This window comes from Burkholderia alba (genome assembly GCF_034721475.1).
Taxonomy (GTDB): Bacteria; Pseudomonadota; Gammaproteobacteria; order Burkholderiales; family Burkholderiaceae; genus Burkholderia; species Burkholderia alba.
Genome location: NZ_JAWJWL010000005.1, coordinates 1 through 115,343, shown reverse-complemented (window position 1 = coordinate 115,343; position 115,343 = coordinate 1). Strand labels below are relative to the sequence as shown.

Genomic DNA, 115,343 nt, shown 5'->3' with positions numbered 1-115,343 from the left:
CGGGTCGGGCTCAACGCCCATCATCTGCTGCGCTATCCGCACGAATTCTCGGGCGGACAGTGCCAGCGGATCGGCATTGCGCGGGCCTTGATCGGCGAGCCGCGCCTCGTGATCTGCGACGAGCCGGTGTCGGCGCTCGACGTATCGATCCAGGCGCAGATCGTCAATCTGCTGCGCGATCTGCAGCGGGAGCTGTCGCTCTCCTATCTCTTCGTAGCGCACGACCTGGCGGTGGTGAAGGCCATCAGCCAGCGTGTGCTCGTCATGTATCTCGGCCGCGTGATGGAGTTCGGCACGCGGCGCGACGTGTACGGCGTGCCGCAGCACCCGTATACGCGGGCGCTGCTTGCGGCGGCGCCGGTTCCGGATCCGGCGCGCGAACGCGCGCGGCGGTCGTTGCTGTTATCCGGCGAGATGCCTTCGCCGCTGAATCCGCCGTCGGGCTGCGCGTTTCGTACGCGCTGCCCCGATGCGATCGATGCCTGTTCGCACGAAACGCCGCGCCCGGAGATGCGCGGCGGATCGCCGGCGAGCGTCGCTTGCATCCGAGCGGGAGCGCGCTGAGACAACAAACATAAGGCAGGTCAACAGGGGTGTGGGCGGCGCGAAAGATCTTCGCGCCGTTTGGGAAGGCGCGTTCGCATGCCGGGACGCGTCGTGGGGTGTGGCCGGCCGCCGATCGCGGCCGGCTACCTGGTGGTCTATATAAAAAGAGAATCGTGATGAAAACAAATCAATCGATGAAGGTGGCATCGAGGGCGGTGCTGTTTGCGTGGGGGCTGCCGGCGCTCGCCGGCTTGTCCCTGACCGGAACCGCGTGGGCGGACGACCCGCCGGTTCAGGTCGCGCAGGCGGCGCCGGCGCCTGGCGCAGCCGCGCTCGCGCAGCAGGCGACCACGCCGAACGCGCTCGTCAACGCAGAAGCGAATCAGCAGGTCGTCCCCGCGGAACCGCCGTCGAAACAGTCGCAGTCGAACGGCTTCATCGCCGACAGCCATCTCGACTTGTTGTTCCGGAATTATTCGGACGCGCTCGACGCGAAGGGCGGGCCGCATCGCCACGCGTGGATCCAGGGCGTGATGGCGAACTTCGAATCGGGCTATACGGCGGGCCTGATCGGCTTCGGCGTCGACGCGTCGGTCTATGCGGCGCTGAAGCTCGACGGCGGCGCGGGCGCGGGCAACATGGTCCACGTCGCGAAGGGCGGCGGCGGATCGAACCAGCTCGCTTGGGCCTACCCCGGCATCTACGACGTGAAGGCGCGCATTTCCAACACGGTGGTCAAGTACGGTCTGCAGGCCGTCGACAATCCGTTCATGGAGCAGCACGACAACCGTGCGCTTCCGCCGACCTTCCTCGGCGCGACGATCGTCAGCAACGAATTCAAGAACGTGATGCTCGAAGGCGGGAGCTTCACGAAAACGGACGCGCGCGGCCGCACGACGCTCACCAACCTGACGACGCAGTACGGCGGCACGCGGGTCGATCGCCTGACCTATGTCGGCGGCACCTGGGACTACTCGCCGACCGGCTCGCTGTCGCTGTACGCGGATCAGGCCGACGACGTCTGGCGCCAGTACTACGCATCGGTGAAGCAGAGCTACGGCTCGCCGCAATCGATCAAGTGGACGGGCTTCGGCAACGTCTATTCGACGCACGACACGGGCGACGCGCGCCAGGGCAAGATCGACAACAACGCGTACAGCCTGTCGCTCGCCGCGCAGCACGGGCCGCACGAGCTGCTGCTCGGCTATCAGCAGATTCTCGGCGACCAGTTCTTCGACTACCTGAACGAAACGAACGGCATCTTCCTCGTCAACTCGATGGACGTCGACTACAACGCGCCGCACGAAAAGTCGCTGCAGCTGCGCTACACGTTCTACGGCAAGGACGCGGGGCTGCCGGGCTTCAAGGCGATGGTGTGGGGCGTCACGGGCTGGGGCGCGGACGGGTCGGCCGGAGCGGCGCTCGATCCGAGCCGCTCGGGGATCTACTGGAAGGACGGCGCGCCCGTGCAGGGCCGCCACCACGAGTTCGGCTTCATCCCGTCGTACACGATCCAGGGCGGCAAGTTCAAGGACACGAAGATCACGTTCATCGCGATGTGGCACTTCGGATCGACGCACTACTCGGACAGCGGCAACCAGGAATACCGGCTGGTCGTGAACGTGCCGGTCAAGGTGTTCTGAACGGCGCATGAGCGTACGGCGGCGCGCTCGCGCCGCCGCTTCGCGGGCCGATCCGTCCGGACTGCGAAAGGCGTATCGCGCCGCGCCGGTCCGCGCGCATTCCGCTTGATCGATTGGGGGCGTTGTCTGACGGGCGGGCCGTCGTCCGGCCCGATTCCCCGCCGCTTGCCGTTCAGCGGCAAGCGCTCGTCGTTCATCGCGCCGCGCGTATCAAGCCGTTCTCGGCGTCATGCCTTGCGCATGCGCCGGCTCCGGCTCCAGCACCGTGACTTCCCGTCCCGTGCCGCGCCACGCATCGAGGCCGCCGCGCAGCGCGAGCGCATCGGTGAAGCCCGCCTGGGTCAGGCGCTTCGCCATCAGCGCCGCCGTCACCTCGTTCGGGCACGAGCAGTAGACCACGAACTTCTGCGTGGCCGGATAGCGCGCGCGCAGCGCGTCCATGTTGCGTTCGTCGGGAAATTGCGCGCCGGGAATCGCATACGGATCGAGCTTGCGGTGCTCGGCCGAACGCATGTCGAAGATCACGGGCGCGGGTTCGCCTTGCAGCAGGTGATCGAGTTCGTCGACGTCGATGCGCGCGTTCGAGAGCTGCCGGATCAGCGCGCGCCGGCGCGCCCAGCGCACCGCGGTGTAGAGCGCGAGCAGCGCGATCACGACGACGAGCGCCGCGCGGCCGAGCCGGCTCGCGCCGGCGAACAGCCAGTCGATCTGCTTCGAGAACACGACGCCGACCAGCAGGCCGCAGACCGTCCACAACAGCGCCCCGAGCGCGTCGTAGCCGACGAACGTCCGATAGCGGGTGCCGAGCGCGCCGGCCATCGGCACGGAGATCAGCGACAGACCGGGAATGAAGCGCGCGACCGCGAGGACGCGCACGCCCCAGCGGCCGAAGAAACTCTCGGTTTTGCGCACGCAGCTGTCGCGCGACAGCGACAGCCGGCAGAGCGTTTTCAGCGTACGGCCGCCGAACCGCCGGCCCGCGGCATACCAGACCGTGTCGCCGATCAGCGCGGCGAGCACGGACAGCAGCAGCACCGGCCCCAGCTGCGCGCCGATCATGTCCGGATGCAGCGCCGCCATCGCGCCGAACAGCACGAGCGTCGGCATGGCGGGCACGGGCAGGCCGATCGCGGCGGCGAGTACGTTGACGAACACGATGAGCGGCCCGTAGCGGGCGACGAGGTCATGAAGCATGGCGGCAGGAATGAGGTTGGCCAATGCGCGCGATTCCGAATGCGCAGATGGGCCGATTATCGGCCTTTTTCAAGACGGGGGAGTGGGGGCAAACGACGACGGTGAGCGCGGGGATGAAGCGCGCGCTCACCGCAAGGGAAGAGGGTCAGATAGTGCTGCGGGCGAGCGTGGCGGCGCCGTGCGATTCGCCGGGCAATTCGGCGCCGTGCGAGCGGATGGCCGCGATCAATTCGGCGGGCGTGATCTCGTAGCGCACCTCGCGATGAATGCCGGGTTTGCGCTCGTCGACCTCGATCAGCAGCACGCTTTTACCGTCTTCGGTCGCTTCGAGGCGCAGCGAGCGTAGCTCGCGGCCGTCGGCCGGATCGAATTCGGTCAGCAGGGGCATGGCGCCGGAAGAACCGGAGGTGCGCATCGAACATGTCCTCGTATCGTGGTTTGGAAAATGTCGTTTTGCGAACGGCTTCGACGCAGTTTAACGCGAACTGCGCGTCTGCAATGAGAATTTCGAGATGCACTCAAACGGTGCGTTTCGGGGATAAGTCAGAGGGTTGCCGGTGCCGTTCCGGGCGTCGCCGCGTTATCCGTGAAACACACTGTTGCCGCGTCGTTCCGGAAAGAATCGGCCCGGCTGCTTCGCGATGCGAAGCAGCCGGGTCGGCGCGGCGTCAGGGCGTCAGACGAGTCCCGTCATGTAGTAGACCGCGATCACGAAGAACACCGCGAGCGTCTTGATGATCGTCACCGCGAAGATGTCGCGATACGACTCGCGGTGCGTGAGGCCCGTCACCGCGAGCAGCGTGATCACCGCGCCGTTGTGCGGCAGCGTGTCCATGCCGCCGCTCGCCATCGCGACCACCCGGTGCAGCACTTCCAGCGGGATCTGCGCGGCCTGCGCGCCCTTGATGAACAGGTCCGACATCGCCGCGAGCGCGATGCTCATGCCGCCCGATGCCGAGCCGGTGATGCCCGCGAGCGAGCTGACCGACACCGCCGCGTTGACGAGCGGATTCGGGATGCTCTTCAACGCATCGCTGACGACGAGGAAGCCCGGCAATGCGGCGATCACGCCGCCGAAGCCGTATTCGGACGCTGTGTTCATCGCGGCGAGCAGCGCGCCGCCGACGGCCGTCTTGGTGCCGGTCGCGAAGCGTTCGCTCACGCGTTTGAACGCGGTGAGCACGACCAGCAGGATGCCGAGCAGCAGCGCGGCCTCGACCGACCAGATCGCGACCACGGTCTTGATCGACGTCGTTACGGGCGCATGCACGCCCGGCAGCACCTCGGGCGGCACCGTGTACGACGTGCCGCCGTACCACACCGGGATCAGCTTGGTGAGCGCGAAGTTCGCGACGCCGACGAGCACGAGCGGCGCGATCGCGAGCAGCGGATTCGGCAGCGATGTGGTTTCGACGCGCTCGGGCTCGTTGACGAGCGACGTGCCGTAGCCTTCGCCCTTCGCCATCGCCGCGCGGCGGCGCCATTCGAGATACGACAGGCCGACGACGATGATGAACACCGAGCCGATCGTGCCGAGCCACGGCGCGGCCCATGCGGTCGTCTTGAAGAAGGTGGTCGGGATGATGTTCTGGATCTGCGGCGTGCCCGGCAGCGAGTCCATCGTGAACGAGAAGGCGCCGAGCGCGATCGCGCCGGGCATCAGACGTTTCGGGATGTTGCTCTGGCGATAGAGTTCGGCGGCGAACGGATAGACCGCGAACACGACCACGAACAGCGAGACGCCGCCGTAGGTGAGCAGCGCGCACACGGCGACGATCACCGCGTTCGCGCGCGAGCGGCCGATGTAGCGGATCGCGGCGGCGACGATCGACTCGGAGAAGCCGGACAGCTCGATGACCTTGCCGAACACGGCGCCGAGCAGGAAGACCGGGAAGTACAGTTTGACGAAGCCGACCATCTTCTCCATGAAGATGCCGGAGAACACCGGCGCGACGGCGGCCGGATCGGTCAGCAGGACCGCGCCGAGCGCGGCGATCGGCGCGAACAGGATCACGCTGTAGCCGCGATACGCGGCGAACATCAGGAACGCCAGCGCGGCGAGGACGATCACGAATGACAAGGGAAGTCTCCTGGTTCTTGGTTGTTGTGCGGACCCGCGGCGACGAGCGGCGCGGCGGACCGTGGTCCGGTCGTGCAGGTTTCGTGCCACCGGCCGTGCCGTCTCGCTGCGGGCCGGCCGGCGGCGCGGCGCCGCATCGCGCCGGGGCAGGCTGCGGACGATTCTACCGAAAACGTCTCGACCGGGAGACGAACCCGGCCCGCGGCGGCGCCGCGCGGGCCGCCGAGCGTGGTGCGGTGCGCCGTTGCGGGCCGTCTCCGAAATGAGATAATCCGTCCCGGTTTGGAGACAGACACGATAGCCGGAGACCAAGACACGATGATGAACGACTGGGCGGATTTGCCCGTCGACTATGGCGACGTCCTGCGGCGTGCCGCCGAGTCGCTGTTCAAGACGTTCGAATACTCGAGCGCGGGCACCTTGATCGTCGACAAGGAGGCGCGGGTCGTGTGGATCAACAAGCGCTACGCGGCGCGCTTCGGCTTCGCCGATCCCGGCCAGGCGATCGGCCGCGATTGCGAGGCGGTGATCCCGCACAGCCTGATGCGCGAGGTGGTCGCCACCGGGCGGCCGATCCTGCTCGACATCATGGAGACCGGGCGCGAGCCGCTGGTCGTCACGCGCCTGCCGCTCAAGGACGAATCGGGCGAGACGGTCGGCGCGATCGGCTTCGCGCTGTTTGACGAACTGAAGACGCTGACGCCGCTGTTCTCCCGCTACGTGCAGGTCCAGCAGGAACTGATCGCGACGCAGCGCTCGCTCGCGCAGGCCCGCCGCGCGAAATACACGTTCGCGAGCTTCGTCGGCACCAGCGCCGCGAGCCTCGAAACCAAACGGCAGGGCCGGCGCGCGGCGCAGGTGGATTCGCCGGTGCTGCTGCTCGGCGAGACCGGCACCGGCAAGGAACTGCTCGCGCACGCGATCCACGCGGCATCGGCGCGCGCGCTCAAGCCGCTCGTGACGGTGAATGTCGCGGCGATTCCCGACACGCTGCTCGAAACCGAATTCTTCGGCGCGGCGCCGGGCGCGTATACCGGCGCGGACCGCAAGGGCCGGGTCGGCAAGTTCGAGCTGGCCGACGGCGGCACGCTGTTTCTCGACGAGATCGGCGACATGCCGCTGCCGCTGCAGGGCAAGCTGCTGCGCGTGCTGCAGGACCAGGAATTCGAGCCGGTCGGCTCGAACCGGATCGTGCGCGCGAACGTGCGGATCATCGCGGCGACCTCCGCCGATCTGCCCGCGCTGGTCGATGCCGGGCGCTTCCGCGCCGATCTCTATTACCGGCTCAACGTGCTGGCGATCCATGCGCCGCCGCTGCGCGAGCGGGCGTCGGACATCGAGACGCTGGTCTATGCGACGCTCGAGGAACTGGCCGCGCAGCACGGCCGCGCCGCGCATTGCGAACTGACCGACGACGCACTGCGGCTGCTGTGCGCATACCGGTGGCCCGGCAATGTGCGCGAGCTGCGCAACACGCTCGAGCGCGCGCTGATGCTGTCCGACCGCGCGGTGATCGACGCGCGCGCGCTGGCGCCGTTCATCGGACCGGCGCGCGACGTCGCGTCGCGCGGCGGGGACGATGCGCGCGAGACGGCCACATCCGGTACCGCCGATGCGCCCGTGTGCGCCTCCTATGCGGATGCGTTCGAAATGTGGGAGCGCCGCTTCCTCACCGAGGCGCTCGCCGCCTGCAACGGGCGGGTGACGGAGGCGGCCGCGCGGATCGGTATCGGCCGGGCGACGTTCTACAAGAAACTGGCCGCGCGGGGTATCGCGACGTAGCGGGCGGGATGAGTGGAGGGCGCGGCGAACGCGCGGTGCGATGCGACGACCGCCCGGTTCGTATCGCCCGGCATCGCGCGCCGTTCATCGAGGGCGCGCGAACATGGATGCGCGCGGGTATCGCGGCGCGATGTCCCGGCGGAAACCGGCCGCGTTCGGCGCCGCGCCGCGCACGGTCACTGGAGGAGGCGGACATGAAGCGGGCACGCATCGTCATCTGGGGACTGGCGGCGGCCCTCGCCGGCCGCGCGGCGGCGCAGACCATCGCGCCGGCATCGGCATCGGCATCGGCATCGGCATCGGCATCGGCATCGGCGGAGCGGCGCAATTGGTACAACGATCCGTTTATCGAATTGTCGAATGCATTTCCCGGTTGCCCGGTGCCGCTGGGGCCGCTGATCACGCATGCGCAAATGGAAACCGATGCGCATTACCGCGTGGAGCAGGGCACGTCCTGCTGGCTCGCGCACGAATGCAGCAAGCCGAATTCCTATTTATATGACGCACCGATTGCCGAGGCGGCGCGGGTGCGATTTTCCGGCGATCCCGTATTGAATGGCACGAGTCTTTGGCTAACCATTCAGCGTCGTTTTATCTATGCTGAAGGATGCGCGGACGCATCGTTCGATCGCGTGGCCTTCCAGCGCCGGCTGGAGGCGCTGCCCGACGTCCAGCACGTGTACCTGCGGATCACCGGCGATCCGCGCGGACGCCCGCCATACAAGACGCTTGCGGCGCCGGATTGACGCACGCGGCGGACTGCATGGCATACTCCCGTCGTTCAAAAAGAAGATTGACAGGAAGGCTCATGAAATACGCGCTGGTATGGGTATCGTCACGACGCAATGCGTTCTCGCAGCTGTTTTTTTCAATTGCTTTAATTGCGGGGCTTTCAGCCTGTGGCGGCAGTGCGCCGTTGTTCACGCCGGACGGCCGGACCACCACGCTCGTGGAGTGCCCGGAGGGCGGTCCCTGGGATACCTGCATGCAGAATGCCCGCGGCATTTGCGGTGGCGATTTCGATACCATTCAGCAATCGGTCGACAACGGCGTGCGAAAACTTCTCTTTGCATGCAAACCCCAAAAAACTTATTGACGTCGGGCTTGCAGTGAACGAAAGCCGCATCAAAAAAATACACGATTGAAGTCGATTTAATTCATATACTTCCAGTCATAAATAACGAGACGGAGCTTTATCCATATGGCGACCTATAGGCAACTGGCTGTTCAGCTCGAGAAACTTCAGCAGAAAATCGACAAGGAGCGCGAGAAAGCCATCTCGGACGCGATTGACGACATCAAGGCGAAGATCGAGGAATACGACATTACCCCGGAAGAGCTCGGCTTTAGGAGCGTCAGCGCGACGGCAAAGCCGAAGCGCCCGCTGCCGCCGAAATACCTGAATCCGAAGACGGGCGAGACGTGGAGCGGCCGCGGCCGCGCTCCGGCTTGGCTCGGCAAGAATCGCAACCGTTTCCTGATCAAGGACTGATCCCGAAAACCCTCACCTTTGGCGCCTTGAACGACGGTGCGATCGGCCATGCCGCCGATCGCACCGTTTTGTTTTGAGATTCGCCCGACCGGCGTGAAACATTTTTTTATTTTGTTCCTCGGCGCCGCCGTCCAGATAATCCCCCGCCTTTTTCCCTGATTTAACGGTCTAAATCGCGCTTTTTGCCGGGTTGTACCCGCTTGCGAGCCGGGACCGCCGACGTGACGGCGCGCGACTTCAATGGTGGCCCGATTATCGAATCCGCGCTCACCATTCGCGTTTTTTCGCGCCGTCCGCGCGAATCCCCGAAAACCCTCACCTTGGCTCCCGAAAACCCTCACCTTGCCCGCGAGCGAAGCCGAGCGCGGCGGGACTCCGGTATTACCCGGAGTTGAGCGGACCTCATACCCCGATCAGAAAACATCGATTCATGCGGCCGCATCGCGCCGCGCACAATCGGCGCACCTCAACTCGATCGACGGAATCCCGCGATGAACGCAGCGCACCACCCCCCGCTTTACATCGGCGAAGGCTTCGAAGGCCCGGGCGTGAATCTCGCCCATATCAACGTCCTGGTGGGCCCGCGCAGCGGACCGGCCGGGCAGGCGTTCGCGACCGCGCTCGCGACGCCGTCGGCGGGCCATGCGCCGTTCGTCGTGATCGCCCGCCCGGGCGTGCCGACCAAACCGCTGACGCTGTACGTGAACAAGGCGCAGATCGAAGGCGAGTTCCACGGCAACGCCACCTGGGGCGCGTCGCAGGCGGGCATCGCGAAAGCGGTGGCCGAGGCGCTGGAAAGCGGCACGCTGCCGCCCGAAGCGGACAACGAGTGGGTGGTGGTGTCGGCGAACTGGGTCAACCCGAAGGCCGACGATCTCGATGCGGTATTCGAGAACAACTACCGCGCGTGCCGCCAGGCCCTCGTCGCCGCGATGGAAGGGCTGCCGCGCCGCGACGCGGTGTTCGCCGCCGCGCGGGAGGTGTCGAACCCGTTCTATACGCCGAAGCAACGCTGAATTGTCGAGCGGCCCTGCGAGCCGCGCATGGAGGAAACATGGAATACGTTCGCCTGGGCCAGTCGGGCCTCAAGGTGTCGCGCCTGTGTCTGGGCACGATGAACATGGGTACGCCGCAGTGGAAGCCGTGGATTTTCGATGAGGCGCAAAGCGAGCCGATCGTGCGCCGCGCGCTCGAGGCCGGCGTCAACTTCATCGACCTCGCCGATTTCTATTCGACGGGGGTCGGCGAGGAGGTCGTCGGGCGCATCCTGAAGCGGCTCGCGCGGCGCGAGGAGATCGTCGTCACGACCAAGGTCGGCTACGACATGGGCCGCTATCCGAACGCGGGCGGCCATTCGCGCAAGCACATCCTGGACGGGATCGATGCATCGCTCACGCGGCTCGGCATGGATTACGTCGACATCTACATGCTGCACTTCTTCGATACCCATACGCCGGTCGAGGAAACGATGGGTGCGATGCACGACATCGTTCAGGCGGGCAAGGCGCGCTATCTGGGCGTATCGACGATGAACACGTGGCAGTTCGCGAAGATCGTGCAGACCTGCGAGCGCCACGGCTGGCATCGGCCGATCAACATGCAGCTGCAGCTGAACCTCGCATATCGCGAGGAAGAGCGCGAGATGATGCCGTACTGCATCGATCAGGGGGTGGGCGTGTCGGTGTTCAGCCCGCTCGCGCGCGGTTTGCTGACGGGCGACGCGCAGTCCACCCGCAACCAGACCGATTTCTTTACCGCGCAGATGTTCGGCGACGACGCATCGCGCGCGATCGCCGCGTCGGTCGCGACGGTGGCGCAGCGGCGCGGGGTGCCGGCCGCGCAGATCGCGCAGGCTTGGGTGCTGGCGCGGCAGGGCGTGGCGAGCATGCTGGTCGGCGCGGATTCGGCCGCGCAGTTCGACGGTGCGCTGGGCGCGCTCGAAACCCGCCTGAGCGCGGACGAACTGCACGAGCTGGAGCGCAACTACACGCCGTGCGACCTGATCAACGACTACACGGCGGGCCAGCGGATCGGGCGCGCGCCGCGACCGGCGCAAGGCGCGTTCGCGACCCTCTGAGCACAGTGGAGAGAGACGACATGAGCGAACTGCTTCGAACGGGCCACTACATCGGCGGCGAATGGCATGCGCGCGACGGCGGCGGTACCTATGCGGTGCGCAATCCGGCGACGGGCGACGTGATCGCGTCGGTGGCGCGGGGCGGCGCGGAGGAAGCCCGCCAGGCGATCGACGCGGCCGCCCGCGCGCTGCCCGCGTGGCGTGCGCTGCCGGCGAAGGAGCGCAGCGCACGCGTGCGGCGCTGGGGAGAACTGATGCTCGAGCAGCGGGACGCGCTGGCGGAGCTGCTGACGCGCGAGCAGGGCAAGCCGCTTGCCGAGGCGCGCGGCGAAGTGGGCTATGCGGCGAGTTTTCTGGAGTGGTTCGCCGAGGAGGCGAAGCGCACCTATGGCGACGTGATCCCGAGCCCGAAGCCCGACACGAAAATCATCGTTCTGCGCGAGCCGGTCGGCGTGGTGGCGGCGATTACGCCGTGGAATTTTCCGCTCGCGATGATCACCCGCAAGGCCGGCCCCGCGCTCGCGGCGGGCTGCACGATGGTGCTGAAGCCCTCCGAGGAAACGCCGCTGTCCGCGCTGGCGCTGGCCGTGCTGGCCGAGCGCGCGGGCATTCCGGCGGGGGTATTCAACGTCGTGTCTGGCGACGCCGTCGCGATCGGCGCGGTGCTGACCGAATCCCCGGTGGTGCGCAAGCTGTCGTTCACCGGTTCCACGCGGGTCGGCAAGCTGCTCGCCGCGCAGTCGGCCGACACGCTGAAGAAGCTGTCGCTCGAACTGGGCGGCAACGCGCCGTTCATCGTGTTCGACGACGCGGATCTCGACGCGGCCGTCGCGGGCGCGATGGCGTCGAAGTTCCGCAATACCGGCCAGACCTGCGTGTGCGTGAATCGCTTCTATGTGCAGGACGGCATTTACGATGCGTTCACGCAGCGGCTTGCCGACGCGGCGCGCGCGATGCGGGTCGGCAATGCGTTGCTGGCCGAGGTCGAACAGGGTCCGCTGATCAACGAGGCGGCGCTCGACAAGGTGGAGCGGCATGTCGCCGATGCGCTGGCCAAGGGGGCGCGCGTGCTCACGGGCGGCAAGCGGCATCCGCTCGGCGGCACGTTCTACGAACCGACGGTGCTGGTCGACGCGACCGGGGGGATGCGGATTGCCGAGGAGGAAACCTTCGGGCCGGTGGCCGCGTGCTTTCGGTTCCGGACGGAAAGCGAAGCGGTGGCGGCGGCCAACGACACGCCGTTCGGCCTGTCCGCGTACTGTTACACGCGCGACCTGGGACGCGCGTGGCGGATGGCGGAGGCGCTCGAGAGCGGGATGGTCGGCATCAACGAAGGGGTCATTTCGACCGAGGTCGCGCCGTTCGGCGGCGTGAAGCAATCGGGCCTCGGCCGGGAAGGATCGAAGTACGGCATCGACGAATACGTCGAGCTGAAGTACCTGATGATGGCCGGTCTCGGCCGTTGACGCAGGCGGCGGCCATGCTCCGGCTCCGGGCATCCGGGGCGCGGGACGGCCGCGACGGGCGGTGCGCGAGGCGGGATGTCGCGCGCCGCCGCCCAACGATAAAGGAGACAGCGTGAACCCTACGAATTTTCCGTCCGGCGCGGCCGGGACGATCGCGGTGCCGCGTGCGCCGGCGCACGCGCCGCACGCGCGTGTCGCGCTCGACGACGTTCCGCTCAACCGCTTCCATATCAAGATTGCCGGGCTGACGTTCGGCGCGCATTTCACCGAAGGCTATACGCTCGGCACGGTCGGCTACGCGCTTGCCGCGCTCGGCAAGCAGATGCCGATCGATGCGTTCTGGATGGGAATGATCGGCAGTTCCGCGCTGATCGGCATCTTCTTCGGCAGTCTGGTGTTCGGCGCGTTGTCCGACCGCCTCGGGCGGCAGAAAATTTTCCTGACCAGCTTCGTCATCATCACGGCGGCGGCGTTCGCGCAATTCTTCGTGTCGTCGCCGCTCGAGCTGTGCCTGCTGCGCATCGTGATCGGGATCGGGATGGGCGGCGATTTCACGGTCGGTCACGCGATTCTCGCGGAGTTCTCGCCGCGCAAGCATCGCGGCGCGCTGCTCGGCTCGTTCAGCGTCGTATGGACGATCGGCTACGTGGTCGCCAACGTGCTGGGTCTGTGCTTCAGCGAAGCCGCGCCGGACGCCTGGCGCTGGCTGCTCGCGTCGGCGGCGGCGCCGGCGTTCGTCGTGCTGCTGCTGCGCATCGGCACGCCCGAGTCGCCGCGCTGGCTGCTCGGCAAGGGCCGCGTCGACGAAGCGAAGGCGATCGTGCTGAAGCACTTCGGGCCGCACGTCGCGGTCGACGGCCGTGCGGAAGGGCGAGACAACACCGGTTTCATGCGTCTGTTCCGGAAAGACCTGATCCGTCGCACGGTGTTCAACTGCGCCTTCTTCGTCTGCCTGGTGATTCCGTACTTCGCGATCTACACGTTCCTGCCGTCGATTCTGAAGACGATCGGCCTGTCGGAAGGATTCGGCGCGGATCTGCTGCTGAATGCGTTCCTCGTGATCGGCGCGCTGATCGGCATCTGGCTGACGATTCGCCTGTCGCGGCGCGCGTTCCTCATCGGCTCGTTCGCGGTGACCTGCGTGTCGCTCGTCGCGCTCGCGATCCTGCCGCAGTCCGCCTCGCTGGCGATGATCGCCGCGTTCGCGATCTTCACGCTGACGATGTCGGCGTTCAGCAACCTCGTCGGCGTGTTCCCGCCCGAGTGCTTCCCGACCGAGGTGCGTGCGCGCGGTGTCGGACTGGCGATTGCGTGCAGCCGGCTCGGCTCGGCCGTGGGGACGTTCCTGCTGCCGGTCGGCATTGCGACGCTCGGCTTTCACGCGACGATGTTCATCCTGGCCGGGGTGTTGCTGGCCGGCATGATCGTGTCGATCGCCTGGGCGCCGGAAACCCGTCACCTGACGCTCAACGAGGCGTCCGGCCACTGACTCGCCGGCGCGCGGTGTCGCTTCGATGCGATGGGCCGCGTCGGACGCGGGCAGGGCCTTGCTTCGTCGGGAAGAGGGCGTGGGCGGTGGGCTTCCGGCCCGAGCGATCGGTAGGGGGCGGCCCCGCGCTCACGGCCGCACGCGGGTCCGCATGCTTTCATATGCGGTCGGCCCGCGCCGGCCGATTCGCGTCGGCGCGGCGCGCGTTCACGATTTTCTGGCCGCCTCGTCTCTCAGCCAGGCGGCGAACGCTTGCACGTGCTCCAGCCCGGCGCTGGCCGGCGCGATGTCGAGCCAGTAGCCGTACGGCCCGATCGCCTGAATCGGCGACAGGCGTGCAAGGCTGCCTTCCGCGAGTTCTTCCTCGATCATGTTCTGATCGACGATCGCAAGCCCCGCCCCCTTGCGCGCAGCATGAATCGCCTGTTCGAGCGTCGAGAACTCGATGCCGTCGCCCATCTGCGGGGCGGCGAGCCGCGCCTGCTCGCACCAGTCGGGCCATAACGCGAGGCGCTTGCCCTCATGCAGCACGTGCAGCGGCGGCAGGCGCTCGAGCAGGGCCGCGAGCGGCTGATCCGCGAAGCGCGGTGCGCCGACCAGCGTGTGCCGCTCCATCATCAGCAGTTCCGAATGCATGCCGGCGCGCGCCGTGCGCCCGAAGCGGATCGTGCAATGGCAGTCTTCGCCCGGATCGGTGCGAATCGACAGGTCGACGTCGGGCAGCGCCTCCGCGAGCGTGCCGAGCCGCGGCGAAAACCATTGGGTGGCGAAGGTCGGCGGCAGCGCGAGCGAGAGCCGCCGCTTGCTGCGGCGCGGCGGTGCGGCGATCTGCTGGAGGCCGCGCTCGATCGCGTCGAACGCCTCTTCGACGAACGGCATCAACTGCCGGCCCGCCTCGGTCAGTTGCACGCCCTTGTGATCGCGCTCGAACAGGCGCGCGCCGAGCGTGTCCTCCAGCAGGCGGATCTGCCGGCTGACTGCGCCTTGCGTCACGCACAGCGCGACCGCCGCGCGCTTGAAGCTGAGGTGATGGGCGGTTTCCTCGAAAAAGCGCAACGCGATCAGCGAGGGCAGGCGTCGCATGGTGTCTGGTTCCTTTCGTCTCGGGTCGTATCCGGCGGCAAGGGCCGGCGCGCGGCCGGGCGCGGCAAACGGCGCGGGGCCGGCGCTGTTATCGCAGAAAATGCCCGCGCGCGGCAGGCGGTGAAACACTGAGTCGATGATGCCCGGTATTGACCGCGTCGGCCTGCTGTCCGTCCGGCATATAGGCAGCGTGACGCGCATCGCCTATGCTTAGAGCCTGTCGATCCGGCCCGCGCGCTGTCGAGCCGCCCGGCGGATGTCGCGGCGGGGCCCGGAGCCGGCGGCCGCTTTCGTCGGCGCGTGCCGTTCGTCATTTTCGTTGGAGCTACCGTGACCGTCCGCAATCTCGATGCGTTGTTTCAGCCGAAATCCGTGGCCGTGGTGGGCGCGTCGTCGCGTGTCGGCAGCATCGGCGCGATGGTCTGGGCGCGGGTGCTCGACGGGCGCTTCGGCGGGCAGGTCTGGCCCGTCAATCCGAAGTACGGCGCACTCGACGGCCACAAGGTCTATCCGCATGTCGAACATCTGCCGCACGCGCCGTCGGTGGCGATCGTCTGCACGCCGTCGTCGACCTGGCCGGGCATCGTGCGCAAGCTGGGCGGGCTGGGCGCGCGGGTGGCGATCATCGTGGGCGAGGTCCGCTCGAACGCCGACCGGGCCGCGCTCGAGCGCGCGCTTTCGGCGGCGAAGCCGCACGTGCTGCGGATCGTCGGGCCGGGCAGCCTGGGCGTCGTGTCGCCGGCGCTGAACGCGCACTTCGGCGCGCCGGCATGCACGGTGAAGGCCGGTGGGGTTGCGTGGGTGTCCCAGTCGAATGCGCTGACGAACGCGGTGCTCGGCTGGGCGCAGGCGCGCGGTCTCGGCTTCTCACACGCGGTCGCGCTGGGCGAGGAGGCGGATGTCGATGCGGCCGATGTGCTCGACTATCTGGCGAGCGATCCCGGCACGCGCGCGATCCTGCTCGAACTCGACACGGTGAAATCGGCGCGCAAGTTCATGTCGGCGGCGCGCGCGGCCGCTCGCAACAAGCCGGTGCTGGCGCTGCGCACGGGCCGCTCGGATGCCGGCGACGCGCTCTATACCGCGGCGTTCCAGCGCGCGGGGATGGTGCGCGTCGATGCGCTCGACGATCTGCTCGACGAAATCGAGACGCTCGGCGTGGGCCGGGTCGCGACGAGCGGTGCGGCCACGCTGGTCACGAGCGACGCCGGCGTCGCGAAGCTGGCCGCCGATGCGTTCGACGATGCGGGCGACGTGCTCGCGCAATGGCCGCAAGCGACCGCCGACGCGATCGCGCAGCTGCTGCCGCACGGAATCGCGGCGGACAACCCGCTGCTGCTCGGCGACGATGCGCGGCCCGAGTATTTCGGCGCGGCGCTGCAGGCGCTTGCCCCGCATCCGCACACGGGCACCGTGTTCGTCGTCCACGCGACATCGCACAGCGCGCCGTCCGGCGAAGTCGCGCGCGTGCTGATCGACGCGCGCCAGTTCGCGCATCGCGGCATCCTCGCGTGCTTTTTCGGCGGGGTCGACGCGGCGACGCGCGACGCGCTGCACGCGCACGGCATCCCGGTGCATACGACGCCGCAGCGCCTCGCGCGCGCGTATGCGCGGCTCGTCGACTACCGGCTCGGCCGCGAATTGCTGATGCAGACGCCGGAAGGCACGCCGCCGCAGCCGGCGGCGGCGGTCGCGACGGCGCAGGACGCGGCGCGCGCCGCGCTGGCTGCCGGGCGCGGCGAGCTGGACGGCCCGGTGGCGGCGCAATGGCTCGCGCACTTCGGCCTCGTCGCGGCGAGTGCGGAGAACGGCGGCGTGGGCGATGCGATCGTCGATATCGCGGTCGAACTGTACGACGACCCGAACTTCGGGCCGGTATTCCGCTACACGGTACCGCCTGCCGACGGTTTCTCGGCGCCGTTCGTCGTCTACGGGTTGCCGCCTTTCAACACGGTACTGGCGCGCGCGGTCGTGCAACGCTCGCCGTATGCGCGCCGCGCGGCGCCCGAGCCGCTGCTCGAGGCGTTCACCGAGCTGTCGCAGGCGGTGTGCGACGTGCGCGAGCTGGTGTGGATGTCGGTCACGCTGCGCGTGCTGCCCGAGCGCGTGATGACGATCGCGCCGCGCCTGCGCTTCGCTGCCGGGCGAAGCCGGCTCGCGATCGTGCCGTACCCGCGGCAGCTCGAACACACGCTCGAGTGGCGGGGCGAGCCCATCACGCTGCGGCCCATCCGCCCGGAGGACGAAGAAGCGCATAACGCACTGCTGGCTGCGATGACGCCGGAGGATTTGCGGATGCGTTTCTTCGGCGCGGTGCGCAGCTTCGAGCATTCGCAGGTCGCCCGCATGACGCAGATCGACTACGACCGGGAAATGGCGCTGATCGCGACGTCCGACGATGCGCAGGGCCATGCGCAGACGCTCGCGGTGGTGCGCGCGGTGACCGATCCCGACAACGACACCACCGAGTTCGCGATCGCCGTGCGGCCCGACCAGAAGGGCAAGGGCCTGGGGCGCCTGCTGATGACGCGCATCATCGATTACGCGCGCTCGCGCGGCACGCTCTGGATGGTGGGCGAGGCGCTGCGCGAGAACGCCGCGATGATCGGGCTGGCGAGAGCGAGCGGGTTCACGGTGTCGGCGACGGAGGAGCCGTCGGTGGTCGGGCTGAGGATGAAGCTGCAGCCCTGACGCGAGCGCGAGCCTGGCGAGCGTCGGGAACGGCGCTGCGATGACGCGGCCACGAACCTGGAACGGTGAGCCTTTACGGGATGAAGCGTGAGGTTTTACGGGACACGATCTCAAGTGTGCCGATGCCGCACGTTCCGGCCTGATCGCTGATTCGATGGAACCCGATTCGATCCGCGCCGTCGAGCGCGCGGTTGCGGGCTTCCTGTTTTTTCTTTCGCGTTCAGCCAAGCGTACACGCGTTGCCGGATGCGATGCATGTGCGGTTCGGCATCGCGCGGGAAGCGACGTGTCAGGCCGATTCGACGATTGTCGTGCCTGCGCGGCTGTCGCCCCGAGTGCGTCGGCGCGCGTCATGCGGGTCGCGACCCGTTTCGTGCCACGAGCCCGCTGCGGATGCCGCATGCCGGAGCCGTTCATTCGCTCAAGGAGAACCAGCGTGAAATCAGCGCATCGGAAAGTCGTCGAAATGAATGGCTGGACGGTGGAGTCCGGTGCGGCTCATGCGCGGGGAGAATTGACTGCCCTTACAACGATAGCGAATGCCGTTGCGGAGAATGTTGTATCACCAGCGTGTGGCGCACACCGAGGAATCCGGGCAACCCCGCCAGGGCACTGAAGCGGGTCGTGGATCATGGCGCGATGAACCGGAAGCGGATCGATGCTTGCCGGGGCAAGCCGGACAAGGAGTCGTCATGGAGTACATCTTTACCCTCAAGTATCAGCTGTCGGCGCACGACTGCGATCAGCACGCGCATGTCGAGCGCTTGGGGGAAGCAGGGTGTGACGATGCGCTGGTCGGCATCGGGCAGCCGGGGCGGCTCGCGCTCGAGTTCTCGCGCGAGGCGGCGTCCGCCGGAGTCGCGCTGGCCGATGTCAAGCGTGCGGTTCCTTCCGCGAGGCTGATCGAGGCGGCGCCCGATTTCGTCGGCCTGACCGATGTCGCGGACGCGGTTGGCGTGATGCGGCAGAACATGCGCAAGCCGATGCTTTCGCATGCGTTGACGTTCCCCCCGCCTGTCCACGAAGGGAGCGCCGCCGTCCGGCATCTGGCCGACATCCTGGCCTGGCTGCAGGCGAGGGGCGCCTACGAACTGGAACAGACGCTGGTGGAGGTGGCGGCCACCACCATGCAGATCACTCTGGCGAAGGCGGTGCATCAGATGGTGCCGCGCGTGCAGAAGGAGGGCGCGCCCTGGTGGCCTGACCACCACGCACCCGTGGCGCGCAATCGCAAGCGCCGCCTCGGCGATGTCCTCCCCGTGCGAATAAGAACCTGCTTGCCTGCGCCGCGGTTGCCAATCCGCTCGACGTAAAAAAGCCCGGACAATGCCGGGCTTTCGCCGGGGCGGGCTGATTGCCGGGCGTTACGCCGCGAGCTTCATCGCCGCATCGTCGACCTGGCTGCGGGAGATCGCGAGTTCGTCGAGCAGCGCGTCGGCATAGACCGCGCCGGTCTCGCGCTCGAGGCGGGCGACCGTCAGTGCGCAGCGGGCGCCATCCTTGGGCATCGCCATGAAGCGCTTGATCGATTCGCCGCCCTTGAACGCATCGAACAGCGGCATGCGGACTTCGTCGGGCAGCGTCTTGGTCCATTGGTACGGCTTGCCGTTGAACGTCAGCGAAGGCGGCAGCGCGCGCTCCTTCTTGCTGGCGGAAATGAGGCCGTAGGTCCGAGCGGCTTCGCCGATCTGGTCCGGAGAAAAGAGTTCGTCGGGCGTGATCGCGAATTGTTCGATGTAGCTTTCGATCGCCTGCATCGCGGCGGAGCGGTCGTCGCGCTTCTGCTGTGCGCGCGCGACGATGTCGCGCAGTTCGTCGGCTTCCTCGGGCGTAATCGTGAAGCTTGCCTGCTTCTGCTGAAGTTCGGAGAAACGCTGGAATTCGAGATCGGTCAGAAGTTTGGCCATGAGATCCGTGAGACACGCCCGCCGCCGTGCGGCAGCGGGCGTTGTTTTGAAAAGGGTGGCTATTTTAACGCGCGTGCGCGCGACCGAGCCAGCCGCGCGATCGGCGGAGGTCGGCTCGCGCACGGCGCGCGCGGCGCACCGAGGCCGTGGAAGCTCGCCGCGCCGCGCGTCCGACGCGGTGGAATCTACCCCGCGTCGCGCAGCAGGCGATCGACTTCGCGCGCGATCGCCAGCAGCCGGCGGTCGCTGCCCGCCGGGCCCTCGAGCATCAAGCCGACCGGCGCGGGCGTCAGCCCGGGGCGGCTTGCCGGAATCGACACCGACGGCACGCCGCCGAGCGTCGCGGGGCTGGTCTGGCGGATCACGCGCGCAAACAGCGCGCCCGCCTGCGCGGCGTCGAGATCGTGCCGGCTGTCGGCGGCGAGCGGCGCGATGCACGCGACTGTCGGCAGCATCACGCAGTCGACGCCGGTGCGATGGAATGCCTGGTCGTACCAGCGGATCATCGCGTTGCGCGGGTCGAACGCGGCCGCATAGGCATCGGTCGACGGCGGCATGTCGAGCAGCCCCTGGAACAGGTGCCGGACATCGTCGCTGCCGAGTTTCGCGACGAAAGCGGCGAACGGCAGGCCGAGCCGCTCGGTGCTGAAGCGCCGCCAGTAGGCATAGGCTTCGTAGCCCGTCAGCGCAAAGCCGCACGCTTCGTCCGCCTCGTGCAGCGCGCGGGCGTCGAGCGGCACGAGGCGCGCGCCGGCGCCGGCCAGCAGCGCATGCGCGCGCGCCACGGCGGCCGAGACGAACGGATCGCATCCGTGCGCATAGGGGGTACCGGGTACGCCGATGGTCAGCCCCGCGAGCGGCGGCGCGACGGGCTCCGACGCGTCGCCCGTGAGCACGGTGTCGAGCAGCAGCAGGTCGTCGATGTCATGGGCGATCGGACCGGCGCTATCGCGGGTTCGCGACAGCGCGAGCACGCCTTCCGTCGAATAGCGGTGCAGCGTCGGCCGCAGCCCGTAGACGCCGCAGAACGCGGCCGGAATGCGCACCGAGCCGCCGGTGTCGGTGCCGAGCCCGAACGGGATGCCGGCCGCGACGGCGGCCGCCGTGCCGCCGCTCGATCCGCCCGCGAGGCGAGCGGGGTCGTGCGGGTTGCCTACCGTGCCGAAATGGCCGTTCGCGCTGGTGATGCCGAACGCGAGTTCATGCATGTTGGCCTTGCCGAGCGGTACCGCCCCCGCATCGAGCAACTGCCGCACGAGCGTCGCGTCGCCCGGTGCGGCGAAGCCGCTCAATGCGGGGCTCGCACCGCCGGTCGGCATGTCGGCGGTCTGGAAGTTGTCCTTGATGACGAACGGCACGCCGGCGAGCGGCAGCGTGCAGCCGCCCGCGATCGCCGCGTCGACGCGCTCGGCCGCTTGCCGGGCGATCTCCGGCGCGACGTGGGTCATCGCATTGAGCGGCGCGATCTGCGCGAGGCGGGCCAATGCCGCTTCGGCATGCTGGGCGGCGCGGGTGCGGCCGCCGTTGACGGATGCGGCAATGCTGCGCGCGCTGGCGGTCGAGACGAGTGCGGGCGGGGGGGATGACATCGGCCTTCTCTCCAATGGGTCCGCGCGCCGTCGGGGACGGCGCGCCGAGGATCGGAACAACGGGGCCTAGATCATTTCACACTTCGCTCACGCGGAGGCGCCGCGAAACATCGACAGGCTCTTCGCCGTGTCGTGCAGCATCTCGCTGATCGCATCGACGGACGGCGCGACGTATGCGTCGATCCGGCGCATGTAAGGGCAGGTCAGCGCGGCGATCGCCTGGCCGGACGGCCCGAGGATCGGATACGTGACGTCGGTCACGCCGAAGGTCTGGCGGCTTTCCTGCTGGATGTGGCCGATGGCGCGCAGCGCGTCGGATTGCCGTTCGAGTTCGCCGAGGTCGAACGCCGCCTCGCCCTTGACCTTCGTGTGTTCGGCCAGCATGTGCGCCCGCTGCTCCGGCGTCTGGAAGGCGAGCACTACCCGGCCGGACGCCGTGTCGACCAGCCCCACCCGCGAACCGAGCCGCACCGAGATGCCCCAGGTGCCGGGGCCGTCCACCTGCGCGATCACGAGCAGGTTGCCGCGGTCGTACACCGACAGATGGCACGACTGCTCCGCCGTATCGGCGAAGCGCTGCATCGGCGGCAACGCCTCGGCGATCAGCCGGTTCATCGGCGGATGGCGGTGCGCGAGCGCGAACAGCTTGAGACTCAGCGTATAGCGGTCGCCCCCCGGCGAACGCATCACGTACTGGCGCACGACCAGGCGCTCGAGCATCCGGTAGATCTCGCTGGCATTGCGGCCCAGCTCCTTGGTGATCTCGGTGCGCGTCAATCCTTCCTTCTGTTCGGCCAGCAGCTCGAGGATGTCGAGCCCCTTGTCGAGGGCCGGCGCGCGATAGCGCTCGGTGTCGTCGCCGTCTCGGGCGTCCTGGTCTTCCTGACTGGCGAGCAGATCTTTGGTGGTTCTCATGAGCAGACAAATATTGAGGATAGGGAAAGTCCGGAGCGATGGTGCGCCGCACCGTTCTTGACTTCAAAAAATCCGTATATGAATAATACGTTCATTCCTGAATGAGGCGGCTCCAACCAGAATAACAATACTCAATCGGGGTGTAACTGAAAGGCGTTTTACCGAAGATTACTAAACGCATATAGGAGACAGGCATGAGATCGATCAACCGTCGGCGCGCGCTGATTGCGTGCGGCGTCCTGGCATGCGCATTCGCCGGCTCGCCGGCTCGGGCCGAAACCGGCAAGGTGGGGCTCGATCTGCCGCTGCTGACCTCGCCGTTCTGGCAGTCGTACAACAATTATCTGCCGCGCTACGCGAAGGAAATGGGGATCGATATCCTCGCGCCGGTCAACTCGAACGGCGATCCGGTCCAGCAGATCACCGACATGAACAACCTGCTGAACCTGGGCGCGAAGGGCATCGTGGTCGGGCCGCTGGATTCGGCCGCGATCAGCCGGGCGCTCGACGCGGCCGCCGCGCGCAAGGTGCCGGTGGTCGCGGTGGACGTCGCGCCGACCCAGGGCAAGGTGGCGATGGTTGTGCGCGCCGACAACCACGCGTATGGCGAGAAGGCCTGCAAGTACATCGGCGAGCACGTGCCGAAAGGCAAGGTCGTGCAGATCATGGGCGATCTGGCGTCGGTCAACGGCCGCGACCGCTCGGAGGCGTTCCGCGCCTGTCTGAAGGGCTATCCGAACCTGTCGCTGCTCGAGATCCCGGCGGCGTGGAAGGGCGACGCGGCCGCCACCGCGCTCGACAGCCTGCTGACCGCGAATCCGGACGTGAAGGCGATCTACATGCAGGCGGGCGGGGTCTACCTGTCGCCGACGCTGCAGACGCTGCGCCGCAAGCAGATGCTGTTCCCGGCGGGCGACCCGAAACACGTGGTGATCGTGAGCAACGACGGCATCCCGCAGGAGTTCGACGCGATTCGCCGCGGCGACATCGACGCGACCGTGTCGCAGCCGGCCGACCTGTACGCGAAGTACGGGCTGTTCTACGTCAAGGCGGCGCTCGCGGGCCAGACCTTCAAGCCGGGGCCGACCGACCACGGCAGCACGATCGTGCAGCGCGCGCCGGGCATCCTCGAAGATCAGCTGCCCGCGCCGCTCGTGACGAAATCGAACGTCGACGACAAGAGCCTGTGGGGCAACACCATCAAATGAACCCGCTCTCCGCTCCGGGCGACGCGCCGGTGGTCGAGGCGCGCGCCGTGACCAAGCGCTTCGGTCCGCACCTTGCGCTCGGCGATGTCGACCTGTGCGTGCGGCCCGGCGAATCGCACGCGCTCGTCGGCCGCAACGGTGCGGGCAAATCGACGCTGGTCTCGATCCTCACCGGCCTGCGCAAGCCCGATGCAGGCGACGTGCGCTTCCACGGCGCGGAGGCGCCGCCGCTCGCGGACCGCGACGCGTGGCGCGCGCGGGTCGCATGCGTGTACCAGCATTCGACGATCATCCGCGAACTCAGCGTCGCCGAGAACCTGTTCATCAACCGGCAGCCGCTGAAGCACGGCGCGATCGACTGGCGCGCGCTGCGGCGCGACGCGCGCGCGCTGCTCGACCACTGGCGGATCGGCGTCGGCGAGGATGCGCGCGCCGGCGACCTCACGGTCGAGGCGAGGCAACTGGTGGAGATCGCGCGGGCGCTGTCCTACGGCGCGCGCTTCATCATCCTCGACGAGCCCACGGCGCAGCTCGACGGCGACGAGATCAAGCGGCTGTTCGTGCGGATACGCGAACTGCAGCGCGAGGGCGTGACGTTCCTGTTCATCTCGCATCACCTGCAGGAGGTGTACGAGATCTGCCAGGCGGTGACGGTGCTGCGCGATGCGCGGCACATCGTCAGCGCATCGGTGGCGGCGCTGCCGCGCGACGCGCTGATCGAGGCGATGACGGGCGAGCGCGGCGGCCTGTCGGTCGCCGATGCGGCGCTGCGCGCGCCGCTGTCCGACGGCGCATCCGTCGCCCTCCAGGTCGACGGCATCGCCGGCGCGGACTACGACGACGTGTCGTTCAGCGTGCGGCGCGGCGAAGTGATCGGGCTGGCGGGCGCGACCAGCAGCGGGCGCACCGCGGTGGCCGAAGCGATCGCCGGCCTGCGGGCGCCGCGCGCGGGCGCGATCCGCGTCGACGGCCTTGCGCTGCCGCCGGGCGACGTGCCCGCCGCGCTCGCGCACGGGATCGGCTGCGTGCCGAAGGATCGCCATCGCGAAGGGCTGGTGCTCGAGCAGTCGGTCGCGGAGAACGCGTCGATGACGATCGCCCGCACGCTGGGCCGCTTCGGTCTCGCGCCGCCGGGGAAGAAGCACGCGTTCGGCGCGCGGATGATCGACGCGCTCGGCATCGTCGCGCAAGGGCCGCGGCAGCCGGTGGCCGGGCTGTCGGGCGGCAACCAGCAGAAGGTCGTGATGGCGCGCGCGCTCGCGAACGATCCGCGCGTGCTCGTGCTGATCGATCCCACCGCGGGGGTCGACGTCAAGTCGAAGGAAGCGCTGCTCGCCGTGGTCGAGCGCGTGCGCGGCCACGGCACGGCGGTGGTGGTGGCGTCGGGCGAACTGGACGACCTGCGCACCTGCGACCGCGTGCTCGTGATGTTTCGCGGCCGCATCGTCGCGGAGTTTCCCGCCGGCTGGCAGGACCACGAACTGATTGCCTCTGTCGAAGGAGTGGAACTTCATGAAGCCTAGCCTGACGAGTCCCGCGCTGAGTGCGGGGGCGGCGCCCGCCGCCGGGCGCGGCGGCGCGCACCGGCCATTCGAAATCGCGCGGCTGCGCGACCTGGCGCTCGTGCCCGCGCTCGTGCTGTTGATCGTGATCGGCGCATTCGTGAGCCCGAGCTTCCTGACCCGCGCGAACCTGATCAGCGTGCTCGGCGCATCGGCCGCGCTTGCGCTCGTCGTGCTCGCCGAATCGCTGATCGTGCTGACCGGCAAGTTCGACCTGTCGCTCGAATCGACGGTCGGCATCGCGCCGGCGGTCGGCGCGATGCTGGTGATGCCGGCGGCGTCCGCCGGCTTCGGTCTGCACTGGCCGGCCGCGGCGGGCCTCGCCGCGATCGTGGCGGTGGGGGCCGCGATCGGTTTCGTCAACGGCTTCCTGGTGGTGCGGATGCGGCTCAACGCGTTCATCGTCACGCTCGCGATGCTGATCGTGCTGCGCGGGATGCTGGTCGGCGCGACCCGGGGCGGCACGCTGTTCGACATGCCGCCGTCGTTCTTCGCGCTCGCGACGACGATCGTGCTCGGCCTGCCGCTGTCGGTCTGGCTCGCGGCGGCGGCGTTCGGCATTGCCGCGTTCATGCTGCGCTATCACCGCCTCGGCCGCGCGTTGTACGCGATCGGCGGCAATCCCGAGGCCGCGCGCGCGGCGGGCATCCGCGTCGAGCGGATCACCTGGGGCGTGTTCGTGCTCGGCAGCGTGCTCGCGGCGATCGGCGGGCTGGTGGTCACCGGCTACGTCGGCGCGATCAACGCGAACCAGGGCAACGGAATGATTTTCACGGTATTCGCGGCGGCGGTGATCGGCGGCATTTCGCTCGACGGCGGCAAGGGCACGATGCTCGGCGCGCTGACGGGCGTGCTGCTGCTCGGCGTCGTGCAGAACCTGCTGACGCTCGCGCAGGTACCGTCGTTCTGGATCCAGGCGATCTACGGCGCGATCATTCTCGGCGCGCTGATGGTCGCGCGCGTCGCGGGCGGCGAGGGTCAGCAATGAGCCGCGCGAGCGCGACCCCCGCCGACACCGCCGTCGCGACCGATGCGCGCCTGCTGCTGCTGTCGCCAGACGACAACTGTCTGATCGCGGCCGCGCGACTCGAGGCCGGCGCGCGGGTGCGGATCGAAGGCGAGACGGTGGTGCTGGCGAGCGCCATCGAACTGGGACACAAGGTTGCGCGCCGGGCGCTCGCCAACGGCGACAAGGTGCTGCGCTACGGCGCGGCGATCGGCCACGTCGTGCGCGACGTCGCGCGCGGCGAACATCTCCATACCCATAATCTCGTCAGCGATTACCTGCCGACCTACACGCACGATGCCGGGCACGCATTCGTCGTGCATTGACGCGGGCATAACCGATCATTCAGGTGGACCATCATGTCAGTTTCCGTTTCCCGGCCCGCGCAGGCCGCCGCCGACCATCCGGATGACGAGCCGCGCGGCGGCATCCCCCGCGCGATGCTCGCGGGCTACCCGCGCGGCGACGGACGCAAGGGCATCCGCAACATCGTCGCGGTCGCGTACCTGGTCGAATGCGCGCATCACGTCGCGCGCGAGATCGTCGCGCAGTTCCGCGCGCCGCTGCGGTTCGCCGGCGACGCCGCGCCGCCCGCCGACGCGCCGCCCGTGCATCTGATCGGCTTTCCCGGCTGCTATCCGAACAGCTATGCGGAAAAGATGATGGAGCGGCTCGCGACGCATCCGAACGTCGGCGCGGTGTTGTTCGTGTCGCTCGGCTGCGAGAGCATGAACAAGCAATACCTGGTCGACGCCGTGCGCGCGAGCGGCCGCCCGGCCGGCGTGCTGACGATCCAGGAAGCCGGCGGCACGCTCAGTACCATCCAGGCCGGCGTCGAATGGATTCGCGACGCGCGCGCGCAGCTCGCCGCGCAGCAGAAGGTGCCGATGGCGCTCGACGAACTGATCGTCGGCACCATCTGCGGCGGCTCGGACGGCACCAGCGGCATCACCGCGAATCCTGCCGTCGGCCGCGCGTTCGACCTGTTGATCGAGCAGGGTGCCGCGTGCCTGTTCGAGGAAACGGGCGAGCTGGTCGGCTGCGAATATCACATGCAGAGCCGCGCGGCGCGCCCCGAGCTGGGTCGCGAGATCGTCGCGTGCGTGCAGAAGGCGGAACGCTATTACTCGATCCTCGGCCACGGCAGCTTCGCGGTCGGCAACGCGGACGGCGGGCTCACCACGCAGGAGGAGAAGTCGCTCGGCGCGTATGCGAAGAGCGGCGCGTCGCCGATCGTCGGGATCGTCAAGCCGGGCGACGTGCCGCCGACGGCCGGCCTGTACCTGCTCGACGTCGTGCCCGACGGCGAACCGCGCTTCGGTTTTCCGAATATCAGCGACAATGCGGAGATCGCCGAACTGATCGCGTGCGGTTCGCACGTGATCCTGTTCACGACGGGACGCGGGTCGGTGGTCGGATCGGCGCTCGCGCCCGTGATCAAGGTATGCGCGAATCCCGAGACGTTCCGCAAGCTCGAAGGCGACATGGACATCGACGCGGGCCGGATTCTCGAAGGCCGCGCGACGCTCGACGACGTGGGCCGCGAGGTGTTCGCGAAAACGCTGGCCGTCGCGAGCGGCGACGCATCGAAATCGGAAGCACTCGGGCATCAGGAGTTCATCTTGACCTACAAGACATTCGAACCGATCGGCCCGGCCTGCCTGCCCGTCGGCGGGCCGCGCGGCCGCCGCGCCACGCCGGCGCCGGCGCCGGCATGACGCCGGATCGGGGAGTCCTGCTCATGGCACACGATGCTTCCCGCGTGTTTTCCGCGCCCCGGCCGGCGGGCGCGATCGGCGTGCGCCGCGCGGTCGGCACGCGCGGCGTGACGCTGACGGCGCTCGGCCTCGGCACCGCGCCGATCGGCGGCCTGTATCGCGACGTGTCCGACGCGGACGCCCAAGCGACCGTCGACGCCGCCTGGCAGGCCGGCATCCGCTATTTCGATACCGCGCCGCATTACGGACACACGAAAGCCGAGCACCGGCTGGGCGCCGCGCTGCGCGCGTACCCGCGCGGCGAATACGTGCTGTCGACCAAGGCGGGCCGCCGCTTCGTGCCGCGCAGGACGCCCGACGACGGCAGCGAGGGGTGGGAGCGGCCGCTGCCGTTCGAGGCGATCTACGACTACACCTACGACGGCATCGTGCGCTCGTTCGAGGACAGCCAGCAGCGGCTCGGCATCGACGAAATCGACATCCTCCTGATTCACGACATCGGCCGCTACACGCACGGCGATCTGCACGACCATTACTGGTCGCAGCTGTCGGCGGGCGGCGGCTTCCGCGCGCTGGATGCGCTGCGCGCGTCGGGCGCGGTGAAGGCGGTCGGCCTCGGCGTGAACGAAAGCGCCGCGATTCTCGACGCGATGGCCGAGTTCGACCTCGATTGCGCGCTGCTCGCCGGCCGCTACACGCTGCTCGAACAGGGACCGATCGCGGGCCTGCTGCCCGAGTGCGAGCGGCGCGGCGTGAAGATCCTGCTGGGCGGCGCGTTCAACTCCGGTATTCTCGCGCGCGGCGTGAAGGGCGACCTCAAATACGACTACGGGCAGGCGCCTGCCAGCGTGATCGAACGCGTCGCGCGGATCGAGGCCGTGTGCGATGCGCATCGGGTGCCGCTCGCGGCGGCGGCGCTGCAGTTCCCGTATGCGCATCCGGCGGTCGCGACGGTCTTGACGGGGGCGGCCGGCGCGGCGGAGATTCGCGAGAATGCCGCGTCGTTCGCCACCCCCATTCCGTCCGCGCTGTGGCGCGCGTTGCGCGACGAGGGCCTGCTCGACGCCGCTGCGCCGACGCCATGAACCCGATCCCACCCCCCATTCCGGCCGGTCCGACGCCATACGTCGACGCCCATCAGCATTACTGGGATCCCGCCCGCGGCGACTACGGCTGGCTGACGCCGGCGCTCGCGCCGCTGTACAAGCCGTTCGGCCCGGCCGATCTCGCGCCGCTGCGCGCGGCTGCCGGCGTGACGCGCACGGTGGCGGTGCAGGCCGCGCCGACGCTTGACGAGACGCGCTACCTGCTGGCGCTTGCGCGCGCCGACGCATCGATCGCGGGCGTCGTCGGCTGGGCGCCGCTCGCGGACCGCGAGGCGCCGGCGATCCTTGCCGAGCTCGCGCGCGAGCCGCGCTTCAAGGGGGTGCGGCCGATGCTGCAGGATCTGCCCGACGACGCGTGGATCGCCGATCCGGCGCTGGCCCCGGCGATCCACGCGCTGATCGAAGCGGAGCTTGCGTTCGATGCGCTGATCCATCCGCGCCACGTCGCGCCGCTCGCGGCGTTCGCGCGGCGCTTTCCGCGGCTGCGGATCGTCGTCGACCACGGCGCGAAGCCGCCGATCCGCGCCGGTCGGGCCGCGTGGCAGCCGTGGGCGGACGGCATCGCGCAGCTCGCCGCGTTGCCGAATCTGCATTGCAAGCTGTCCGGACTCGCGACGGAGGCCGCGCCGGACTGGTCGGACGCCGTGCTCGCGCCGTATGTCGGGCATCTGGTCGACTGCTTCGGCGCGTCGCGGCTGATGTGGGGCAGCGACTGGCCGGTGTTGAACCTGAACGGCGACTACGCCGGCTGGCACGCGGCCGCGCGGCGCCTCACCGACAGGCAGGGCGGCGCGGCGCAGGACGCGATCTTCGGCGGCAACGCGGCGGCTTTCTATCGACTGACACCCGCGTCCGCTGCGCTGCAAGCGCAGTGAGCGCTGCAATACTCGTTATGTCTCCGACGTCATTTCACCGGGAGCTGCAGATGGTACAAAGACTCGCAGGAAAGACCGCGCTCGTCACGGCCGCCGCGCAGGGCATCGGACGCGCGAGCGCCGAATGCTTTGCGCGCGAGGGCGCGCGCGTGATCGCGACCGACATCCGCATCGATGTGCTGCGCGATGCCCCGTTCGAGGCGCGCACGCTCGACGTGCGCGATGGCGCCGCGATCGATGCGCTGGCGCGCGAGCTGGGCACGATCGACGTGCTGTTCAATTGCGCGGGTTTCGTGCATGCGGGCTCGGTGCTGGAAACCAGCGAGGCCGATTGGGATTTCGCGTTCGATCTGAACGTGAAGTCGATGTACCGGACCATCCGGGCGTTCCTGCCCGCGATGCTGGAGAAAGGGCGCGGGTCTATCATCAACATGTCGTCGGCCGCGTCGAGCGTGAAGGGGGTGCCGAACCGCTGCGTGTACGGCGCGTCGAAGGCGGCCGTGATCGGACTCACGAAGGCGGTCGCGGCGGATTTCGTCGCGCAGGGGATACGCTGCAACGCGATTTGCCCGGGTACGGTCGAATCGCCGTCGCTCGAGGCGCGCATCGTCGAGCAGGCGCAGGCGCAGCGCGCGACGGTGGATGCGGTGCGCGCGGCGTTCGTCGCGCGCCAGCCGATGGGGCGCATCGGCAAGGCGGACGAGATCGCGGCGCTTGCGCTGTATCTCGCGTCCGACGAGTCCGGCTTCACGACCGGGCATGCGCACGTGATCGACGGCGGCTGGTCGAACTGAGCGCCGCCCCGGTCGCCGTTCAATCGTTTTCGTTCGTCTCTGTGGAGAGGTCGCTAGTCATGAAACTGCTTCGTTACGGCCCCGTGGGCCAGGAAAAACCGGGTTTGCTCGATGCCGATGGGCGGATTCGCGATCTGTCGGCGCGGCTCGCCGATGTCGCGGGCGATGCGTTGTCCGATGCGAGCCTCGCGACGCTGCGCGGCGTCGATCCGGCATCGCTGCCGCTGGTGCCGGGCGAGCCCCGGATCGGCGCGTGCGTCGGGCGGATCGGCAAGTTCGTCTGCATCGGCCTGAACTATGCGGATCACGCGGCGGAGTCGGGCCTCGCGGTGCCGGCCGAGCCGGTGGTGTTCGCGAAATGGACCAGCGCGGTGTGCGGACCGAACGACGGCATCGAGATTCCGAAAGGGTCGGTCAAGACCGACTGGGAAGTCGAGCTGGGCGTCGTGATCGGCAAGGCGTGCAAGGATGTCGACGAAGCGCGCGCGCTCGACCATGTCGCGGGCTACTGCGTGGTCAACGACGTGTCGGAGCGCGAATGGCAGATCGAGCGCGGCGGGCAGTGGGACAAGGGCAAGGGCTTCGACACGTTCGGCCCGATCGGTCCGTGGCTCGTGACGCGCGATGAAGTCGCCGATCCGCAGCAGCTCGCGCTGTGGCTCGAGGTCGACGGCCACCGTTACCAGAACGGCAGCACGAAGACGATGGTGTTCACGGTCGCGCAGCTGATCGCGTATCTGTCGCGCTGCATGAGCCTGCAGCCGGGCGACGTGATCTCGACCGGCACGCCGCCGGGCGTCGGCATGGGCGTGAAGCCGTCGCCGGTCTACCTCAAGCCCGGGCAGACCGTGCGTCTCGGGATCGAGGGGCTGGGCGAGCAGCTGCAGCGCACGCGCGCCGCGCAGTAGGTGTCGAGATGGGGCGCGCGCCGCGGTGTGCCGTGCGGGGACCTCGCGCAGCGCGGGTTTCCCGATGCACGATAAAAGTGGCGCGCATTTTTTGCCGGCGCTGCGTTGTGCGCGGGTGCGCCGGTCAGGCGAGCTTGTCGACGCTGGGTGGCGGAATATTGTCCGCTTCCGGCCATAACCCGGGAAAGAGGAACCGCAGGCTGAAGAACGGCAGCGCCGGTTCTAGCGGCGCCACGCGACCCTTGCTCGCGATCAGCCGCAGCTTCAGGCGCGGCGAGATCACGCGTGACGCGGTTCGGTCGGACGCGCCGAGCATCGCCTTGAACTCGCCGCGCTCGAGGCGTCCGACCTGAAACGATCGATATAGCGCACGCCCCGGCATCTCCGGTTGCAGCATGCTTCGGTGATGCAGCATGTTTCGCCCGAAATCATGCCCGATCTGCAGGGCGAGACTTTGATCGCGATGTTCGAGCGTGTCGAAGGCCAACCGATCCGACATGAAGCGGACCTGATCGATGCAGATGTCGAGCCAGAACTCGAGGAAGGTGGTGGGGCCGCTCGAACTCAGATTGCTTCGGCCGTCCGTATCGTTGCGGCGCGTCTTGTCCGCTTCGCCGAGTGCCGCATAGTATTTGCTCTGAGCCCGTGCCAACCCTCGCATCGGAGACCAAAGCCCGTCGGTCGGCCCGAGATGGGGCAGCAGCAGATGATGCTGCAGCGGGCTGGCCCGGCCGTTTCCATCAGGGCATGGATGAATCCACGAAAGCCGATGCAGGGCGGCGCCGGCGGCCACGATCTTCTTGCTGATGCTGGACTGATTCACCCCGTAGCGAAATGCGAGTGATGCAACGGGTCCGGCAGCATGGCGGGAGGGGGCGCGCGATGAGCGCCCACGGTGATTTCTATGTTCCGCAGCATCCCTGGCTCCGGCGCACTGTGTTCGTTGCCCTGCGCATCCAGGATCATCAGTGCCGGTGGCGGGCGTGTTTGGTAGAGATCGCGGTGGATGCGGCAAATCCATTCCTCGCGGAACTGATCCGACCACGCTGACCGAATCGCGACGGGCTCAAGTTCGGTTTCCACCTGCATGTGCGCCACGGCGAGTTTCTGGCGCCGAAATGTCTCTTGTTCTACCGAAAAATTCTTCTCGATGGCGGCTTCCAGGCCGGCCGGGTAGGTGTGCTGCCCTTCGATCCTGTTCGTGTCATACGAGTTCATGGCACGCAATAGCGGTGCAAGCGCATTGCGCGAATCCCGTCCGACGCGGGCGGAAAGGCGCGCTGCACCTTCACGAAAATCCGCAACGGCGTCGAGGATCCGGACCCTCTCCCCGTCGTTCGGAAACGCGGGTTCGATCATGTTGCTGGCGTGCATTTGGCGAATCGACGGCCGATTGGCGGCGTGCGGCGAGAGCGCCGCCGATGCAGGGCGGGCGTCGTTCAGATCAGCAACGTCAACGTGTCGAACAGCGCGAGATCGTCCGCCTTCGCGGATCGCGCGTGCCGCCGGATGATCTGCTGCAGGCATTCGATGAAGCACAGCGCCGCGCTGCTCAGTGTGCTGTTGCGGCGAGTGACGATGCTGAGTTGTCTCGGTTCGAACCGCTCCTTCAGCGCCAGTGCGCGCATCCTCGACCGGAACGGCGGCACGCGGCTCAAGACGGTCGGACACCACGTACACATGCCCGCTGATTCGAGCATCGTCTGCAGTGTCGCGAGCGACTGCGCGCGCACGATGCGCCGATCGTCGATGTTTGCGCCGTGCCGCGTGAACAGATAGTGGATCAGCCCGGCCTGGCCGTCGGGCGCGAAATTGAGCACCCAGTCCTGGTCGAGCAGCTCGTGGATCGATGACGCGTGCTGCCTGGGGTGCCCCTCCCGCACCATCACCGACGTTTCGTAAGCGAGCATCGGCTCGCACGCGAACTCCTGCGCGGCGGCGGACGGCTGCAACTGGCCGATCGCGAAATCCATGTCGCCGCTGCGCAGCAGCGGTTGCGCGACCGCCATCAAGCTCTCGAACAGTTCCAGCCGCACCTCGGGCATGCGCTCGCGAAACAGCAGGACCGTCTCCGCAAGGAAGGTCATCGTGATCCACGGCGCGATGCCGACGCTCAGCCGCCCTTCGATGCGTCCGCGCATCTGGGCGAGATCGTTCTGCGCGTGTTCGAGCTGGTTCAACACCAGTTTCGCGTGGGTCAGCAGCGCCTTGCCGTAGTCCGTGAAGCTGATGCCCTCCGGCGCGCGGATCAGCAGCGGCAGGCGCTCGCTGGCTTCCAGTTCGCGCAGCGCCCGCGTGACCGCCGCCTGCGAGATGCCGAGCGCGCGTGCGGCCCCGCGGATGCTGCCGGCCTCGGCGCTCGCGACGAGCGCATGCAGTTGGTGGAGTTTCATGGAATAGGTTAGATACCCGACAACAATTGGTTGTCATCATAACAAAACTGCGGCTTCTCTCTCGCGTTTTCGCTACATACGATCCAGCCCACGAATTGCCGCCGCGTGTCTCGCGATACCGGCGGCACCCGACAACTCCGGCTGAGCGATTTTTCCCGAGACATGACTGGTATGAAGGCTGAATGCGTTTTACCCGAGGTGGCCGCGGTGCGGGAAGACATGGTCGCGTTGCGGCGCCGCCTGCACGCGCACCCGGAGTTGGGTTTCCGTGAACATGCGACGAGCGAACTGGTCGCTCAGTGCCTGAGCGACTGGGGGTACCGGGTGACGCGCGGACTGGCCGGCACCGGCGTCGTCGGTACGCTGGCGCGGGGCGCGGGGCGCTCGCTCGGCCTGCGGGCCGACCTGGATGCGTTGCCGATTCGCGAAGCGACGGGCCTGCCGCATGCGAGCCGGATCGAGGGCGTGATGCACGCGTGCGGTCACGACGGCCATACCGCGATGCTGCTGACCGCCGCGCGCTGCCTGGCCGGCCGCGCGCGTTTCGACGGCACGCTGCACCTGATTTTCCAGCCCGCCGAGGAAGGACTCGGCGGCGCCCGCAAGATGATCGAGGACGGCCTGTTCGAGCGGTTCCCGTGCGACGCGGTGTTCGCGATGCATAACGTGCCGGGCTTTCCGGTCGGCCAACTGGGCTTTTGCAGCGGCCCGGCGATGGCGTCGGCCGACGAGGTGGCGATCCGCGTGACCGGGCGCGGAGGGCATGGCGCGACGCCGCACAAGACGGTCGATCCGATCGTCGTGTGCGCATCGATCGTGATGGCGCTGCAGAGCATCGTGTCGCGCAACGTGAGCGCGCAGGACGCGGCGATCGTGACGGTCGGCTCGATCCACGCGGGCGCCGCGTCCAATGTGATTCCGCCGAGCGCGGAGATGCTGCTGAGCGTGCGGGCGCTCACCCCCGACGTGCGCGCGCTATTGGAGCGCCGCATTCGGGAGACGGTGCACGGACAGGCGGCGAGCTTCGGCGCACTGGCCGATATCGATTATCGGCACGGCTATCCGGTGCTCGTCAATCATCCGGACGAAACCGCCTTCGCGCGTCAGGTCGCGCTGGACTGGGCCGGTCCCGGCGCGCTGATCGACGATTTCGGACCGCACACGGCGAGCGAGGATTTCGCCTTCATGCTGGAGCGCTGCCCCGGCAGCTATCTGTCGATCGGCAACGGCGAGGGCGCGCAAGGCTGCGCATTGCACAACCCCGAATACGATTTCAACGACGATTGCCTCGCGTTCGGCGCGAGCTACTGGGTGATGCTCGCCGAACGATTCTTGCGGTAACGCCCTGCGCGGATATCCCGATTAGACCCCTGGAGGAGAGACTGACATGAAGAAATGGATGACGCTGTCTTTGGCATTGATGGCCGTATCGGTCGCGGCGCACGCGGCCGACTGGTCGGGCAAGGAGATCCGGCTTGCCGTCGACCCGACCTACCCGCCGCTCGAATACAAGACGCCGGACGGCACGCTGACGGGTTTCGGCGTCGACATCACGAATGCGTTGTGCGCGGAATTGCGGGCGCGCTGCGTGTGGGTGGAAACGAGTTTCGACGGGATGATCCCGGGTCTGATGGCGCGCAAGTTCGATGTGATCGCGTCGTCGATGACGATCACGCCGAAGCGGATGCAGCAGATCGCGTTCAGCGCCAGGATCTCCAATGCGCCTGCCCGCCTGGTGGTGAAGCGCGGTTCGGACCTGCTGCCGAGCGCCGCGTCGCTGAAGGGCAAGCGGGTGGGCGTCGAACAGGGCTCGAGCCAGGAGGACTACGCGCGTGCGATGTGGCAGCCGAACGGCGTGCAGATCGTGTCGTATCAGAATCAGGATCAGGTCTACGCGGATCTGACGTCGGGCCGGCTCGATGCGTCGTTCCAGGCATCGATCGCGGCGAGCGACGGCTTCCTCAAGAAGCCGCAGGGCAAGGACTACACGTTCAACGGCCCGGCGATCGTCGATCCGAAGTACTTCGGCCTCGGTGACGGTCTCGGCCTGCGCAAGGACGACGTCGCGCTGCGTCAGGCATTCGACCAGGCGCTCGCGGCGATCCTGGCGAACGGCACGTATGCGCGCATCAACCGGAAGTACTTCGACTTCGACATCTACGGCGCGAAATAGGCCGCTTCGATCGTGCCGGCCGGCCCCGGGTCGATCGGGGCCGGCCGATTCCGGCGGTGCGCCGCGCGCAACAGGTTTCGACGAGGAAGACGTTTCATGATTTTCGATGGATTTGGCCCGTCGCTGTGGGCGGGCGCCTGCGCGACGGTCTGGCTGGCCGTATTGTCGCTGGCATTGGCTATCGCGCTCGGACTGGCCGGCGCGGCCGCGAAGCTCTCCGCTCGGCCGCTGTTCAAGCGCGTCGGCGCGGCCTATACGACGCTGATCCGGGCGGTGCCCGATCTGGTGTTGATGCTGCTGCTGTTCTTCAGCATCCAGATGCTGCTGAACCGCGCGACCGACGCGCTCGGCGTCGCGCAGATCGATATCGATCCGTTCAGCGCCGGCGTGCTGACGATCGGCTTCATCTACGGCGCGTACTTCACCGAGACGTTTCGCGGCGCGTTCCTCGGCGTGCCGCGCGGCCAGCTCGAGGCGGGTGCGGCCTACGGCATGTCAGGCTGGCAGGTGTTCCGCCGGATCCTGTTCCCGCAGATGATGCGAATCGCGCTGCCGGGCATCGGCAACAACTGGCAGGTGATCGTGAAGGCGACCGCGCTGGTGTCGATCATCGGGTTGTCCGACGTGGTGAAAGCCGCGCAGGATGCCGGCCGCGCGACGCAGGATTTCTTCTTCTTCACGGCGCTCGCGGGCGCGATCTACCTCGGTATCACGACGATCTCGCACGGGGTGCTCGCCTGGCTGGAAGCGCGCTATGCGGCGGGCGCGAGGCGGGCGGCATGATCGACATCATTCGCGATTACTGGCAGCTCTATCTGTACACCGACGGCTATCAGCCGACCGGCCTCGTCGTCACGCTGTGGTTGCTCGCGGCGTCCGTGGTGCTGGGTTTCGCGCTCGCCGTGCCGCTGTCGATCGCGCGCGCGTCGCCGAACCGCTGGCTGTCGGCTCCGGTATGGCTGTACACCTATGTGTTTCGCGGCACGCCGCTTTATGTCCAGCTGCTGCTGTGCTACAGCGGGCTCTACGGTCTGGAGGTCGTGCAGGCGCATGCGCCGCTCGCGGACTTCTTCCGCAGCGCGATGAACTGCACGCTGCTCGCGTTCGCGCTCAACGAATGCGCGTACACGACCGAGATCCTCGCCGGTGCGATCCGCTCGACGGCCTACGGCGAAGTCGAGGCGGGGCGGGCGTACGGGATGTCGTCGTTCACGCTGTACCGACGGATCGTCCTGCCGTCCGCGCTGCGCCGCGCGCTGCCGATGTACGGCAACGAGGTGATCCTGATGCTGCATTCGACCACGCTCGCGTTCACCGCCACCGTGCCGGATCTCATGAAGGTGACGCGCGACGTCAACTCCGCGACCTACGCGTCGTTCCCGGCGTTCGGCATCTCGGCTTGCCTGTATGCGGCGGTCGCCTTCGCGCTGGTGGGGATCTTCCGGATGCTCGAAGGGCGCTGGCTGGCGTTTCTGAAACCCGCGGCCGCCGGCCGTATGCATTGAGGAACCGGAATGTCCCATCCGATTGTCTACAAGCTGGCCGTCGACAACGTGCACAAGCGCTTCGGCGAACACGACGTGCTCAATGGCGTGTCGCTGCGCGCACGGGCCGGCGACGTCATCAGCATCATCGGCTCCAGCGGGTCGGGAAAGAGCACGTTCCTGCGCTGCATCAACTTTCTCGAGCATCCGACGGCCGGCACGGTCGCGGTGAACGGCGACGAGATCCGGACCGTGCGCGACCGCTCGGGAGGGTTGCGCGTGGCGAGCGAACGGCAGTTGCGCACGATCCGCACTCGGCTCGCGATGGTGTTCCAGCATTTCAACCTGTGGGCGCACCTGACGGTGCTCGAGAACGTGATCGAGGCGCCGATCAGCGTGCTCGGCCTGCCGCGCCGCGATGCGCGCGACCGGGCGCGGCACTATCTGGCCAAGGTCGGACTCGGCGCGGATTTCGAGTCGCGTTATCCGGCGCATCTGTCCGGCGGCCAGCAGCAGCGGGTGGCGATCGCCCGCGCGCTGGCCATGGAACCGGACGTGCTGCTGTTCGACGAGCCTACCTCGGCGCTCGACCCGGAACTGGTCGGCGAGGTGTTGCGCGTGATGCGGACGCTCGCCGGGGAGGGCCGCACGATGGTGGTCGTCACGCATGAGATGGCGTTCGCGCGGGAAGTGTCGAATCGCGTGATGTTTCTCCATCGAGGACGGGTCGAGGAAGAGGGCGATCCGGCCGACGTGCTGGCCGCGCCGCGCAGTGAACGGCTCGCGCGGTTCCTGTCGGGCAATCTGAAATAACGGGATGCGTCGCGGCGGCCGCACCGTCGGGTGCGCGGCGGCGCGGAGGGTTCCCTGACGGATCTGCGCCATCCGGCTTGCGCTCGGATGGCGCAGGCGGAACCGTGGCCGGACTCTCGGCCGGCCACGGCGTGGAGATCGACAGTCGCGCGGCGACTGATAAACAATAAGGATTGCAAATGAAAGGGAGATTGATTGCCGTCATGGCGTTGTCCGCGCTTGCGGTGCCCGCGTTCGCGCAGAGCAGCGTCACGCTGTACGGATTGATCGACGCGGGTGTCGATTACACGAGCAACGTCGGCGGCGGGCACGTCTATCAGATGGCGAGCGGTTTCGCGCAGGGCAGCCGATGGGGGCTCAAGGGAACGGAGGATCTCGGCGGCGGCAACAGCGCGCTGTTCCAGATCGAGAGCGGTTTCAATGCGGGCAACGGCGCGCTGGCGCAGGGCGGCCGGGCGTTCGGGCGGCAGGCTTATGTCGGGCTCGCGAACGAGCGTTTCGGCACGGTGACGCTTGGCCGCCAGTACGACGCCGTCGTCGACTATCTGGCGCCGGTCACGGCGAACGGCAGTTGGGGCGTCTATCCGTTCTCGCATCCGTTCGACAACGACAATACCGGCAACACGTTCCGGGTCAACAACACGATCAAGTATGCGAGCCCTGCGTTCGCCGGGTTCTCGTTCGGCGGCACCTACAGCTTCAGCAACGATACCGGCTTCGCGAACAACCGGCAGTGGAGCATCGGTGCGCAGTACGCGAACGGCGGGCTGCTCGTCGCGGCCGCATTCCTGAACGCCGACAATCCGGGCGCGACGTCGGGGGGCGCCATCGCCGGTGGAGGCGGCGGGTTGTCGGCGGACGCGAATTTCGTGTCGTCGCGACTGCGGGTGTTCGGCGCGGGGATCAACTACACGGCGGGGCCGGCGACGGTCGGGTTCGCGTATACGAATTCGTATCTCGGCAATCCGAGCGCCAACGTCGGCTACCTGTTCGGACAGGAAACGATCCAGCCGGTGTCCGGGCCGCTCGCCGGCGGAACCCTGACGTCGCTGAAATACCAGAACGTCGAGTTGAACGGCAAATACCAGTTCACGTCCGCCTTGTTCGTCGGCGCGCAGTACGTGTACACGCTCGAAACCTACGATGCGACGACGGGCAAGGTGAAGCCGAAGATTCATTCGATCGGACTGATGGTGGACTACAACCTGTCGAAACGCACGGACGTCTATTTGCTCGGCGCCTACCAGCGGGTCGCAGGCGCGACGACCGGCTCGTCGCTGGACCAGGCCTATGTGCCGGGGGCGGCCGATTTGTCGTCGACGTCGAAGCAACTGCTGGTTCATGCGGGGATTCGGCACAAGTTCTGACGCGCTGACGGCGGACGGCGACCCGGAGACGGCGGCGGGCAGGAATGAAGGCCGCGCGGTTTCGATCGTCGGCGACGCAGGCGATGCCGCGCGCGTCCGCCACCGCATGAATCGCGCGGCCCGCGCTTTCGGGAATCCCGCGCCTACCGAAACGCGTCGACCGCGAACTCCACGAAGCTTCTCAGCTTCAGCGTGGGCCGCCGATCAGCCAGATAGAGCAGGTGCATCGGCTGGGACGGCGGCTGATAGTCCGTCAGGATTCTGACGAGGCGCCCTTCCTTGACGTCCTCGTCCAACAGGACCGCCGGCTGCATGATGATGCCGAGGCCGGCGACGGCGGCCGTCCGCAGCGCCTGGCCGTGGTTGACGGTCAGCCGGCCTTGCACCGGCACGCTTTCGGTCCGGCCGTCGCGATGCAGCCGCCAGGTGTTCTTCCTGCGCCAGTAGCTGAAGCCGAGGCACTGGTGCGCGGCGAGATCGGCCGCCGCGCGCGGCATGCCGAATTCCACCAGATACGCCGGCGCGGCGCACAGCCACATCTCGTACGGCTGCAGCGCCCGGGCGACCAGCCCGGACTCGCTCAATGCGCCGATCTGGATCGCCGCGTCGTAGCCTTTCTCCACCCAGTCGATCGGACGATCGGCGAGCGTCAGATCGACGCTCACATCGGGGTAGCGCCGCAGATAGCGCGCGAGCGCCGGCACCAGGCGCTGGCTGCCGAACGACACGGGCGCGTGCACCTTCAGCACGCCGCGCGGCGCCGCGCGCATGTCGGCCGCGCAGGCGTCCGCCGCGTCGGCGTCGGCGAGCACCTGTTTGCATCGCGCGTAATAGATCTGGCCGATTTCCGTCAGCGACTGCTGGCGCGTGGTGCGGTTCAGGAGCTGGGCGCCCACGCGCGATTCGAGGAAGCGCACGTGCTTGCCGACCATCGTCGCGGAGATGCCGAAGGTCTCCGCCGTGGCCGCGAAGCTGCGTTTTTCCGCGGCGCAGACGAACACCGCCATGCTGAGCAACCGGTCGAGCATTCGAAACCCAGGGTTCTGAGTGAAGTCACCCGAGCCTACTTCAAAAGCCCCCGGGCATCAACGACAGTACATCCACGGCTCCGATACCCGGAACCGGCCCTTCCAACCGACTCTGGAGCATCAAGCGATGACAACCGACAATCCCCTTCGCCGCCGAGGTCTGGAACTGTTCGAACAGCTTCATGGCGGCCATGCCGGCGCGGCGATGGTGGCCGAGGTGGCCGAAATCTGTCCGGCATTCGCGGATATGACCATCGAATGGTCGATCGGATCGATCATGAACCGGCCGGGCCTCGATCTCGCCACGCGCGAACTGATCCTCGTCGCATCCTGCGTGACGCTGGGGCATGCGATGCCGCAACTGCGCGCGCACGCGCAAGCCGCGCTGCGGGTGGGCGCGACGCGCGAGCAGATCGTCGAGACCGTGCTGCAACTGACCTTTTATGCGGGCGGACCGGCCGTTCGCAATGCGCTGGTTCTGTTGAAGGAGGTGTTCGCGCAGTTGGACGAGGCCTCGCCGGTCGCGAGCTGATCCGGGATCCCGGCGCGCTCGAAGCGGGATGCGGCCGAGTTTGCTGGCGCGCACGGCCGTGTCGAGCGATGTGGATGCGATCGACGCGTTCGAGAAGGGGGCGAACGCCGCACCGGGGCTTTCCACGCCCGCCCGCCATGCGTGACATATACATCGGACAGCCCCGCTTACCGGACACGCGGGGCTGCGCGACAAGGGGTGTCCGCGCGGGAATGCGCGGCTGCGAACGTTTCGCCCATCACGCCGCGCATCGCGCCGGCCCGCGTGCCGGACTCAATCCTCCGTCTCGCCCAGGAAGCCGCCGCTCTGATGCATCCACAGCCCCGCATAGACCCCTCCCGATTGCAGCAACTGCTGATGCGTGCCTTCCTCGATGATCCGGCCTTCGTCGAGCACGATCAGGCGGTCCATCGCGGCGATGGTCGACAGTCGGTGCGCGATCGCGATCACCGTTTTGCCGCCCATCAGATTGCCCAGGCTTTGCTGGATGGCGGCTTCGACCTCGGAATCCAGCGCGCTGGTGGCCTCGTCGAGCACCAGGATGGGCGCGTCCTTGAGCATCACGCGCGCGATCGCGACGCGTTGCCGCTGGCCGCCCGACAGCTTCACGCCGCGCTCGCCGACCTCGACGTCGTAGCCGCGATGGCCGCGCTGGTCGCTCAGGTTCTCGATGAACGCCGAGGCTTCGGCGCGGGCGGCCGCGTCGTGCATCTGCGCGTCGCTCGCATCGGGCCGGCCGTACAGGATGTTCTCGCGCATCGTGCGGTGCAGCAGCGAGGTGTCCTGCGTCACCATGCCGATCGCGCCGCGCAGGCTGTCCTGGGTCACGTGCGCGATGTCCTGCCCGTCGATGCAGATGCGGCCCGAGCCCACGTCGTAGAAGCGCAGGAGCAGATTGACGAGCGTGGATTTTCCCGCGCCGGAGCGGCCGATCAGGCCGATCCGCTCGCCCGGCCGGATCACCAGGTTCAGGCGGTCGATCACCTGCCTGCCGCCGCTGTCGTGCGCGAAGCTCACGTTGTCGAACACGATCCCGCCTTGCTTGACGGACAGCGGCCGGGCGTCGCGCGCGTCGGTGACGGCACGCACCTTGGTCAAGGTGGCGATGCCGTCCTGGATCGTGCCGATGTTCTCGAACAGGCCGGTCATCTCCCACATGATCCAGTGCGAGTAGCCGGACAGGCGCAGCGCCATCGCGATCACGGCGGCCACCACGCCGGCGCCGACCTGCCCGATCATCCACAGGTGCAGCGAGAGCCCGGTCGCGCCGATCAGCAGGCCGGTGATCAGCAGGTGATTGGTGATCTCGAACGCGCTGACGAGACGCATCTGCGCATAGCCGGTGGTCTTGAATTCCTCCATCGCGCGCCGCGCGTAGTCGGCTTCGCGGTGCGTATGCGCGAACAGCTTCACGGTGGCGATGTTCGCGTAGGCATCCGTGATCCGTCCCGTCATCATCGCGCGGGCATCGGCCTGCGCGCCGCCGATCTTGCCCAGGCGAGGCACGAAGAACCAGCAGGCGATGCCGTATGCGAACAGCCAGACGGCGAACGGAATCATCAGTTTCCATTCGAAACTGGCCGCGAGCAGCAGGATGCCGATCAGGTATGCGGCGACGCCCACCAGCACGTCCACCGTCATGAACAGCGCCTCGCGCATCGACAGCGCGGTCTGCATGATCTTGGTGGTGACGCGGCCGGCGAACTCGTTCGCGTAGAACGACAGGCTCTGGCCCAGCATCAGCCGGTGAAACACCCAGCGCAGCCGCATCGGGAAATTGATGGCGAGCACCTGGTGCATCACCATCGTATGCAGCCCGAGCAGCAGCACGCTGCCGGCCAGGATGCCGGCGAAGCCGAGGATCGTGCCGCGCCGCGCGTCCCAGAGACCCGCCGGCGTGGTGGCGGACAGCCAGTCGACGACGTGTCCCATCATCGCGAACAATGCCGCCTCGTAGGCCGACAGCGCGGCCGACGTCAGCGATACCAGGAGAATCCAGCCGCGCGCGCCTTGCGTGCAGGTCCAGATGAACGCGAACAGCCCTTTCGGCGGGGTGGCCGGTTCCTCGGTGGGAAATGTCGGCACCCGCCGTTCAAATATCGAGAACATGAGTTCGTCTCCTTGCTGGCGTCGTCGGGCGACGCGTTGACTGGCCCCGTATCACGCGCCATCCAGCGGGCTGCGATACGGAAAAATCTATCACGCATGCGGCTTGCTTGCCGGAATCCTGCCGCCTTGAACGCGCGCGGAGCGCGGTGCGGGCATCCGCCCCGTTCGCGTCGCACGGGAGGGCCGCTCCGTTCGCGATTCGCGGGGTTCCGGGTGAACCGGTTCCGCTCGCTGCCGATCGATCCGGCGGACGATCAGGTCGAGTGCGCCCGGCTCGCCGGCGCGCCGGCTCAGCACGATGAACCGCGGTTTTTTTCCAAGTCGGCCGGTCGGATTCGAGCCGATGGCCGAACCCGCGAACGCGCAGCAGGCCGTGGGTCAAGTCCGGAACGACGACTTTGGCATCCTGGCGATCGGCGAAGGCCGGCGCGGTACGCATCCGCGTCTTCGAGCGCGTCCACGTTGCCGTCCCTGGCCCCCGGATCGCCCGCACCGGGCCTGGCATCGTCGTCAGCGCGCGACGCATTTTCCGCGTCGTTGCGTGCGATGAAGCCGAACCGGCGGGGCTCGATATTCGAACGCGCGTGCGATGCCGCCTATGTGCGTATTCGTATCGAGAGTGCGGCGCAAGCACGCGCCATTCCGAGTTCGCCGTGCGCTTTGCGGAGAACGCGTTGCACATCAGGCGCGAGATGACCGAATGGATCAAACGGGAGATCGCACGGAGGCGGATCGACCGGAGCCCGAAACACGATCCGGCCGCCACGCCGCTGCGCGTGCTCACGGAGGACGCGATCGGATGCGTCGCGCGGGCGTCGCGCCGGGGGTAACGCGCAATCGCATGCCGCCGTGCCGCGGCATATCGCCGGGCGGATGCCGCCGCCCTCGTGACGGGGCGCGAAGCGCAGGCGGATCGTCGACGATCCGCCTGCGCCCCCGGTCAATCAGGTACGCGCGAGCGCCTGGCCGAGATCCGCGAGCAGGTCGTCGATGTGTTCGATCCCGATCGACAGCCGGACGGTTTCTTCCTTCACGCCGGCTTTCGCCAGTTCGGCGGGCGACAGCTGCCGGTGCGTGGTCGACGCCGGGTGGGTCGCGAGCGACTTGGCGTCGCCGATGTTGACGAGCCGCGTGAACAGCCGCAGCGCATCCTGGAACGCCGCGCCCGCGTCGCGGCCGCCCTTCACGCCGAACGTGAGGATGCCGGGGGCGCGCCCGGACAGATAGCGCGCGACCAGCGCGTGATCGGGGTGATCCGGCAGCCCCGAGTAATTGACCCATTCCACCTTCTCGTGCCGCGCCAGATACTGCGCGACCTTCAGCGCGTTGTCGCTGATCCGGTCGATGCGCAGCGCGAGCGTTTCGATGCCCTGCAGGATCTGGAACGCGTTGAACGGCGAGATCGCCGCGCCGGTGTTGCGCAGCGGCACGACGCGCGCGCGGCCGATGTAGGCGGCCGGGCCGAACGCCTCGGTGTACACCACGCCGTGGTAGCTGACGTCGGGCTGGTTGAGCCGCTTGAAGCGGTCCGCGTGTTCGGCCCACGGGAACTTGCCGGAATCGACGATCGCGCCGCCCAGGCTCGTGCCGTGGCCGCCGAGATACTTGGTGAGCGAATGCACGACGATATCGGCGCCGTGTTCGAACGGCCGCAGCAGGTACGGCGACGGCACGGTGTTGTCGACGATCAGCGGCAGGCCGTGGCGATGCGCGATGTCGGCGAGCGCCGCGATGTCGGTGATGTTGCCGAGCGGATTGCCGACCGATTCGGCGAAGATCGCCTTGGTGCGCGCGTCGATCAGCGCTTCGAACGACGCGGGATCGCGCGGGTCGGCGAACTGCGTCGTGATGCCGTATTGCGGCAGCGTGTGGGCGAGCAGGTTGTAGGTGCCGCCGTACAGCGTGCTCGACGACACGATGTTGTCGCCGGCTTCCGCGATCGTCAGGATCGAGTAGGTGACGGCCGCCTGGCCGGACGCGAGCGCCAGCGCGCCGACCCCGCCCTCCAGGGCCGCGACGCGCTGCTCCAGCACGTCCTGGGTCGGATTCATGATCCGCGAATAGATGTTGCCCGGCACCTTCAGGTCGAACAGGTCGGCGCCGTGCTGGGTGTCGTCGAAGGCGAACGCCACCGTCTGGTAGATCGGCACGGCGACCGCGCGGGTGGTCGGGTCGGGACTGTAGCCGCCGTGTACGGCGATCGTTTCGAGGCGCCAGTCGGCGGAAGCTGAATCGGTCATCGCTGCGCTCCTGTCTCCATGGGAAGGTCGGCCGATTATAGAAGCCGGGCGCGGGATGTTTTAGCTTGTTTGGTGACTAGCTTATGGGGGTTCGGCGTCGTGGACGAGGCGCCGGCGGGGGCTCACAGAGGCTGTCGCGGCGCGTGCGCCGGCGGCACGGCCGGCGCCGCCTGGCCGCGCCGCACCTGTTCCCTGCCCAGCGCCGCCATCAGCGTGCCCGCGACAAGCGCCGGCACGCCGACCGCCGCGAACACGACCGGCAGGGGCAGAGTCATCGCGAGCATCGCGCCGCCCGCGAGCGACCCCAGCACGGAGCCGAAGCGGCCGATGCCGTTCGCCCAGCTCACGCCGGCGGCGCGGCAGTCGGTCGGATAGAACGCCGCCGACAGCGCATTCGCGCCGACTTGCGCCCCCGACACGCAGAAGCCGGCGCAGAACACCGCCGCGCCCGCGAGCCACGGGTCGGCGGCCACGGCGCCGATCGCCGCGATGAAGCCGCCGGCCGCCACATAGCTGACGGTGAGCACCGCGTGCGGACGGAACCGGTCCATCAACCAGCCGAGCGAAATCGCGCCCAGCGTGCCGCCGACCTGGAACATCGCGGTCACGAGCGCAGCCGTGCGCAGCGTCGCGCCGGTGGCGCGCAGGAAGGTCGGCAGCCAGCTCGACAGCAGGTAGATCACGAGCAGGCTCATGAAGAACGCGAGCCACAGCAGCACCGTGCCGCGCATCAGGTCCGCGCGAAACAGCCGCGCGACCGGCGAACCCGCGAGCCGGCGGGCGGCGGCGAAGGTCGCGTTCGTCAGGTCGGCGCGCGGCGCGATGCGGGCGAGGATCGGCCGGATGCGCGCCGGATCGGCGCCCGTCGCCACCAGATAGCGCACCGATTCCGGCAGGTAGCACGCGAGCAGCGGCAACAGCAACAGCGGCGCCGCGCCGCCGACGAACAGCACGGCGTGCCAGCCGAAGCGTTCGATCAGCCCCGCCGCGATCAGGCCGCCGAGCGCGGAGCCGATCGTGAAGCCGCAGAACATCGTCGTGACGAGCAGCGAGCGGCGCTTCGCCGGACAGAATTCCGACGTCAGCGTGATCGCGTTCGGCATCGCGCCGCCGAGACCGAGGCCCGTGACGAAGCGCCACGCGATCAGCACGCCGATCGAGTTCGACCACGCGGACGCGAGGCTCGCGATCCCGAAGCACGCGACGCAGGCCAGCAGCAACCACTTGCGGCCGAAGCGGTCGCCCAGCGGCCCGAATATCAGCGCGCCGGCCATCAGCCCGGCGAGCCCGGCGCCGAACACGGGGGCGAGCTGCGCGGGCGACAGTTGCCACTGCGCGCGAATCACGGGCGCGATGAAGCCGATCGACGCGGTATCGAAACCGTCGATCGCGACGATCAGAAAGCACAGCGCGACGATCGCGATCTGGAACGGCGACACCGGGTGCCGGTCGATGAACGCGGCGACGTCGGTCGGGGGCGAGGCGTGAGGCGTCATGGCGGATTGACTCCGTTGGGGCGTGCGGGTGATGTCGGAAACGGCCGGGCTCAGTCGGCGCCCTTCAGGCAATCTTCCGCGCGCCAGCCGTGCAGCCAGTGCAGTGCGTCGTGAAACTGCGTCTGCGTGCGATCGGTCCATAGCCGATTGCGCACCGAGCGCTCGACCCCCTCGGCGTGGTAGATCCGGCCCATCTCGCGCGCCGAGTACAGCACGCGTGCGCAGCGCGGAATGCGCGCGCGTTCGTACAGCGCGAAGGCCGCCTCGAAATCGCCGCCGGCGCGGGCGACGGCCGCGCCGAGCGTGACCGCGTCCTCGAGCGCCTGGCATGCGCCCTGCGCGAGATATTGAGTCATCGGATGCGCGGCGTCGCCGAGCACGGTCGCCCGGCCGGTGCTCCAGCGCTCGACCGGGTCGCGGTCGGCGGTCGCCCAGCGCTTCCACGACGTCGGCCGGTCGAGCAGCCGGCGCGGCAGCGGATGGATGCCGTCGAAGTACGACAGCACCTCGGCCCGACTGCCCTCGCGCACGCCCCAGGTTTCCGCGTCGCGGCTGTGGAACGTGACGACGAGGTTGTATTGCTGCCCGCCGCGCAGCGGATAGTGGACGAGATGACAGCGCGGCCCGGCCCACACCACCGGCGCGTTGAGCCGCAGGTCGTCGGGCATGTTCCGCGCGTCGACCACCGCGCGATACACGACGTGGCCGGTCACGCGGTGCGCGTCGCCGATCAGCGCCGCGCGGATCGCGGATTTCACGCCGTCGCAGCCGATCGCCGCGTCGGCGCGATAACGCTTGCCATGCTGATCGACCGCCGTCACGCCGCGCGGATCCTGCTCGAGCGCGCGCACCTGGGTGCCGGTGCGCATGGCGATCAGCGGATGCGCGCGCACGGCGTCGAGGATCGACAGATGCAGGTCGGCGCGATGGATCACCGCGTACGGGTTGCCGAAGCGCTGCCGGTAGGCGGGTCCGACGTCGATCCGGGCGACCTCGCGCGCGTCGAGCGCGTCTCTCATCTGCAGCGTATCGGTGAGCACCGCGCGGCCGCGCGCCGCGTCGCCGACCCCGAGCGCGTCCAGTGCGTTGAACGCATTCGCGGCGAGCTGGATACCCGCACCGATCTCGCCGATGGTGCCGGCCTGTTCGAGCAGCTGCACGCCGATCCCGCCGCGTGCGAGCGCGAGCGCCGCCGCCAGGCCGCCGATGCCGCCCCCCACGATCAGCACGCGGGCGCGTGCGGTCGATGTCTCGCTCATGTCTCGTCTCCTCCATCGGGGCGCGCCCCGTGGGATTTATCCGATGTAGTCGGGCTGGCGCGCGGGGGCGGCGCGCGCGAATGCGGGATGCTCCAGCGCGCGGCGGTAGATCGCCATGCAGCGCGTGAACCCGTCCAGCTCGCACCCCATGCGCAGCGCGTTCGCGATCTGCGGCACGAGGCAGCAGTCGGCGAGCGTCGGCGCGTCGCCGAAGCACCATGCGCGACGGCCGCCGTGCCGTTCGAGGCATTGCTCGACGGCCGCCATGCCTTCGGCGATCCAGTGCCGGTACCACGCATCCTTCTGTTCGGGCGACACGTGCAGGGTGTGCTCCAGGTAGCGGAGCACGCGCAGGTTGTTCACCGGATGAATGTCGCACGCAATCAGGTTCGCGAGTTCGAGCACGCGTGCCCGCGCGGCCGGATCGGCGGGGATCAGGCGCGGCTCGGGGTGACGCTGGTCGAGGTAGTCGATGATCGCGAGCGACTGCGCGAGGCTGAAGGCGCCGTCGACGAGCACCGGCACCGAGGCCGACGGATTGACGTCCTCGACGTAGTGCGGCGCGCGTTGCTCGCCGGCGCGGAGGTTGACGGGCCGATACTCGAACGGAAGGTCTTTCAGCGCCAGCGCGATCCGCACGCGGTACGACGTCGAGCTGTTGAAGAAGTGGTAGAGCTGCACGATGTGGGCGTCCTTCTTCAGATCACGCGAACCGTCAGTTCGCCGAGACGGTCGACGCCGACGCGCATCACGTCGCCGCTCGCCGCCGCGCCGACGCCCTCCGGCGTGCCCGTGAAAATCACGTCGCCGGGTTCGAGGCGGAAATACGTCGACAGATCCGCCACCGTTTCGGCCACCGACCAGATGAGATGCGACACGTCGCTCCGCTGCCGGGTCTCGCCGTTGACGGTCAGCCACAGGGCGCCCGTGTCGATATGTCCGACGGTACTTGCGGGATGGATCGGGCCGAGCGGCGCGGAGCGGTCGAACGCCTTGCCGATTTCCCACGGACGGCCCATCTCGCGCATTTTCATCTGCAGGTCGCGGCGGGTCATGTCGAGACCGACCGCGTACCCCCACACGTGTTCGAGCGCGCGTTCGCGCGGGATATCCGCGCCGCCCTTGCCGATCACGGCAACCAGTTCCGCTTCGTAGTGGTAGTTGCGGGTCCGGGCGGGATAGGCGAGGTCGAGCGTGTCGCCGTAGGCGACCGGGACGACCGCATCGGCGGGCTTGCAGAAGAAGAACGGCGGCTCGCGATCGGGATCGAAGCCCATCTCGCGCGCGTGCGCCGCGTAGTTGCGGCCGACGCAATAGACGCGGCGCACCGCGAACAGATCGCCGGAGCCGGCGACGGGCACCGCGACGGGCGGCTCGGGAGGGAAGACGAAAGTCATGACGAACTCGCTGGGAAAAGAGAGAGAGGAAGGAGGGGGCCGCGCGCGAAGCGAAGCGGGCTTATTCGCGGGCTTCGCGCAGCAGGTTCAGCGCGGCGAGCACCGGCCGGTCCGAATAGCTGAACAGCACGCTGCCGTCGTCGGCGGACAGGCTCACCGGCTGCCACGACGGCGCGACGAACACGTCGCGCGGCTCGAATTCGAACGTATCGGCGCCGATCCGCACCGTGCCGTGCCCTTCGACCACGCTGTAGATCGTCGCGTCGGTGCTGCGGTAAGCGCGGCCTCGGAAGCCGGCGGGCAGGTACTGCATGAAGGTCGCGATGGTCGGCATCGGCCAGCCGCCCGTGGCGGGGTTCACGTAGCGCAGCTTCACGCCGTCCCACGGGTCGAGTTCGCCGTGGCGGTAGAGACTGTCGAGCGCCTCGCGGCTGCGTTCGTACGGGTAGTTGAAGATCGGGGAGGTCGGATCGGGCGCGCGTTGGCGCACCGGCGCCATGTTGTGGCCGAAGCGCGCGAAGCTGTCGCCCTCCGGACGCGTGACGGGCTGGGTCGCTTCCGGATAGTTTTCCGCGAAGCCGGCATCCATCGTCGCGACGAGCGGGATGTCGAGCCCGTCGAGCCAGACGACCGGCTCGCCGCCGTCGTCGGCCGGGCGATTGCCGTGGTCGTGCCAGGTCCAGGACGGCGTGATGACGAAATCGCCCGGGCGCATGGTCGTGCGCTCGCCGTTGACGGCCGTCCACGCGGTGGTGCCCTCGACGATGAAGCGCAGCGCGGATTGCGTGTGCCGATGGCTCGGCGCGATCTCGCCGGGGAGGATCAACTGCAGGCCCGCGTAGAGGTTGGGCGTCATGCTCGCCTTGCCGGGCAGCCCGGGATTCTCGAGAATCAGCACGCGCCGCACAGCCTCTGCCGCGCTGATGAGACGCCCCGCCTGCATCACGAGATCGCGGATCCGCGCATATTTCCAGATCGCGGGCCGGGCCTTCGGCCGAGGTTCGCGCGGCACCAGGCTATGCAGCGACTCCCACAGCGGCGTCAGCCGCTGGGCGGCGATCTGCTCGTAATAGGCGGTCCGTTCCGGATCCGGGGCGGGGGTGGGCATGGGCGTCTCCAGCGGGTCGGGTATTCGGGGTGTGCCGCGCGGGCGCGAAAGGCTGCGCGGATAAGCCGTCAGCTGATTTATATGCCAGCCAGGCATACCCGGTAAAATGCCTAAATCATCTGATCCATATGATTGCGGATATACCTGGAGGGGCCATGGACTGGACGCACCGCCTGCGCCTGCGTCATCTGCAGGTGCTGTTGAGCCTTGCGCACACGGGCAACCTGAGCCAGTCGGCGACGGCGCTCAACACGACGCAGCCCGCGCTGTCGAAGTGGCTGAAGGAACTGGAGGAAGACATCGGCATGCCGCTGTTCGAGCGGCATGCGCGCGGGCTGCGGCCGACCGCGAACGGCACGGCGCTGATCGAGCACGCGCGCAAGATCGACGCGCACCTCGATCTTGCGCGCGACGACATGCGGGCGCTGCGCGATGGCGGGAGCGGGCTCGTGACGATCGGCACGTCGGGGGTGTCGGCGGCGGACACGGTGCCGCTGGCGGTCGCGCGGCTGCTGCGGCATATGCCGCGCGCGCACGTGCGGCTTGTCGAGGGCACGATGAACGTGCTGATGCCGCAGCTGCAACGCGGCGAGCTGGATATCGTGGTGGGCCGCACCGACCAGACGCTGCCCGATCCGCACCTGCGCACCGAGAAGCTTTACATGGAGCCGATCAACTTCGTCGCGCGGCCGGGGCATCCGCTGTTCGAGCGGGGCGCGCTGGACTGGGACGACGTGCTGGGCTGTGCGTGGATCGTCTGGCCGCCGGGCACGCCGGTGCGCAACGCATTCGAGACGGCGCTGGCGGCGGCCGGGCATGCGTTGCCCGGCCATTGCGTCGAATCGAATTCGTCGATCCTCAATCTGACCTTGCTGAACAACACCGACCTGATCGGCGTGGCGTCGCATCGCGCCGCGCTGCGCTTCGAGCAGTTGAATGCGGTGCGGATCCTGCCGATGCGGCTCGACGGCTTCGGCTCCGTGTCGATGTATTGGCATCCGGACAGCGCGTCCCGGCAGGCGGTCGCACTGGCGATCGAGAGCCTGCGGCTGTCGGCCGAGCCGGGGTTGAGCGGGTGGGCGGCGGCGGGGGCGTGAGCGGTTCGATCGTCGCGCCCGCTCCCGCGCGGGTCCGGATGGATCGTCCAGCTTCCTAAGCGGAAAACTCCGGCCGCAACGCGACATAAAGCCGGCGAAACCGAGCCAGGCGTTCGTCGAGCAGGGTCCGGCGAGCCGTATCGGGCGCGCAGGATTCGGCGACGGGCGGCGGCGCGCACACCTCGTCCACCGTGTCGCGCGTCGCGGCGAGCCGCGCAAGCCGCGCCGCGCCCAGCGCCGCGCCGACCGCGCTGTCCGCGTGGCGGTGCATGACGATGCCGGTCGCCGACGCGCAAAGCTGCGCCCAGAAGGCGCTCTTCGAGCCGCCGCCGATGAACGACGCTTCCGCGAGCGCCGTGCCCGCGCCCTGCATCGCGGCATAGCCGTCGGACATCGCGAACGCGACGCCTTCCATCACCGCATAGGCAAGGTCGGCGCTGCGATGCTCGCTCGTGAGCCCCCAGAACACGCCCCGCGCATTCGCGTCGTTGTGCGGGGTGCGCTCGCCGCTCAGATAGGGCAGGAAGATCGGAGCGGATGCGACATCGCTGTCGGCCGCGCGCGCGGCCAGCGTCGCGACGCTGGCGCCCTGCGCTTTCGCCAGCCAGTCGAGGCTCGCGGCCGCCGACAGGATCACGCTCATCTGGTGCCAGCGTCCCGGCAGGCAATGGCAGAACGCATGGACCCCTTGCCCGGGGTTCGGCGCGAACCGGTCGTTGCCCGCGAACAGCACGCCCGACGTCCCGAGCGACAGGAACGCGCGGCCCGCGTTCGCGATGCCCATGCCGATGGCGCTCGCGGCATTGTCGCCCGCGCCGCCCGCGATCACGACCGGATGGTCGAGCCCCCAGTCGCGTCGCAGCGCGTCGCGCAGCTGCGTGGCCGCATCGCTGCCTTCAACGAGACGCGGCATGTGCGCGCGCGACAGGTCGGTCGCGCCGAGCATCCGGTCGGACCAGTCGCGCCGCGCGACGTCGAGCCACAACGTGCCGGACGCATCCGAGCAGTCGGAAACGAATTCGCCGGACAGCCGCCAGGCGAGATAGTCCTTCGGCAGCAGGACCTTGTGCGTGGCGCGAAACACGGCGGCCTCGTACTTGGCGAGCCACCGCAGTTTCGGCGCGGTGAATCCGGGCATCGCGAGATTGCCGGTGATGGCGCGCGACTCGGGTACCAGCGCCTCCAGCTCGACGCATTCGGCGGCCGCGCGCGTGTCGTTCCACAGAATCGCGGGACGCAGCACCTGGCCCGAGCGGTCGAGCAGCGTCGCGCCGTGCATCTGCCCCGACAGGCCGATGCCCCGCAATGCGGCGAAGGCGCGCGGATGGGCCGCCCTGATCGCGGCGACGGCGTCGAGCGTCGCGTGCCACCACGCTTGCGGACTCTGCTCGGACCAGTGCGGATGCGGGCGTTGGACATCGAGCGGGGCGTGCGACGTCGCGAGCGTCGCCGAAGCGGAGTCGGTGAGGACCGCCTTGACCTCGGAGGTGCCGAGATCGATGCCGAGGAAGGTCACGGGTGCAAGGTCCGGTCGACAGGCGCGGCCGCGCCGACAGGCAGCCGAACGCGCTGGGTGCCCGCGTGGCGCGGGTCGGAAGCGGTGTCGTTGAGTTGATGCAGCGCGCGGAATCGCGACGGCGGCATGCCTTTCATCGACAGGAACTGCCGGTTGAAATTCGACAGATTGTTGAAGCCGACCCGGTAGCAGATGTCCGTCACGTTCAAGCCCGAGAACATCAGCAGTTCGCAAGCTTCGTTGATGCGCAGCCGGTTCAGGTACTGCACGAACGTCGACCCCGTGTGGCGCCGGAAAAAACGCGTGAACGTGCTGATGCTCATGCCGGCGAACGCGGCGACGTCGGCTTCGCGCAGCGCCCCCGGCAGGTTCTGCCGCAGATAGGCGAGCACCTGATTGATCGTCGACGACATGTAGTGCTGCGCGTCGATGCGGTACGCCGGGCCCGCCAGCAGGCGGCGTTCCTCGCACGACAGCAGCCGGTCGAAGAGCGACATCAAGCGTTCCACGCGCCGGCAGCCGTGCGTCGCCGACAGCTCGGCGATCAGCGGCGCGACCGCGAGTCCGATCGGGTCGGGAAACTGCACGCCGCGCGACGCGTCGTCGATGAGGCCGATCACCGCCTGCAGTTCGGTGAAGGCCTCCATCATCTTCTCGACCGCCTGGCGCGAGAACTGGAGCACGACGTCGCGCGACGGTACGCGCTCGTTCTCGTCGAGTTCGCTGATCCAGTTGTGCGGAAGGTTGGGGCCGACGATGACGAGGTTGCCCGGCGCGAAATCGCCGATGTAGTCGCCGACGAAGAACTTGCCGTGCGACGCCCGGATCACGTGGATTTCGTACTCCGGGTGAAAGTGCCATTTCGCCACGGAGTGCGGGTAGTCGTGCACCCACGCGCGAAACGATTCGTCGCGCCGCGTATGGACGATCTCCAGATCCGGATTCATGTCTCGCTCCTTCGCGGCGCGCCGGGGCCGCCTGACTTCACGGGTGCGACAGGGACGGCGTGCGATCCGCGTGCGCTCGTCGCGGGTCTCCAGCGCCGGGCGCAGCGGGTTCGGGCCCGCCGCCGGCGTCCGGCAGCATCACGTTGCGTCCTGTGTCCGCATCGAACAGATGCAGATCGCGCTCGTCGAACCGGAACGTTATCACGGCGCCGGGCTCGGGGGCGGCCGCCGCCGGCGCGAGCGCGGCAAACGGCGTACCGTCCCAGTCGAGCGTGACGAGCGCCTCGGCGCCCAGCAGCTCCACCAGCTCGATCCGGCCCGCCAGCGCGAGCGCGGCGGTGTCGGGCGGCGGCGCGCCGGTATCGATGCGCAGGTGGTTCGGCCGGATCGCGAATTTGACCGCCTGGCCGTCGCGCAGCGTCGAGAAGCGGCGCTCCGACAGCGGCCAGCGTGCGTTGCCGCATACGACCGCGCGCTCGGCGTCGCGCAGCGCGATCGCGCCATCGATGAAATTCATCGCGGGCGTGCCGATGAAGCCGGCGGCGAATATCGTATGCGGGCAGCGGTACAGGTCGGCCGGGGCGCCGATCTGCTCGATGCGGCCGTCGCGCATCAGCACCACGCGATCCGCGAGCGTCATCGCTTCGAGCTGGTCGTGGGTGACGTAGAGCGTCGTGGTCCTGAGGCGCCGATGCAGGCGCTTGATGTCGCCGCGCAGCTGCGCGCGCAATTTCGCATCGAGATTCGACAGCGGCTCGTCGAACAGGAACACGTCCGGCGTCTTGATCATCGCGCGGGCGATCGCGGCGCGCTGCTGCTGCCCGCCCGACATCGCGCGCGGCTTGCGATCGAGCAGCGCGTCGAGGTTCAGCACCTTCGCCACGTCGCGCACGCGCCGGTCGATCTCGTCCGGCGGAGTCGAAAGGCGCCGCAGGCCGAACGCAATGTTGTCGTACACGGTCATGTGCGGATACAGCGCGTAATTCTGGAACACCATCGCGACATTGCGTTCGCGCGGCGGCAGATCGTTGACGACTCTGGCGCCGATCGATAGCTCGCCGCCCGTGATGGCTTCGAGACCCGCGACCATGCGCAGCATCGTCGACTTGCCGCAGCCGGACGGTCCGAGCAGCACGATGAATTCGCCGTCGCCGATGGCGAGATCGAGCGGATGCAGCACCGGCGCGCCGTGGTCGTATCGCTTCGTCAATCCCTTGCAGATGATCTGTGCCATGGTTCAATCCATCTCGATCTGGATTTTCACGTCGGACGGCGCGCCGCTCGCCGCCTCCTCGAATGCGCGCAGGCCGTCGGAGAACGGGAAGGTGCGCGAGATGAACGGCTTCACGTCGATCATCCCCGAGCCGATGAGCGCGAGCGCCCGAGGAAAAACGTTCGCATAACGGAACACCGATTCGATTCTCGCCTCTTTGGCCTGCAGCGCGACGACGTCGAGCGCAACCGGTTCGAGCGGCATGCCGATCAGCACGATGCAGCCGCCCGGGCACGACAGGTCGATCAGGCCCGCGTAGGCCTTCGGATTGCCGCTCGCTTCGAAGACGACGTCCGCGCCCCATCCGTCGGTCGCGGCCAGCACCGCGTCATGCAGCGATCGGACGCGCACATCGACCGTGGTCACCGCCGGGTTCGACGCGAACAGCGCGAGCTTCTCCGGCACGACGTCGGCGAGGATCACGCGCGACGCGCCGCCCGCCAGCGCGGCGAGCGCCGTCATCGCGCCTATGGTGCCGGCGCCGACGACGACGGCCGTGTCGCCCGGCTTCATCGCGGCCTTCTTGGCCGCCTGCAAGCCGATCGACAGGGGCTCGACGATCGCGCCCTCCGCGAACGACACGTTGTCCGGCAGGCGGTAGGTGAACGCGGCGGGATGCACGACATGGGACGTGAGGCAGCCGTGAACCGGCGGCGTGGCCCAGAACCGCACGTCCGGGTCGAGGTTGTACAGGCCGCGCAGGGTCGCGGGCGAGTCGAGGCGGGGCACGCCCGGCTCCATGCACATGCGGTCGCCGGCCTTGAGCCGGGCGACGCCGCTGCCGACTTCCACGACGGTGCCGGAGGCTTCGTGGCCGAGGACCATCGGCTGCTCGACCTTGAACGGGCCGATGCGGCCGTGCGTGTAGTAATGCACGTCGCTGCCGCAGACGCCGACCGTATGAATCCGGATCTTGACGTCGCCGGGGCCGACGTCGAGCGGCAGATCGATGTCTCGCAGCGCGAGCGTGCGCGCCCGTTCGAGAATGAGGGCTTTCACGGGAATCTCCTTATCTGCTTTTGAGCATCGAATTCAACAGCCGGCTCAGCACGCCGACGAAGATGAGCGGAGGCAGCGCGAGCAGCACCGTCGATGCGTTGATGACGCCCCACGGCACCTCCTGGCCGAGCGAGGTGAACGCGGAGGCGACGACGGGCAGCGTCGCGCTGCGCGAGGACGTCAGGGCGAGCGCGATCATCAGTTCGTTCCAGACCAGCACGAAACTGAACACGATGCCGCCGAGGAGCGTGTTCGCGCAGATCGGCAGCGCCACGCGCCAGAACACCGCGTACGGGCCGTAGCCGTCGAGCGTCGCGGCTTCCTCGATCTCGCGCGGCAGGCGCTGGAAGATCGGAATGGACAGCCACGTGATGGTCGACAGCGTGACGAGCAGGTAGGTGACGATCATCGAGAACCGGGTGTCGTAAAGGCCGAGATCGACCCAGATGGCGATCAGCGGAATCGCGACGGCCACGGGCGGCAGGAAGCGCAGCGACAGCAGGAAGAACTGGATGTCGCGCTTGCCGCGCACCGGATAGCGCGCGAGCGCGTAGGCGGCGGGCACGCCGAGCGCGGCGCCGATCGCCACCGCCGTCCCGACGATCGCCAGGCTGTTGCCGAGCCCGATCAGTACTTCCGGGCTCGACAGCACCTGGCGGTAGTTGTCGAGCGTGGGCGTGAAGACGAAGCGCGGCGTCGGCGACACGATGTCGAGCAGGCGCTTGAGCGAATTCAGGAACGCCCAGAAGAGCGGGAATGCGGCGACGAGCGCGATGCAGCCGCCGATCGCGAAGGTGCCGCCGCGCGTGATCAGTCTTCCCATTGGTTCACCCGCTTCCAGACGAATGTGAAGATCAGCGTCGTCGCGACCATCATCAGCACGGCCATGCTCGATGCGTACGACACCTTGCCGGACAACCCGATTCCTTGCGAATACGCATACATGTCGAGCGTTTCGGTGCTGATGCCCGGCCCGCCCTTGGTCATCACGTAGATGAGGTCGAACGAACGCAGCGACTCCACCATCTTGATGAACACGAGACTCATGATCGGCGCCTTGAGCATCGGCAGCGCGATGTACGCGTGGATCTGCCATGTCGACGCGTAGTCGAGCCGCGCCGCTTCGAGCGGCTCGGGCGGCAGCGTTTCGAGCAGCTTCAGGATGACGACCGAGAAGAACAGGCCCCATTGCCAGATGTCGACGAGCGCCACCGCGTACAGCGCGAGATGCGGATCGGCGAGGAAGGCCGTGTTGTCGATGCCGAGCGTCCCGAACAGCCAGCTCAGGATGCCCGTGAGCGGCGCGTACATGAATTTCCAGATGAATCCGGCGGACACGCGCGGCAGCAGCACCGGCATGATGAGCAGCAGAACCGCGAGGTTGCGCAGCCGGCCGTGAACGCGTTCGAACAGGAAGATCGCCAGCACGACGCCCACCGCGACCGCGCCCGCGACCGTCACGATCTCCCAGAGCACCGACACTTCGATCGCGTTCAGCAAGCGCCGGTCCGATGCGAGCCGCGCGAAGTTGCGCAGGCCGACGTATTCGCTGTCGGCGTAGCGCAGCACGCGATTGCGGAGCGCGAGGTCGATCGCGGCGATCGTCGGCACGAGGCCCAGGACCGCCATCACGGCGAGCGGCGGCGCGAGGAAAAGCCAGGGCAGGCTCGTTTTGCCTCGGTTGAACATGAGGATTCTCCGGCGAGGTTGGCGAAATCGTCGTCGTGCGCGGCGCGCCGTCCTATTTGCGCGAACCGTGTTCCATCGCGTCCTTCGCGTATTGCACCGAATCGTTCAGCGCGCCTTGCGCATCGGCTTGCGTGCCGGTGAACACTTCCTCGAGCGCGATGCCGAGGTTGTCGCCGATGTCGGGCCATTGCGGCGTCGCCCAGATCGTGACCTTGGTCACCGGGTTGGTGTCGTTCAGGCCCGCGAGAATCTGCGGCTTCACGTGCTTCTGGAAATAGTCGCTCTTGATCGTGCTCGTCCGGTTGTAGTCGCTGAACACGTTGTCGCGCAGCCGCGCCTGCTCCTGATCCTTGCTCGTCGCCCACGCGATGAAGCGGCCGGCCGCCTGGCGGGTGCATTCGTCCTTCGCGCCGACCGACGAAATCGCGAGGCCGTGGCCATAGGCGGCGGACGGCAGCGGAGCGGGCGGCTTCACGTAGCCGACCTTGCCCGCGACGCTCGACTTGCCGGGATCTTCCATCCAGTCGGCGAAGGGCGTCGACTCGATCATGAAGGCGACCTTGCCCGAACGGAACGCTTCGAGCGCGTTGCTCCAGTCATACGTGGCGGCGCCGGGCGGCGCGTATTTGAACAGGTCGCGGTACAGCAGCGTGGCTTTCACGGCCGCGGGCGAATCGAAGGCCGGGTTCTGGTTCTTGTCCGTCCACGCGCCGCCTTCCGCGAGCATGAAGGGCGCCCAGCGCCATACGTTCATGCCGGAGCCGCGCTGGCCCCGCGCCACCCAGCCGTACAGGTTCGGCGGCGCGTTCAGTTTCTTGATGGCGGCGACGAGTTCGTCGAGCGTCTTCGGCACGGGGAGATGCGCGCGTTCGAGCAGGTCGCGCCGGTAGAACAGGAAATCGCCGCCGCCGATGAGCGGCGCGAAATAGGCGACGCCCCTGTAGGCCGCGACCGCGCGGCGGCCGGGCAGGAAGTCGTCGTAGTCGTATTCCTTCGGGTAGTACTTGAGGAGCGGCACGACCCAGCCGGCCGACGCGAATTCGGCGATGTTCGCTTCGTCGACGTAGTAGATCTGATACGAACCCGCGCCCGTCGACGCGTCCAGGCGCGATTTGGCGCGCCGGTCGTTTTCGCCGAAGTAGCTGATCTCGACTTTCGTGCCGCTGCGCTTCTCGTAGTCGGGCAGCGACTTCTCCATCACCGACAGACCGAGGCTTTTCTGCGCAAGCACTTTCAGCACGGGCACGCCGCAGTTTTGCGCGAGCGCGACGGCCGGCAGGCCGGCCGCGCCGATGGCGGCCCACGCCGCGAGGGATCGAATCGTGTTCACCTGCGTCTCCTGATGTATGTCGTTGTGTCCGGCGACCGTCGCGCGGATGGGGCGCCGCCGGTGAGGGGAACTGTAGTGGGCGCCCGCGCGGCGCCACTACTTGAAAAAACGGACGGGACCGATACTTTTTGATCAGCGACGGCACCGCGACGCACAATTTGTGTCAGTCGCTTCCGGCGCGAGCGCGCCATGCGGCGGGAACGCGGATATTGCGCCGGCCGTCGGCCGGTGTTCGGGGTCTTCCCTCATCGGGAAAACCTGGCGCATCGGAGGGGGAGGCGGGACGGCGCGGGAGCCGTGTTCATGCGCGATTTCCGCGTCGCCGACGAAGCGGGAAAGGGAGGCGGACGGAAAGTCCCGCCCGCAAACACCCTCAAAGCCTTTCCCCATAAGGAGTTTGGCGTGTGGCCTGCCTAATATTCAAGCCGACAATACGACGAAATCCATCAACTTCGCGAACGGCGCGAACAACGCCGCGAACATGTGGGTTTTCGACGGTGGCCAGGTATCGGTGCGCAGCAATTTGACCGTGGGTGGGACGACATACGCGGGAGGCAACAACGCGACTATCGCGACTGACGGTAACGTATGGGGACCGCAGTGGGGCGGATGGCTGCGCGCGTGGCTGGACGCTGGTCTTGCGCATAAGGTTGGGGACACGCTGACCGGCCGCTACATTTTCTCCGGTCAAGGACGGCAAGCCGATCTCGCGTTGCACAACTGGCGGCAAGGGCAAGATGCTTGGGTGTACCTGCGCGCACGGGACGGCGGTGGCCTGGACCTTGTCAACAGCGCGTACAACGCCGTTCCATGGCAGTGCTCGGATGTCGGCGAGACGTGGCAAGTCAATAACGCGCACGTGGGTACGGCGGTTTTCCAGACGGACGGCAACGCTTGGGGGGCGATCTGGGGAAATGACTACTTGTCGAATTGGGTAGCGCGACAGGTTGCGACTCGGCAGATCACGGGGAACTACATCAACTTTGGGGCAGGGCATACTTGCAACATGGGATGGGTTCCTGCGTCGCAACGTATTGACATCGGAGTTGATGGCGGCATCGTCGCCTACATCGCTTCGAACACATCGGATCGAAATTTCAAGGCAGACATCGTTCCGTCGGTGGTTGATTCGTTAGCTCGAATTGCAGGCATTGACTTTGTTAGTTATCGATACAAAGAACGGACGCTTTTCAGCAACGGCAAGATATACGATAACGGCGTGATCGCGCAGCAAGTTGAGGAAATAAATCCGGATTGGGTTGAAAACCCTTCAGCTGATTACCCCGATGCATCCAAGATGCTTAGTCTCCGGCCGATGCTGATCGATACGATGAAGGCGGCACATCAACTTCTCGAACGTGTAGGAAGCTTGGAAAAACTGCTCGCATCGAAGTAGCGCGGGCAGTCCGGGCATAACCGAATAGTTCGCCGTTGCGAGTTGCTATGATATGGACTCGTCTGATGAACTCGATGTGCAGCGCGGCTACCTCGACAGTTGGTTGGGGCGTGTCGGATCAGAACAACCTACGAAAATATGCGGGGCGTCACATGCTGGCTAATTTGGTTGGTTCGTTTGAGCGATGGGCATTCAATCCGGTAAAACGACTGCGCGCCAAACGTGCAGCGAGATGGCCGCTCGAGATCGAAGCTGGGCGTCAATATGCGACGCGGTTTATCGCCGGACAAGGCGTCGAGGTTGGAGCTGGTTCGCGGCCGTTTCCTCTTCCTGCCGACGCGGAATGCTACTACGGCGATGTCCGTGATCGTTCAAACTTGGCACGGTACTTCGATACCGAGCATGTGATCGTTGATGGGACGATCGACGCACAGGCGATGACGGGCATTGCGGGTGGCAGTCTTGATTTCGTAATCTCTGCACATGTAATTGAGCATTTGTTCGACCCAGTCGGATCGATACTGGCATCAATAAAGTGTTTACGCCTGGGGGGTGTTTTTGTGTTGGTCGTGCCGGAAATGACGCGAACATTTGATCAACTGCGGCCACCGACGACGGTTGAGCATGCAATGCGGGACGCGAGCGATGGCGGGAGCGGCACAATGTATCAAGCGTATGAGGAGCACGTTCGATATGTCCACACCTACTTAACGGGTGAACAGATCCCTCTTCAGGATGTCCCGCAACACGTCGATCGCATCATGACTGCGAAGATGGACATTCACGTTCATGCTTGGCGGGAGCGAGATTTTTTTGCACTGCTTCGGCGGCTCTCGACGAGTGGCGGATTCCGGGTAGTTCATCGACGTTCGGCAGGAAACGAAAATCTCTACGTCTTGGAGCGCATCGCTTGATGAGTTGGCCAGCTACAGTGAAAGTTCGGTCGATCTATATCAGTGCTCATCGTATGTGCGATGAGAGGCGTTTGATAGTTGAGAAAGAGCGTGGCGACGAATCTGGTGCTACTAACACCTGACTCGCCCCGCATCCGCAGTCGATGCCTGCGAATCCGGCAAGGCCACGCTACCCCTGCAGAGGCGGCTTGTTTTAGCGCCAATACGGCCGCTAAGGGTGTTCGGGTGCGAAGTGACAATTCAGGCGCTAAACAGTGTCAAAACGCGCGCGACGTTACACACGAAGCTTTCGATTTGTAACCGCATGATTTTAGACACTGTCTAATATACGGGGTAGATCAAAAACAAAAAGGGCTTAGCATTGCTGCTAAGCCCTTGAATTCTTTGGTAGGCCGTACGGGATTCGAACCTGTGACCAACGGATTAAAAGTCCGGTGCCGGGCGGCGGCCCGGCGCCGCCGATCGCTTGGGGGCGCCGCGAGCGCTAGCGGCCGACGAGTGCGGCTACCTTGTCGCGTAGCACCGGCAGCACGTCCGTGGAGAACCACGGATGGTGCTTGAACCACGCCTGGTTGCGCGGAGAAGGATGCGGCAGCGGAATGATCCCGGGGCCGTAGCCGGCCCACGCGCGGACCGTTTCGGTGACGGACGCCTTGCGCTCGCCCGCGAGAAAGCGGCGCTGCGCATACTGCCCGATCAGCAGCGTCAGCCGGATATCCGGCAACTCGCGCAGCAGCCTGTCCATCCATAGCGGCGCGCATTCGGGGCGCGGCGGGTTGTCGCCGCTCGTGCCGCGGCCGGGATAGCAGAACCCCATCGGGACGAGGGCGAACCGCGTTTCGTCGTAGAACGCCGCGCTATCCACGCCCAGCCAGTTCCGCAGGCGTTCGCCGCTCGCGTCGTCCCACGGGATGCCGGACGCATGCACGCGCGCGCCGGGTGCCTGGCCGACGATCAGGATGCGGGCTTGCGGGCGCGCGCGGACGATCGGTCGCGGGCCGAGCGGCAGGCTGGCCGCGCAGACCCTGCACGCGCGGATTTCGGTCAGCAGCGCGTCGAGGGGAGCGTGTCGTGCGGGCATGGGGAAGGGCGTCGGGATGGCTGCCATTATGCTATGGCGGCGCATGACGCATGACGCATGACGCATGGCAAACGGCAAACGGCAAACGGCAAACGGCAAACGGCAAACGGCAAACGGCAAACGGCAAACGGCAAACGGCTAACGGCATACGGCAAACGGCAAACGGCTAACGGCATACGGCAAACGGCAAACGGCAAACGGCAAACGGCAAACGGCAAACGGCAAACGGCAAACGGCAAACGGCAAACGGCGATGCGCGACTCCCATTACAGAGCGCGATGGGGTTTGCGTCGCCGGCCGGCCTGTCCGTCGCCGATGTCCGCGCGCCCGGCGGCTGCGCGTGGCCGTTCCACCGACGGCCGAGCGAGATCGAGGCCCCCGCCGAGACACTGCCTCACGCCACCACCGGAATCCCCGACAGCGCCGCCGCTTCGCGATAGAGCGCCGTCTGCGCGACCGCGTCGGCGATCGCACCGTCATCCTGCGGCCCGCTCAGAATGTTCCAGCGCCGATACTGCGACAGAAACCACCGGCCGTCGGCGGCGCGCGGCGGATTGACGGCGCCGCCGTCGAAGAACCGCACCGGGCGCGGCGGCCGCGCATAAGGTCCGGCGCCCCAGTCGCCGAGCAGGCGCGGCGCGATCTGCGCGAGCGGCACGCCGATCGCGTCCGGCGCCGCAAGCCAGCCGGCCGCCTCGATCCGATGTTCGGGGCTGTCGAGCCACCGGCACGCGTCGAGCAGCGTGCGGATCAGCGCGCGCGCGGTGTTCGGATACAGCGCGGCAAACTCCCTGCGGCAGGCGAGCGCCTTCTCCGGATGATCCGGCCAGACCTCGCTCGTCATCGCGACGGTCCGGCCCGCTCCCCTTGCCTCCGCCACCGCGTTCCACGGTTCGCCGACGCAGAAGCCGTCCAGTTCGCCGTCCGCGAGCGCGGCGGCCATCCCGGGCGGCGGGATCACGACGCTGCGGATGTCGTCCAGCGGCCCCACGCCGTGATCGGCGAGCCAGTGATACAGCCACATCGCATGCGTGCCGGTCGGAAAGGTCTGCGCGAACACCGGCTTGCGCTGCAGCGATGCAAGCGCGGCCCGCACGCTGCTGCTGTCGCGGTACGCGTCGGCGAGCCGGTTCGAGAACGTGATCGCCTGGCCGTTGCGGTTCAGCACCATCAGCGCGGCCATCTCGCCCTGCGGCCCGCCGATGCCGAGCTGCACGCCGTACACGAGGCCGTATAGCGCATGCGCGGCGTCGATCTCGCCGGACAGCAGCGTATCGCGGATGCTGGCCCACGACGGCTGCCTGCGCAGCTCGAGCGTCAGCCCGTAGCGGCGGCCGAGGCCGAGCCGCTGCGCGGCGATCAGCGGCGCGGCGTCGCTCAGCGCGACGAAGCCGAGGCGGAGGTGCGTGCGTTCGGGTGACGCGTCATTCGATGGAGTCATGGCGAGGCCGTCAGGGTAGTTCGTGCATGGCGAGCAAGCGGCGAGCGGCGTCGACGATCCGGATGCCCTGGTCCATCGCGCTCTTGCGCAAGGCCGCGTACGCCTCCTGCTCGGACAGCCGGCGGCGGTCCATCAGCGCGCGCTTCGCGCGGTCGATCAGCTTGCGCTCGGCCAGCTCGCGCTCGACGTCGGCGAGCCGGCGGCGCAGATGCGCGTCATGCGAAAAGCGCGCGAGCGCGACTTCGAGAATCGGCGCGAGCCGTTCGGCGGACAGGCCCTCGACGAGATACGCGCTTACCCCCGCGCCGACGGCCGCGCGAATCAACTGCTGATCCGCATCGTTGCTGAACATCAGCACCGGCCGGGGCGCGGTCGCGTTCATCACCGCGAGCTGTTCGAGCGTATCGCGCGACGGCGATTCGGTATCGATGATGACGACGTCCGGGCGTTGCTCCTCGACGGCGGCGGGCAGCCGCGCGGGCGTCGCCACCTCGGGCAGCATCGCATAGCCGAGCCGCGCGAGCGCCTGGCGGAGATCGCCGATCGGCTTGTCGGTGTCGGTGACGAGCAGCACGCGGAGCATGGCGTCGGAATCGGACGGGTTCATTCAGGGACCGTGAACGCGGGCGCGGCCGTTGTCGTCATGCCGGTTGGTACCTGCGCGCCGAACGCGGCGCGCAACACGGCGGCGCGCAACGCCGCAGCCGGGCCGCCGCCGCTCATGCCGCATGCGGCACGGCCCACGCGCCGCTGTCCGCCGCGATATCGCCCAGGCTCGACGCGGCGGCGAGCGCCGCGCCGACCAGGATCACCGCCGGGCTGCCGAGGCCGGCGTCGGCCGCGTCGGCGAGGCGCTCGAGCGTGCCGGTCCAGCGCCGCTCGCCCGGCGCGCCGGCCCATTGGACGACCGCCGCCGGCGTTGCGGCGGGCAACGCGGCAAGCAGGCCGGCGGCGATCCGCTCGATGCGGCTCATGCCCATGTAGATCGCGAGCGTGGTGCCGGCGGCGGCGACGCGCGCCCAGTCGGGTTCGCCGTGATCCTGCCGGTGCGCGGTGACGAACGTCACGCCGTGGCAGTGATCGCGATGGGTCAGCGACACGCCGAGGCTCGCCGCCGCCGCGAAGCCCGACGAGATGCCGTTGACGATCTCCACGGGAATGCCCGCCGCGCGCAGCGCCGCGAGTTCTTCACCGGCGCGGCCGAACAGCAGCGCGTCGCCGCCCTTCACGCGGACCACGTGCGCGCCCTGCCGCGCATAGCGGCGCATCAGCCGTTCGATGAACGCCTGCGGGGTCGAGCGGCATCCGCCGCGCTTGCCGACCCGGATGACCCGCGCGCGCGGCGCGAGTGCCGCGACGCCGGGATCGACGAGATCGTCGAGCAGCACCACATCGGCGCTCGCAAGCGCTTTCGCGGCCTTGATCGTCAGCAGCTCCGGATCGCCGGGACCGGCGCCGAGCAAGGTGACCTTGCCGGTCGTCGTCATGATGTCGCTCCTGTGCCGCTCAAGCGCGGCGAATGAGGCGGCGCACCGCTCGCGTCGGACGAAAAACGGCATCCGCCCGCGCCGGGGCGCGAAGGGACGCCGTTGTCCGGAAAGTCCGCGACGGCACGGGGCCGGGCGGACGGAATGCGTTGCCGCGCACCGGCGCCGTTGCCGGTGACAGACGCTCTTCAGCAATATTCAGGCCAACGAAACCGGGCGCGCGTCCCGGACGCCGCCCGGCGCCCGGGACGACCTCGCGCGCCGCGACCTACCGGGCGCGATTCGACCCCGCGTCATCTCCCGATCCGCCGCCGCGTGCGGCACCCTGCGCACCGGCGGCCCGCACGCGGACAGTGCTGCGCCGCACCACATCTGTGCTTCGGTGCGTCACGACGCGTCGCGCGGCGAGCGGCAAGCGCGTCGCGCAAACCGTCGAAATCGCCCGGAGCAGCGCTTCGCAGCGGGGTTTCGCGCCCGATGGCATGGCGTTTGCATAGTGATCGCCAGGCGAGTCAACGGCGACTCGCCTGCTATTCGGAATACCGATCGGTCCGGCAACGGGCTTTTTCTGGGCAACGGCGTCCTTCGAACCCGGTCATGCGACCGGGCCGCAGGTCGCCGTTTTTGTTTGGTGGAACCCCCATGCTCGACAAAGCAACCCGCATCGATCTGTTCAGCCTGCGCAGCGCGCCGATGCGCGCTTTCCACGTGACCTGGATGGCGTTCTTCGTGTGCTTCTTCGCGTGGTTCGCATGCGCGCCGTTGATGCCGGTGATCGCGCGCGAATTCGCGCTGACGACCGGTCAGATCGCGAACATCAACATCGCGGCGGTCGCGGCGACCATCCTGGTGCGCCTGATCGTCGGCCCGCTGTGCGACCGTTACGGCCCGCGCCGGGTGTATTCCGCACTCCTCACGCTCGGCGCGATGCCCGTCATCGCGGTCGCGTTCAGCCGCGACTACACGAGCTTCCTGCTGTGCCGGCTCGGCATCGGCGCGGTCGGCGCGAGCTTCGTGATCACCCAGTACCACACGTCGGTGATGTTCGCGCCGAACGTGGTCGGCACCGCGAACGCGACCACCGCGGGCTGGGGCAACGCCGGCGCGGGCGCGGCGCAGGCGCTCGTGCCGCTGCTGTTCGCCGCCGCGCTGCTGCTCGGGTTCGGCGAGTCCCCCGCGTGGCGCGCCGCGCTGGTGGTGCCGGGCGTCGCGATGCTCGCGATGGCGGTGCTCTACTGGCGCGGCACGCAGGACTGCCCGCGCGGCGACTTCGTGACGCTGCGCGCGCGGGGCATCGCGATCGACAGCGGCAAGAAGGGCGGCTGGGCGAGCTTCGCGACGGCGTGCCGCAACTATCGCGTGTGGATGCTGTTCGTGACCTACGGCGCGTGCTTCGGCGTCGAGGTCTTCATGCACAACATCGCCGCGCTCTACTACGTCGATCACTTCGGCCTGTCGCTGAAGGAAGCGGGCCTCGCGGCGGGCATGTTCGGCCTGCTCGCGCTGTTCGCCCGCGCGCTCGGCGGCTGGCTGTCGGACCGGGCGGCGGCGCGGCGCGGGCTCGAGGTGCGCGCGACGCTGCTGTTCGCGCTGATCGTCGGCGAAGGCCTCGGCCTGCTGTGGTTCGCGCATGCGGGCAGCGTCGCGCCGGCTCTGTTCGCGATGCTCACCTTCGGCCTCTTCACGCACATGGCCTGCGGCGCGACCTATGCGCTGGTGCCGTTCGTCGACCGCTGCGCGCTCGGCGGCGTGGCCGGGATCGTCGGCGCGGGCGGCAATGTCGGCGCGGTCGCGGCGGGTTTCCTGCTGAAGGGCGTGGGCGACGTGAGCCAGACGCTCACGCTGCTCGGGCTGGGCGTCACCGCGTCGGCGCTGTGCGCGCTCGCGGTGCGCTTCAGCGCCGAGCACAAGGCACGCGAGGCCGCGCTGCGCGCCCACGCGCTCGCGGCGCCCGGCGCGGCTCACTAATCGAAAAAGGACCTCATCATGAACCTCGTCGTCATCGGCCACGGCATGGTCGGCCACAAGCTGCTCGAATGCCTGGCGGCGGACCCGGTGGACGGGCTGAACGTCACCGTGGCGTGCGAGGAGCCGCGCCCGGCCTACGATCGCGTGCACCTGTCCGAATTCTTTGCCGGCAAGTCGGCGGACGACCTCTCGCTCGTCGCGCCCGGCTTCTTCGCGCGCGAGGATTTCCGCCTGCTGCTGGGCACGAAGGCCGTGGCGGTCGATCGCGTCGCGCGCACGGTGACGATGTCGAACGGCGAGGTGCTGCACTACGACAAGCTGGTGCTGGCGAGCGGTTCGGCACCGTTCGTGCCGCCGGTGACGGGCCGCGACCGGCGCGACTGCTTCGTCTACCGGACGATCGAGGATCTGGAGGCGATGCGCGCGTGCGGCGCGCGCGCGCGCACCGGCGTGGTGGTCGGCGGCGGCCTGCTCGGGCTCGAATGCGCGAAGGCGCTGCGCGATCTCGGGCTCGATACCCACGTCGTCGAATTCGCGCCGCGGCTGATGGCGGTGCAGGTCGACGAAGGCGGCGGCCGCACGCTGCGCGCGAAGATCGAGGAACTGGGCGTGCAGGTGCATACCGGCAAGAACACGCTGTCGATCGACGACGGCGAGACCGGCACGCACCGGATGGCGTTCGCGGACGGCACCCATCTCGACGCCGACATGATCGTGTTCTCGGCGGGCATCCGGCCGCGCGACGAGATCGCGCGCGCCTGCGGCCTCGATCTCGGCCCGCGCGGCGGCGTGGCGATCGACGCGCAGTGCCGCACGAGCGATGCCGACATCTACGCGATCGGCGAATGCGCGTCGTGGAGCGGCCAGGTGTTCGGACTGGTCGCGCCCGGCTACGACATGGCGCGCGTGGTCGCGAAGCAGCTGCGCGGCGAATCCGCCAGCTTCGCCGGCGCCGACATGAGCACCAAGCTCAAGCTGATGGGCGTCGACGTCGCGAGCATCGGCGACGCGCACGGCAACACGCCGGGCAGCCGCGCGTACCGGTTCGCGGACGAGCGCAAGCAGGTCTACAAGAAGCTCGTCGTGTCGGAATGCGGCAAGTACCTGCTGGGCGCGGTGATGGTGGGCGATGCGGCCGAGTACGGCACGCTGCAGCAGATGATGCTGAACCGCATCGAACTGCCCGACGCGCCCGAATTCCTGATCCTGCCGCCCTCGGACGGCACCGCGCGGCCCGCGCTCGGCGCCGACGCGCTGCCCGACGCCGCGCAGATCTGCTCGTGCAACAGCGTGACGAAGGCGCAGATCTGCGCGGCGGTGGGCGCGGGCGCGACCAGCATCGGCGCGATGAAGCGCTGCACCGGCGCGGGCACGTCGTGCGGCGGCTGCGTGCCGCTCGTCACGCAGGTGATGAAGGCGGAGATGAAGAAGCACGGTTTCGCGGTCGACAACCATCTGTGCGAGCACTTTCCGTTTTCGCGGCAGGAGCTGTATCACCTGGTGCGGGTCGAGCGGATCCGGACCTTCGGCGACCTGCTCGCGAAGCACGGCCACGGGCTCGGCTGCGACGTGTGCAAGCCCGCCGTCGCCGGCATCCTGGCGTCGTGCTGGAACGAGTTCGTGCTGAAGAAGGAGCACGCGGGCCTGCAGGATTCGAACGACTACTACCTCGCGAACATCCAGCGCGACGGCACCTACTCGGTCGTGCCGCGGATGCCGGGCGGCGAGGTCACGCCGGACGGACTGATCGCGGTCGGGCAGGTGGCGAAGAAGTACGGGCTGTATACGAAGATCACCGGCGGCCAGCGCGTCGATCTGTTCGGCGCGCGCGTCGAGCAGCTGCCGCCGATCTGGGAGGCGCTGATCGCGGCGGGCTTCGAATCCGGACACGCGTACGGCAAGGCGGTGCGTACCGTGAAGTCGTGCGTCGGTTCCACCTGGTGCCGTTACGGCGTGGGCGATTCCGTCGGACTCGCGATCGATGTCGAGAACCGCTACAAGGGGCTGCGCGCGCCGCACAAGATCAAGTTCGGCGTGTCGGGCTGCACCCGCGAGTGCGCCGAGGCGCAGGGCAAGGACGTCGGCATCATCGCGACCGAGAAGGGCTGGAACCTCTACGTCTGCGGCAACGGCGGGATGAAGCCGCGCCATGCCGAACTGCTCGCCGCCGATCTCGACCGCGAGACGCTCGTGCGCTACATCGACCGCTTCCTGATGTTCTACATCCGCACCGCCGACCGCCTGCAGCGCACGAGCGTCTGGCGCGACAACCTCGAAGGCGGCCTCGACTACCTGATCGACGTGGTGGTGCGCGACCGGCTCGGGCTGGCCGCCGAACTGGAGGCCGACATGCAGCACGTGGTCGACACCTACGAGTGCGAGTGGAAGAAGGCCGTCGCCGATCCCGACACCCGCAAGCGCTTCCGCCATTTCGTCAACAGCGACGCGGCCGATTCCACCATCGCGTTCGTCGAGGAACGCGGCCAGATCCGCCCGGCGACGCCCGCCGAGCGGGAACTGCAACGCGTCGACCCGCGCGTCGCCGTCGAAACCCCCTGAATCCCAACCGCTGTCAGCCAGGAGCGCGTGATGAACCACGATCGCATGCAACCGCCATCCCACTGGACGCCCGTCTGCCCGCTCGCGGATATCGTGCCGAACACGGGCGTCTGCGCGCTCGTCAACGGCGAGCAGGTCGCGGTGTTTCATGTCGACGACGGCCGCGACAGCGTGTTCGCGATCGACAACGTCGATCCGTCGTCGCGCGCGGCGGTGCTGTCGCGCGGGCTGATCGGCAGCTTCGGCGAGCGGATCGTCGTCGCGTCGCCGCTCTACAAGCACCATTTCGACCTCGCGACGGGCGAATGCCTCGAAGAGCCGGACAAGTCGGTCCATGCGTATCCGTCGCGGGTCGAGGACGGGCTGGTGTGGGTCGCGGTCTAGGCGCGCGCGGCACGGAACCCGGACGATCATGGCGAGCCACGGCGTGAAGACGGTGTGCCCCTACTGCGGCGTCGGCTGCGGGATGGTGCTGCACGTCGAGGACGGCGCGGTCGTCAAGGTGACCGGCGACAGCGGGCATCCGGCGAACTTCGGCCGGCTTTGCACGAAGGGCGCATCGGCGCACGTCGCGCTGCGCCAGTCGGGCCGGCTCGACACCGCGTTCGTGCGCACCGCGCGCGACCGCGATCCGGTGCCGCTGCCGATCGACCAGGCGCTCGCCGACACCGCGCGCCGCCTGCGCGCGGTACTCGATGCGCACGGCCCGGACGCGCTGTCGTTCTACGTGTCCGGTCAGATGTCGATCGAGGCGCAATACCTGATCAACAAGCTGGCGAAGGGCTTTGTCGGCACCAACAACATCGAGTCGAACTCGCGGCTGTGCATGGCGAGCGCGGGCAGCGGCTACAAGCTGTCGCTCGGCGCCGACGGTCCGCCCGGCTCGTATCGGGACTTCGAGCGCGCCGACCTGTTCTTCGTGATCGGCGCGAACATGGCCGACTGCCACCCGATCCTGTTCCTGCGCATGATGGAGCGCGTGAACGCGGGCGCGAAACTGATCGTGGTCGATCCGCGCCGCACCGCGACCGCCGACAAGGCGAACCTGTTCATGCAGATCCGGCCGGGCACGGATCTCGCGCTGCTGAACGGGCTGCTGCATCTGCTGCACCGGAACGGCGCGACCGACGCGGCATTCATCGATGCATTCACCGACGGCTGGGACGCGATGCCGGCCTTTCTCGCCGACTACCCGCCGCAGCGGGTCGCGGCGATCACCGGCATCCCCGAGGCGGACTTGCTGCGCGCGGCCGAATGGATCGGCGCCGCGCCGGAGTGGATGAGCTGCTGGACGATGGGCCTGAACCAGAGCACGCACGGCACCTGGAATACCAACGCGATCTGCAACCTGCATCTCGCGACCGGCCGGATCTGCCGGCCCGGCAGCGGGCCGTTCTCGCTGACGGGGCAGCCGAATGCGATGGGCGGGCGCGAGATGGGCTACATGGGGCCGGGCCTGCCGGGCCAGCGCTCGGTGATGAGCGCCGCGGACCGACGCTTCGTCGAGGACGCCTGGGGCATCGCGGCCGGCACGCTGCGGCCCGAGACCGGGCGGGGCACCGTCGACTTGTTCGGCCGGATGGCGGCGGGCGACATCAAGGCGTGCTGGATCGTCTGCACCAATCCGGTCGCGACGGTGCCGAACCGGCAGAACGTGATCGCGGGCCTGCAGGCCGCCGAACTGGTGATCGCGCAGGACGCGTTCCTCGACACCGAGACGAACCGCTACGCGGACATCCTGCTGCCGGGCGCGCTGTGGGCCGAGGCCGAAGGCGTGATGATCAATTCCGAGCGCAACCTGACCTTGATGCGGCAAGCGGTCGAGCCGCCGGGCGATGCGCTGCCCGACTGGCGGATCGTCGCGCGCGTCGCGTGCGCGATGGGGTTCGCGCACGCGTTCGATTACGCGTCGGCCGAGGAGGTGTTCGCGGAGATCGCGCGCCTGACGAATCCGGATACCGGCTACGACCTGCGCGGCGCGAGCCATGCCCGGCTACGCGACACGCCGCTGCAGTGGCCCTGCGCGCCGGACGGGCCCGACCGCAATCCGGTGCGCTATCTGAACGACGGCGTGAGCCAGCCGCTGCGCGAACGGGTCGACGGCAGCCGGCCGGCGCTCGTGTTTCCGACGCCGGACGGCCGGGCGCGCTTTTTCGCGCGTCCGCACGTCGAGCCGGCGGAGCTGCCCGGCGCCGAATTCCCGATCGTGCTGAACACCGGGCGGCTGCAGCATCAATGGCACACGATGACCAAGACCGGCAAGGTCGCGATGCTCAACAAGTTGAATCCCGCGCCGTTCGTCGAGATTCATCCGGAGGACGCGGCGTCGCTCGGCATTCGCGCGAAGGATCGTGTCGAGGTGCGTTCGCGGCGAGGCCGCGCGGTGCTGCCGGCGGTCGTGACCGAGCGCGTGCAGGCGGGCTGCTGCTTCACGCCGATGCACTGGAACGACGTGTTCGGCGACGCGCTGTGCATCAATGCGGTGACCAGCGATGCGATCGATCCGGTGTCGCTGCAACCCGAACTCAAATTCTGCGCGGTCGCGCTGAGCCGGGTCGAACCCGATGCCGAGGCGCAGACGGCCGGGCCCGCCGCGCAACGGGATCCGCTGGCCGGGCCGCAGCCGGCCGCGGTCGCCGATCGAACGGCTTTGGCCTCCGAGGAACTGGACATGAGCACCATCGATACGTTCGCCGCGCTGCTCGGCCTGGGCGACGGCCCGGCCGCGCCCCGGCTCGGCGAGCGCGAGCGCCTGTACGTAGCGGGTTTCATCGGCGGGCTGCGCACCGCCGAAGGCCGGCGGGCGGCCGGCGTCCCCACGCTGCCGGCGAACGCGCCGCTGGCCGACGACGCGCGTCTGTGGGTGGACGGACTGCTGGCCGGCTTGTTCAGCCGCGCGCCGGTGGCCTCCCCGGTGCCGGCGGCGGCCGCGCCGGCGCTCGACACCGACGCGGCCGCCGCTCCCGGCGTGCGGATCCTGCGGACGCGGCCGAAGGTCGTGCTGCTTTGGGCGTCGCAGACGGGCAATATCGAGTCGCTGACCGACCGCTACGCGACCCAGCTGATGGACTCCGGCTTCGAGATCCGCACCGCGTGCATGGCGGACTACCCGCTGGCCGGGCTGGCGAAGGCGCAATACGTGCTGCTGATGACCAGCACGTTCGGCGACGGCGATCCGCCCGACAACGGCCAGGAGTTCTGGGCCGCGTTGCGGGCCGATGACGCGGCGCGCATCGACGGCGTGCATTACGCGGTGCTCGCGTTCGGCGATCGCAACTACGATCCGTTCTGCGGGTACGGCCGCCGGCTCGATGCCCGGCTGGCGGAGCTGGGCGCGTCACCGCTGCTGGCGCGCGTCGATTGCGACGTCGAGTTCCAGCCGGCGGCCGATGCGTGGCTCGAACAGGCGATCGCGCGCATCAAGGCGGAGGACGCCGCGCTGCATGCGGTGCCGCCGGAAGGCGGGATCCCGGCGGGCGCGGTGCCGACGAAGGCGCGCCCGGCGCTGTCGCGGCTCGTCGCGAACCGCTGCCTGAACCGGCCGGGCGCCGCGAAGGACACGCGCTACTTCTCGCTGGCGACGGGCGGCGCGGGGCTCGAGTACGAGGCGGGCGACGCGCTCGGCGTGTGGCCGAGCAATTGCCCCGAACTGGTCGGCGAATTGCTGGAGCTGGCCGGGGTCGACGCCGACACGCCGGTCACGGTGCCGGGGATCGGCGACGTGCGGGCGGCCGACGCGCTCGGCCGGCATTACGACATTACGCGGCCGCACGCGGACGCGCTGGCGTTCGTCGCGGGGCGCGGCCGCAACGGCGCGCTCAAGAGCCTGCTGGCGGACGAGCGCAAGACGGACCTGAAGCGCTGGCTGTGGGGCCGCCAGCTTGCCGATGTGCTGCACGAATTCCCGGTCGACCTGTCCGCCGGCGAGCTGGTCGGCATGCTCAAGCGCCTGCAGCCCCGGCTGTATTCGATCGCATCGAGCCCCGCCGCGCATCCGGACGAAGTGCATCTGACCGTGTCGGCGGTGCGCTACGACAACGGCCGGCGGCGGCGCAAGGGCGTCGCGTCGACGTTTCTCGCGGATCGCGCGGACGATGCGGGGGTGCCGGTGTTCGTGCAGAAGTCCGCGCATTTCCGGCCGCCGGCGAGCGGCGACGCGCCGATCGTGATGGTCGGGCCGGGCACGGGCGTCGCGCCGTTCCGCGGTTTCCTGCACGAGCGCCGCGCGCGCGGCGCGACGGGGCGCAACTGGCTGTTCTTCGGCGAGCAGCACGAGGCGACGGATTTCTACTACCGCGACGAGCTGACCGCCATGCGCGACGACGGCTTCCTGAACCGGCTGGATCTGGCGTTCTCGCGCGACCAGCACGACAAGATCTACGTGCAGGACCGCATGCGCGAGCACGGCGCCGCGCTGTGGGCGTGGCTCGAGGACGGCGCGCATTTCTACGTGTGCGGCGACGCCGCGCGGATGGCGAAGGACGTCGACGCGGCGCTGCGGGCGGTCGTGGCCGAACACGGCGGGATGAGCGACGATCGCGCGCGCGAGTACGTGAACCGGCTCGCGAAGGACAAGCGCTACATGCGGGACGTGTACTGACGGCGGCGCGGGCGGCTCAGATCTTGAAATGCTCCAGCACGTGATCGATGAACAGGCGCGTCTTGCGCGGAAAATGGCGGCGGCTCGGGTAGGCGATATTCATTTCGAGATCCGGGATGCTGAAATCGCGCAAAATCGGGATCAGATGCCCGTCCCGGATATCGTCGTCCACCAGAAAATTCGGCAAAACCGCAATACCCATATCGTTGAGCACGAACTGGCGAATCAATCCGATATTGTTCGACGATGCGGATTTCTGCGGGCGGACGGTGATATCCATGTCGTGCTGATTGAACGATAAAACATCGCCGATATAATCCGACTGGAATAAAAGACATGAATGGTTTTCGAGTTCGGCCGGGTGTTTCGGCTGCCCGTGCATGTCGAGATATTTCCGGGTGGCGCAGGCCACCATCTCCAGTTTGGTGAACATTCTTCGGATCGTATTGGCGCCGCTGATTCTCTGCGTCAGCATCAGGCCGACGTCGAATCCCTCCGAGACCAGATCGACATGGCCGTCCGCGATAGTGATTTCCGGAATGACTTTCGGATGCATTTGCTTGAAGGAGCCGATGACGGGCGCGAGGATGTGCATGCCGAACATGACCGGCGCGACGATGCGCAGCGATCCGATCGGCTCGTGGTTGAGCGAGGCCAGGACGGACTCGGCGTGATCGATCTCGTCGATGACGTTGCGGATCTGCTTCAGATAGACCCGGCCCGGCTCGGTCAGCGACAGGCTGCGGGTGGTGCGGTTCAGAAGACGGGTGCCGAGCCGATTCTCAAGACTCATGATGAGACGCGTGGCGGTCGGATTGGAGACATTGAGTTCGGCGGCCGCTCTCGCGAAACTCCGCAGATCGGCTACCTTCACGAATAATCGTATCGATAATAATTCGTCCATTTTCTCTGGCCGCTAATTGATTTATGCGTTTCGTAAATTGTATCAGTGATGTTTGTTATTCATGGCATTCATCGGGGTGAAATAATATATTTTGTAGTTCGTAATAGTTGAACTTCGGCTATTAAATGGATTATTAAATTTGAAAATATTTCCATCGATTCGGTGGGGTGCCGAACGGAATGAATTCGAGATTGAATTCGGGCGCGGAGTGCGCGGGCGGGCGCCGGGTTGCCGGGTATCGGGGCGCCGGGCGGGGGAACTGCGCGAAGCGCGGCGCGGTGGATCACGCAACCTCGACTCGCCGCCGTCCGAGCAGACCCCGGCACGCTTAGCCGTTCGGTGTCGGCCGTTGAGGCGCCGCGGCGGCGTCAGCGCGCATAACGCGCGTGAAACCGATCCCGCAATCGATTGCGCATGCCGATTTGCTGCGCGAACCGTTCGAAGCCGGGATGCGGCGGTTCGAGATCGTCAGGACGGCGGGCCGGGATGGGCGACCCCAGGCGGCCACGGCGGCGCGTGGGCGGGGCTGCCGCCGCGCTACATTGCGCGCCGCCTGCCGAACGGCCGCGCGGCCGCGGGAGGCGGCCGCAAGGAGAGGCGCATCGGGGCATCGGCGACAGGCAAAGGCATGGTCGACGGCGGCGCCCGGCCGAAGGCCGCCCGCCGCGACGTCTACGGCCGGGCCGCCGGCGGCACGGCGATCTGCAGCGTGCCGTCCGGGGCGATCGCCGCCGTGCCGGACGCCAGCGTCGCGCGGTAGTCGCTCAAGACGAACCTGAACGGGCCGGACAACGGCGTCGGGCGGATCAGCGCCTTCGCGTTGAGGAGGATCAGCTTGTAGAACTTCAGATCGCCGGACTGGAGCCAGATGAAGGCGTTCGGCGCGTCGGCGGGCGGCGTGAAATGCATGGCCGCGGCATCCGCCGCGCCGAAGCGCAGATACAGGCCGCGCGGGCCGGCCCAGGCTTCGGTGGCGTTGCCGACGATCTTCGGGGGCGGGAAGACGGACTGGTAGTCGATGTCCAGCGTGTTGCCGGCGAACTTCACGCCCGGCGCGTCGATCGGCACCACCGACGCCAGCGAGATGCGCGTCACGCGCATGAGATCGGTCAGCGGGATGCCGAGGGATTCGGTGTGCTGGGGCGACAGCCGCAGAATCGGCCGGTTCGCGACGGTCTCGATATCGGCCACCAGCGTGACCGGCACGCTCGGCGTCGACAGCACGCCCCAAGGATTCGCGCGGCCGCTGATCGTCAACTGGTTCGGCGCGTGGTAGCTCACCTTGACGTCGGTGAAGCGCGCGCCCTGATAGGCCAGGATATAGCGGTTGAACAGGGTATCGAGCACGGGGAACGGCACGACGATCTCGCCGCTGTTCACGTGCAGGTCGAAATCCTCCGGCCGGTCGAAATCGACCGGCGCCCGCGGACGCTTCGATTCGAGCCAGCCGTCCAGGCGCCGTACGTGAAAGCCGATGTCCCGGCTCAGATAGACGTCGGTTTCCTTGATGCGGATGCCGACCTGCGCATAGCCGGAGTGACGGTCGGTCGGCGTGACGACCGGGCAGGGCAGGTTCGCGGCGGCCGGCAGCGGCGCGATGTCGGCCTGCCAGAGCCGCAGGGCGTCCGCATAGTCGGTCTGCTGCTTCCGGTAGGGATCCGGTTCGGCGGCCCTGGCGAGCGTCGCGTAGCCGGACGCGCTGTCGATCGCCACCGGCGCGGCGGGTTGCGGAGCCGGATCGGTCCGCGCGAGGCCGTCCGGCCTTGCGCATCCGGTCCGCTCGTCCTGCTTCGGCTCGCCGCTCGTCGCCCGGTTCGACAGCAACAGGCAGCATCCCCCGATCAGGACGGCGCGAGGAATCCAGTGCAGGCGGATCATGGATGGGCTCCCGATCGAACCTGGGCATTCGGGCGCCGGGTGATCGAAACGTCGCCGTCCGCGCTCAGACGCACGGCGCAGCTCGCGAGCAGGCTGCGGTAGTCGTAGAGCGGAAAAGTCAGGACTTCGGCGGGATCCTCGCTCGAAAAAGTCACGACGGAGTCCGTCGCCAGCACGCGTTCGATGCGGACATCGCCGCCCGCCAGGATCAGGTAGCTGCGCTTCGGATCGTCCCGCAGCGCCGCGCTCGTGCCGGCCTGGCGAAACGCGTCGCGCTTGCGGGTCGGCGCGCTGTCGCCGGTGCCGTCCGGACCTCGCGCGAGCACCATGACGATGCGATCGTCCGTCTGGCCGAGCGACCGGATGGCGAAGCGGAACTGCGGCGGCGGCAGCATCGTGTCGACCCGGATGACAATGCGGTTGCCTTGCAGCGAAATCGAGCGGGTGCGCAGCGGCACCAGATCCTGCACGGTCAGCCGGGCCACGTGCAGGCTGGGCTGCACCTCCACGCCGTCGATCACGATGCTGTCCGCGGCGAAGCTCAGCGTGACCGGGCTGTCCTGCGTCAGCCGTCCCGTCAGCGTCAGCGGCAGCCAGCTGCCGCCGCGCAGCAGTTCGCCGCCGATCTCCAGGCCGTTTTTCCCGACCGTCACCCGGGCGTTCCTGATCGGCGCTTTCGCGGCGGTCAGCTCGCGATTGAGGAGCGCGGCGAGATTCGCGCCGGTCATCGAAATCTCGCCGCGCGTCACGTCGACCCGGAAGGAGGCCGGATCGTCCATGACGATCGGCCGCGCGGGATCGTTGGCCCGCAGGTCCGCTTCGACGTTGCGAATGTGGAAGCCCGCGTCGCCGACGAAGCGGAATTCGAGGTTGTTGGCGAGAAAGATCGTCGCGTTCTGTCCGGAGCGGCGCGGATCGGTGTCCTGCGGCGGCGCTTCGACGGCGGGCGCGGCGGCGGGCTGAGCCGAGGCCGTCCCGGCATCGGCGGGCGTGACGTGCAAACCGGCGCACAGCGCCGCCAGCGGCAATCCGATCCACCTCCGCGCCGCCGATTCGCGACGCCGGGCCGTCCTCGATTTCATCGCGTGCTCCTTGTCGGCATCTGGCCGGATGGCCCGTTCGCGCAGGCCGTGCGCCGGGCGGTGCCGCGCTCGGCCGCGCTATTTCAGTTCGGCCAGCCGGGAATCCTCGCGATCGAGGAGCAGGGTCGACAGTCGCGCAAGCTGCGAAGTGTCGGTCGACGGCACCATCAGCACGTTGCCGATCAGCACCGTGATGCGCGAGAGGACGTCCCGATCCGGAAGGCCCGCGCGGATCGAGAACTTCTCGAACAGGTTCAGGCTGCGCGAATTGGTCAGGATTCCAGATAGCGTGTGCGCGGCGCAGTGCAGCCGCCACGTCAGCTCGGATATCGGCAGATTCGGCGTGATCCGGGAGAGCGCGCCGCAGAAGCGATCGATGGCGTCGGCATAGCGGGCGTGGATGAAATCCTGGACGACGGCCGACGGATCGATGGTCACCCGGACAATGAGCCGCAGCAGCGTATTGCGCTCCAGGTTCATCCGGCTCGACGACTGCCGCACCGCGACGAACAGCACGCCGAGCACGTGGCTGCACTCCGAGTAGGATCCGAAGCGGTCGACCAGACGATCGAGAAAAATCATGCAGTCGAGCGCGAACGGGTCGAGGCGGCGCGCGAGCATGGCCTTGATCATCGCTTCCTTGCCGCCGAAGTGGTAGCTGATGGCGGCGAGATTCGCCGACGAGCGCGATGCGACCTGCCGCATCACGGTGCCGTCGAACCCGTGTTCGATGAAGAGCTGTTCGGCCGCGTCGAGGAGGCGCGCTTTGGTGCCGTGCGAATCGTCGGTATGGGGATGGTCGGTCACGTCTTGTCTCCGGTGCGGCCGCGTGGATGTCCGCTTTGCTTCGGGGCGAACGGTGCTGCCCGCTTCACCCGGCCTCGTGATTCGTGGGGAACGGCCGCTCGGTCCGGCGATGCCGGGCGGCGGCCGGGCGCGTTCATGTCTGTCCGGGGCTGTCCCTCAGCTCGCGCCGCAGGATCTTGCCGACGTTCGTCTTGGGCAGTTCCGTGCGGAATTCGATGGCCTTGGGGCGCTTGTAGCCCGTGAGATGCGCCTTGCAGAAGACGAGCACGTCGCGATCGGTCAGCGCGGGGTCCTGCTTGACGATGAACAGCTTCACGGCCTCGCCGGAGTGTGCGTCGGGCACGCCCACGGCGGCGACTTCGAAGACGCCCGGGTGCGACGACACCACGTCCTCGATCTCGTTCGGATAGACGTTGAAGCCGGAGACGAGAATCATGTCCTTCTTCCGGTCGACGATCTTCAGATAGCCGCGCTCGTCCATCACGCCGATATCGCCGGAGCGGAAGAAGCCGTCCGCCGTCATGACCTTCGCGGTTTCCTCCGGGCGATTCCAGTAGCCGGCCATCACCTGCGGGCCGCGGATGCAGATTTCGCCCGGCTGGCCGAGCGCGATCTCGTTGCCGTCGTCGTCGCGGATCGAGATCTCGGTCGACGGCAGCGGCACGCCGACCGTGCCGGTGTACGCCGTGATCGTCAGCGGGTTGCAGGTCGCGCTCGGCGAGGTTTCCGACAGACCGTAGCCCTCGGCGATGGGCACCCGGGTGTGCTCGTACCAGCGCTTTGCGATGCTTTCCTGGATCGCCATGCCGCCGCCGTTGGCCACCAGGAGCTTCGAGAAATCGAGCTGTCCGAAATCCGGATGGTGCAGCATCGCGTTGTAGAGCGTATTGACGGCGGGAAACGCGGCGATCGGGTAGCCCTTGAGCGCCTTGATCATGCCGCCGATATCGCGCGGATTCGGAATCAGGATGCCCGTCCCGCCGGTGCGGATCGTCATGAAGCCGCACACCGTCAGCGCGAACACGTGATAGAACGGCAGCGCGATCGCCGTCACGAACGGGGTGTCCGCCGGGCGGTTCGCGAGCACCGGCTCGCGCCATGCTTCCGATTGCAGCACGTTGGCCACGATGTTGCGGTGAGTCAGCGTCGCGCCTTTCGACACGCCCGTCGTGCCGCCCGTGTACTGCAGGAACGCGACGTCGCCCGGCTCCGGCGCGACGGGCCGCAGCGCATGCCGCGCGCCTTCGGCGAGCGCGGCGTTAAAGCGCGTATGCGAGGGCAGGTGCCAGGCCGGCACCAGCTTCTTCACGCGCCGTACGACCGTGTTGACGAGCAGGCCCTTGGCGCCCATCAGGTCGCCCATCGACGCGACCACCACGTGCCTGATCGCCGTCCTGGCGATGACCGCCTGCAGCGTCGCCGCGAAATTCTCCAGGATGACGATGGCTTCCGCGCCGCTGTCCTTCAGCTGGTGTTCGAGCTCGCGCGGGGTGTAGAGCGGATTGACGTTGACCACGGCGTACCCGGCGCGCAGGATGGCCGCGATCGTCACCGGGTACTGCAGCGCGTTCGGCATCATGATCGCGACCCGTGCGCCGCGCGCGAGCCCGCGCGATTGCAGCCAAGCGCCGAGCTTGCGGGACAGCGCGTCCATCTCGCCGTAGGTGATCGCCCGGCCCATGCAGACGAAGGCGTCGCGCTGCCGGTAAGCGGCAAAACTTTCGTCGAGCAAGGCGACGATCGACGCGTATCGCGACGGATCGATCTCGGCGGGAATGCCGGGTGGATATGACTTCAACCAGATCTTGTCCATGCCATGTGTCTCCTCGCCGGCCTCGGTGGCGCGCATCGCGGCGGCTCAGTGCGCGGCCTGCGCTTGCGCGCGGGCTTCGTTCGCGGTTCGCTGCAGGATCTGCCGATGCATTTCCGCGGGGCTGATCGTGTTGTAGCGATTGCGCGCCTGTTCGGGCGTCAGCGTTTCGGAACGCAGCGGCGCGATGCCGCGAATCACCGGTTCGATGACGGGCCGGCTGGACGGCGCGATCGCATCCACCAGCGCCAGCGACGCCCGCCGGGTCGCCAGGTATTTCATCGCCAGCCGCACGAAGGGCGTAACGGCCGCGTCGATCCAGCGCGGCTGGCGAATGCCCGCGAGTTCGCGCATGTAGTCGGGCATCGTGGAGACCGTCGCGGCACGCATCACCCGGCCCGCCATTCGGAGGAACGGCCGCAGCACGCGCGGCGTCTCGTCGTCGATCGTGATCCGCGTGCCGTCCAGCAGGTACCGCATCGTGGCTTGCGTGAGTTCGGAAGCGGCGAGCCTCGGGCGCATCGCCGCGAAGTATTCCCGGATGCCGGCCCTGCTGCGCGGCACGTCCGCCGGCGCGCACGTCTGCAGTTCGGCCGCCACCGCGCATTCTTCCCAGTAGCGCGCCTCGTCCTCGGCGGACAGCTTGCCCGGGCCGAACCGTTCATAGGCGATCAATACGGAGTGCCAACCAGTAAGGAGAATCCAAAGTTGCGAGTCGGGGTCGTTGGCGTCGAACCGTTTGCCGCTGACCGGCTCGATGCCGACCGCCTTCGCGTGTACCTTGACGAGCAGCTCCGAGGCGGCGATGGCGCTGCGGGTGTCGCCGACCGCGACGGTCGCGAAATACCGGATGGTGCGGTCGTAGCGCAGCTTCGGGTTGGTATAGATGCCGCGCCGGGCATTGACGGCCGCGAGCAGGAACGGGTCCAGCTCCTCGACCACGACGGAGCGCTGGAAGCCGATCGTCAACGCGGTCGGATAGGTCCAGATGCGCCAGGTCGGGGAATCCGGACCGAAAAAACCGTAATCTTCGTGCCGGGCTTCGGCGGCGGATCGGACAGCCTGGGTTGCGACCATGACAGCGTTCTCCTCAATGCTTCGATAACAAAGCGCGGATGACGTTCTACGCCTTCAACATCGCGCCGAACACGAGCCGGCCCACATAGGCGCCCAGTTCGTCCGGCGTCCACTGTTGCGTGTCTTCGAGCATCGCCCGCACGGCGCCGTCGCCCATCGACATGAATATCTCCACCAGCACCGGCAGCTTCTTGTCGACGTTCCTGACGCCGGCGGTCGTCAGCATCGGCGCCATCAGCACGCCGATCTGCTGCGCGATGCTGCGCCGCGCGTGGCCGTATCGCTCCACGGCATCCCGGTCGGCATCGGCGGCGAACACCAGCCGCCACGAGTCGCCGTGCTCGACCACGACCTTCAGCAATGCGCGAAAGCCGGTCGTCATCAACTGCTCGGGACTCTCGACGTGCGGCAGGGGCGGCAGCGCGGACATCACGCTCTCGAACAGGCGCCGCTCCTCGCGCACCAGCAACGCATCCAGCATGTCCTCCCGCGACGCGAAGCAGGCGTAGACCACCGGCCGCGTGACGCCGAGCGCCTGCGCGACGGCTTCCATCGAGACGCCCCTCAAGCCCCGGGTGACGGCGAGTTGCAGGGCGGTGTCCAGCACCTGCGGCCGTCGACGTTCCGGCCCCAGATGGGCCGCGCGTGTGCGTTCTTGCATCGTGTTTCCTACAGTGTCGAATGAAATATATTCGGGGGTGTAGGAATCGCGCAAGACGCTTTTTTAGAGGATCGATTCGGAGACCGGAAGACGGTGCCCGGAGGCGGGGAAATTGCTGCGATGCACTTCGGCGTGCTGGGCATTGACGTGGAAACGTGAGCGCTATCGCGGCATGCTGTTGCGTGCTGCGACGCGATATACCGAACGAATGCGTTGCCGGATGGCAAACCCGCTGTGTCGCCAGCGCGGCGGCGGCTCCGCGCGTTGGCGAGTGAGTGCGCGACGAGGGCGGGCCTCGCATCGAGGTGATGCCGATGCACGAGGCCGGCCGTGCGCAGGAGCGCGGCCCAGGATGGGCGGCCCGTCAGTCGATGCTTGCCGGCGGATCGTGCCTTTGCCAATGCGGATGTCGATTGCGCACCGCTGCCGGGATGTCGGCCATTCCGATATCGAGCGAGTGGGGTTTCGCATCGGCTTTCCCGCTCAACGAGCGAAGCGAGGCGTACGCATGAACATGTCGCCCGTCGTCGCACAGGCCTTCGCCATGCATGAGCCAATGCCGGGCCGTCGGCCCGGATGGGGATGTCGCGTCGAATGCGGCGTTTTTCGCGCTGTGCGGTTTGATGGGTTGAAGAAGCAATCGCGTCATTTCCGGAAATCGATCTTCACGAATACGCATCGTCGATGCGGGACTGCTCATGCAGCGACTCATTCGCCGGGAGGCCGAATCGCGACGCGCGACATGGATCCGAAGCGCGGACGAGTATCCGGGGCGCTTGGAACTCACGCTTGTGAGCGGCGGGTCGGTTGCTGCAGGAGCGTTAGCCGACGCATCGGGACATACGGGGTGAGGGGCGTGCAACCCGATCCGCGCTCGGATGGGCGAACGTTTTCCGGCAACCGCTTCCCTCGCGGCAACCTCTGCGTTTCGAAGCCATGCCCGGCTCCTCCGGCCGCCGCTGTTGGATCGCATGCGATTCACTCGCGTGCGCGGGGATTGCCCATGGGGTGAGGTCATTGCCCGTAATCCCGATAACGCGCGCGCAGCGCTTCGGGCTAAGGTTGACCTGCGCCGAACACAAGGAGGAGGCCGCACATTTTGCGGCGCCTTCAGAGGCGGCAGCGAGCGGCCCCGTGCGCGGCCTCTGTCGCGCTGGATCGGACGAACTTGCCGCGCTCCTGCTCCCGCGAGAGGCGGGCGGCAGCGGCGAGTGAGCTTGTCTTGGGCGTTGAGCAGTGGATCCGGCGTTGAGTCGTTCAGGCAGACGGCAGCGAATCGACGGGTGGACGCTGTCCCGCGCCGCTCCGCTGGCGGTCATGCGCGCAAACGCTGCGCGACAGAGTCGTCGAGACGGACGGTGACGCTTCTTTTCAACGGATCTTGAGGGGGACATGCTGGCATGAGGATGACGATCATTGCGGTGGTCCTAGGGACGGCCGTGGCTGTCATGCAACCGTCGTGGGGGCAGCGTGCGATGGCGAACGCCGCGCAGGGCGCGGTCAGCGACACGGAACCGATCCCTCTCGAGGCCCGGATCGTCAAGATCGAAGCGGGTACGCGCACGCTGACGCTCAAGGGCCGCAACGGAGGCGTCGTTACCGTGAAGGTTGGCCCGGATGTCTTGGGTTTCGATACGCTGAAGGTGGGGATCGTGTCGATGTGCCGTACAAGAACGCGCCGCTCGTGAAGGTCGACAAGGCGAGTGCCGAGGACAAGGGAATGCGCGCGCGCGTCGATACCGAGGTTGCCGTCCCGACATCGGAAGGCTATGAAGCCGCGCGACAGACCGAGGTGCTTGCAACGGTGCGGAAGATCGATCTCAAGAAGCGCCTCGTCACGTTGCGCGGAGCCTATCGTACGCAAACGCTTGAAATCGGCGCTGACGTCGATCTCAAAAGATTGAAGGTGGGCGATACGGTGCATGCCGTGTTTGTCGCGGCGGCGGCGATTCGGGTCGCCCCGTTGATTTCGGCCCGATAGCGGCCACGCGCGGTGTGTTCACTGTCGGCTAGCGCGACGAGCGGCCGCCCGGCTTTGCCGGGTCCGCCGCCGCCAGCTTGCGCCACAGCGTGGTCTTGCTGATGCCGAGCATCGCGCAGGCGCGGTCGCGGTCGCCGCCGCACGCGTCGAGCACCGCGCGGATTTCGTCGGCTTCCGCGCGACGGCGGCGCTGCTGCAGCGTCGGCGCTTGCGCGTCGCCGCCCGCCTGTCGCGTCGGCGCGGCGAATACCTCGGGCGCGATCGCCCGCAGCGCGTCGACGCTCAGGACGGTCGCGCCGCCGCCGGCCGTCGCGGCGTCGACGGTTGCTCCGTCGGCCGCCTCCGCCAGTTCCACGGCGATCCGCTCGATCACGTTTTGCAGCTCGCGGACATTGCCGGGCCACGTGTGGCGCATCAGCGGCGCATAGGCCGCGGCGAGCAGACGTTCGGCCTCCCCCGCATCGCGCACGCGCCCGGCGAGCCGCGCTTCGCGCTGCGCCGCCTGCGCGAGCAGCGCGGCCGCGAGCGCGGGAATATCGGCGGGACGCTCGCGCAGCGGCGGCAGCCCGATGTTCAGGATGTTGAGCCGGTAGTAGAGATCGGCGCGGAACGTGCCCGCCTCGACGGCGGCCATCAGCGGGCAATGCGTGGCCGCGACCACCCGCACGTCGATCCGGATCGGCTCGGTCGAACCGAGCCGCACCACTTCGCGTTCCTGCAGCACCCGCAGCAGCCGGCTTTGCAGCGACGGCGGCATTTCGCCGATCTCGTCGAGAAACAGCGTGCCGCGATGCGCGGCTTCGAACAGGCCGGCCTTGCCGCCGCGCCGCGCGCCGGTGAACGCGCCCTCGTCATAGCCGAACAGCTCGCTTTCGAGCAGCGCTTCCGGGAACGCACCGCAATTGACCGCGACGAACGGGAACGGGCGGCGCGCGCTGAGCGCATGCAGGCTCTGCGCGATCATCTCCTTGCCGGTGCCGCTTTCGCCGAGGATCAGCACGGTCGCGTCCGACTTCGCGTAGCGCCGCACCAGGTCGCGAACCCGCGCCATCGGCGCCGACGCGCCGACCACGTCGTCGAGCCGGTAGCGGGCGGTGAACTGCTGCGCGCGCTGTTGCGAGCGCAGCGTGCGGTCGAGGCGCTCGACCGCACGCGATTCCTGGAACGTCAGCACGCTGCCCGTCGCGATGCCGCTCGCGACCAGCGGGCCGCGATGCACGACGTAGCGCACGCCGCGCACGGTGGCGAGCGCGTCGTCCTCGGTCTCGCGCAGCGTGCGCAGCTCGGGCGTCAGGTCCAGCAGCGCGCGGCCGACCGCCGCCGCCGGATCGACGCCGAACGCGGCCGCGAGCCGCGCATTGATCGCCTCGACGCGCCCCTGCGCATCGAGCGCGACGACCCCGTCGCGCAGATGCTGGAGCAGGTTGTCGAGCCGCTGGCGGCGCAGCGCCTCGCTGTGGGTCGCGTACGCGACCTCGAGCGCGGTATCGACCGCCGCGCGCACCGACGCATGCGAGTACAGGAACACCGAACCCATGCCCGCGCCGGCGGCCAGTTCGGTCACGAGGCCCGGCCCCACGACGGTCTCGATGCCGCGGTCTTGCAACTCCTGGACGCGCGCTTGCGCTTCCTGCGCCGACTGGTACGACGCGAACGCCACGTCGAGCCCGTAAGCGGTCACGAAGCGGCGCACCTCGGGCGGCGTCTCGCCGTAGCTGACGAGCGCGATCCGCGCGGCGTCGCGCCGCGCGCGGGCAAGCGCATGCATCACGTCGAATCCGGTCGGGCTCACCAGCACGACCGGCACCCGCACCCGCGCTTTCAGGTAGGTGCCGTTCGAACCGGCCGCGACGATCGCGTCGGGCCGCTCGGCGCCGGCCGTCGCGAGCGCGGTGATCGCTTCCTCGTAGCCGCGCGCGACGATCCGCAGGTCGGCGCGCGCGTCGTATTCGTCGGCGATGTCGCGGAACAGCGCGCGCAGCCGGCTGATGCCGACCGCCCAGATACGGGGCCGGATGCTCGGTTCGGTGGGAAGGCTCATCGGGGTCGGGGCGGGGTGGACACAGCGGCCATTATGACGCCGGCATTTCAAATCTGGAATGGAAGGTTTCTAAGTTGAAATCGGTTGACGTCGGCATGAATTCGAGATTGGATTAAGAATCAGCGGTTTAGCGGCCGTGCGGCGGGCTGGCCCGGTCCTTGCTGGATAGCGTGCATTCTTCAGGAGACAGTCGATGGGCAACTCTCAACCCCTCAGCGCCGGCGCCCGATTCCGCGCGGCAGTCGCGGCCGAAGCGCCGCTGCAAGTGGTCGGCGCGATCACCGCGTACGCGGCCAAGATGGCCGAGGCCGTTGGTTTCAAGGCGGTGTACCTGTCCGGCGGCGGCGTGGCCGCCAACTCGCTCGGCATTCCCGATCTCGGCATCAGCACGATGGACGACGTGCTGACCGACGCGAACCGCATCACCGACGCAACCGGCCTGCCGCTGCTGGTCGACATCGATACCGGCTGGGGCGGCGCGTTCAACATCGCGCGCACGATCCGCTCGTTCATCAAGGTGGGCGTCGGGGCGGTGCACCTGGAGGATCAGGTCGGCCAGAAGCGCTGCGGGCACCGGCCCGGCAAGGAGTGCGTGCCGAAGGGCGAGATGGTCGACCGCATCAAGGCGGCGGTCGACGCGCGCACCGACGAGCAGTTCGTGATCATGGCGCGGACCGACGCCGCCGCCGCCGAGGGACTCGACGCGGCGATCGAGCGCGCGCTCGCCTATGTCGAGGCGGGCGCGGACATGATCTTCCCGGAAGCGATGAAGACGCTCGACGATTACCGGCGCGTGAAGGCCGCGGTCAAGGTGCCGATCCTCGCGAACCTGACCGAGTTCGGCTCGACGCCGTTCTTCACCACCGACGAGCTGCGCGAGGCGAACGTCGACATCGCGCTGTACTGCTGCGGCGCGTATCGTGCGATGAACAAGGCGGCGCTGAACTTCTACGAGACGGTGCGCCGCGACGGCACGCAGAAAGCCGCGGTCCCGACGCTGCAGACGCGCGCCGAACTGTACGAATATCTCGGCTACTACGCCTACGAAGACAAGCTCGACCAGCTCTTCAGCGAAGGCCGCAACTAAGCATCGATATCGATACCCAGGAGAAAGCAAGGATGAGCGAGACAAAGGAAGCAGGGGCAACGGGCACGGCGGGCGCGTTCAAGCCGAAGAAATCGGTTGCGCTGTCGGGCGTGACGGCGGGCAACACGGCGCTGTGCACGGTCGGCAAGACCGGCAACGATCTGCACTATCGCGGCTACGACATCCTCGATATCGCGGGCAGCTGCGAATTCGAGGAAATCGCCTACCTGCTGGTGCACGAAAGGCTGCCGAGCGCCACCGAGCTGGCCGCGTACAAGACCAAGCTGCGCGCGCTGCGCGGCCTGCCCGCCAACGTGAAGGCCGCGCTCGAATGGGTGCCGGCGTCCGCGCACCCGATGGACGTGATGCGCACCGGCGTGTCGGTGCTCGGCACCGTGTTGCCGGAGAAGGACGATCACAACCTGCCGGGCGCCCGCGACATCGCCGATCGCCTGATGGCGTCGCTCGGCTCGATGCTGCTGTACTGGTATCACTACTCGCACAACGGCAAGCGGATCGAGACCGAGACCGACGACGATTCGATCGGCGGCCATTTCCTGCACCTGCTGCACGGCAAGGAGCCGCCGAAGTCGTGGGTCGCGGCGATGCATGCGTCGCTGAACCTGTACGCGGAGCATGAGTTCAACGCGTCGACGTTCACGGCGCGCGTGATCGCGGGCACGGGCTCGGACATCTACTCGGCGATCACGGGCGCGATCGGCGCGCTGCGCGGGCCGAAGCACGGCGGCGCGAACGAGGTGGCCTACGAAATCCAGAGCCGCTACCGCACGCCGGACGAGGCGGAAGCCGACATCCGCCGCCGCGTCGAGAACAAGGAAGTGGTGATCGGCTTCGGCCACCCGGTGTACACGATCTCCGATCCGCGCAACAAGGTGATCAAGGACATCGCGAAAAAGCTGTCGAAGGAAGCGGGCGACCTGAAGCTGTTCAACATCGCCGAGCGGCTCGAATCGGTGATGTGGGACGCGAAGAAGATGTTCCCGAACCTCGACTGGTTCAGCGCGGTGTCGTATCACATGATGGGCGTGCCGACCGCGATGTTCACGCCGCTGTTCGTGATCGCGCGCACCGCCGGCTGGAGCGCGCATATCATCGAGCAGCGCATCGACAACAAGATCATCCGGCCGAGCGCGAACTACACGGGTCCGGAGGACCAGAAGTTCGTGCCGCTCGCGAAGCGCTGATCGCCATTCGGGGGCGCCGCGAGGCGCCCCTTGCTCGTCCATACCAGGCTGTCCCCACACCGATGAACACCGCATACCGCAAACCCCTGCCCGGCACGTCGCTGGACTACTTCGACACACGCGCCGCGATCGACGCGATCGCGCCCGGCGCGTACGACACGCTGCCGTATACGTCGCGCGTGCTCGCCGAAAATCTCGTGCGCCGCTGCGATCCGGCGCTGCTCGCCGACTCGCTGAAACAGATCGTCGAGCGCAAGCGCGAGCGGGATTTCCCGTGGTTTCCGGCGCGCGTCGTGTGCCACGACATTCTCGGCCAGACGGCGCTCGTCGACCTCGCCGGGCTGCGCGACGCGATCGCGGAGCAGGGCGGCGATCCGGCGCAGGTCAACCCGGTGGTGCCGGTGCAGCTGATCGTCGATCACTCGCTCGCCGTGGAATGCGGCGGCTTCGACCCCGATGCGTTCGCGAAGAACCGCGCGATCGAGGATCGCCGCAACGAAGACCGCTTCCATTTCATCGACTGGACCAAGAAGGCGTTCAAGAACGTCGACGTGATCCCGCCCGGCAACGGCATCATGCACCAGATCAATCTGGAGAAGATGTCGCCCGTGATCCAGGTCAGCGACGACGGCGTCGCGTACCCGGACACTTGCGTCGGCACCGACAGCCACACGCCGCACGTCGACGCGCTCGGCGTGATCGCGGTCGGCGTCGGCGGCCTCGAGGCCGAGAACGTGATGCTCGGCCGCGCGTCGTGGATGCGGCTGCCGGACATCGTCGGCGTCGAGCTGACGGGCCGCCGCCAGCCCGGCATCACCGCGACCGACATCGTGCTCGCGCTGACCGAATTCCTGCGCAAGGAAAAGGTGGTCGGCGCGTATCTGGAGTTTCGCGGCGAAGGCGCGGCGAGCCTCACGCTCGGCGACCGCGCGACGATTTCGAACATGGCGCCCGAGTACGGCGCGACCGCCGCGATGTTCTTCATCGATGCGCAGACCCTCGACTATCTCCGCCTCACCGGCCGCAGCGACGAACAGGTCGGGCTGGTCGAGACCTACGCGAAGGCGGCGGGCCTGTGGGCGGACAGCCTCGCGCGCGCCGAATACGAACGCGTGCTGCGCTTCGACCTGTCGTCGGTGGCGCGCAACATGGCCGGCCCGTCGAATCCGCACAAGCGGCTGCCGACGGCCGAGCTGGCCGCGCGCGGCATTGCCGGCCAATGGGACGACGTGCCGGGGCGGATGCCCGACGGCGCGGTGATCATCGCCGCGATCACGAGCTGCACGAACACCAGCAATCCGCGCAACGTGATTGCCGCGGCGCTGCTCGCGCGCAATGCGAACGCGCGCGGCCTGACCCGCAAGCCGTGGGTGAAGACCTCGCTCGCGCCCGGCTCGAAGGCGGTCGAGCTTTACCTGGAAGAAGCGAAGCTGCTGCCGGATCTGGAGAAGCTGGGCTTCGGCATCGTCGCGTTCGCGTGCACGACCTGCAACGGCATGTCGGGCGCGCTCGATCCGGCGATCCAGCGGGAGATCGTCGAGCGCGACCTGTACGCGACCGCCGTGCTGTCCGGCAACCGCAACTTCGACGGCCGCATCCATCCGTATGCGAAGCAGGCGTTCCTCGCGTCGCCGCCGCTCGTCGTCGCGTATGCGATCGCGGGCACGATCCGCTTCGACATCGAGCGCGATGCGCTGGGCGTCGATCAGCACGGCCAGCCGGTCTATCTGAAGGATCTCTGGCCCGCCGACGAGGAGATCGACGCGATCGTCGCGGCGAGCGTGAAGCCCGAGCAGTTCCGGCGCGTCTACGAGCCGATGTTCGCGCTGAACGCCGCGACCGGCGAAACGGCCGCGCCGCTGTACGACTGGCGGCCGCAAAGCACCTACATCCGCCGGCCGCCGTACTGGGAAGGCGCGCTCGCGGGCGAGCGCACGCTGAGCGGCATGCGTCCGCTCGCGGTGCTCGGCGACAACATCACGACCGATCACCTGTCGCCGTCGAACGCGATCCTGCTCGACAGCGCGGCGGGCGAGTACCTTGCGAAGATGGGCCTGCCGGAGGAGGATTTCAATTCGTACGCGACGCACCGCGGCGATCACCTGACCGCGCAGCGCGCGACGTTCGCGAATCCGACGCTGGTCAACGAGATGGCCGTGGTCGACGGTAGCGCGCGCAAGGGGTCGCTCGCGCGCGTCGAGCCGGAGGGCAAGGTGATGCGGATGTGGGAGGCGATCGAAACCTACCTGAACCGCAAACAGCCGCTGATCATCGTCGCGGGCGCCGACTACGGCCAGGGTTCGTCGCGCGACTGGGCGGCGAAGGGCGTGCGGCTCGCCGGGGTCGAGGCGATCGTCGCCGAGGGCTTCGAGCGGATTCACCGCACCAACCTGATCGGGATGGGCGTGCTGCCGCTCGAGTTCAAGCCCGGCTCGAACCGCGCGACCTTCGGCATCGACGGCACCGAGACCTTCGACGTGATCGGCGAGCGCACGCCGCGCGCCGATCTGACGCTGATGATCCAGCGCCGCAACGGCGAACGCGTCGCGGTGCCGGTCACGTGCCGGCTCGATACGGCCGAGGAAGTGTCGATCTACGAAGCGGGCGGCGTGCTGCAGCGCTTCGCGCAGGATTTCCTCGAATCGTCGAAGGCGGCCTGACGGCGGCGCGCGGCGAGGACCCGGGCGGCGCGGCGACGCGCCGCCCTTTGCGACTACAGGACAGCATCGAGATGGCACACGTACCCCAGATCAAGATTCCCGCCGCCTACCTGCGCGGCGGCACCAGCAAGGGCGTGTTCTTCCGCCTGCAGGATCTGCCCGAGGCCGCCCGCGCGCCGGGCGCGGCGCGCGATGCGCTGCTGCTGCGCGTGATCGGCAGCCCCGATCCGTACGGCAAGCAGATCGACGGGATGGGCGGCGCGACGTCGAGCACCAGCAAAACGGTGATCGTCGCGAAGAGCAGCCGGCCCGACCATGACGTCGACTACCTGTTCGGCCAGGTGTCGATCGATCGCGCGTTCGTCGACTGGAGCGGCAACTGCGGCAACCTGTCGGCGGCCGTCGGTCCGTTCGCGATCGGCGGCGGGCTGGTCGACGCGAGCCGCGTGCCGGAGAACGGCGTCGCGGTCGTGCGGATCTGGCAGGCGAACATCGGCAAGACGATCGTCGCGCACGTGCCGATCACGAACGGCGCGGTGCAGGAAACCGGCGATTTCGAGCTGGACGGCGTGACCTTCCCGGCCGCCGAGGTGCAGCTCGAATTCCTGGACCCGGCGGCGGACGAGGACGGCGCCGGCGGCGCGATGTTCCCGACCGGCCAACTGGTCGACGATCTCGACGTGCCGGGCGTCGGCACGCTGAAGGCGACGATGATCAACGCGGGCATCCCGACCATCTTCGTCGACGCGGCCGCGATCGGCTACAGCGGCACCGAGCTGCAGGACGCGATCAACGGCGATCCGGCCGCGCTCGCGAAATTCGAGACCATCCGCGCGCACGGCGCGTTGCGCATGGGGCTGATCGGGCATCTCGACGAGATCGCGACCCGGCAGCACACGCCGAAGGTCGCGTTCGTCGCGAAGCCGGCCGGCTATGTGGCGTCGAGCGGCAAGCGGGTCGACGCGGGCGACGTCGATCTGCTGGTGCGCGCGATGTCGATGGGCAAGCTGCATCACGCGATGATGGGCACGGCGGCCGTCGCGATCGGCACGGCCGCGGCGATCCCGGGCACGCTGGTGAATCTCGCGGCGGGCGGCGGCGAGCGCGAGGCGGTGCGCTTCGGGCATCCGTCCGGCACCTTGCGGGTCGGCGCGCAGGCGCGCCGGGTGGACGGCGAATGGACCGTCACCAAGGCGATCATGAGCCGCAGCGCGCGGGTGCTGATGGAAGGTTGGGTGCGGGTGCCGGGCGACACGTTCTGACGGTTGACTGTTCGCCGCGCGGCCGGCGCGCGGCGCCGTTTCGGGAGAATCTCATGCCGCTTCAGGCGCCGTTGGCCGGGGTGCACATCGTCGAATTCGAGGGCTTGGGGCCGGGGCCGCTGGCGGGCTGGATACTGGCCGGCATGGGCGCGCGCGTGACGCTGGTCACGCGTCCCGCCGGCCGGTCGAGCGCGCCCGACGCGCTGCGCAGCGCCGACGGCGATCTGCTGCGGCAGGGCAAGGAGCCGGTCGAACTCGATCTGAAAACCCCCGCGGGCCGCGATGCCGCGCTCGCGCTGGTCGCCCGCGCCGACGTGCTGATCGAAGGCAACCGCCCCGGCGTGATGGAGCGGCTGGGTCTCGGGCCGGCCGACTGCGGCGCGCGCCATCCGCGCCTCGTCTATGCGCGGATGACGGGCTGGGGGCAGCACGGGCCGCTCGCGCAATCCGCGGGCCACGACCTGAACTATGTCGCGCTGACGGGCTTGCTGTCGCTGTCCGCGCTGCGCGGCGAGCGGCCGATGATTCCGCCGACCGTCGTCGGCGATGCGGGCGGCGCGCTCGGGCTCGCGTTCGGCATCGTCTGCGCGCTGTTCGACGCGCGCTCGAGCGGCGTCGGACGGGTGGTCGACGGCGCGATCGTCGACGTCGTCGCGATGCTCGGCATGCTCGCGCTGTGGGCGCGCGCCGGCGGGCAGCTCGACACGCCCGCGCCGAGCCTGTTCCACGACGCGCCGTTCTATGCCGTTTACCGCTGCGCCGACGGCGAGCACGTGACGGTCGGCGCGCTCGAGCCGCCGTTCTACGCGCTGCTGCTCGAACGCCTCGGCCTCGCCGACGTCGATCCGGCCGCGCAGTACGACCGCGCCGCGTGGCCGGCATTGAGGGCGCGCTTCACCGCGCTGTTCGAGACCGAGCCCGCCGCGCATTGGCGCGCACGGCTCGAAGGCACCGACGCGTGCTTCGCGCCCGTGCTCGGCGTCGCCGACGCGGCGCGGCATCCGCACAACGTCGCGCGCGGGATCTACCGGGAGGACGCGGACGGCACCGTGCGCGCCCGCGTCGCGCCGCGCTTCCTGCCGTTGCGAGAGGGCGACCGGCACGACGACGCCTGAGCGGACGCGCCGCTGCGCGTGGCGATCCGGCCGGATTGTCCGGTCGGCGGCGGGGCGGGGATGCGCCGCGCGGGCCGCGCGGGACGGTGCGGCGGCCGGTCAGTCAGGCCTTTTCCTCGACGCCGTCGGCGGCCTTGCCGTCGCCGATCTTGTTGATGGTGCCTTGCGCCACGGCGACCAGCCGTTCGTGCGAGCCGTCGATCACGAACACGTGGCACTGGCAGGTTGCCTGGTAGCGCCCGCCGTACAGCAGTTTGGCCCGCGCGAGCAGGACGCCGTTGACGGCCGGGCGCAGGTAATTGATCTTGTATTCGCCCGTCACCACGCGCGGCCCGAGCGCCAGCGCGCCCGCGAACGTGAGGGCGTTGTCCACCAGATAGCCGATGACGCCGCCGTGCACGAAACCGTGCTGCTGCTTCAGCTCGTCGCGGATCGGCAGGCACAGCGACGCTTCTTCCCCGCCGATGTACACGAGTTCGGTGCCGAGCAGCATGCTGAAGGGCTGCGCCCGGAGCGCGCCGCGCGCGTGGTCCACGATGTCGGTCATCGACGTTCCTTGGCTGAAGGAGAGGCGCGGGAACAGCCGGGCCGTTCGGTACGCCGCGCAGGCCGAAACGGCCTGCTTGCGCTTCACTCTAGGAAGGGGCGGTCCGATACGCAAGCAAATTCGTGGTGACTATGACGCCGATCGGGTGCCGCGCCCGCCGGAATATTGCGGCGAATCCGCGCAAGCCGCGCCGATCGCGCCGATCGCGCCGATTCGGGCGTGATATCTCAAGTCCGCCGACGGGATGCCGCTAACGCCTGAGCGTCACACTCTCTTTCGATCTCCAGGAAACGCCATGTTCAGCAAAATCAAGCTCGCGTCCGGTCTGCTCGGCGTTCTCGTCGTCTTCTGCCTGTTTCAGCTCGCGCTCGAGGGGCTCGGCTTCTGGTCGCTGTCGGCGACGCGGCGCGGCGTCGACGATCTGTCCAGTGTGGCGATCGCGCAGGTCGGCGCCGCCAACCAGGCGACCCAGCGCCTGCTCGACGCCCGCATCAACCTGTCGCGCGCGGGCACGCGGATGGTGCGCGGCGGTCCGAAGCCGGCGGACATCATCCGGCACGCCGACGAGCAACTGGCGCTCGCCGACAAGGCGTTCGCGGTGCTCGCGAACGTCCCCGCGGTCAGCGACGAGAACCGCGCGCGCACGGCGGCGCTTGCTGAACGCTACGGCAAGCTGCACGCGGCGCTCGCGGAACTGGTGCAGTTCCTCGATGCCGACAACATCCAGGCGTTTCTCGACCAGCCCACCCAATCGATCCAGGATGCGTATCTTGCCGAACTGCGCAATTTCGTCGATTTCAGCGGCAATTCGAGCCGGGATGCGCTGGACCTGATCGATACCGCGATCGCGTGGTTCAAATGGGTGGCCATCGTCCTGTTCGTCGCGATGCTGGCGAGCATCGCGGCGGTCTATGTCGCGGCGAAACGCGGCGTGGTCGAGCCGCTGGCCGAGGCCGGCCGCCATTTCGACCGGATCGCGCGCGGGCGGCTCGACCAGCCGGTCGAACCGCAGGGAGTGTTCGAGATCGATCATCTGCTGCGCGGGCTGGCCGCGATGCAGGCGAGCGTCGCGGGCACCGTGCGCTCGGTGCGCACCGGATCGGATGCGATCCACCTCGGCGCGGGCGAGATCGCGAGCGGCAACGCGGACCTGTCCGCGCGCACCGGCAGCCAGGCGGCGTCGCTGGAGGAAACGGCGGCGAGCATGGAGGAACTGACCGCTACCGTGCGCCAGAACACCGACAGCGCGCGCGCGGCCAGCACACTGGCCGACCAGGCGCTGGACGCGACGAGTCACGGCAGCGCGGTGGTCGACAGCGTGGTCGACAAGATGCGCGGCATCGCGCGCAGTTCGGGTCGGATCGCGGAAATCATCTCGGTGATCGACGGCATTGCGTTCCAGACCAATATCCTGGCGCTGAACGCGGCGGTCGAGGCGGCCCGGGCGGGCGAGCAGGGCCGCGGCTTCGCGGTGGTCGCGGGCGAGGTGCGCTCGCTCGCGCAACGCAGCGCGCAGTCGGCGAAGGAGATCAAGGCGCTGATCGAGGAGTCGGTCGCGCAGATCGACGGCGGATCGGAGCTGGTCGAGCGGGCGGGCGAGGCGATGCGCACGGTGTCGTCGTCGATCTCGCGCGTCGCGCAGACGATGACGGAAATCACCGCCGCGTCGGTTGAGCAGAGCGCGGGGATCGAGCAGGTCAACCAAGCGGTCACGCAGATGGATCAGTTGACCCAGCAGAACGCGGCGCTCGTCGAGCAGGTGGCGGCCGCCGCCGCGTCGCTGAACGAGCAGACCCAGCATCTGCAGCAGGCGGTGGCGGTGTTCGAGCTGGGCGACGGACGCATCGCGACGGGCGGGCGGATGCATGCGCCGGAGGCGCCGGCGCTGGGGGCGTTCGAAGCGGCTTGAGCGGGAGGGGCGGATCGGCCCGATCGGTTGGGTCGGCCCGATCGGTTGAATCGGTTGAATCGGTTGAATCGGTTGAATCGGTTGAATCGGTTGAATCGGTTGAATCGGTTGAATCGGGTGAATCGGTTGAATCGGTTGAATCGGTTGAATCGGGTGAATCGGTTGAATCGGTTGAATCGGTTGAATCGGTTGAATCGGTTGAATCGGTTGAATCGGTTGAATCGGTTGAATCGGTTGGATCGGTTGGATCGGTTGGATCGGTTGGATCGGTTGGATCGGTTGGATCGGTTGGGTCAGGCGGATCAGGGATCAGGGATCAGGGATCAGGGATCAGGGATCAGGGATCAGGCCGGCGCCGGTATGCCGGGTTCGCGGGCCGCGTGCCTCGTCGGGGCGATGGTGTCGACCGGCGGCATTGCGCCGATGGCCGGACTTCCTGCCTCGGGATCAGCCTTCAGCGACTTCACCCGTGGCGCTCGATCTGCCGCGCGGCGCTTGGAACGAAGCGCATGCTGCGGTTGCGCCGGCGAGCGTTCCGCGCGCGGCGGATCATGCGCGGCCGGGCAGCGCCGCGTAGGCGGTGGCGAGGTGGTAGGGCGTGGTCGACGGCATGTCGGTGCGCGATACGTCGCCTTGCGCGGTCTTGCATTCGTACCAGCCGCGCGGGTGCAGGAAGCGCGCGCCGAACCGCTCGATCTGTTGCGCGAGCGCGTCGGCGCCGGTGCCGACGTGCGTCGCGAGCGCGCGCAGGTATTCGGTCTGGGCCCAGATGCGCTGCGTGCCGTCGATGCATGCGCCGTGCGCGTCGGTGGCCGCGCAGACGCCGCCCGTCTGCGCATCGACGCCGTGCCGCTGCGCGAACGTGTAGGCGCGCGCGAGCGCCTGCGGCAGGCCGGTGCCGGCCAGCCTCGCTCCGGCGGCGCTGACCAGATAGAACCATTCGAACTGATGGCCGGGCTCGAAGCGGTTGCCGGTGCTGCCTAGCGGCAGTTCGGCGATGCAGCCGGTGCCCGGGTCGACGAAGGTGCGCTCCACCGCCTGAGCGGTGCGCAGCAGCGCGGCGTCGTACGCCGCATCGTTGAACGCGCGGCCGGCCGCGAGCCAGCCTTCCGTCAGATGCATCAGCGGATTCTGCAGCGGGCCCTCGGCCGTCTGCGAGAAATTCTCGCTACGCGCGGCGTCGAGCAGCGCGTTGCCGGGCTGGCGCGCGAAGCGCGTCTCGATCAGCGATGCGGTGTGGCTCGCGACGGTCTTCGCGTCGCGATTGCCGAACGCCGCGAAGTATTCCGCGCATGCGAACACGACGAATGCGTGCGTGTAGAGATCCTTGGTGCGGTCGAGCGGCGCGCCCTGCGCGTCGATGCTGTAGAACCAGCCGCCGTGGCGGAGATCGCGGAACTGGCGGCACAATGCGGCGAACAGCGTGTGGGCGTGATCGGCGTCGCCGGCCTGCGAGAACACGAACAATTGCCGCGCGCAGGCCATCGCGCGATAGCGGGTGGCGGGCAGCGGCGCATGCGTGCCCGGCGCGACGGCTTCGAACGGCAACTGCAGCGCGCGGTCGAAACCGGGACCGCGCCACATCGGCAGGACGATGCGGGCGAAGTGATCGCGCAACTGGGCGGCTTGGACGGAGGCTGGGTCGGACGCGGACATGGCGGATAACGACGCGGTAAACGATGGGAAATCAGACGGACGCACGCTGCGCCGAGGGCAAGGATAATGCAACTCGACCGGGTGCCGTGTATTCCACCGTACAAAAACAGGAGTGAAAGCATGCTGAACAATGTTGAACTGGTGATGCGGCTCGTTCTGGCGGCGGCGCTGGGCAGTGTGATCGGCTTCGAGCGGGAGCGCCTGTCGTGGGCGGCCGGCCTGCGCACGCACATGCTGGTGTGCGTCGGCTCTGCGCTGATCATGATCGTCTCGGCGTTCGGGTTCGCCGATGTGCTCGGGCAACCGCACGTCGACCTCGATCCGTCGCGGATGGCCGCGCAGGTCGTATCGGGGATCGGCTTTCTCGGCGCGGGATCGATCCTGCTGCGCGGCGAAATCGTCCGCGGCCTGACGACGGCGGCGAGCCTGTGGTCGGTGGCGGCCGTGGGGCTCGCGGTCGGCGGCGGCCTGTACACGGCGTCGATCGCCGCGACGATCATCATCCTGATCATCCTGGCGGGCATCAAGCCGCTCGAGCGCCGCTACATCACGGTGCGGCAGCGCCGCCAGATGTCGCTGATGGTCGAGCGCGGCGCGCTGACGTTTCATTCGGTGCATACGGCGCTCGGCGTCGACAGCGCGCGGATCAAGCAGTTCATCGTCCAGCAGAGCGAGGATGCGTCCGACTGCGACGAGGTGACGATCGCTTTCGGGCGCGTGTCGGAGCCGGAGTACGAGCGCATTTGCGCGACAGTGCGGCAATTGCCCGGCGTGAAGGGATTCAGCGACCGGCAGAGCGCGCTGCCCGACGAATAAGCTGCGGGGCCCGGCACGCGGCATGAGACAATGCGGCCTTCCCGCTATTCGCAGTATTTGCCCGGCGCCCGTACGGTGCGCTGCTGTACGCCCCATGACCGATTCCGCAGCATCTCCCCGTTCCCCTCGTTCGACCGGCAAGCCGCGCCGGCCGCGCGCCGTTGCCGCTGTCGGCCGCGCGCCGGCCCGCGCCGCTGCGCGGCCCGATAGCGACGCGCAATCCGGCGACGCGGTGCGCGACGAACACACGCTCGACCTGTTCGGCGGTCACGGCGCCGACCCGCGCGACAGCGTTGCGCGCGACACGGTCGTCGAGGCTTTCGACGATACGCCGGCCGACGTGCGGCAACGCAGTCTCGACGGTTTCGAGGTGCCGGAGGATGCGGGGCGGCTTGCGCCGGTAGCGGACGGTCAAGGCGGCGAACCGGCGGTTGCCGCGTCGGAGCCGGTGGCGCGATCGGCTGGATCGGTCGGATCGGCGCCGCCGTCGGTTGCGGTCGACGCCGGTGCGAAGTCCGATGCCGAAGTGCAAGCCGAGGTCGGTACGAAGGTCGCGGCCGACAGGACGGCGGCAGCCGATGCGAAGGTTGTAGTTGGTGCGAAGGCGGAAGCCAGCACGAAGGCCGAAACCGATACGAAGGCGGAGGCTGCCGCAAAGGCTGAGGCCAGTACGAAGCCTGAGGCCGGCACGAAGGTGGGGGTCAGCACGAAGGCTGAAGCCGACACGAAGGCGGAAGTGGGCATGAAGGCTGAAGCTGGCGCAAAGGTTGAAGCAGGCACAAAGGCTGAGGCCAACACGAAGCCTGAGGCCAGCGCCAAGGCCGAAACCGGTGCAAGGGATGGCGCCGACACGGGAATCCGTGCGGGTGCGCCGGTCGATGTCGATTTGAAGGTTCCTCCTGGCACGAAGGGCGAACCGTCACAAGTTCCCGGCACCGTGCCGGATGATGCCCCGGACCTTTCCGTATCGCCGGTTCCCGGTCCGGCCGCGCTGCCCGCGAGCGCAACCCGGCCGGCGGCCACGCCGCGCCGCCCGGCTGCGCGACGCACCGACTCCGGCCCGGCGAATCGTGGCGCGGCAACGACGCGCGACAGCCAGCAGGCGGCGAAGCGCCGCCCGGCGTCGCCCGAACCGGATGCGCACGCCGGCGATGTCGCCGCCGCACCGGACGCGCCGCGTTCCGATGTCGCGCCCGCGATCGATCTCAATGCGCATCTGCAGCCGCTCTCCGACCGGATCCGGGCGCTGCAAGCCGAAACCGTCGAACTGCGCCGGGCCGCGAGCGTGGAAATGCGCCGGGTGAACCGGCTGATGCTCGCGCTGGCGGTGGTGGCGCTGATCGGCATCGTGGCGCTGGTCACCCAGACGATGGAAGTGTCCCGCCTGAAGCGTGATTCCGCTGCGCTGCAGCAACGGATCGACCGCCTTGCCGCCACGCAGGAGACCCAGCAAGCGAACCTGATCACGCTGACTCAGCGGCAGGACGAACAGGGCGCGCAGGTGGAGCGGCTGACCAACCGGTCCGCCGTTGCCGCCAAGCCTGTCGAGAAGCGGTCGCGGCGGCTCCGGTCGCGATAAATCGAGCCGGATCGCAAGCCGCGCCGGCTTGTTGTGCCGCCGCAACGCCGCGCTGCCGAACCGGGCGATCGATGGATTCCTCCAAAGAAAATGCTGCGACGCACTAGTCATGGCTAGGGAAAACCCTTAATATTCGTATTAAGGGAAAACCCTAGCCATTTTTGACAGGAGTCGCACATGAGCCTCATCTTCGCTCTGCTTCAAAAGATCGACGAACTCTTTGCGTCGCCGCACTTGCCGCTCGACGCCGACTATTCGTATGCAGCCCGTCATGCCGAAGCGGAACGGGTGCGCAAGTCGCACGTTGCATTGTTCGGTCTGATTCGTCACTGATTCTCCGCCCCGGCGCGTTCGCGCCGGGCGTTGCCGTTTCCTCGCTGTTTCTGCCGGAGCGCTTGCGCGCAACCCGGTCCTGCCCGCTACACTCGGTGTTATCTCCCGCTTCGCATAGGTGCGGCATGCTGCAGATGCGACCGATGACCCAGGGCGAATTCCGTCTTTACCGCCAGCGCGCCGTGTCGAGCTACGCGCGCGATCTGATCGAGTCCGGCCAGAACGCGCCGGTCGATGCCGACGAGCGCGCGTCCGCGTGCCTCGATGTGCTGTTGCCCGACGGGCTGCTGACCGACAACCAGGTGCTGCTGACGGTGCGTGAATCCGCGCAGGGCGAGGTGCTGGCTTTCGTCTGGTACGCGGTGGTGGAGGAAGGGCCGCACCGCACGCTCTTCATTTACGATCTCGACGTCGAACCGGCGTTTCGGCGCCAGGGTGTCGCGACGCGGGTACTGCTGGCGATCGAGGACGAGGCGCGGGAGTTGCGCGTGACGGAGCTGGGCCTGTCGGTGTTCAATCACAATGCGGCCGCGCGCGCGCTGTATCGCGGGCAGGGCTACGCCGAAGTGACGACGACGATGATCAAGCCGGTCGCGTCGCGCTAGCGGGCAAGCGTCGGGCCGACAAGAAAACGCGCGAACCGGATTCTGAACTGCACCCCAAAAGTTGGACATCAATTCAACCTTTGGGGTGCAGTTCACTTCCCGGTTCGCGCGTTTTTTATGGGCTCTTCGAGACAGGTGCGAACGAGGATCAAGCGCCGGTCCGGCGTGCCGCGTCGCCTTTCCACGTACGCAGTAGCAGCGCGTTGGCCACGACGCTCACGCTCGAAAACGCCATCGCCGCGCCCGCGATCACCGGATTCAGCAGGCCGAACGCCGCGAGCGGGATGCCGATCAGGTTGTAGACGAACGCCCAGAACAGGTTCTGCTGGATCTTCCGGTAGGTGCGGCGCGAGATGTCGATCGCATCGGCGACGAGCGTGGGATCGCCCCGCATTAGCGTGATGCCCGCCGTGTGCATGGCGACGTCGGTGCCGGTCGCCATCGCGATGCCGACGTCGGCGGCGGCGAGCGCGGGTGCGTCGTTGATGCCGTCGCCGACCATCGCGACGACGGCGCCGTCGTGTTTCAGTTCCGCGACGACGCGTGCCTTGTCGTCGGGCAGCACCTGGGCATGCACGTCGGCGATGCCGAGCGCCGTCGCGACGGCCGCCGCGCTGCCGCGGTTGTCGCCGGTCACGAGCGCGCTGCGAACGCCGCGCGCGGCGAGTCGTTCGATCGCCTGGCGCGCGCGCGGCTTGACCGTGTCGCCGAACGCGATCAGCGCGAGCGCGGTGCCCGGGGCCGAGGGCGCGTCGACGCGCATCAACCACGACACGGTGTTGCCCGCCGCCTCCAGTTCGGCCGCGCGCCGCGCGAATCCGGGCGGCGCGGCGATGCCCAGCTCGCTCATCCAATGTGCGCTGCCGAGCGCGATCGGCGTGCCGTCGACGCGCGCCTCGACGCCGCGCCCGGCCACCGCGCGGGCGTCGTCGACGGACGCGTCGGCGAGCGGCGAGCGGCGCGCATCGGCGTCGTCCGCAAAGGACGCCACGACGGCGCGGGCGAGCGGATGATCGCTGTGGCGCTGCACGGCGGCCGCGAGCGCGAGCGCGTCGCCGCGCGGCAGGCCGATCGCGTCGAATGCCGTGACGGCCGGCCGGCCCTCCGTCAGCGTGCCGGTCTTGTCGAATGCGACGACGGAGACGCGCTGCGCCAGTTCGAGCGCCTGCGCATCCTTGATCAGCACGCCGCGGCGCGCCGCGACGCCGGTGCCGGCCATGATCGCCGCGGGCGTGGCGAGACCGAGCGCGCACGGACATGCGATCACGAGCACCGCGACCGCGTTGAGGATCGCCGTCTCGGCCGGCGCGCCGGCGATCAGCCAGCCGGCCAGCGTGACGAGCGCGATGACGAGGATCGCGGGCACGAACACCGCGCTGACGCGATCGACGAGCCGCTGGATGGGCGCCTTCTCCGCCTGCGCCGATTCGACGAGCCGGATGATGCGGGCCAGGGTGGTTTCCGCGCCGATCGCGGTGGTGACGACGGTCAGCGCGCCTTCGCCGTTGATCGAGCCGGCCGTCACGCGATCGCCGGGGGCTTTCGGCACCGGCAGGCTCTCGCCGGTGATCAGCGATTCGTCGATATGGGTCGCGCCGGCGGTGATTTCGCCGTCGACGGGAATCCGTTCGCCCGGCTTGACGGCCACGCTCGTGCCGACCCGCACCTGCGCGAGCGGCACCTCGCGCTCGACGCCGTGTTCGACGATGCGCGCGCGATCGGGGCGCAACGCGTTGAGCGCCCGGATCGCATCGGTAGTCTGGCGCTTCGCGCGGGCCTCGAGCCATTTGCCGAAGCGCACCAGCGTGATGATGACGGCCGACGCTTCGAAGTACAGATGCGCGTCGGCGCCGGGATGGCGCGCCATTTGCCACACGCTGAGGCCGTACGCGGCCGACGTGCCGATCGCGACGAGCAGATCCATGTTGCCCGCGCGGGCTTTGACGGCATGCCACGCGGCGCGGTAGAAGCGGGCGCCGAAGCCGGCCTGGACGAGGGTGGCGAGCGCGAGTTGCAGCCATCCGGGCAGTGTCAGCGCGATGCCGAGCGGCGCGGCGAGCATCGGCAGCACGAGCGGCACGGTGAGCACCGCGGACGCGATCACCAGGTTGCGTTCGCGGCGGGCTTCGGCGCGTTTGCGGTTGTCGTGACTCAGCGGGCTCCGTGCGCCGGAGGCGGCGGGGGTGGCCGGAGCGGCGGCCGTCGCGCGGTAGCCTGCTCCGGTCACGGCGGCGATCAACTGAGCAGCCGTGACGGCGGGCGTGGCCGTGATCGTCGCCTGTTCGGTCGCGAGGTTGACGGACGCGTGCGTGACGCCGGGTACCTGGGCGAGCGCTTTCTCGACACGTCCGGCGCACGATGCGCAGGTCATCCCGCCGATGTCGAGTTCGATGCGGGCGGGTGGGCTGGCCGTCGGTGAGGGAATCGTCGACGCGACGGGCGCCGATGAATCGCCGACGGCCGTGTCGCCCACGGGCGTGGCGCGATAGCCCGCCTGCTTGACCGCATCGACGAGTTGTCTTGTCGGGACCTTGGTTGCCGTTTCGACCGTCGCTTTTTCGGTCGCCAGATTGACCGATGCGCGCGTGACGCCGGGTACCTGCGCGAGCGCTTTTTCGACGCGGCCGGCGCAGGATGCGCAGGTCATGCCGTCGATGTCGAGTTCGATGCTGGCGAGTGCGTCGGGTGCGTGGGCTACCGGTGCGGGGCTCGTCGGGACGAAGGTCACGGGGTGGCCGAGCGGCGATGAATCGCCGGCGGCAGCGTTCCCCACCGGTGTCGCGAGATAGCCGGCTTGCTTCACCGCGGCGACAAGCTGCTCGGCGCTGGCCTCCGCGTTGGCGTCGACCGTCGCGCGGTGCTCGGCGAGATTGACTGTCGCGCGCGTGACGCCGGGCGTCCCGGCCAATGCGTTCTCGACGCGCCGCGCGCAGCCGCCGCAGGTCATGCCGGCGATATCGAGCGTGATGGGATGGGCGGCAGCGGGCGGGGTCGGTTGGACATCGTGCATGTGGGCGGCGACGGCAGTCTCGGCCGCCGCCACGTGCCGAGCCCGATAACCGGCCGCGGCCAGCACGTCGATCAACTGTGCGGCGGCGACTTCCGGCGCTGCCTCGACCGTCGCGGTTTTCGCGGCGAGGTCGACCTTGGCCGCGACCACGCCCGGCACCTGCGCGAGCGCTTTCTCGACGCGTCCGGTACAACTGCCGCAGCGCATGCCTTCCACTTCGAGTTCGGTTGTTGCGGAGGCCGTTGGATGGGAGAGATCTGTCATGTCGATAACCGGTGCGGGAGGCGGAACGACCGCCGACCTGTGCAGTATCAACGTTCCAATGATGGGAAGGTCAAGGGATCTTTGCGTTGTTTCAGCAGAATCCTTGCTCTGTCGTGATCGGATCCGCCTCCTCGGGATTCAGGGGCGCTCGGAAAGCGGGTGAGGGGGAACGGATTGGGTGGGATCGGCGGGGCTATGAGCGACCTGGGCAGTCATTGTCATCGAACCAGCCTGCGTCGGACCGTCATGTCCGCTTCCGGCAAGGTATTCGGCTTAGCGAAGAGGGCGGCAGGCAAGGCTTGGCCGGTCACGCCGCTTGCTGATGCGCTGCTGAGGGAATCCGGCGATATCGGTGAGCTGACAAACGGCGGGAAATACGCGCCGGGCGGAATGATCCGTCCCCGGTTCGGCGGCGCGAAAAAGCGAGGCCAGGCGCGGGCCGGAAGGGGTTGATTGCATTCCAACCATGCCGATGCGCCTGGACGTCGCGCTTGTTATTGCGTGCGTTTCAAGAACACCACATTAGGCTGTGCGCCTGCCGGATAGCCGCTCGGGTAATAGCCGCATTTGGTCGGATCGGAAGAGTATCCGATGGGTTGCCATCCTGTCGGCCAGGAAAAGCTCCAGCATGCCGAAATGGTCGTGCCGACAGGCAAATTGAGGAAATAGGTCATTTCCTGCCAATTGGGACTGGGGAGTCCGCCGGGCGCGGTGCAATACGAATTGCTGCGCTGATTGGTGACGATCCATCCTGACGCGATCTGGGTGGGGAAACCGGCAATCACCTTGGTACGGTAATTATAAAAACAGGCCGACACGGTCGGCGCGCCGTCCTGCCCCACGCCCGGAGTCAGGCCGACGGCCGCGGGATCGGGGATGCCGGGCGTGGATTGCGCATACAAGGGCGCCGCCTGGATGCACAACGCGGCGAGCGCGACCGAGACCCCTCGGAATACATGACGACGAAACACCATGATTAACCCCTTGCCTGATTAGCCAGATTGAAGTGTTCGACATGTCCTTGCTGTGATGTTCAACAGGCTGTTGGCATGCAAGGCTGAAGCGGGCACTTCGTTTTCGACGGCCATTGCCGAATACTGCCCGGGTAAAAGCGGGTTTCTTGCCCGCGCCGCGCTGGAGGCGATGGCGAGTCGCTGACCTGCCCGTGCATGCACGGTTTCATGGCGCAAGAATGGTTGGGGGCCGCTGAATCGGCTGCCCAACGACAGGACGCGGATATGGCGCCTCCGGGCGCCCCCTCACCAACCCGGCCCCCTCAAGCGTCTCGCGCTCCAGCCTTCGCCATCGCGTCCGCGACCGCCGTCCGCTCGTCGCCGCCCCGCTCGCGCATCCGTTCGGCGGCGCCGATCCGGTCGCGCGCGTCGCGGTTCTGGCCGAGCTTCCACTTGCCGGTGAGCCGCGTCACGTCGATCTCGAGACCGACGATCGCGGCGAGCATCTGGTCGATGAAGTCGGCCGGGGCATCGCTCATCTTCCACGGCACCGGCTCGCCGGCCTCCATCTTGCGGGTCAGCCGCGCCACCAGTCCGCGCACGAAACGCTCGTCGTCGCGTACCGTGATCCGGCCGTGCGCGTGCACCACCATGTACTGATAAGTCGGCACGAAGCGATGGGTGTCCAGCTTGCCCGGATACCAGCTCGGCGACAGATAGGCGGACGGACCCTGGAAGATCACCAGCGTGTCCGGTCGCTCGGCCGCTTCCCGCCACACGGGATTGGCGCGGGCGACATGGGCGCGCAGCGTGCCGCGTCCGCCGGCGCCCGGTTCGAACTCGAACGGCAGGTGATTGGCGTCGAGACCGTCCGGTCCGACCGTCACGAGCGCGCCGAGCGGATGGTCCGCGATCAGCTGTTGCAGGACCTCGGTCCGACTTTCGTCGAAATGAGCGGGCAGATACATGGATGCTCCTCGAACGCATTGGGGGAACCCGACGACCAGTCAGGGGGGCGGTTTCGGTATTCGTGCCAAATGATGCGGTAATCGGCCAGAATCCGGTTTTTCCCCTACGCGAGCATTGTTTTCGTCCGGGTGCGGAGGGTACGATACAGCCCATCCGGAAATATAGCTTCACACGGCCAGCGCACACGCTACGAGGGAATCAACACGCATGCGCGGGCCGCCGACCAACACGCGCAGCCTGGCTGCGCGTCTGCCGCGCCATCAAATGATAAAAATCGAACGAGAAACCGCCTCCGTGCGACGCGTGTGTGCGTCGCTCGCCGTTCTGGCCCTGCTGGCGGGCTGTGCGTCCCCGCCCGACGTGATTCAGCGCAAGACCGGCTGGATGCGCAGCGAGGTCGCCGATTCCTACCTCTACGCCTACCCGCTCGTGCTGATGGATGTCGCGAAGGAAGCCGCCACCGGCGGCGACGGCGCTCAGCCCGGCCAGGCTCCCGTCAACACGCTGCGCCATGCGCAGGCGCTGCCGCCCGTCGGCGCATCGTATCCGCCGCTGCCGGGCGTCGATACGCTCGATTCGGCCGGTTGGCTCGACGTCGGCGCCGAGCCCGTGATCGTCGCGCTGCCCGACACGCGCGGCCGCTACCTCGACGCCCGCGCGCTCGACATGTGGACCAACGTGCTCTGGTCGAGCGGCGCGACGGCGAACCTTCGCTCCGGCGTCAGCAAACCGCAAACGATTGCGTTCGTCGGCGCCGGCTGGACCGGCACGCTGCCGTCCGGCGTCACCCGGGTGGACGTGCCCGCCCGCAACGCGTGGCTGGAAGTCCGGATCCAGACGAGCGGCGGCCGCGACCTGACCGCCGTGAAGAAACTGCAGCGCGCGATCCGCGTGGTGCCGCTCTCCGTCTATACCGGCGCGACGCGCGGCGCGTCGATGGCCGTCCATGCCGGCAGCGCGCCCGCCGAGGCGGCGAGCGGCGGCACGTCCGCCGAGCAGGTCGCGGCGCTCGATCCGACGGCCTTCTTCAGCCGTTTCGCGCAGGCGCTGCAGGACAATCCGGCGCCGTCGGGCGATGCGCACGCGCAGGCGATGCTGGCCGATATCGGCGTGACGGCGGGAACGCCGACGCTGTGGTCGGGCGACCGCCTGACGGCGGCGACCGCCGGCGTGGCCGAGGCGCGGGCGCGGCTCGCCGCGCCGCCGTCCAACCTGCTCGCGGCGAACGGCTGGAGCTGGATCGGCGACGGAGCAGGCAATTACGGGCAGGACTACGCGCTGCGCGCCTATGCCGCGTCGACCCAGCTCGGCGCCGCGACGCGCGATGACGAAACCCTCGCCGTCGTCAGGACCGACAGCGACGGGCAGCCGCTCAACGGGGCGAACCGCTACGTGCTGCGCTTCCCCGCGAACGCGTTGCCGCCCGCGCGCGCGTTCTGGAGCCTGACGCCGTACACGGCGGACGGTGCGCTGCCGGATCTGCGCCAGGCGCGCCGCTCGCTGGGCGCCCGCGACCGGCTGCACCGCAATCGCGACGGGTCGATCGAGATCGTGGTCTCGGCCGCGTCGCCCGGAGGCGCGCGCGCCTCGAACTGGCTGCCCGCGCCCCGCGCGGACTTCGCACTGGCGCTGCGCCTGTACGCGCCGAAAAAACAGGCTGCCGACGGCAGCTGGCAGCCGCCCGCCGTCGAGCGGCAGTGAACGCCTTCGCGTTCCGATCGTCATACGAACGCCGATGCGGCTCGATGAGGGCCGCGTCGGCGCGTGGTGCAAGGCCTAGCGCCTATACTTCCGAAAGCCGGACGCCTCGGTCCTGATTCTCATGACGGCGCTCAAGCGCCGTCCCAACGGCAATCCAGTATGGCAAGCCTCAATAAAGAAACCGTCAACTCGACCCTGCAAAAACTCGGCGGCATCGCGCGTGCGCGCCGCACCCGGCGCATCGGCTTCGGTGTGCTGATCTTCCTCGTGCTGTTCGGACTGCTCGGCTTTTTCGCCGCGCCGCCGCTGATCCGCCATATCGCGGAGCAGCAGCTGAGCCGGCAGCTCGACCGCCCGGCGACGATCCGGCGCATCGCGCTCAATCCCTACACGCTGAACCTCGAAGCCGACGGCATTCACCTCGGCGAGCGCGGCGGGCAAGGCGATTTCGTCGACATCGGCAAACTCACCGTGCGGCCGTCGTGGCTGTCGCTGTTTCGCGGGGCGCCGATCGTCAACGAGGTGAAGCTCGATGCGCCGCGTCTGCACATCGTCCGCTACGATGCGCAGCGCTTCAATTTCACCGACCTGATCGACAAGTTTTCGGCGCCGTCGAAGCCCGACAGCAAGCCCGCCCGTTTCTCCGTCTCCAACATCCAGGTCGCCGACGGCCGGATCGAGTTCGACGACCGGCTGCTGAACGCGAAGCACGTGATCGACCAGTGGTCGCTCGGCATCCCGTTCATCGCGACGTTGCCGTCGAAGACCGGCGTCTTCGTGCAGCCGAAGCTGCACGCGCGGCTTGACGGCAGCCCGATCTCGATCGACGGGCGCACCAAGCCGTTCGCCGAGTCGCGCGAATCGGAAGTCAACCTGAAATTCGACGGCCTCGATGTGCCGCGCCTCTTGTCCTACGTGCCGACCAAGCTGCCGGTCGCGGTGCAGTCGGGCAAGCTGTCGAGCGACCTGACGGTGAATTTCGTGATGTCCGGCGAGACGCCCGCGCTGCGCGTGTCGGGCACGGTCGACCTGAACGATGCGAAGGTGACGGATCCGGCCAACGCGCCGCTGTTCGCCGCCCGCGCCGTCCACGTGGCGGCCGCGCAGCTGGAGCCGCTGCGCAACAGCCTGCACTTCGATGACATCCGCATCGACCAGCCGGTGGTGGACCTTGCCCGCGACAAGCGGGGCGTGCTGAATGTCGAGAAGCTGGCCGGCGCGCCCGCCGCGAAGGCCGAGGCGGCATCGGGCGCTTCGGCCGCCGCATCGGCGGGCAAGACCGAGGCCGGCAAGCCGGAGCCGCTCGACCTGACGATCAAGCGCTTCGCGATCAACGACGGCACGATCAACGTCAACGACAGCGTGCCGGCGCCCGCCACCACGGTGTCGCTGACGCAGGTCGCGGCGACGCTCGCCGATTTCTCGCTGCAAGGCAAGGCGCCCGCGCATTACACGCTGTCGACCGAGCTGGCGCGCGGCGGCGCGGTGAAGGCCGAGGGCGGATTCAGTCTGGCCGCGCAGCAGGCCGACGCGAAGCTGACGGTCGACGCGCTGCCGCTGCCGATCGCGCAGCCGTATCTCGGCGAGGTGACGGCGGCGAAGGTGCTCGACGGCGCGCTCAGCACGATGGTGAACGCGAAGGTGGACTGGTCGAAGACCCCGCTCGACGCGCAGGTCAGCGACAGCACGCTCGATCTGAAATCGCTGAAGATCGCCACGCCGAATGCGAATGCGAAGGCGCCGGCGATCGTGCTGCCCCAGGCGAACGTGAAGGTGACGAAGATCGACGTGGCGGCGCGTACCGCGGAAATCGCGAGCGTCGACGCGAGCGGGCTCGCGCTCGACGTGCAGCGCCTGAAGAACGGCGACGTCGATCTCGCCGCGCTCGCCGGCCCGCACCAGAGCGTGCCCGCGCGCACGGTCGCGCACAAGGCGCAGCAGGCCGCGCCGTCCTGGCATTACAAGATCGGCGAGCTGAACCTGACGGACGCGAAGGCCAGTTTCACCGACAACTCGACGCCGCGCCCCGTCAAACTGGCGTTCGCGCCGCTGCAGCTGAAGGTGCAGCAGATCAGCGACGATCTGTCGAAGCCGCTGCCGATCGCGCTGAAGACGACGCTGAACCGCAAGGGTTCGCTGAACGTATCCGGCGACGTGACCGCCTCGCCGCTCAAGCTCGGTCTCAAGCTGAACGGCGACCGGCTCGATGCGGCGGCGTTCGAGCCGTACTTCGGCAGCATGCTGAACGCGACGGTCGCGAGCGCGCTGCTCAATGCGAAAGGCGACCTGGCGTTCGCGCAGGCGAAGGGCGTGACGAAGGCCTCGTACCGCGGCGACGCCGCGCTCGTCGACGTGCGGATGCTCGACAAGGCGACCTCCGATCCGTTTGCCGGTTGGCGCTCGCTGGCGCTGTCGAACCTGAAGGCGAATTTCGACGATACGCGCGGCACCGACGTCGATGCGGCGCGCGTCACCTTCTCGAATTTCTACGGCCGCGTGCTGCTCGACGCGCAAGGGCGCTTGAACCTGAGAGACGTGGTCGCGAAGGAAACCGGGCCCGCGCAGTCGCTCACGCGCGACGCGAGCGGCAAGGAGCCAGTGCCGCTGACGCCGCAGGCGGCGTCGCAGCCGGAGGCCGCGCTGCCGGCTTCCGCTGCCGCGCCGGCGTCGGGTGCGTCGGTGCCGGTGGTCGTGAAGGCCGCCGCCGCGCCGTCGCATCCGGTCCGCCTGCACTTCGGGCAACTGGTGTTGCAAAACGGCCGGGTCAGCTATACCGACAACTTCATCAAGCCGAACTACACGGCGGATCTGGTCGCGATCAAGGGCACGGTGGGCGCGTTCGGCACCGATTCGGCCACGGCCGCGCCGGTCGACGTCGCCGCGAAGCTGGCGGCGAACGGCCCGATCACGATCAAGGGGTCGGTCAATCCGCTGATCGACAAGCCGGCGCTCGACCTGACGGCGAGCGCGCACGATATCGAGCTGACCAACCTCACGCCGTATTCGGCGAAATACGCGGGCTATCCGATCACGAAGGGCAAGCTCAATGTCGACCTGCATTACAAACTCGACAACGACCAGCTCACCGCGAACAACCACATCTTCATCGATCAGCTGACCTTCGGCGATCACGTTCAGAACGACACCGCGACCAAGCTGCCGGTGCGGCTCGCGATCGCGCTGCTGAAGAACTCGCGCGGCCAGATCGACGTGAACATTCCGGTGTCGGGTTCGCTGTCGAATCCGGAGTTCAGCATCGGCGGGTTGATCTGGCATGCGGTGCTGAACCTGCTGCAGAAGGCGGTGACGTCGCCGTTCACGCTGCTCGCGAACGCATTCGGCGGCGGCGGCGAGGAACTCGGCTACGTCGAGTTCGCGCCCGGCGCGTCGCAGCTCACCGACGCGTCGCAGAAGAAGCTCGACACGATCGTGAAGATGCTGGCCGACAAGCCGTCGATCCGCCTCGACCTGATCGGCCGCGTCGATCCGGACAAGGATCTGCCGGGCCTGCGCGATGCGTACGTGGACCGGATGGTCCGGCAGCAGAAGATGAAGGACGTGGTGGGCCAGGGCGAGAGCGTCGATCCGAGAAGCGTGAAGGTGGATGCCGCCGAGTATCAGAAGTACCTGACCAAGGCGTATAAGGCCGCCGATTTCAAGAAGCCGCGCAATCTGGTCGGCCTGCAGAAGACGCTGCCCGACGACGACATGAAGAAGGCGCTCGCCGAGCATGCGCCGCTCGACGATTCGTCGCTGCGTACGCTGGCGCAGCAACGCGCGCAATCGGTCCAGCAGTACCTCGAGGGCAAGGTCGATGCGAGCCGCGTGTTCGTGGTGGCGCCGAAGCTCGACGCGAAGGGTATCGAGGACAAGGGCGCGACGACCCGGGTCGATTTCGGTTTGAAGTAAGCCGCCCCGGCGCGACGGCATCCGCCGTCTCGGCCGCGTGCTCTTGCAACGCCCCCGCACCGTCGGTGCGGGGGCGCTTTCTTTTGGTCGACGCGGAATCGTTCGACGTTCATCGTTCGCCGGCGCTTCGTGAGGGCCTATTGCCCCGGTCACAAGGTATCGGGCCGTGGCGAGAGCAGGCCAGGGGCATCGAGTCGGCCGGGAGCGCGAATGAGGCGGGACGGCGCGCGCTCGGCGGACTTCGGGCGCCGGCAAGGCGAGGGGCGCGCGGCGATCGAGGCCGCTCCAGCCGGGTTCCCGCTTACCCCTCTTCTTGCCGGGCATTGCCTCTTCGCGGTTTATTCAATCTCTCGCCGGCGGATTTTTATCTCTGCTTTATGAATTATCAATAGAGGTGGTTCAATCGGATGAAAGATTTGTAACATTTTAAAATTTCGTGAAGTTTTATATTACCTTACGAAAAATTACGAAGTATATTCAGCCATGCTTGAGTCGGCGAACGGGATGCAGGATCGTCCCGGTCGGCGTTCCTGCGAGCTTGAGCGGCGGATGGATCGAGTCTCCCGGGAAGACGGCCTGTCAGTGCGGGCCGTCAGGTTCCCGACGTCGCCTGCGATCGGCGATCCGTCGTGATTGACACGTGTCGAAGAGCACGATTCGTTTATTAAGAAAGACTAAACACCAGAGGGCTGTCGATTATGAATATCTTTACATAGTTCGCCTCAGATTCTTTCCAGTGTCGACGATGCTTATATTCGCTGCGAATTAGCGGCGAGGGATAGCTATTGTCGGTCGATCGCATTTATGCGGAACTGAATCTTCTTATTATTATTCGAGATCTCATCATGTGGATAAATCTACGCAATATCCGCTATCTCTCCCTGCTCGGCGCGCTGGCGCTTGCCGCTTGCGGCGGTGACGACGGCGGCGTGGGCGGCTCGGCCACCTCGCTCGGCTCGGCGCACAGCCCGACGACCAGCCCCGCGGTCACCGCGCCGACCGCGGCGACGCCGGTCGACAAGAGCGCCAAGCCCGTCGAGCTGCCCGATACGGTGATGCCGGTCAACTACAAGCTCTGGTTCCGTCCGAACGCCGATCTGAACCAGTTCGACGGCCGCGCGGACGTCGAAATCAAGGTGCTCAAGCCCGTCAACGCGATCGTGGTCGCCGCGAACCGGATTCAGTTCGCCAACGGCAAGATCACGCTGCAGCCGGGCAACGTGCAGCTGATCGCCACGCCGCAAAGCAAGGGCGACTACTACCAGCTGCGTCCGGCAAGCGGATCGATCTCGCCGGGCACCTACTCGCTGCATATGGAATGGCGAGGCATCATCAATTTCATGTCGAAGGGCGACCCGGCCACGGGTACCGTCGGCAGTTGCGACGTCGATCCGTATCCCGGCTGCTCGGCGGCGCAGGGGGTCTTCCGCGTCGACCTGAAGGGGACCGACGGCAAGACGAGCGGCGCGATTCTGACGCAGGGCGAAACCGATCTGTCGCGGCAGTGGTTCCCCGGCTGGGACGAGCCGGCATTCCGGCCGACCTACGAGGTGACGGCCGAGGTGCCGCAGGCATGGCGCGTCGTGTCGAACGCGGCGGAGAAACCCGCCGCGAACGTCGGCGGCGGCTACAAGCTGGTGTCGTTCGAGAAGACCCCGCCGATGCCGTCCTACCTGCTGTTCTTCGGCGGCGGCCTGTTCGACGTGCTCGAGGACAGCTTCACGAGCCCGCTGCCCGACGGCAAGGGCAGCATGCATCTGCGCATTTTCACGCCGCCGGGCATGCGCGACTGGGCGAAGCCCGCGATGGATCGCACCAAGCAGGCGCTCAACTTCTATTACCAGTACACCGGCATTCCGCTGCCGCTCACCAAGTTTGACACCGTCGCGGCCAACGACGCGTTCAAGGCGCAGAAGAACCTGAACTTCGGCGGCATGGAGAACTGGGGGGCGATTCTCGAGTTCGCGGACGACATCCTGCCCGAGCCGGGCAAGCCGATGTCGGACTACGGCGACCGGGTGCTCACTCACGAAGTCGCGCACCAGTGGTTCGGCGATCTCGTCACGGCCGACTGGTGGGACAACGTCTGGCTCAACGAATCGTTCGCGCGTTTCTTCGAGACGAAGACGACGATCCGATTCTTCCCGGACAAGTTCACGTGGATCAACGCGGTGAAGGATCGCTACCGCGTCATCAACAAGGACATCGGGCCGGACGCATTCCCGGTCGCGCCGAACTTCAATGCGTGGGGGTCCAACAATTTCGTCGTCCTGGCGAGTGCGTTCGTCTACAACAAGGGCAGCCACGTGCTGAAGATGCTCGAGGGCTTCATCGGCGAGGAGGCGATGCGCAAGGGCCTGCAGCAGTATCTGACCGACTACGCGTTCGGCAACGGCACGCCGAAGCGTCTGTGGGATGCGCTGTCGAAGGCGAGCGGTCAACCGATCGGTGCGATCGGCGACAGCTACGTGCGTCAGACCGGCGTGCCGCTGCTGTCGCTCGACACGCAATGCGATCTCACGAAGAACCAGAACATCGTGACGATCAAGCAGGCGCCGTTCCCGAACAAGAACGCGTATCCGGGTACGCAATGGACGGTGCCGGTGACGCTCGCCTACGGTGACGGCCTCGTCAACCGCAAGACGCTGGTGTTGAAGGACACGCAGACGCAGATCCGTCTCGACGGCTGCTCGGC

94 protein-coding genes and 3 pseudogenes (1 of these 97 running past the window's edge) are annotated in these 115,343 nt (G+C 68.0%); 54 read left to right on the top strand and 43 right to left on the bottom strand.

Annotated features, from left to right (window positions below; genetic code table 11):
- A protein-coding gene (locus RZR99_RS07115) for an ABC transporter ATP-binding protein (RefSeq protein ID WP_323119041.1) crosses the window boundary here: on the top strand, nt 1-564 show its 3' portion. The gene continues 471 nt to the left of window position 1, outside the view; 564 of the gene's 1,035 nt are visible here — the last part of the coding sequence; the start codon falls outside the window, past its left edge; its stop codon occupies nt 562-564.
- Nucleotides 565-722: 158 nt separating this feature from the next.
- On the top strand, nt 723-2,189 hold the full coding sequence (locus tag RZR99_RS07110; RefSeq protein WP_323119040.1) for an OprD family porin: 1,467 nt from the start codon (nt 723-725) through the stop codon (nt 2,187-2,189).
- Nucleotides 2,190-2,399: 210 nt separating this feature from the next.
- Here the strand turns inward: RZR99_RS07110 and RZR99_RS07105 are convergent, their stop codons facing one another.
- The 3 genes from RZR99_RS07105 to RZR99_RS07095 form a co-directional block, all read right to left on the bottom strand.
- Nucleotides 2,400-3,383 (bottom strand): DedA family protein/thiosulfate sulfurtransferase GlpE, encoded by a 984-nt coding sequence (locus RZR99_RS07105; RefSeq protein ID WP_323119203.1) that lies wholly within the window; start codon nt 3,381-3,383, stop codon nt 2,400-2,402.
- A gap of 145 nt (nt 3,384-3,528) precedes the next feature.
- A complete protein-coding gene (locus RZR99_RS07100) occupies nt 3,529-3,798 on the bottom strand; it encodes a hypothetical protein (protein ID WP_323119039.1) in 270 nt (89 codons plus the stop codon).
- A gap of 261 nt (nt 3,799-4,059) precedes the next feature.
- Nucleotides 4,060-5,463 (bottom strand): GntP family permease, encoded by a 1,404-nt coding sequence (locus RZR99_RS07095; RefSeq protein WP_323119038.1) that lies wholly within the window; start codon nt 5,461-5,463, stop codon nt 4,060-4,062.
- Between the two features lie 318 nt (nt 5,464-5,781).
- On the opposite strand from RZR99_RS07095, the pseudogene RZR99_RS07090 reads away from it, so the two are divergent.
- From RZR99_RS07090 to RZR99_RS07055, 9 genes and pseudogenes are all read left to right on the top strand, one after another.
- Nucleotides 5,782-7,017: pseudogene (locus RZR99_RS07090) on the top strand (sigma-54 interaction domain-containing protein); the annotation flags it as partial.
- A gap of 72 nt (nt 7,018-7,089) precedes the next feature.
- Nucleotides 7,090-7,245: pseudogene (locus RZR99_RS33275) on the top strand (helix-turn-helix domain-containing protein); the annotation flags it as partial.
- 194 nt (nt 7,246-7,439) lie between these two features.
- Nucleotides 7,440-7,991, top strand: coding sequence for a BON domain-containing protein (locus RZR99_RS07085; RefSeq protein WP_323119202.1), 552 nt, complete (start codon nt 7,440-7,442; stop codon nt 7,989-7,991).
- Between the two features lie 62 nt (nt 7,992-8,053).
- Nucleotides 8,054-8,341 carry a hypothetical protein gene (locus RZR99_RS07080; RefSeq protein ID WP_323119036.1) on the top strand — a complete coding sequence of 96 codons (288 nt, stop codon included), beginning with the start codon at nt 8,054-8,056 and terminating at the stop codon, nt 8,339-8,341.
- 105 nt (nt 8,342-8,446) lie between these two features.
- On the top strand, nt 8,447-8,737 hold the full coding sequence (locus tag RZR99_RS07075) for an H-NS histone family protein (RefSeq protein WP_323119035.1): 291 nt from the start codon (nt 8,447-8,449) through the stop codon (nt 8,735-8,737).
- 491 nt (nt 8,738-9,228) lie between these two features.
- Nucleotides 9,229-9,753, top strand: coding sequence for a formaldehyde-activating enzyme (fae, locus tag RZR99_RS07070; protein ID WP_323119034.1), 525 nt, complete (start codon nt 9,229-9,231; stop codon nt 9,751-9,753).
- A 38-nt stretch (nt 9,754-9,791) separates the two neighbouring features.
- Nucleotides 9,792-10,814: an aldo/keto reductase gene (locus tag RZR99_RS07065; protein WP_323119033.1), complete on the top strand. Its 1,023-nt coding sequence runs from the start codon at nt 9,792-9,794 to the stop codon at nt 10,812-10,814.
- A gap of 20 nt (nt 10,815-10,834) precedes the next feature.
- Nucleotides 10,835-12,280 (top strand): NAD-dependent succinate-semialdehyde dehydrogenase, encoded by a 1,446-nt coding sequence (locus tag RZR99_RS07060; RefSeq protein ID WP_323119032.1) that lies wholly within the window; start codon nt 10,835-10,837, stop codon nt 12,278-12,280.
- A gap of 151 nt (nt 12,281-12,431) precedes the next feature.
- Nucleotides 12,432-13,769, top strand: coding sequence for an MFS transporter (locus RZR99_RS07055; protein ID WP_323119201.1), 1,338 nt, complete (start codon nt 12,432-12,434; stop codon nt 13,767-13,769).
- Between the two features lie 207 nt (nt 13,770-13,976).
- Here RZR99_RS07055 and RZR99_RS07050 read toward each other — a convergent pair whose 3' ends face one another.
- On the bottom strand, nt 13,977-14,852 hold the full coding sequence (locus tag RZR99_RS07050; protein WP_323119031.1) for a LysR substrate-binding domain-containing protein: 876 nt from the start codon (nt 14,850-14,852) through the stop codon (nt 13,977-13,979).
- Between the two features lie 330 nt (nt 14,853-15,182).
- Between RZR99_RS07050 and RZR99_RS07045 the strand changes: the two genes are divergently transcribed.
- Nucleotides 15,183-17,543 (top strand): bifunctional acetate--CoA ligase family protein/GNAT family N-acetyltransferase, encoded by a 2,361-nt coding sequence (locus RZR99_RS07045; protein ID WP_323119030.1) that lies wholly within the window; start codon nt 15,183-15,185, stop codon nt 17,541-17,543.
- Between the two features lie 692 nt (nt 17,544-18,235).
- A pseudogene (locus tag RZR99_RS07035) lies at nt 18,236-18,724 on the top strand (helix-turn-helix transcriptional regulator); the annotation flags it as partial.
- Nucleotides 18,725-18,907: 183 nt separating this feature from the next.
- Here the strand turns inward: RZR99_RS07035 and RZR99_RS07030 are convergent.
- The 3 genes from RZR99_RS07030 to RZR99_RS07020 all read right to left on the bottom strand — a co-directional run bounded on the left by RZR99_RS07030 (nt 18,908) and on the right by RZR99_RS07020 (nt 21,954).
- A complete protein-coding gene (locus RZR99_RS07030; protein ID WP_323119029.1) occupies nt 18,908-19,450 on the bottom strand; it encodes a hypothetical protein in 543 nt (180 codons plus the stop codon).
- Nucleotides 19,451-19,635: 185 nt separating this feature from the next.
- Entirely contained in the window at nt 19,636-21,039 is a 1,404-nt protein-coding gene (gene iaaH, locus RZR99_RS07025) for an indoleacetamide hydrolase (protein WP_323119028.1), read from the bottom strand.
- Between the two features lie 87 nt (nt 21,040-21,126).
- Entirely contained in the window at nt 21,127-21,954 is an 828-nt protein-coding gene (locus RZR99_RS07020) for an IclR family transcriptional regulator (RefSeq protein WP_323119027.1), read from the bottom strand.
- 194 nt (nt 21,955-22,148) lie between these two features.
- On the opposite strand from RZR99_RS07020, the gene RZR99_RS07015 reads away from it, so the two are divergent.
- From RZR99_RS07015 to RZR99_RS06975, 9 genes are read left to right on the top strand one after another with little or no spacing between them, the layout of a single operon-like run.
- Nucleotides 22,149-23,162 carry a sugar ABC transporter substrate-binding protein gene (locus RZR99_RS07015; protein WP_323119026.1) on the top strand — a complete coding sequence of 338 codons (1,014 nt, stop codon included), beginning with the start codon at nt 22,149-22,151 and terminating at the stop codon, nt 23,160-23,162.
- The gene (locus RZR99_RS07010) at nt 23,159-24,685 is read left to right on the top strand and encodes a sugar ABC transporter ATP-binding protein (protein WP_323119025.1); all 1,527 of its coding nucleotides are present in this window, start codon (nt 23,159-23,161) and stop codon (nt 24,683-24,685) included. The genes RZR99_RS07015 and RZR99_RS07010 overlap by 4 nt, the downstream gene beginning before the upstream one ends.
- On the top strand, nt 24,675-25,712 hold the full coding sequence (locus RZR99_RS07005; RefSeq protein WP_323119024.1) for an ABC transporter permease: 1,038 nt from the start codon (nt 24,675-24,677) through the stop codon (nt 25,710-25,712). The genes RZR99_RS07010 and RZR99_RS07005 overlap by 11 nt, the downstream gene beginning before the upstream one ends.
- Complete coding sequence (locus RZR99_RS07000; RefSeq protein WP_323119023.1) at nt 25,709-26,056, top strand: UxaA family hydrolase; 348 nt, start codon at nt 25,709-25,711, stop codon at nt 26,054-26,056. Before RZR99_RS07005 ends, RZR99_RS07000 begins: the two co-directional genes overlap by 4 nt.
- A gap of 33 nt (nt 26,057-26,089) precedes the next feature.
- Entirely contained in the window at nt 26,090-27,448 is a 1,359-nt protein-coding gene (locus tag RZR99_RS06995) for a UxaA family hydrolase (protein ID WP_323119022.1), read from the top strand.
- A gap of 23 nt (nt 27,449-27,471) precedes the next feature.
- Nucleotides 27,472-28,533, top strand: a complete 1,062-nt coding sequence (locus tag RZR99_RS06990) for an aldo/keto reductase (RefSeq protein ID WP_323119021.1) — start codon at nt 27,472-27,474, stop codon at nt 28,531-28,533.
- Complete coding sequence (locus RZR99_RS06985) at nt 28,530-29,429, top strand: amidohydrolase family protein (RefSeq protein ID WP_323119020.1); 900 nt, start codon at nt 28,530-28,532, stop codon at nt 29,427-29,429. The genes RZR99_RS06990 and RZR99_RS06985 overlap by 4 nt, the downstream gene beginning before the upstream one ends.
- A gap of 50 nt (nt 29,430-29,479) precedes the next feature.
- Complete coding sequence (locus RZR99_RS06980; RefSeq protein ID WP_323119019.1) at nt 29,480-30,223, top strand: SDR family oxidoreductase; 744 nt, start codon at nt 29,480-29,482, stop codon at nt 30,221-30,223.
- A gap of 59 nt (nt 30,224-30,282) precedes the next feature.
- Nucleotides 30,283-31,131 carry an ureidoglycolate lyase gene (locus RZR99_RS06975; protein ID WP_323119018.1) on the top strand — a complete coding sequence of 283 codons (849 nt, stop codon included), beginning with the start codon at nt 30,283-30,285 and terminating at the stop codon, nt 31,129-31,131.
- 124 nt (nt 31,132-31,255) lie between these two features.
- On the opposite strand, the gene RZR99_RS06970 is transcribed toward RZR99_RS06975, so the two are convergent.
- The 3 genes from RZR99_RS06970 to RZR99_RS06960 all read right to left on the bottom strand — a co-directional run bounded on the left by RZR99_RS06970 (nt 31,256) and on the right by RZR99_RS06960 (nt 33,524).
- On the bottom strand, nt 31,256-31,954 hold the full coding sequence (locus RZR99_RS06970; RefSeq protein ID WP_323119017.1) for a Fic family protein: 699 nt from the start codon (nt 31,952-31,954) through the stop codon (nt 31,256-31,258).
- Nucleotides 31,951-32,505, bottom strand: a complete 555-nt coding sequence (locus RZR99_RS06965; protein ID WP_323119016.1) for a Fic family protein — start codon at nt 32,503-32,505, stop codon at nt 31,951-31,953. The genes RZR99_RS06970 and RZR99_RS06965 overlap by 4 nt, the downstream gene beginning before the upstream one ends.
- A gap of 65 nt (nt 32,506-32,570) precedes the next feature.
- Nucleotides 32,571-33,524: a LysR substrate-binding domain-containing protein gene (locus tag RZR99_RS06960; RefSeq protein ID WP_323119015.1), complete on the bottom strand. Its 954-nt coding sequence runs from the start codon at nt 33,522-33,524 to the stop codon at nt 32,571-32,573.
- A gap of 171 nt (nt 33,525-33,695) precedes the next feature.
- Here RZR99_RS06960 and RZR99_RS06955 point away from each other — a divergent pair, with 171 nt between their 5' ends.
- The 6 genes from RZR99_RS06955 to RZR99_RS06930 all read left to right on the top strand — a co-directional run bounded on the left by RZR99_RS06955 (nt 33,696) and on the right by RZR99_RS06930 (nt 39,361).
- Nucleotides 33,696-34,865 (top strand): M20 aminoacylase family protein, encoded by a 1,170-nt coding sequence (locus RZR99_RS06955; RefSeq protein ID WP_323119014.1) that lies wholly within the window; start codon nt 33,696-33,698, stop codon nt 34,863-34,865.
- Between the two features lie 46 nt (nt 34,866-34,911).
- Complete coding sequence (locus tag RZR99_RS06950; protein ID WP_323119013.1) at nt 34,912-35,697, top strand: ABC transporter substrate-binding protein; 786 nt, start codon at nt 34,912-34,914, stop codon at nt 35,695-35,697.
- Between the two features lie 96 nt (nt 35,698-35,793).
- A complete protein-coding gene (locus RZR99_RS06945; RefSeq protein ID WP_323119012.1) occupies nt 35,794-36,480 on the top strand; it encodes an ABC transporter permease in 687 nt (228 codons plus the stop codon).
- The gene (locus tag RZR99_RS06940; protein WP_323119011.1) at nt 36,477-37,202 is read left to right on the top strand and encodes an ABC transporter permease; all 726 of its coding nucleotides are present in this window, start codon (nt 36,477-36,479) and stop codon (nt 37,200-37,202) included. The genes RZR99_RS06945 and RZR99_RS06940 overlap by 4 nt, the downstream gene beginning before the upstream one ends.
- Before the next feature lie 9 nt (nt 37,203-37,211).
- The gene (locus RZR99_RS06935) at nt 37,212-37,994 is read left to right on the top strand and encodes an ABC transporter ATP-binding protein (protein WP_323119010.1); all 783 of its coding nucleotides are present in this window, start codon (nt 37,212-37,214) and stop codon (nt 37,992-37,994) included.
- A gap of 179 nt (nt 37,995-38,173) precedes the next feature.
- Nucleotides 38,174-39,361 (top strand): porin, encoded by a 1,188-nt coding sequence (locus RZR99_RS06930; protein ID WP_323119009.1) that lies wholly within the window; start codon nt 38,174-38,176, stop codon nt 39,359-39,361.
- 143 nt (nt 39,362-39,504) lie between these two features.
- Here RZR99_RS06930 and RZR99_RS06925 read toward each other — a convergent pair whose 3' ends face one another.
- Nucleotides 39,505-40,389, bottom strand: a complete 885-nt coding sequence (locus RZR99_RS06925) for a LysR family transcriptional regulator (protein ID WP_323119008.1) — start codon at nt 40,387-40,389, stop codon at nt 39,505-39,507.
- A gap of 127 nt (nt 40,390-40,516) precedes the next feature.
- On the opposite strand from RZR99_RS06925, the gene RZR99_RS06920 reads away from it, so the two are divergent.
- Nucleotides 40,517-40,921: a carboxymuconolactone decarboxylase family protein gene (locus tag RZR99_RS06920; RefSeq protein ID WP_323119007.1), complete on the top strand. Its 405-nt coding sequence runs from the start codon at nt 40,517-40,519 to the stop codon at nt 40,919-40,921.
- Between the two features lie 273 nt (nt 40,922-41,194).
- Here RZR99_RS06920 and RZR99_RS06915 read toward each other — a convergent pair whose 3' ends face one another.
- Nucleotides 41,195-43,030, bottom strand: coding sequence for an ABC transporter ATP-binding protein (locus tag RZR99_RS06915; protein ID WP_323119006.1), 1,836 nt, complete (start codon nt 43,028-43,030; stop codon nt 41,195-41,197).
- A 398-nt stretch (nt 43,031-43,428) separates the two neighbouring features.
- On the opposite strand from RZR99_RS06915, the gene RZR99_RS06910 reads away from it, so the two are divergent.
- Entirely contained in the window at nt 43,429-43,860 is a 432-nt protein-coding gene (locus RZR99_RS06910; protein ID WP_323119005.1) for a hypothetical protein, read from the top strand.
- A 114-nt stretch (nt 43,861-43,974) separates the two neighbouring features.
- Here the strand turns inward: RZR99_RS06910 and RZR99_RS06905 are convergent, their stop codons facing one another.
- The 6 genes from RZR99_RS06905 to gtdA all read right to left on the bottom strand — a co-directional run bounded on the left by RZR99_RS06905 (nt 43,975) and on the right by gtdA (nt 50,530).
- Complete coding sequence (locus tag RZR99_RS06905; RefSeq protein WP_323119004.1) at nt 43,975-45,270, bottom strand: O-acetylhomoserine aminocarboxypropyltransferase/cysteine synthase family protein; 1,296 nt, start codon at nt 45,268-45,270, stop codon at nt 43,975-43,977.
- A gap of 122 nt (nt 45,271-45,392) precedes the next feature.
- Nucleotides 45,393-46,766 (bottom strand): MFS transporter, encoded by a 1,374-nt coding sequence (locus RZR99_RS06900; RefSeq protein WP_323119003.1) that lies wholly within the window; start codon nt 46,764-46,766, stop codon nt 45,393-45,395.
- A gap of 50 nt (nt 46,767-46,816) precedes the next feature.
- Nucleotides 46,817-48,025: a 3-hydroxybenzoate 6-monooxygenase gene (locus RZR99_RS06895; protein WP_323119002.1), complete on the bottom strand. Its 1,209-nt coding sequence runs from the start codon at nt 48,023-48,025 to the stop codon at nt 46,817-46,819.
- 36 nt (nt 48,026-48,061) lie between these two features.
- The gene (gene maiA, locus RZR99_RS06890) at nt 48,062-48,706 is read right to left on the bottom strand and encodes a maleylacetoacetate isomerase (RefSeq protein ID WP_323119001.1); all 645 of its coding nucleotides are present in this window, start codon (nt 48,704-48,706) and stop codon (nt 48,062-48,064) included.
- A gap of 17 nt (nt 48,707-48,723) precedes the next feature.
- Nucleotides 48,724-49,422, bottom strand: a complete 699-nt coding sequence (locus RZR99_RS06885) for a fumarylacetoacetate hydrolase family protein (RefSeq protein ID WP_323119000.1) — start codon at nt 49,420-49,422, stop codon at nt 48,724-48,726.
- A gap of 61 nt (nt 49,423-49,483) precedes the next feature.
- Complete coding sequence (gene gtdA / locus RZR99_RS06880; protein WP_323118999.1) at nt 49,484-50,530, bottom strand: gentisate 1,2-dioxygenase; 1,047 nt, start codon at nt 50,528-50,530, stop codon at nt 49,484-49,486.
- Between the two features lie 155 nt (nt 50,531-50,685).
- Between gtdA and RZR99_RS06875 the strand changes: the two genes are divergently transcribed.
- Nucleotides 50,686-51,627 carry a LysR substrate-binding domain-containing protein gene (locus tag RZR99_RS06875; protein WP_323118998.1) on the top strand — a complete coding sequence of 314 codons (942 nt, stop codon included), beginning with the start codon at nt 50,686-50,688 and terminating at the stop codon, nt 51,625-51,627.
- 55 nt (nt 51,628-51,682) lie between these two features.
- On the opposite strand, the gene xylB is transcribed toward RZR99_RS06875, so the two are convergent.
- The 7 genes from xylB to RZR99_RS06840 are packed head-to-tail and all read right to left on the bottom strand — an operon-like array spanning nt 51,683 to nt 59,381.
- On the bottom strand, nt 51,683-53,143 hold the full coding sequence (gene xylB / locus RZR99_RS06870) for a xylulokinase (RefSeq protein ID WP_323118997.1): 1,461 nt from the start codon (nt 53,141-53,143) through the stop codon (nt 51,683-51,685).
- Entirely contained in the window at nt 53,140-54,090 is a 951-nt protein-coding gene (locus RZR99_RS06865) for an AraC family transcriptional regulator (RefSeq protein WP_323118996.1), read from the bottom strand. The genes xylB and RZR99_RS06865 overlap by 4 nt, the downstream gene beginning before the upstream one ends.
- Before the next feature lie 37 nt (nt 54,091-54,127).
- Nucleotides 54,128-55,324, bottom strand: coding sequence for an ABC transporter ATP-binding protein (locus RZR99_RS06860; protein WP_323118995.1), 1,197 nt, complete (start codon nt 55,322-55,324; stop codon nt 54,128-54,130).
- A 3-nt stretch (nt 55,325-55,327) separates the two neighbouring features.
- The gene (locus tag RZR99_RS06855) at nt 55,328-56,362 is read right to left on the bottom strand and encodes an NAD(P)-dependent alcohol dehydrogenase (RefSeq protein ID WP_323118994.1); all 1,035 of its coding nucleotides are present in this window, start codon (nt 56,360-56,362) and stop codon (nt 55,328-55,330) included.
- Nucleotides 56,363-56,372: 10 nt separating this feature from the next.
- Nucleotides 56,373-57,185 carry a carbohydrate ABC transporter permease gene (locus tag RZR99_RS06850; RefSeq protein ID WP_323118993.1) on the bottom strand — a complete coding sequence of 271 codons (813 nt, stop codon included), beginning with the start codon at nt 57,183-57,185 and terminating at the stop codon, nt 56,373-56,375.
- Nucleotides 57,173-58,051 (bottom strand): carbohydrate ABC transporter permease, encoded by an 879-nt coding sequence (locus RZR99_RS06845; protein WP_323118992.1) that lies wholly within the window; start codon nt 58,049-58,051, stop codon nt 57,173-57,175. The genes RZR99_RS06850 and RZR99_RS06845 overlap by 13 nt, the downstream gene beginning before the upstream one ends.
- Nucleotides 58,052-58,103: 52 nt before the next feature.
- A complete protein-coding gene (locus RZR99_RS06840) occupies nt 58,104-59,381 on the bottom strand; it encodes an ABC transporter substrate-binding protein (RefSeq protein WP_323118991.1) in 1,278 nt (425 codons plus the stop codon).
- 397 nt (nt 59,382-59,778) lie between these two features.
- Between RZR99_RS06840 and RZR99_RS06835 the strand changes: the two genes are divergently transcribed.
- Nucleotides 59,779-60,777 carry a tail fiber domain-containing protein gene (locus RZR99_RS06835; protein WP_323118990.1) on the top strand — a complete coding sequence of 333 codons (999 nt, stop codon included), beginning with the start codon at nt 59,779-59,781 and terminating at the stop codon, nt 60,775-60,777.
- A 65-nt stretch (nt 60,778-60,842) separates the two neighbouring features.
- Nucleotides 60,843-61,691, top strand: coding sequence for a class I SAM-dependent methyltransferase (locus tag RZR99_RS06830; RefSeq protein ID WP_323118989.1), 849 nt, complete (start codon nt 60,843-60,845; stop codon nt 61,689-61,691).
- A gap of 484 nt (nt 61,692-62,175) precedes the next feature.
- On the opposite strand, the gene RZR99_RS06825 is transcribed toward RZR99_RS06830, so the two are convergent.
- The 4 genes from RZR99_RS06825 to cobA all read right to left on the bottom strand — a co-directional run bounded on the left by RZR99_RS06825 (nt 62,176) and on the right by cobA (nt 65,700).
- Entirely contained in the window at nt 62,176-62,772 is a 597-nt protein-coding gene (locus RZR99_RS06825; protein WP_323118988.1) for a uracil-DNA glycosylase family protein, read from the bottom strand.
- Nucleotides 62,773-63,166: 394 nt separating this feature from the next.
- A complete protein-coding gene (locus tag RZR99_RS06820; protein WP_323118987.1) occupies nt 63,167-64,213 on the bottom strand; it encodes a CmpA/NrtA family ABC transporter substrate-binding protein in 1,047 nt (348 codons plus the stop codon).
- 10 nt (nt 64,214-64,223) lie between these two features.
- Nucleotides 64,224-64,820: an ANTAR domain-containing response regulator gene (locus RZR99_RS06815; RefSeq protein WP_323118986.1), complete on the bottom strand. Its 597-nt coding sequence runs from the start codon at nt 64,818-64,820 to the stop codon at nt 64,224-64,226.
- A 112-nt stretch (nt 64,821-64,932) separates the two neighbouring features.
- Entirely contained in the window at nt 64,933-65,700 is a 768-nt protein-coding gene (gene cobA / locus RZR99_RS06810; protein WP_323118985.1) for a uroporphyrinogen-III C-methyltransferase, read from the bottom strand.
- Between the two features lie 642 nt (nt 65,701-66,342).
- Here cobA and RZR99_RS06805 point away from each other — a divergent pair.
- Genes RZR99_RS06805 through RZR99_RS06790 form a run of 4 tightly spaced genes read left to right on the top strand, consistent with a single transcriptional unit; the run spans nt 66,343 to nt 74,827 of the window.
- On the top strand, nt 66,343-67,668 hold the full coding sequence (locus RZR99_RS06805; RefSeq protein ID WP_323118984.1) for an MFS transporter: 1,326 nt from the start codon (nt 66,343-66,345) through the stop codon (nt 67,666-67,668).
- An 18-nt stretch (nt 67,669-67,686) separates the two neighbouring features.
- Nucleotides 67,687-70,227 carry a nitrite reductase large subunit NirB gene (gene nirB / locus RZR99_RS06800; protein WP_323118983.1) on the top strand — a complete coding sequence of 847 codons (2,541 nt, stop codon included), beginning with the start codon at nt 67,687-67,689 and terminating at the stop codon, nt 70,225-70,227.
- A gap of 30 nt (nt 70,228-70,257) precedes the next feature.
- Complete coding sequence (nirD, locus tag RZR99_RS06795) at nt 70,258-70,611, top strand: nitrite reductase small subunit NirD (RefSeq protein WP_323118982.1); 354 nt, start codon at nt 70,258-70,260, stop codon at nt 70,609-70,611.
- A gap of 28 nt (nt 70,612-70,639) precedes the next feature.
- Nucleotides 70,640-74,827, top strand: coding sequence for a bifunctional nitrate reductase/sulfite reductase flavoprotein subunit alpha (locus RZR99_RS06790; RefSeq protein ID WP_323118981.1), 4,188 nt, complete (start codon nt 70,640-70,642; stop codon nt 74,825-74,827).
- A gap of 16 nt (nt 74,828-74,843) precedes the next feature.
- On the opposite strand, the gene RZR99_RS06785 is transcribed toward RZR99_RS06790, so the two are convergent.
- The 8 genes from RZR99_RS06785 to RZR99_RS06750 form a co-directional block, all read right to left on the bottom strand.
- Nucleotides 74,844-75,731 (bottom strand): LysR family transcriptional regulator, encoded by an 888-nt coding sequence (locus tag RZR99_RS06785; protein ID WP_323118980.1) that lies wholly within the window; start codon nt 75,729-75,731, stop codon nt 74,844-74,846.
- Between the two features lie 672 nt (nt 75,732-76,403).
- Nucleotides 76,404-77,609: a hypothetical protein gene (locus RZR99_RS06780; RefSeq protein ID WP_323118979.1), complete on the bottom strand. Its 1,206-nt coding sequence runs from the start codon at nt 77,607-77,609 to the stop codon at nt 76,404-76,406.
- The gene (locus RZR99_RS06775) at nt 77,606-78,691 is read right to left on the bottom strand and encodes a hypothetical protein (RefSeq protein WP_323118978.1); all 1,086 of its coding nucleotides are present in this window, start codon (nt 78,689-78,691) and stop codon (nt 77,606-77,608) included. The genes RZR99_RS06780 and RZR99_RS06775 overlap by 4 nt, the downstream gene beginning before the upstream one ends.
- 78 nt (nt 78,692-78,769) lie before the next feature.
- Nucleotides 78,770-79,498: a TetR/AcrR family transcriptional regulator gene (locus tag RZR99_RS06770; protein WP_323118977.1), complete on the bottom strand. Its 729-nt coding sequence runs from the start codon at nt 79,496-79,498 to the stop codon at nt 78,770-78,772.
- Between the two features lie 133 nt (nt 79,499-79,631).
- Nucleotides 79,632-81,311 (bottom strand): long-chain fatty acid--CoA ligase, encoded by a 1,680-nt coding sequence (locus tag RZR99_RS06765; protein WP_323118976.1) that lies wholly within the window; start codon nt 81,309-81,311, stop codon nt 79,632-79,634.
- A 45-nt stretch (nt 81,312-81,356) separates the two neighbouring features.
- The gene (locus RZR99_RS06760) at nt 81,357-82,385 is read right to left on the bottom strand and encodes an oxygenase MpaB family protein (protein ID WP_323118975.1); all 1,029 of its coding nucleotides are present in this window, start codon (nt 82,383-82,385) and stop codon (nt 81,357-81,359) included.
- 46 nt (nt 82,386-82,431) lie between these two features.
- On the bottom strand, nt 82,432-83,046 hold the full coding sequence (locus RZR99_RS06755; RefSeq protein WP_323118974.1) for a TetR/AcrR family transcriptional regulator: 615 nt from the start codon (nt 83,044-83,046) through the stop codon (nt 82,432-82,434).
- 364 nt (nt 83,047-83,410) lie between these two features.
- Nucleotides 83,411-83,746 (bottom strand): hypothetical protein, encoded by a 336-nt coding sequence (locus tag RZR99_RS06750; protein WP_323118973.1) that lies wholly within the window; start codon nt 83,744-83,746, stop codon nt 83,411-83,413.
- A gap of 739 nt (nt 83,747-84,485) precedes the next feature.
- Here RZR99_RS06750 and RZR99_RS06745 point away from each other — a divergent pair.
- Both RZR99_RS06745 and RZR99_RS06740 read left to right on the top strand, forming a co-directional pair.
- Entirely contained in the window at nt 84,486-84,734 is a 249-nt protein-coding gene (locus tag RZR99_RS06745; RefSeq protein ID WP_323118972.1) for a hypothetical protein, read from the top strand.
- Nucleotides 84,731-85,027: a hypothetical protein gene (locus RZR99_RS06740; RefSeq protein WP_323118971.1), complete on the top strand. Its 297-nt coding sequence runs from the start codon at nt 84,731-84,733 to the stop codon at nt 85,025-85,027. Before RZR99_RS06745 ends, RZR99_RS06740 begins: the two co-directional genes overlap by 4 nt.
- Nucleotides 85,028-85,055: 28 nt before the next feature.
- Here the strand turns inward: RZR99_RS06740 and prpR are convergent, their stop codons facing one another.
- Nucleotides 85,056-87,068 (bottom strand): propionate catabolism operon regulatory protein PrpR, encoded by a 2,013-nt coding sequence (gene prpR / locus RZR99_RS06735; RefSeq protein WP_323118970.1) that lies wholly within the window; start codon nt 87,066-87,068, stop codon nt 85,056-85,058.
- A 193-nt stretch (nt 87,069-87,261) separates the two neighbouring features.
- Between prpR and prpB the strand changes: the two genes are divergently transcribed.
- The 5 genes from prpB (at nt 87,262) to RZR99_RS06710 (ending at nt 94,397) form a co-directional block, all read left to right on the top strand.
- On the top strand, nt 87,262-88,155 hold the full coding sequence (gene prpB, locus RZR99_RS06730) for a methylisocitrate lyase (RefSeq protein ID WP_323118969.1): 894 nt from the start codon (nt 87,262-87,264) through the stop codon (nt 88,153-88,155).
- Nucleotides 88,156-88,187: 32 nt separating this feature from the next.
- Nucleotides 88,188-89,360, top strand: a complete 1,173-nt coding sequence (gene prpC / locus RZR99_RS06725) for a bifunctional 2-methylcitrate synthase/citrate synthase (protein ID WP_323118968.1) — start codon at nt 88,188-88,190, stop codon at nt 89,358-89,360.
- Between the two features lie 62 nt (nt 89,361-89,422).
- A complete protein-coding gene (gene acnD, locus RZR99_RS06720) occupies nt 89,423-92,020 on the top strand; it encodes a Fe/S-dependent 2-methylisocitrate dehydratase AcnD (RefSeq protein WP_323118967.1) in 2,598 nt (865 codons plus the stop codon).
- A gap of 71 nt (nt 92,021-92,091) precedes the next feature.
- Nucleotides 92,092-93,282: a 2-methylaconitate cis-trans isomerase PrpF gene (gene prpF / locus RZR99_RS06715; RefSeq protein WP_323118966.1), complete on the top strand. Its 1,191-nt coding sequence runs from the start codon at nt 92,092-92,094 to the stop codon at nt 93,280-93,282.
- A 53-nt stretch (nt 93,283-93,335) separates the two neighbouring features.
- Nucleotides 93,336-94,397 (top strand): CaiB/BaiF CoA transferase family protein, encoded by a 1,062-nt coding sequence (locus tag RZR99_RS06710; RefSeq protein ID WP_323118965.1) that lies wholly within the window; start codon nt 93,336-93,338, stop codon nt 94,395-94,397.
- Nucleotides 94,398-94,500: 103 nt separating this feature from the next.
- Here RZR99_RS06710 and RZR99_RS06705 read toward each other — a convergent pair whose 3' ends face one another.
- Entirely contained in the window at nt 94,501-94,944 is a 444-nt protein-coding gene (locus RZR99_RS06705) for a PaaI family thioesterase (RefSeq protein WP_323118964.1), read from the bottom strand.
- On the opposite strand from RZR99_RS06705, the gene RZR99_RS06700 reads away from it, so the two are divergent.
- Entirely contained in the window at nt 94,934-95,167 is a 234-nt protein-coding gene (locus tag RZR99_RS06700) for a hypothetical protein (protein WP_323118963.1), read from the top strand. The two genes, RZR99_RS06705 and RZR99_RS06700, sit on opposite strands and share 11 nt — an antisense overlap.
- Before the next feature lie 72 nt (nt 95,168-95,239).
- Complete coding sequence (locus RZR99_RS06695) at nt 95,240-96,853, top strand: methyl-accepting chemotaxis protein (RefSeq protein ID WP_323118962.1); 1,614 nt, start codon at nt 95,240-95,242, stop codon at nt 96,851-96,853.
- 549 nt (nt 96,854-97,402) lie between these two features.
- Here the strand turns inward: RZR99_RS06695 and RZR99_RS06690 are convergent.
- Nucleotides 97,403-98,509, bottom strand: coding sequence for an AGE family epimerase/isomerase (locus tag RZR99_RS06690; protein WP_323118961.1), 1,107 nt, complete (start codon nt 98,507-98,509; stop codon nt 97,403-97,405).
- 120 nt (nt 98,510-98,629) lie between these two features.
- Between RZR99_RS06690 and RZR99_RS06685 the strand changes: the two genes are divergently transcribed.
- From RZR99_RS06685 to RZR99_RS06670, 4 genes are all read left to right on the top strand, one after another.
- Nucleotides 98,630-99,325 carry an MgtC/SapB family protein gene (locus tag RZR99_RS06685; RefSeq protein WP_323118960.1) on the top strand — a complete coding sequence of 232 codons (696 nt, stop codon included), beginning with the start codon at nt 98,630-98,632 and terminating at the stop codon, nt 99,323-99,325.
- Nucleotides 99,326-99,557: 232 nt separating this feature from the next.
- Complete coding sequence (locus RZR99_RS06680) at nt 99,558-100,904, top strand: hypothetical protein (protein WP_323118959.1); 1,347 nt, start codon at nt 99,558-99,560, stop codon at nt 100,902-100,904.
- A gap of 177 nt (nt 100,905-101,081) precedes the next feature.
- A complete protein-coding gene (locus RZR99_RS06675; RefSeq protein ID WP_323118958.1) occupies nt 101,082-101,237 on the top strand; it encodes a hypothetical protein in 156 nt (51 codons plus the stop codon).
- Nucleotides 101,238-101,362: 125 nt separating this feature from the next.
- A complete protein-coding gene (locus RZR99_RS06670) occupies nt 101,363-101,842 on the top strand; it encodes a GNAT family N-acetyltransferase (RefSeq protein WP_323118957.1) in 480 nt (159 codons plus the stop codon).
- A 148-nt stretch (nt 101,843-101,990) separates the two neighbouring features.
- Here RZR99_RS06670 and RZR99_RS06665 read toward each other — a convergent pair whose 3' ends face one another.
- Nucleotides 101,991-105,116, bottom strand: coding sequence for a heavy metal translocating P-type ATPase (locus RZR99_RS06665; RefSeq protein ID WP_323118956.1), 3,126 nt, complete (start codon nt 105,114-105,116; stop codon nt 101,991-101,993).
- A 195-nt stretch (nt 105,117-105,311) separates the two neighbouring features.
- Here RZR99_RS06665 and RZR99_RS06660 point away from each other — a divergent pair, with 195 nt between their 5' ends.
- The gene (locus RZR99_RS06660) at nt 105,312-105,569 is read left to right on the top strand and encodes a hypothetical protein (protein WP_323118955.1); all 258 of its coding nucleotides are present in this window, start codon (nt 105,312-105,314) and stop codon (nt 105,567-105,569) included.
- A 41-nt stretch (nt 105,570-105,610) separates the two neighbouring features.
- On the opposite strand, the gene RZR99_RS06655 is transcribed toward RZR99_RS06660, so the two are convergent.
- Together RZR99_RS06655 and RZR99_RS06650 are read right to left on the bottom strand one after the other, a co-directional pair.
- Complete coding sequence (locus tag RZR99_RS06655) at nt 105,611-106,090, bottom strand: hypothetical protein (protein WP_323118954.1); 480 nt, start codon at nt 106,088-106,090, stop codon at nt 105,611-105,613.
- A 302-nt stretch (nt 106,091-106,392) separates the two neighbouring features.
- Nucleotides 106,393-107,037 (bottom strand): FMN-binding negative transcriptional regulator, encoded by a 645-nt coding sequence (locus RZR99_RS06650; protein ID WP_323118953.1) that lies wholly within the window; start codon nt 107,035-107,037, stop codon nt 106,393-106,395.
- 265 nt (nt 107,038-107,302) lie between these two features.
- Here RZR99_RS06650 and RZR99_RS06645 point away from each other — a divergent pair, with 265 nt between their 5' ends.
- From RZR99_RS06645 to RZR99_RS06635, 3 genes are all read left to right on the top strand, one after another.
- Nucleotides 107,303-108,739 (top strand): DUF1254 domain-containing protein, encoded by a 1,437-nt coding sequence (locus tag RZR99_RS06645; protein WP_323118952.1) that lies wholly within the window; start codon nt 107,303-107,305, stop codon nt 108,737-108,739.
- 159 nt (nt 108,740-108,898) lie between these two features.
- Nucleotides 108,899-112,648: a DUF748 domain-containing protein gene (locus RZR99_RS06640; RefSeq protein ID WP_323118951.1), complete on the top strand. Its 3,750-nt coding sequence runs from the start codon at nt 108,899-108,901 to the stop codon at nt 112,646-112,648.
- An 845-nt stretch (nt 112,649-113,493) separates the two neighbouring features.
- Nucleotides 113,494-115,343 (top strand): M1 family metallopeptidase (locus tag RZR99_RS06635; RefSeq protein WP_323118950.1); only part of this gene is annotated, 1,850 nt, incomplete at its 3' end.

Bases quoted from the DNA above. Each gene is read 5' to 3' on its own strand.
- RZR99_RS07110 (WP_323119040.1), top strand. From the start codon at position 723: ATGAAAACAAATCAATCGATGAAGGTGGCATCGAGGGCGGTGCTGTTT.
- RZR99_RS07105 (WP_323119203.1), bottom strand. From the start codon at position 3,383: ATGCTTCATGACCTCGTCGCCCGCTACGGGCCGCTCATCGTGTTCGTC.
- RZR99_RS07100 (WP_323119039.1), bottom strand. From the start codon at position 3,798: ATGCGCACCTCCGGTTCTTCCGGCGCCATGCCCCTGCTGACCGAATTC.
- RZR99_RS07085 (WP_323119202.1), top strand. From the start codon at position 7,440: ATGAAGCGGGCACGCATCGTCATCTGGGGACTGGCGGCGGCCCTCGCC.
- RZR99_RS07080 (WP_323119036.1), top strand. From the start codon at position 8,054: ATGAAATACGCGCTGGTATGGGTATCGTCACGACGCAATGCGTTCTCG.
- RZR99_RS07075 (WP_323119035.1), top strand. From the start codon at position 8,447: ATGGCGACCTATAGGCAACTGGCTGTTCAGCTCGAGAAACTTCAGCAG.
- fae (WP_323119034.1), top strand. From the start codon at position 9,229: ATGAACGCAGCGCACCACCCCCCGCTTTACATCGGCGAAGGCTTCGAA.
- RZR99_RS07065 (WP_323119033.1), top strand. From the start codon at position 9,792: ATGGAATACGTTCGCCTGGGCCAGTCGGGCCTCAAGGTGTCGCGCCTG.
- RZR99_RS07060 (WP_323119032.1), top strand. From the start codon at position 10,835: ATGAGCGAACTGCTTCGAACGGGCCACTACATCGGCGGCGAATGGCAT.
- RZR99_RS07050 (WP_323119031.1), bottom strand. From the start codon at position 14,852: ATGCGACGCCTGCCCTCGCTGATCGCGTTGCGCTTTTTCGAGGAAACC.
- RZR99_RS07030 (WP_323119029.1), bottom strand. From the start codon at position 19,450: ATGGCCAAACTTCTGACCGATCTCGAATTCCAGCGTTTCTCCGAACTT.
- iaaH (WP_323119028.1), bottom strand. From the start codon at position 21,039: ATGTCATCCCCCCCGCCCGCACTCGTCTCGACCGCCAGCGCGCGCAGC.
- RZR99_RS07020 (WP_323119027.1), bottom strand. From the start codon at position 21,954: ATGAGAACCACCAAAGATCTGCTCGCCAGTCAGGAAGACCAGGACGCC.
- RZR99_RS07015 (WP_323119026.1), top strand. From the start codon at position 22,149: ATGAGATCGATCAACCGTCGGCGCGCGCTGATTGCGTGCGGCGTCCTG.
- RZR99_RS07010 (WP_323119025.1), top strand. From the start codon at position 23,159: ATGAACCCGCTCTCCGCTCCGGGCGACGCGCCGGTGGTCGAGGCGCGC.
- RZR99_RS07005 (WP_323119024.1), top strand. From the start codon at position 24,675: ATGAAGCCTAGCCTGACGAGTCCCGCGCTGAGTGCGGGGGCGGCGCCC.
- RZR99_RS07000 (WP_323119023.1), top strand. From the start codon at position 25,709: ATGAGCCGCGCGAGCGCGACCCCCGCCGACACCGCCGTCGCGACCGAT.
- RZR99_RS06995 (WP_323119022.1), top strand. From the start codon at position 26,090: ATGTCAGTTTCCGTTTCCCGGCCCGCGCAGGCCGCCGCCGACCATCCG.
- RZR99_RS06990 (WP_323119021.1), top strand. From the start codon at position 27,472: ATGGCACACGATGCTTCCCGCGTGTTTTCCGCGCCCCGGCCGGCGGGC.
- RZR99_RS06985 (WP_323119020.1), top strand. From the start codon at position 28,530: ATGAACCCGATCCCACCCCCCATTCCGGCCGGTCCGACGCCATACGTC.
- RZR99_RS06980 (WP_323119019.1), top strand. From the start codon at position 29,480: ATGGTACAAAGACTCGCAGGAAAGACCGCGCTCGTCACGGCCGCCGCG.
- RZR99_RS06975 (WP_323119018.1), top strand. From the start codon at position 30,283: ATGAAACTGCTTCGTTACGGCCCCGTGGGCCAGGAAAAACCGGGTTTG.
- RZR99_RS06965 (WP_323119016.1), bottom strand. From the start codon at position 32,505: ATGCACGCCAGCAACATGATCGAACCCGCGTTTCCGAACGACGGGGAG.
- RZR99_RS06960 (WP_323119015.1), bottom strand. From the start codon at position 33,524: ATGAAACTCCACCAACTGCATGCGCTCGTCGCGAGCGCCGAGGCCGGC.
- RZR99_RS06955 (WP_323119014.1), top strand. From the start codon at position 33,696: ATGAAGGCTGAATGCGTTTTACCCGAGGTGGCCGCGGTGCGGGAAGAC.
- RZR99_RS06950 (WP_323119013.1), top strand. From the start codon at position 34,912: ATGAAGAAATGGATGACGCTGTCTTTGGCATTGATGGCCGTATCGGTC.
- RZR99_RS06945 (WP_323119012.1), top strand. From the start codon at position 35,794: ATGATTTTCGATGGATTTGGCCCGTCGCTGTGGGCGGGCGCCTGCGCG.
- RZR99_RS06940 (WP_323119011.1), top strand. From the start codon at position 36,477: ATGATCGACATCATTCGCGATTACTGGCAGCTCTATCTGTACACCGAC.
- RZR99_RS06935 (WP_323119010.1), top strand. From the start codon at position 37,212: ATGTCCCATCCGATTGTCTACAAGCTGGCCGTCGACAACGTGCACAAG.
- RZR99_RS06930 (WP_323119009.1), top strand. From the start codon at position 38,174: ATGAAAGGGAGATTGATTGCCGTCATGGCGTTGTCCGCGCTTGCGGTG.
- RZR99_RS06925 (WP_323119008.1), bottom strand. From the start codon at position 40,389: ATGCTCGACCGGTTGCTCAGCATGGCGGTGTTCGTCTGCGCCGCGGAA.
- RZR99_RS06920 (WP_323119007.1), top strand. From the start codon at position 40,517: ATGACAACCGACAATCCCCTTCGCCGCCGAGGTCTGGAACTGTTCGAA.
- RZR99_RS06915 (WP_323119006.1), bottom strand. From the start codon at position 43,030: ATGTTCTCGATATTTGAACGGCGGGTGCCGACATTTCCCACCGAGGAA.
- RZR99_RS06905 (WP_323119004.1), bottom strand. From the start codon at position 45,270: ATGACCGATTCAGCTTCCGCCGACTGGCGCCTCGAAACGATCGCCGTA.
- RZR99_RS06900 (WP_323119003.1), bottom strand. From the start codon at position 46,766: ATGACGCCTCACGCCTCGCCCCCGACCGACGTCGCCGCGTTCATCGAC.
- RZR99_RS06895 (WP_323119002.1), bottom strand. From the start codon at position 48,025: ATGAGCGAGACATCGACCGCACGCGCCCGCGTGCTGATCGTGGGGGGC.
- RZR99_RS06885 (WP_323119000.1), bottom strand. From the start codon at position 49,422: ATGACTTTCGTCTTCCCTCCCGAGCCGCCCGTCGCGGTGCCCGTCGCC.
- gtdA (WP_323118999.1), bottom strand. From the start codon at position 50,530: ATGCCCACCCCCGCCCCGGATCCGGAACGGACCGCCTATTACGAGCAG.
- RZR99_RS06875 (WP_323118998.1), top strand. From the start codon at position 50,686: ATGGACTGGACGCACCGCCTGCGCCTGCGTCATCTGCAGGTGCTGTTG.
- RZR99_RS06865 (WP_323118996.1), bottom strand. From the start codon at position 54,090: ATGAATCCGGATCTGGAGATCGTCCATACGCGGCGCGACGAATCGTTT.
- RZR99_RS06860 (WP_323118995.1), bottom strand. From the start codon at position 55,324: ATGGCACAGATCATCTGCAAGGGATTGACGAAGCGATACGACCACGGC.
- RZR99_RS06850 (WP_323118993.1), bottom strand. From the start codon at position 57,185: ATGGGAAGACTGATCACGCGCGGCGGCACCTTCGCGATCGGCGGCTGC.
- RZR99_RS06845 (WP_323118992.1), bottom strand. From the start codon at position 58,051: ATGTTCAACCGAGGCAAAACGAGCCTGCCCTGGCTTTTCCTCGCGCCG.
- RZR99_RS06830 (WP_323118989.1), top strand. From the start codon at position 60,843: ATGAACTCGATGTGCAGCGCGGCTACCTCGACAGTTGGTTGGGGCGTG.
- RZR99_RS06825 (WP_323118988.1), bottom strand. From the start codon at position 62,772: ATGCCCGCACGACACGCTCCCCTCGACGCGCTGCTGACCGAAATCCGC.
- RZR99_RS06820 (WP_323118987.1), bottom strand. From the start codon at position 64,213: ATGACTCCATCGAATGACGCGTCACCCGAACGCACGCACCTCCGCCTC.
- RZR99_RS06815 (WP_323118986.1), bottom strand. From the start codon at position 64,820: ATGAACCCGTCCGATTCCGACGCCATGCTCCGCGTGCTGCTCGTCACC.
- cobA (WP_323118985.1), bottom strand. From the start codon at position 65,700: ATGACGACGACCGGCAAGGTCACCTTGCTCGGCGCCGGTCCCGGCGAT.
- RZR99_RS06805 (WP_323118984.1), top strand. From the start codon at position 66,343: ATGCTCGACAAAGCAACCCGCATCGATCTGTTCAGCCTGCGCAGCGCG.
- nirB (WP_323118983.1), top strand. From the start codon at position 67,687: ATGAACCTCGTCGTCATCGGCCACGGCATGGTCGGCCACAAGCTGCTC.
- nirD (WP_323118982.1), top strand. From the start codon at position 70,258: ATGAACCACGATCGCATGCAACCGCCATCCCACTGGACGCCCGTCTGC.
- RZR99_RS06790 (WP_323118981.1), top strand. From the start codon at position 70,640: ATGGCGAGCCACGGCGTGAAGACGGTGTGCCCCTACTGCGGCGTCGGC.
- RZR99_RS06785 (WP_323118980.1), bottom strand. From the start codon at position 75,731: ATGGACGAATTATTATCGATACGATTATTCGTGAAGGTAGCCGATCTG.
- RZR99_RS06780 (WP_323118979.1), bottom strand. From the start codon at position 77,609: ATGATCCGCCTGCACTGGATTCCTCGCGCCGTCCTGATCGGGGGATGC.
- RZR99_RS06775 (WP_323118978.1), bottom strand. From the start codon at position 78,691: ATGAAATCGAGGACGGCCCGGCGTCGCGAATCGGCGGCGCGGAGGTGG.
- RZR99_RS06765 (WP_323118976.1), bottom strand. From the start codon at position 81,311: ATGGACAAGATCTGGTTGAAGTCATATCCACCCGGCATTCCCGCCGAG.
- RZR99_RS06760 (WP_323118975.1), bottom strand. From the start codon at position 82,385: ATGGTCGCAACCCAGGCTGTCCGATCCGCCGCCGAAGCCCGGCACGAA.
- RZR99_RS06755 (WP_323118974.1), bottom strand. From the start codon at position 83,046: ATGCAAGAACGCACACGCGCGGCCCATCTGGGGCCGGAACGTCGACGG.
- RZR99_RS06750 (WP_323118973.1), bottom strand. From the start codon at position 83,746: ATGAGCAGTCCCGCATCGACGATGCGTATTCGTGAAGATCGATTTCCG.
- prpR (WP_323118970.1), bottom strand. From the start codon at position 87,068: ATGAGCCTTCCCACCGAACCGAGCATCCGGCCCCGTATCTGGGCGGTC.
- prpB (WP_323118969.1), top strand. From the start codon at position 87,262: ATGGGCAACTCTCAACCCCTCAGCGCCGGCGCCCGATTCCGCGCGGCA.
- prpC (WP_323118968.1), top strand. From the start codon at position 88,188: ATGAGCGAGACAAAGGAAGCAGGGGCAACGGGCACGGCGGGCGCGTTC.
- acnD (WP_323118967.1), top strand. From the start codon at position 89,423: ATGAACACCGCATACCGCAAACCCCTGCCCGGCACGTCGCTGGACTAC.
- prpF (WP_323118966.1), top strand. From the start codon at position 92,092: ATGGCACACGTACCCCAGATCAAGATTCCCGCCGCCTACCTGCGCGGC.
- RZR99_RS06710 (WP_323118965.1), top strand. From the start codon at position 93,336: ATGCCGCTTCAGGCGCCGTTGGCCGGGGTGCACATCGTCGAATTCGAG.
- RZR99_RS06700 (WP_323118963.1), top strand. From the start codon at position 94,934: ATGTCGGTCATCGACGTTCCTTGGCTGAAGGAGAGGCGCGGGAACAGC.
- RZR99_RS06705 (WP_323118964.1), bottom strand. From the start codon at position 94,944: ATGACCGACATCGTGGACCACGCGCGCGGCGCGCTCCGGGCGCAGCCC.
- RZR99_RS06695 (WP_323118962.1), top strand. From the start codon at position 95,240: ATGTTCAGCAAAATCAAGCTCGCGTCCGGTCTGCTCGGCGTTCTCGTC.
- RZR99_RS06690 (WP_323118961.1), bottom strand. From the start codon at position 98,509: ATGTCCGCGTCCGACCCAGCCTCCGTCCAAGCCGCCCAGTTGCGCGAT.
- RZR99_RS06685 (WP_323118960.1), top strand. From the start codon at position 98,630: ATGCTGAACAATGTTGAACTGGTGATGCGGCTCGTTCTGGCGGCGGCG.
- RZR99_RS06675 (WP_323118958.1), top strand. From the start codon at position 101,082: ATGAGCCTCATCTTCGCTCTGCTTCAAAAGATCGACGAACTCTTTGCG.
- RZR99_RS06670 (WP_323118957.1), top strand. From the start codon at position 101,363: ATGCTGCAGATGCGACCGATGACCCAGGGCGAATTCCGTCTTTACCGC.
- RZR99_RS06665 (WP_323118956.1), bottom strand. From the start codon at position 105,116: ATGACAGATCTCTCCCATCCAACGGCCTCCGCAACAACCGAACTCGAA.
- RZR99_RS06660 (WP_323118955.1), top strand. From the start codon at position 105,312: ATGAGCGACCTGGGCAGTCATTGTCATCGAACCAGCCTGCGTCGGACC.
- RZR99_RS06655 (WP_323118954.1), bottom strand. From the start codon at position 106,090: ATGGTGTTTCGTCGTCATGTATTCCGAGGGGTCTCGGTCGCGCTCGCC.
- RZR99_RS06650 (WP_323118953.1), bottom strand. From the start codon at position 107,037: ATGTATCTGCCCGCTCATTTCGACGAAAGTCGGACCGAGGTCCTGCAA.
- RZR99_RS06645 (WP_323118952.1), top strand. From the start codon at position 107,303: ATGATAAAAATCGAACGAGAAACCGCCTCCGTGCGACGCGTGTGTGCG.
- RZR99_RS06640 (WP_323118951.1), top strand. From the start codon at position 108,899: ATGGCAAGCCTCAATAAAGAAACCGTCAACTCGACCCTGCAAAAACTC.